This is a genomic window from Photobacterium sp. 53610 (assembly GCF_036409375.1).
Taxonomy (GTDB): Bacteria; Pseudomonadota; Gammaproteobacteria; order Enterobacterales; family Vibrionaceae; genus Photobacterium.
In genome coordinates this window covers 346,029-461,371 of record NZ_JAXOFS010000003.1, presented here as the reverse complement: position 1 = coordinate 461,371, position 115,343 = coordinate 346,029, and the positions used below count along the sequence as shown (strand labels likewise).

Sequence of the window (115,343 nt, the reverse complement as noted above, 5' to 3'; positions counted from 1 at the left end):
CCCCATGCTCCGAGCATGAAGGCAACAATGCCAAAGGGGACATTCACAAGAAAAACACTTTCCCAGCCAAAATGTTCGACCAATAACCCGCCGGCCAAAGGGCCAGAAATGAGTGCCAGCGCACTAAATGCCGACCAGCCTCCGATCGCACGCGCTCGCTGATGCGGTTCAGTAAATGCATGCGTCAGGATCGGCATCGCCCCCGGGATCAGCAATGCGCCGGCAACGCCCTGAATCGCCCGCCCCCACAAAAGCGTTTCCAACCGGCCGGCTGCGGCACAGGCCAGAGAGCCAATCACAAACAAAAGTACACTGCCCAACCACACCCGTTTATGGCCATACCTGTCACCCAGGGGCCCTGCCGACAACATCACCGCTGACAGCGCAATCGCATAGATGTTTACCACCCACTGTAATCCCGCCAAGTCTGCATGTAGCGCTGACTGAAGGGTTGGCAGCGCGACATTGACGATACTGATATCCAGAGTCGCAAGAAATGTCCCCAGATAGGCTGCTGCAACTAGAGCATGAACACGATATTTCTGCATTGCGAACCACCGGTCAAAAATCGATATTGAGATTAATTCTCATCTTATGATCCGACCGACCGTCGGTCAATGGATTTATTCAGACCACAGTTCGCCTGGCAAATCGACTGACACACCACTGATCGTGTTGCGGCGATATAGTCGATCGCATACCATCGACCGACAGACGGCCGATGCCAACGCGCTAAATCGCCTGATGCATCCTCCGGATTTTCTCTGCCTGATGATTATTGATAACTGCCGCAAGTGAGCACAATGAAACAGCAAAAAACGCCTCGCACCAAACCCGCTGAAGTACGTCTGAACGAACTGATGGCTGCCGCAGAAAAGCTGTTTTTGGAGAAGGGTGTTGAAGCAACAACGATCAACGAAATCGTCAAACTTGCCCAGGTCGCAAAGGGAACCTTTTACCACTACTTCACCTCCAAGAATGAACTGCTTGGGGCCATGGGTGAGCTCTATACCGTCCGATTTTTAAATCGTCTGGAAGAAGCGGTTGAAGCCTGTGCACCGGATGACTGGCAGAAGCGTTTATGTACCTGGATTTACACCAGTGTGCTGGTGTACGTCGAGACCTACCGTACGCACGACATCGTTTATACCCATCACCATGATCGGAGCAATCCGGAGAGAAATGTTCTTCTGACGCAACTGGAAGGAATTCTACAGGGAGGCATGCAAGCTGGTCTCTGGACATTGGAGCAACCACGCATCACGGCCTTAATGATCTATCATGGCGTGCATGGTGCCACCGATGAAGCCATTACGCTCAACACGGAAAATTATGAATCGTATGCGCGTGACGTGACCTCTGTGTGTCTTCGACTGGTGCAACGCGCTGACCGCAACAACGAAAATCACATCTGTGTCTTCCGATGATGATATTCAAGTTTCATCACAATACTGAGACTTCGATATCGCCGGATAAAAACAAAAAAAAGTCCGCTATTCAGCGGACTTCGATATACTTCATGCCTGTAAGTGTCAGACACTGTTCAGTGGCACATTATTCCCACTCAATGGTTGCCGGTGGCTTACCGGAAACGTCATACACAACACGGGAAATGCCATCGACTTCGTTGATGATCCGGTTCGATACCCGACCCAGGAAGTCATATGGCAGGTGTGCCCAATGTGCAGTCATGAAGTCGATCGTTTCGACAGCACGCAGAGAGACAACCCAGTCGTACTTACGACCGTCGCCCATCACACCCACAGAACGCACTGGCAGGAAGACGGTGAAGGCCTGAGAAACCTTGTTGTACAGGTCAGCTTTGTGCAGCTCTTCAATGAAGATTGCATCCGCACGACGCAGCAGGTCACAGTAATCTTTCTTCACTTCGCCCAGAACACGCACGCCCAGACCCGGACCCGGGAACGGGTGACGGTACAGCATGTTGTACGGCAGGCCCAGTTCCAGACCAATCTTACGAACTTCGTCTTTGAACAGCTCTTTCAGCGGCTCAACCAGACCCATCGCCATATCTTCAGGCAGACCGCCCACATTGTGGTGCGACTTGATCACGTGCGCTTTACCGGTCTTTGATGCAGCCGATTCAATCACATCCGGATAAATCGTGCCCTGTGCCAGCCATTTTGCGTTTTTCAGTTTCTTCGATTCTTCATCGAAAACATCGACAAAGACGTGACCAATGATCTTGCGCTTGGCTTCCGGATCCGCTTCACCAGCCAGTGCAGACAAGAAACGTTCTTCGGCATTCACATGGACAATGTTCAGACCAAAATGGTCACCGAACATTTCCATGACCTGCTCACCTTCATTCAGACGCAGCAGACCATTGTCGACAAACACACAGGTCAGCTTGTCGCCGATCGCGCGGTGGATCAGCATCGCCACAACAGAAGAGTCAACACCACCGGACAGGCCCAGAATTACTTCGTCATCACCGACCTGCTCTTTAATACGGGCAATCGCATCATCAATGATCGAAGAAGGCGTCCACAGTTTTTCACAGCCACAGATGTTCAGCACAAAGTTTTCCAGCAGACGCTGACCCTGGCGTGTGTGGGTCACTTCCGGGTGGAACTGCACACCGTAGAAATGTTTTGCTTCGTTTGCCATAGCAGCGTATGGACAAGTTGAAGTGGCTGCGACTTTCACAAAGTCAGCCGGAATCTCAACCACTTTGTCACCGTGGCTCATCCAGACGTCCAGCAGCGCATTGCCGTCTTCTGCAACCGCATCTTCGATATTCTTCAGCAGTGCCGTTGGTTCAATGACTTCAACCTGCGCATAACCGAACTCACGCAGATCGGAACCGGCAACTTTACCGCCCAGTTGTTCCGCCATCGTTTGCATGCCGTAGCATACACCCAGAACCGGAACACCGGCTTCAAAAACATATTGTGGTGCACGCGGAGAGTTTTCTGCCGCCACACTCTCCGGACCGCCAGACAGGATAATACCGTTCGGATTGAAATCGCGGATATCCGCCTCATCCACATCCCAGCTCCACAGCTCACAGTACACACCGATTTCACGGATACGACGGGCAATCAGTTGGGTGTATTGGGAACCGAAGTCCAGAATGAGGATACGTTGATCATGAATATTTGTGGTCATTCAGGCAGTCTCAAATATCTATTGCAATCAAAAGGAGCGATCAGCCAGCGGCGTACCGCTCCGGAAAAATTCGTCGGTGTTGACGAAGACCGGCGACTACAGTCACCGGTCTCAACGTTGTCTATATCAGCCCAGACGGTAGTTCGGAGCTTCTTTGGTAATGGTCACATCGTGAACGTGTGATTCCTGCATACCAGCGCCGGAAATACGTACGAATTCAGCCTTGGTGCGCAGGTCTTCAATGGTCGCAGAACCGGTCAGGCCCATGCTTGAACGCAGGCCGCCCATTTGCTGGTGCACGATTTCTTTCAGGTGACCTTTATAAGCCACGCGGCCTTCAATCCCTTCAGGAACCAGCTTGTCAGCTGCATTGTCTGTCTGGAAGTAACGGTCAGAAGAACCTTTAGACATTGCACCCAGAGAGCCCATGCCACGGTAAGATTTATATGCACGGCCCTGATACAGTTCCACTTCACCCGGTGCTTCTTCAGTACCGGCAAACATAGAACCCACCATCACACAGGATGCACCAGCTGCAATCGCTTTACACATATCGCCCGAGAAACGGATACCGCCGTCGGCAATCACCGGAATGTCATACTCATTTGCAACTGCGGCAGCATCAGCAATGGCTGTGATTTGCGGAACACCAACACCGGTGACAATACGTGTGGTACAGATTGAGCCCGGGCCAATCCCGACTTTCACTGCACTGACACCCGCTTCAATCAGGGCCCGGGCACCTTCAGCTGTCGCCACGTTACCGCCAACAATTGGCAGCTCAGGGAAAGCAGCACGGGTTTCACGGATACGCTGCAGTACACCTTCAGAATGACCGTGAGATGAGTCAATCAGCAGCACATCCACACCGGCTTCAACCAACGCTTTCACACGCTCTTCGTTGCCTGCACCGGCACCAACCGCGGCACCAACTCGCAGACGGCCCTGCTCATCTTTACAGGCGTTTGGCTTACGCTCTGCTTTCTGGAAGTCTTTAGCCGTAATCATACCTTTCAGCTGGAACTTGCTGTTCACAACCAGTACTTTTTCGACGCGATGCGCTTGCATCACTGCTTCAACTTCTTCGCGGGAAGCCCCTTCCTTCACAGAAGCCAGACGCTCTTTCGGCGTCATCACGCTTTCGACTGTCTGAGTCAGATCGGTAACGAAGCGAACGTCACGGCCGGTGATAATCCCCACCAGCGCATGATTGTCATCAACCACAGGGTAACCGGCAAAGCCGTTTTCTTCGGTCAGACGCTTCACATCAGCAATGGTCTGGTAAGGTTTCACCGTCACCGGTTCCTGAACCACACCCGCTTCAAATTTCTTCACCATGCGCACTTCACGTGCCTGTTGTTCGATTGACATATTCTTGTGAATAAAGCCAATCCCCCCTTCCTGGGCCAACGCAATCGCCAGACGGCCTTCAGTGACTGTATCCATAGAGGCAGACACCATCGGGATATTCAGCGAAATAGTTTTGGTCAGACGGGTGCGCAGATCCGCAGTGTTAGGAAGTACAGTCGAGTGTGCCGGAACCAGCAGGACATCATCAAAGGTCAAAGCTTCTTGTTTGATACGTAACATCGCAATATCTCACACCATGTAAGGTTTTAAAGAAGGGATAAAATATTGCGGACGAATTATACGTACCAAGCAAACGTTTGGCTAGAAAAAAATAAAAAAAATTAATTGACACTTTTAACTTGATACGTAATATATTCCGGTTTAAGTGACCAAGCTGCGGGCCGAAATTCCAGCCCCCATTGCGCCTGTCGGTTTTTCAGCCATCCTCCTGCGACATTCATTTGATACTACTATCAAATTCGGGCACCATCTGCTGCAACATCCATTTCCTGAATCACAGGTTACCTTGTCGTGAGTCTTTACAATACCGCTTCATCCCAGAATCAGCGTATCTTTACGGTTTCCAGCCTGAACGCCCAGGTCCGGCTGTTACTGGAAAATGAAATGGGTGTAGTCTGGCTGATCGGAGAATTATCCAACTTCTCTGCACCAGTTTCCGGACACTGGTATTTCACACTCAAAGACGCACGGGCCCAGGTGAAATGCGCCATGTTCCGGGGCAATAACCAGCGCGTAACTTTCCGCCCGGCCAACGGAAATCAGGTGCTGGTCAAGGCAAGGCTGTCATTGTACGAACCGCGTGGTGATTACCAGCTGATTATCGAAAGCATGCAGCCTGAAGGGGATGGCCGCCTGCAGCAGCAGTTCGAAAAACTGAAAATGCAGCTGGCTGGCGAAGGCCTGTTTGCTCAGACTTTAAAGAAAGCACTGCCGGAACAACCGAAACGCGTCGGCATCATCACCTCTAAAACCGGTGCTGCGTTGCATGACATTCTGAATGTCCTCAAACGCCGCGATCCCGGCTTGCCGGTCGTCATCTACCCGACGATGGTGCAGGGCGAAGGTGCCGCAATTTCCATTGCTCAGGCGATTGGCCGGGCGAATTCACGCCAGGAATGTGATGTCCTGATTGTTGGCCGGGGCGGCGGTTCACTGGAAGATCTCTGGGCCTTTAACGAAGAGATTGTTGCCCGAACCATCGCGGCCAGCCAGATCCCGATTATCAGTGCCGTAGGTCATGAGGTCGATGTCACCATCGCCGATTTTGTCGCGGACATGCGTGCTCCGACACCATCCGCTGCAGCCGAGCTGGTCAGCCGTGATCTCAGCGTACAAATGCAGAAAATCACGCAGCGGCAGCAGCATCTGCGCCATGCAATGCGCCACTATCTGTCACAACGCCAAAACCAGCTGGTACGCTGGCAGCACAGGCTCGACCGCCAGCATCCGCAGGTTCAGCTGAATCAGCAGAGCCAGCGTCTGGATGAACTGCGCAGCCGTCTTGAAAGAGCGATGCGCAAACAGATCTCTGACAGCCAGCAACACGTCCATCGCAATGAGTACAAACTGGCGCTTCACTCGCCAACTCAGCGACTGGAAAAACTGAGTTCTCAGCTTGCCACCCACCAGCGCCGTTTGCAGGACGCGATGGATCGCCGGCTGGTCAATGCACGGCACCAGCTGGCAATGGCAACAGAAAAACTCGATGCCGTCAGTCCGCTGGCAACCTTAGCCCGCGGATACTCCATCACCCGGCATGAAAACGGCCAGGTCATCCGCAGCGCCGCTCAGGTCAAAACCGGAGACACCCTGCAAACGACACTGGCCGACGGAGAAATCCGCTCAACCGTGACAGGTTAAGCCGCGTCTTCAACGAGCATACACGCGCTGATCAAACGCTGTGTATACGCCTGCTGCGGATGGTCAAAGATCTGCTCAGGCGTCCCCTGCTCCACCACTTCTCCACGCTGCATCACCATCACATGATCCGAGATGGCGCGAACCACGGCCAGATCATGGCTGATGAACAGATAACCGATGTTATGACGCCGCTGAATGTCTTTCAGCAAATCCAGCACTGTCAGCTGTACCGAACGGTCCAGCGCTGAGGTTGGCTCATCCAGCAAAATAAATTTCGGCTCGAAAATCAGCGCACGGGCAATCGCAATCCGCTGACGCTGGCCGCCGGAAAACTCATGGGGATAACGGTTGATACAGTGCGGATCGAGACGTACTTCCTGCAGGACCTGACGGGCTTTCTGCATCCGCTCCGACTTGGACATATTCGTGAAGACAGTCAGCGGCTCAGTGATAATCTCACCAATCGTCATGCGGGGCGACAACGAACCATAAGGGTCCTGGAAGACCATCTGCATGTGGCGTTTCAGCTCAAATCGCTCTGATGCGCTCATCTGACGCATGTTCTTGCCTTCAAAAGAGATATTGCCGGTTGAAGGCAGCAACTGCATCAGCGCGCGGCCTAAGGTGGATTTACCGGAACCGGATTCACCGACAATCCCCACCGTTTCGCCCTGCCGCAATGTCAGGCTGATCCCCTTCACCGCTTCGAGGTACTCGGTCGGCTGTCCCATCCAGTTCGATTTCAGCACATAGCTGACTTTGACATCATCCGCCTGAAGAATCACGGGTTCGCTGGCTTTCTCTGCATGCTCTCTCGGCTTAGGTTCAGCGTCCAGCAGCATCCGGGTGTAAGGATGCTCCGGATGATGGAAGACTTTCTCAACCGTCCCGGTTTCCACAACTTCACCCTGGCACATGACCACCACATCATCGGCAAAGTGTCGGACGACACCCAGATCATGGGTAATAAACAGGATTGCCATGCCCATTTCAGCCTGAATTTCCTTCAGCAGCGACAGCACCTCAGCCTGTACGGTGACATCCAGCGCAGTGGTCGGCTCATCGGCAATCAGCAGATCCGGCTTATTCGCCAACGCCATCGCAATCATGATCCGTTGCAACTGACCACCTGAGAATTCATGCGGATAATGACGAATCCGCTTGTGTGGCTCCGGCAGATGAACCCGCTTGAACAGGGCCAGCGTTTCTTCCATGGCCTCTTTCGACGAAACATCCCGGTGGCAACGAATTGCTTCAGCCACCTGCTCACCGACCGGCATATATGGATTGAGCGATGTCATTGGCTCCTGAAAAATCATGGCAATCTTACCGCCCCGAAAACCCCGAAGTACTTTTTCAGGTAAAGCCAGCAGCTCTGTGCCCTGAAACCAGATCTTGCTGGTCGGATCGACCCTGCCATTTTTCGGCAACAACCCCATTACCGCACTGGAAGTCACCGATTTCCCCGATCCGGATTCACCAACCAGCGCCAGAGTCTGGCCTTTTTCAAGACTGAAACTGACCTGCTTCACCGCATCCACAATGCCGCTCTCCATCGTGAATGCCACGGACAGCGCTTCGACTGACAGCAATGACTTCTGCATCTTCATACCTGCATCCTTACTTCTTTCTTCCATAAATAATAATGAGAATTATTGTCAAATAAGAATATATCGAAAGAAGATTGTTGACTACCGCTGAGTATGGTCAAGATACAAAAATTTTACGAAAACCAAGTTCAGATCGATTTTCGGCTGACTAAAACGATTCAGGGCAACTTTTCTGCCGGGTGATTCTCTGAAAAACTAAAAGTAATCCGGGCACGGGATTTCGATTTCAGCGCATTGCACTGAGGACAAAAATAGCTGGCGGCTCCGCAGGCATTCAGTTGTTCCAATGACTGCTCACAGTCCGGACAACGGGCATGTTTGACCACTTCGCGCTTGCAATGCGGGCAATAATAATTTCCTTGCTGCCAGTCCAGATTCAGCTGACAAACAGGGCACAACGATGATGACATGGCGGGAACCTTACACAGGAATGACGTTCAGTCCACATTAGCAGGGATCGACATCTAAGACATGATCAACGACAAAGTCCGGACTGATCAGCGATCACCCCCTAAAAGAACATTTATCAATACACTTCCCGAAAGCATAAGTTACATGTTCTGCATTTGGATTTTAAGCAGAATAAAACTCTGAACATATCAAATATTTCATGAAGATCCAGAATGATTGAAAACTAAAATGTGATCAGTAATCTGAATGATGTTCCCGTATTTACAGGTGTTTAGCCCCACAGCCTGGTGATCAAAAATACGATTGCTCAACAGGATAATCTCCGGCCACGATCCGAAAATTCCGTTCATAAGATCATCTCTTGGCTGTCAGGATCAAAAAACCCGGCTCAAAGGCCGGGTTTTTCTGGTTTACTGATTGTTTTCCCTGTTCTTCAGGGCTGTCGTCAGTCGTTTACGCTGACGCTCCTGAGAAACCGTCAGTTTCTGTCGCTTCACGTTACCATATGGGTTATCACTGTTCTGGAACTGAATGCGAATTGGTGTCCCCATCATTTCCAGTGTCTTACGGTAATAGTTCATCAGGTAACGTTTGTAAGAGCCCGGAAGATCATTAACCTGGTTACCATGAATGACAACGATTGGCGGGTTATAACCACCGGCGTGCGCATATTTCAGCTTCACACGACGGCCACGAATCATTGGCGGTTGGTGATCATCCTGCGCCATTTGCATAATCCGGGTCAGCAGCGAAGTACTGATACGCTTGGTCGCAGACTGGTAAGCTTCCTGAACGGATTCATACAGATGACCAACGCCAGTTCCGTGCAGCGCCGAAATAAAGTGAATCCGGGCAAAGTCAACAAAGCCCAGACGGCGGTCCAGCTCAGACTTCACTCGCTCTTTCACTTCATTATCCAGACCATCCCATTTGTTCACTGCAATCACCAGCGAACGACCGGCATTCAGGGCAAAGCCCAACAGGCTCAGATCCTGATCAGAAATATTTTCACGGGCATCAATGACCAGCAGGACAACGTTGGCATCTTCAACGGCTTTCAGCGTCTGAATCACCGAGAATTTTTCAACAGCCTCGTTCATATTCTTCCGGCGACGCACACCCGCAGTATCAATCAGCACATAGTCCTGGCCGTCACGCTCCATTGGGATATAGATGGAGTCACGTGTGGTTCCCGGCATGTCATACACGACCACCCGTTCTTCACCCAGGATCCGGTTCGTCAGGGTCGACTTACCCACATTCGGACGACCGATAATTGCCAGCTTGATTGGCTGTTCCTGCAGACGTTTGTAAGCTGCCTCAGCATCTTCTTCCGTCAGGTTCGCTTTTTCGATCGCCTCAACAGAGTCCAGTGACTCAATATCAACGAACTCTTCATCATCGGCATGGTCTGCTTTCCATGCTTCCACGAACGGAGCCAGTGCACGTTCCATCAGCGCAGTCACACCACGGTTCTGCGCCGCGGCAATCTGGTGCATTTCATCAACACCCAGTTGCCAGAAGTCGGCACAGGCACTGTCGGCATCAATGCCGTCAATCTTGTTCACCACCAGAAACGTTGGTTTCTGCCGGCTGCGCAGGTGCTTGGCAATGGCTTCATCAGCCGCCGTCAGACCAGCACGGCCATCCACCAGAAACAGCACAACGTCTGCTTCTTCAATCGCCAGCAGCGACTGCTCGGCCATTTTGGTTTCAACGCCTTCTTCTGAACCGTCGATACCGCCGGTGTCGATGACAATAAATTCGTTCTCTTCGAGCTCAGCTCGACCGTACTTACGATCCCTGGTTAGGCCAGGAAAGTCAGCGACCAGCGCATCCCGGGTGCGAGTAAGACGGTTAAACAACGTCGATTTACCCACATTCGGGCGCCCGACAAGGGCAACTACAGGAATCATAATGAGTTTACCTCTATATTTTTCATCATCTTAATGCAGCCATGTTTGTCTCAAACGACAATCACGACGTCACGGGTAGAATAACAACGGCCCCTGATGCAAAAACAAGCAGGAGCCGAAGCGTTAATCTTATCACAGAATGCAGCTGTGACTAAGGCAAATGCATTTTGCTCAGTTTGCCTTCTCTGGTTACCACCAGATAGCCATCGGCCAGTGCCAGCGGCGGTACGCTAATCCCGCTGCCATCCGATTGTTGCTGAGCAACAAATTCACCACTGCGGGGATCCAGCCAGTGCAGGTATCCGAGGCTGTCGCCAACCACCAGTTTCCCGTTAATCACCGACGGTGCACTGAGAATGCGGTGAGCCAGATCTGTATTCTGCCACAGCTCAGTCCCGCTGCGGATATCAACGGCAACCAGGTGGTCATCCGCAGTCACCAGAAACAGCACGCCTGAATCAATCACAAAATCAGTCGCTGAGGAATAATTACGTTTCCACACCTGCTGACCGCTGCGAAGATCAATGGCTACCAGATTTCCGTTATATCCTGCGGTATAGAGTCGATCGCCCTCAACAACAGGCGCTGCATCCACATCAACCAGACGATCAATTTCCGTCGCACCCTGAGGCTGGCCAACCGGCTGTTGCCAGATCAGCTGACCATTACGGATGAAAGCCCCCGCAAGACGACCATTGGCCTGTCCCCAGAAAACACCGCCGGAAATCGAGACCGGGGCACTGTCACCGCGCAGAGTTAATGTAGGAACATCACTGCTGATTTGCCATTTGGTCACACCCGTCTGGGCATCCATTGCCTGAAGAATGCCACGGCTGGTATTGACCATCACCATGCCTTCATCAGCCAAAGGTTTCGCCAGCACTTCGCCGTCGACATCAACCCGCCAGACTTCTTCACCGGTTTCCGCATCCAGAGCAATCACTTCTGCATTTTCGCTGCCGATGAAAACTTTATTGTAAGCCACCGACAGACCACCAGAGAGCTTCGCATTCTCTTCAGCGTGAACCTGATGTTCCCAGATCTGTTTCCCCGTACTCGGATCCAGTGCTTCAACCAACCCATCCCGGCTGGCAACATACAGTTTGCCGTAGCCAGTTACAGGTGCCAGACGGGAATAGAAATGCTGTACACCTTCGCCGATATTACGAGCCCAATCCTGAACGGGCTTGAACTGGTTTTCAACAGCAGGTAACGGAGCCATTTGCACCGCTTCTTCTTCGCTGGCACAGCCGCTCAAAACACTCAGAGTGACCGCCAGGGCTACGGCTTGCTTCAATAGCTTGCGCATGGTCTGCCGCCTTTACTGGGCCAAATCGTCAAGTTTGATTTGCAAAGCCGGAGAAGCACCCAGTTCATTCGCGCTGAGGTAAGCTTCACGGGCTGCAGACTTGTCACCTTTTTGCAGCAAAATATCACCGCGCAGTTCAGCAACTTTACCTTTCCAGCTTTCTGCTTTCACTTTATCCAGTTCAGCCAGCGCCTCATCATAAGACTTCTGAGCTGCCAGAATACGAGCCAGACGTGTATGTGCAACAGGTAACAAAGCGATATCATCCGTATGGCTGATCGCCCAGTTCAGCTGTTCAGCGGCCGCATCCAGATCACCTTTGTCAATCTGTACTTTCGCCAGCTGCAAAGCCGCCAGGACAGCGTACTGAGTGCTCTCATAATCATGAATGAAAGTTTGCGCCTGACTTACCGCGCCGTCATTACCACTGTTCAGTGCCTGCACTGTCTGAGTATAGGCTTCAGAGGCCTGCTCTTTCGCAGCCTGCACTTCAGCCTGATAATAACGCCATCCGTAAAGGCCACCCAGACCTAATACGGCGCCAAGAACCACGGCTTTGCCGTTTTCCTTGATCCATGCCTTAATGATTTCAATCTGTTGCTCTTCAGTGGTATTGACGTCCACGTCCTGTCCTCTCTTAAATCAATTCTGCCAGCTTGGTCGCAACCTCTGCCTGAGGCAAAGTCAGCTGCTCGCCGCCACGAAGGTCTTTCACCACAACAGTACCTTCAGCAATTTCGTTCTCGCCCAGTACCAGTGCGACAGCCGCACCAACATTATCTGCACGCTTGAACTGCTTCTTGAAGTTACCGCCGCCAAAGTGATTCATCACGCGAAGACCCGGTACGGCTTCACGCAGGGTTTCTGCCAGCTTCATACCCGCCATCAGCGTGCCTTCACCAGCCGTGACCACATACACATCTACATTACGGCGAACTTCTGTCAGTTCCAGTTCTTCGAGCATCAGCACCAGACGTTCCAGACCCATGGCGAAACCAACGCCCTGAGTTGCACGGCCACCCAGCTGCTCAACCATACCGTCATAGCGACCACCGCCACAGACGGTACCCTGGGCACCCAGGCTATTGGTGATCCACTCAAAAACGGTGCGGTTATAATAATCCAAACCACGCACAAGGCGTTCATTTACCTGGTATTCGATACCCGCAGCGTCTAATAGTTCACACAAACCTGCAAAATGCGCTTTAGATTCTTCATCCAAATACTCAGACAATTTCGGCGCATCCGCCAGAATCGCCTGAACGGCCTGGTTTTTTGAGTCCAATACACGCAGAGGGTTGGTATACATCCGGCGTTTGCAATCCTCATCCAGCACTTCGGTATGCTGTTCCAGGAAAGCAACCAGCGCTTCACGGTAAGCGGCACGGGCTTCAGAAGAACCAATAGAGTTCAGTTCCAGGCGTACATGTTTATCGATACCCAGCTCACGCCACAGACGTGCGGTCATCATAATCAGCTCAGCGTCGACATCCGGTCCCTGAATCCCGAAGACCTCGACCCCAAACTGATAAAACTGGCGATAACGGCCTTTTTGCGGGCGCTCATGGCGAAACATCGGTCCCATATACCACAGGCGTTGTTCCTGATTGTACAGCAGACCATTTTCAATCCCTGCACGGACACAGCCCGCAGTACCTTCCGGACGCAGTGTCAGGCTGTCGCCATTACGGTCTTCGAAGGTATACATTTCCTTCTCAACCACGTCGGTGACTTCACCGATCGCTCGTTTGAACAGATTTGTCATTTCAACAATCGGCATACGGATTTCGCTGTATCCGTAAGCGCTGACAACCTGTTTCGCGGTATTTTCCACTTTCTGCCAAAGCGGAGTCTGGGTCGGGAGGCAGTCGTTCATGCCTCGAATTGCTTGAATTTGTTTCGCCACGTTGATTCTCAATTAACCGATGGGAATTAAGCTCGAATATATATAAGACCGAATATATAAGTTATGCAGGACATTGTGAACCTGCCCCGAAGGATTCCGGGGCAAGAAAAACAGAAAAGATTACTTTTCGGTAACGTCAATCCGGTTACGCAGATCCATCATGGACGCTTTTGCCCGGATTTTGGTTTCCAGCTGGTCGATCACGTTGTCGTTATCAAAGCGCTCTTTCTGACGGACACCGTCTTCGTAGAAAGCACTTTTGCGGTTACCGCCGGCAATACCAAGATGGGAGACTTCCGCCTCGCCCGGACCATTCACCACACAGCCAATGACGGAAACATCCATCGGTACCGTGATATCTTCCAGGCGCTGCTCCAGTTCGTTTACCGTCCCGATCACATCAAATTCCTGACGCGAGCAGGTCGGACAGGCAATAAAGTTAATACCGCGGGAACGAATCCGAAGCGATTTCAGAATATCAAAGCCGACTTTGATTTCTTCGATCGGATCTGCCGCCAGAGAAATACGCAATGTGTCGCCGATACCTTCCGCCAGCAGCATGCCCAGACCAACGGCAGATTTCACTGCACCGGCCCGTGCACCACCCGCCTCCGTGATCCCCAGATGCAAAGGCTGCTTAATTTCTTTAGCCAGCCTGCGGTAAGACTCCACCGCCAGGAAAACATCAGAGGCTTTCACACTGACCTTAAACTGATCGAAATTCAGACGGTCCAGAATATCGACATGACGCATTGCGGACTCAACCAGTGCTTCCGGCGTCGGTTCACCGTACTTCTGCTGCAGGTCTTTTTCCAGTGAGCCACCGTTCACGCCAATACGAATCGGGATGTTTTTGTCCCGCGCACAGTCAACGACTGCACGGATACGGTCTTCCCGGCCGATGTTCCCCGGATTGATGCGCAGACAGTCAACGCCGTATTCCGCCACTTGCAGAGCGATTCGGTAGTCAAAATGAATATCCGCTACCAGCGGTACATTCACCTGTTGCTTAATCAGCTTGAAGGCTTCAGCCGCATCCATCGTCGGTACAGAAACACGGACAATATCAGCGCCGACCTTTTCCAGTGCGCGAATTTGCGCAACTGTTGCTTCGACATCAGTGGTTCGGGTATTGGTCATGGACTGCACGGCAATCGGCGCACCATCACCAATTGGCACCTTGCCCACATAAATTCGGGAAGAAGGGCGGCGTTTAATCGGGGACTCGTTATGCATCTCTCATTCTCTGTTTACAACGGCAACTTCAACCGGGCCACTTTGCCGGCCGGAAAGCCGCTCAGATCAACTGGTTCACCTTTGAAGGTCATTGTAACAACACTCGGCGCGCCGAGCACTATCTTAAACGGCGCCTTACCATCCAGCGAAATCACATCGCCGGAGCTTTTGATTCCGGTTTCAAGCTGCTTACCGTTGGCATCACGAATATCAATCCAGCAGTCGCCGTTAAAAGTCAGTTTCAAATCCGGCACCTGCGCAACTTCAGCTGGAGCCGAATCAACTGACAATAACGGATTGACTTCATCCAGCAATCCGCTTTCAGCACCTTCAACAACGCGATTCACCGGGGCTTCGTTGCCGGCACCCTGCATCGCTTCATCAAAAGTGTTCAGTGGCAGCTCATCATCACCGGCTGCATTGCTGCTGTATTCTTCGCCAACTGAGTTAACCGCTTCAGACTGACTGGTCCCTTCCGCGATGGCGCTGACATCGTCACTGCTCAGTGAACCCGCCATTTCATCCGAAGTACCGGCCAGTGATTCATCCAGAGGCTGAGTACCTGTAGTGTTTTGTTCAGAAATGACCGGCGGCTCTGTCTTCTGTTCCGTCTGCCACCACCAGGCAGCTGTCATTCCGACGATGATGGCACCAAAAATCCAGGTCAGCCCCATGACACGGCTATCATGTTTTTCACGCTTTGTTTTGCGGGAAAAGCTATGCATGGTCTGAGCCTGAGGCTGCCCCTGACCGAAACTTTCCAGTTTAGTCAGGACATCATTGACATCCAGACCGACAAATTTTGCATAAGAGCGAACATAACCACGGGTAAAAGTGGCCATTTGTGCTTCATCAAATCGGTTTTGTTCAATGTCATCGATCACAGACACCCGCAGGCGCAGACGGCTGGCTACATCCTTCTGAGAATAGCCAAGCTGCTCGCGAGCCTGGCGGAGCATGTCTCCGGGACGAATGACGTCTTCCGTTACTCGTTCTTCGTTCTGTTCAGTATTCATTGGCTAGATAATTCTGATATTGCTGAGAATCAGGAAATTGTTGTCGTAACAATTCGGCATATTTTTTCACCCGATCAAGGCGACCGCTCTGGCTTGACGACTGAATTTTAAGAATAAGACTATCAGCAGTTTCTCCATAACGCTGGCTGAAAGCTGCCAGTCTGTCATCCGCCTTTTGATGTTCCCCGTCCTTGAGCTCTAACTTTGCCAGTTGCAGCATGGAAAGCGGCCGGTAGGGGTCATGACCAAGTGTTTTGTTGAAATAGTCCGCAGCCTGTGTCGCATTCCCTTGTTTCAGATGGCATAACGCAGCATTTTCGAAACTGCTGGCGACCTGAAAATAATCCGGTTGTGAGACGGCACGGTCAAAAGCCGTGATGGCTTCATCATAACGGGCTTCACTACACAAGAATACACCATAGTTATTAAGCACATCGCCATTTTTTGGTGATTCTTGCAAAGCCCGGACATAGAGTGCTTCAGCTGAGTGATTTTCACCCACCTGCTGATAATAATGTGCCATTGCGAGCAGTGCTCTGGGATGATCAGGCGCAACATCGAGCGCTTTATGCAAATTTAAATGCGCTCTTTGCCATTGCCCGCGCTCCAGATAGCCCAGTCCGAGGGTAATTCTTGCATCTGCCGCCGCAACTGGATCAACCGTTCGGCGGGTCTCCGGTGAATCCACTGTCACACAGCCAATTAAAAAACAAGCGGCTATCATGCCGCTTGCGCTTGGGTACATCCAGCGTACCATGACAACTCCCTGCTCATTTCCTTTGAGCTTGACCAAAAGGTCTCTGAATCCGGTCAGTTGAGCTGACTGGGGTAAATGCTGTCTTTATCAGACTGCTTTCACCGGAATTGGTTCACCTTTCGCCTGCTTTGCCAGGGTACGTTTTGTGCGGTCAATCACATCACCGACCAACTGGCCGCAAGCAGCATCAATATCATCACCCCGGGTTTTCCGGACTGTCACCGTGAAATCGTATTCCATTAGTGTTTTCATGAAGCGATCAATCCGAGAGTTACTCGGCTTACGGTATGGTGACCCAGGATATGGGTTGAACGGGATTAAGTTAATCTTCGCCGGTGTATTTTTCAGCGTCTGTGCCAGTTCTCGGGCCTGGTCCATGCTGTCATTCACATGATCCAGCAGAATGTATTCAACCGTCACTTTGCCCCGGTTGGCATTCGACGATGCAATATAACGACGCACGACTTCCAGGAACGTGTCGATGTTGTACTTGTCATTAATCGGCATGATTTCAGAACGCAGCTGGTCGTTCCCGGCATGCAGGGAAATGGCCAGTGCCACATCCACTTTGCCAATCATCTGTTCCAGACCAGAAACTACGCCAGAAGTAGACACCGTCACACGGCGTTTGGACAGGCCGAAACCCAGATCGTCCAGCATGATATTCAGTGACGGGATCAGGTTTTTCATGTTCAGCAACGGTTCGCCCATCCCCATCATCACAACGTTGGTGATCGGACGACGACCGGTTTCTTTCTCGACACCGATCTCTTTGGCTGCGCGCCAGACCTGACCAATGATTTCTGAAACCTTCAGGTTCCGGTTAAAGCCCTGCTGCGCTGTGGAACAGAATTTACAGTCCAGCGCACATCCCACCTGAGAAGACACGCACAAGGTCGCACGGTCATCTTCCGGGATATAGACGGTTTCCACGTCCTGGTCACCCACACGCATTGCCCACTTAATGGTGCCGTCCGATGAGTGCTGTGCTTCAGAGACGTAAGGCGCTCGGATCTCTGCGACCACTTTGAGTTTTTCGCGCAGCTTCTTGTTGATGTTGGTCATCTGATCGAAGTCGTCACAACCGAAATGATACATCCACTTCATGACCTGATCCGCACGGAAGGCTTTTTCGCCCAGCTCATCGGCAAAATACTGCCGCAGTCCTTCGCGATCGAAATCCAGCAGATTGATTTTGACATTCGTCATCGGTTGTCGCCTCACTAAAAAATGACAGATCCTGCGCCCTGCTCACCCGGACGCGGGGTCCAGACAGCGGGGTGATTCAAGGCGCGAAATTGTACAGACTTTATCGCTGCGTTTCCACTTTTGCGCACTTGGTTCCGATTCTCCTGTTTTGATCAGCTTAGCCGACTCAGACGCAGTTGCGACGCCATAAAAAAACGGGAAGCCAGGCTTCCCGTTTATTCTTCAGCATCGGAGCGTCAATTAACCACGCGGGCAGATTTCATCGTCAGAGAAGAAATAAGCGATTTCACGCGCAGCTGATTCCGGGCTGTCTGAACCATGAACGGCGTTCAGACGTGTGTTCTCTGCATAATCAGCGCGCAGGGTGCCACAGGCTGCCTCTTCCGGGTTGGTTTTACCCATCAGTTCACGGTAACGGGTGATCGCGTTGTCACCTTCCAGCACCTGCACCATGACAGGGCCAGAGGTCATGAACTCAATCAGTGGTTCATAAAACGGTTTGCCTTCGTGCTCAGCGTAAAAGCCCTGAGCCTGCTGTTCGGTCAGGCGCAGCATCTTTGCAGCAACAATCGTCAGACCCGCACTTTCCATTCGATGATAAATCGCACCGATCTGGTTACGACCGACTGCGTCAGGCTTCACAATTGAGAAGGTACGTTCAATTGTCATTATTATATTCCTTATCTTTGGTTCACTTCAGTCGGGCAGGCTTCCCTGCCCTCTGGCTCTTACTGTAACAGCAACGCCGCAATATTCGCTACCCCAAGACCTGTTGCACCGGCTGCCCAGCGAGCATCGGCACCGTCACGGAAGCAAGCGGCCAGATCAAAGTGCACCCAACGGCTATCATCACTGACAAAACGGGACAGGAATGCCGCCGCATTCGAAGCGCCGCCCATACCGCCACCTTTCACCGCACGGCTGTTAGCAGTATCCGCATAGTCAGACGGGCAGTTACTCTGGTGCCATTTCTCCAGCGGTAACGGCCATGCCGGTTCATTCACCAGCTCAGACAGCTGCTGTGCTTTACGCAACAGCTCAGGCTGCATTGAGAAAATCGCATTATAATCCGTGCCGACGGCCATCATTGCAGCGCCGGTCAGCGTCGCTGCATCAATGATCAGCGGAGCTTTCATTTCGCTGGCCTTGATCAGACCATCCGCCAGCACCAGACGTCCTTCAGCATCTGTGTTGACCACTTCAACAGTCAGACCGTTTTTGTAAGTCAGAATATCACCCAGCTTATATGCATTGCCTGCGATCATGTTCTCGGCACAGCACAGGATCAGCTTGACCCGCTTCTTCAGTCCCTGCTCAATGGCATAAGCCAGCGCTGCCGTTACCGTTGCGGCACCACCCATGTCACATTTCATAGCAACCATGCCGGCACTTGGCTTGATGCTGTAACCACCGGAGTCGAAGGTGATTCCTTTTCCGACCAGACAGGCATGAATCGGCGCATCGGCATCACCGGTCGGGTTATAATCAAGAGTCAGCATGACCGGCGGACGGCTGCTGGCACGGCCAACACTATGAGTGCCGATCCAGCCTTCAGAAAGCAGCGCGTCCCCCACCACGACTTCATGCGTGATTTTGTCGCCGGCAACATTTTCCAGAAACGCCACGGCGTCCCGGGCCAGTTTTTCCGGGTACATATCTTCAGGGGTCGCATTCACTACCTGGCGAACCCATTCGACACTGCGGCGACGTGCATTCAGCAATTCCAGCTCGTCTTCATCCTCAGATGCCCACTGCACTTCGACCGATTTACGCGGTGCCACAAAACCACAGTAGAAAGCCCACTGGCGCTCATAACTCCAGCCTTCCCCGCTCAGACTCACCTGTGACGCGCCCTGAGCAGACAACTGACGGGCGGCCTGTTGAATACGACGCAGGACGAAATCGCCCTGGTAATGAATCACAGCACTTTCCTGCTGATAAGAAACCAGTGCCTTTTCTCCCCAGACGCCCTGAGAAGGTTCGGCAGACAGCAAAACCGTAAGCATATGCATGTTCCCTAAGTTGAAAACGCACAACTGGCGAACCGGTTGTGCGTTATAAATTTCCAAAGCGCGGAATTAAATATCCTGAGCCAGAAGGTTCGCCAGGGTCCGGACACCCACTCCGGTCGCTCCCACACCCCACTTATCACTGGCTGACTTGCGGTAAGTCGCGCTGCAGTCAATGTGGAGCCAGCCTTTTTTGTAGTCTTCCACGAAGTAAGACAGGAAGGCGGCTGCCGTGCTGGCACCCGGCATAAAGTCGCCGGTCGAGATGTTCGCCAGATCAGCAAAGCCAGATGGCATCATACGGCGATGGTGCTCTCCCAGCGGCAGTGGCCACATCCCTTCATGCTCTTCACTGGCAGCGATCAGCGCTTTCTGCGCCATGCTGTGATCGAAGCTGAACAGAGCGTGATAATCGTTACCCAGCGCATTTTTCGCCGCACCCGTCAGGGTTGCACAATCAACGATCAGGCTTGGCTTCTGTGCGCTGGCATAAATCAGACCATCGGCAAGTACCAGACGTCCTTCGGCATCGGTATTGAGAATTTCGACCGTTTTGCCGTTTTTATAAGTGATGATATCACCCAGCTTGAATGCACGGCCTGAAACCATGTTTTCCGCACAGCACAGGATCAGCTTAATGCGTTTTTGCACGCCACGGGCAATTGCCAGCGCCAGACCACCGGTAGCCATCGCAGAACCACCCATGTCAGCTTTCATCGCCGCCATGCCATCAGAAGGTTTAATGCTGTAACCGCCTGAGTCAAACGTAATCCCTTTCCCTACCAGACAGGCAAAAACAGGCGCTTCATCATCACCGGTTGGGTTGTAGTCCAGAATCAGCATGGCCGGAGAGCGCTCAGAACCACGGCCGACGGTATGGATACCAACCCAGCCTTCATCCAGCAGATCATTGCCTTTCATGACTTTGTAGGTCACGTGATCCGGTGCCAGCGATTTAATGAACTCACCCGCACGGTTTGCCAGATGCGACGGATTTACAACCTCAGCACTCTGGTTAATGATATCGCGAACCCAGTTAGTTGCGGTCAGGCGTGCCTGCAGTTCAGCTTCTTCCGCTTCTTCCAGCGCTGGCCAGGTAACGTTGTTGCCCGGCTTGGCATTCCGGTGGCCCTGAATAAAGGCCCAGACGGTTTCCAAATCCCAGTCATCGCCGCTCAGGCTGACTTGCTTGATGCCTTGTCCGTCCAGCGTGCGACCCGCGCGCTGAATTGTATTGAGAACATCATCATTGGTAATGTGAATTTGAACACCGTCAGCAGTGTATGACACCAGGGCATTCTCGCCCCACTGTTCTGCAGCAGCGTCTTCAGTCAGGAAGACTGACATAGTGGCAGACATGAAAAACTCCTTGAATATTTTCCCGCTGAGCGTTCACCACTCAGGGGCGCATGCTTATGACTTCAGAGCAACTGACTCTGAATGATCTGCGTTACGATTGAGCAGACTTTCTCCGCAGACCTCATCCGCCAGACCTGTTCCGTTTTGGTCACACGAATGATCCCGATCATGGGGGCAGTCTGACAAGATACAAGAGAAGCAATGCGAAAATACAACAAAGCGGACCTGAAAGGGTATCTGTTCAACCCTGGGTCCGCCATTATAGCTATGGTCATTGCAGACACTTTTCCGGCCTGCACTGACAAAAATAAGCGATTGCTTTACCTTGCCGTTAAAGTGACAAATAAACAAGACATTTGGGGCAAGATTAAGAGAATGATCGACTATTGTTGCAAATGCAATCAGTCCATCTCTTCCATCCAGCACATTTGTACCGCTTCCAGCACTTTTTCCCCGCAGTGCGCAGGATCGTCATCAAATTCATCTAACGCCAGAATCCAATCACGTAAATCAACAAAATGAATCTGTTGCGGATCAACATCCGGATGTGTATCGATCAGTGCGAGAGCGATTTCTCTTGAATCGATCCATTTCAGTCCCATGATTCACCTGCATTAACTGATGGATAAAAGAAAGGAAGTACATAGAGTGTAGCAAGCCCGCTGCCGGACGACAGCGGGCGAATGGATCAGTGGTTTTCGCTGGCCAGGTTGATGGTATAACGAGGAATTTCTACCACCAGGTCTTCATCAGCCACTTTCGCCTGACAACCCAGACGAGACTCAGGCTCAAGTCCCCAGGCTTTGTCCAGCATGTCATCTTCCTGCTCTTCACTCTCTTCCAGAGAATCAAAACCTTCCCGGATGATAACGTGACAGGTTGTACAAGCACAGGATTTCTCACAGGCATGCTCGATGCCAATGCCGTTTCGCAGCGCAACGTCCAGCACAGTTTCGCCGGTTTCAGCTTCCAGCACAGCACCTTCAGGGCAAAGTTCTACATGGGGTAGTACAACAATTTTAGGCATGCCTAAACCTCATCAATCGAATGACCGGCCAGTGCCTCGCGAATGGATTTATCCATCCGGCGCGCAGCAAATTCCTGGCTCGCTTTATCTGTTTTCTTAATACCGGCTTCAATCGCACGCGGGTCATCCCCCTGACGTAATTGAACCAGCTCCATCATGACAGCTTCCAGTGCATCACGCTCAGCTTTCGACAACAGTTGGTCACCGTCGGCAGCCAGCGCAGAGATCAATCCCTCAAGAACACGGTCCGCTTCAACCCGCTGCTCGGCCAGTGCCCGCGCATCTTTATCTTCCCGTGCGTGGGCCATGGAATCACGGATCATACTGGCGATTTCGTTATCCGTCAGGCCATATGAAGGTTTCACCTGAATCGACGACTGAACGCCAGAGCTTTTCTCCATCGCCGTGACTGACAGCAAGCCATCCGCATCCACCTGATAGGTAACACGAACATGAGCTGCACCGGCAGCCATCGCCGGGATACCACGCAGTGTAAAGCGGGCCAGAGAACGGCAATCTGCCACCATCTCACGTTCACCCTGAACGACATGAACAGACATCGCAGTCTGGCCGTCTTTGAACGTGGTGAATTCCTGAGCACGGGCAACCGGAATCGTGGTATTACGCGGAATAATTTTTTCAATCATACCGCCCATGGTTTCAATCCCCAGAGACAAAGGGATCACGTCCAGCAGCAGCATTTCAGAATCAGGTTTGTTCCCCGCCAGAATGTCGGCCTGAATGGCTGCACCAATCGCGACCACTTTATCCGGGTCAATTGAGGTCAGCGGCGTTTTGCCGAAGAAGTCTCCGACCAGATCACGGACCAGCGGTACACGGGTTGAACCGCCAACCATCACGGTTTCAATCACTTCATCCAGCTCAACACCGGCATCTTTCACGGCCCGGCGGCAAGACATCAGCGTCTTTTTCACCAGAGGCTGAATCAGAGCATCAAACTCAGTACGGGTGATTGTTCCCTGCCAGCCCAGCACCTCGATCTCAGTACTGTCATGATCGGTCAGCGCAATCTTGGCGGCAGTTGACACATCGTGCAGTGCACGACGCTCAGAGGCGGTCAGTGCCGCACTATGGCCGCTCTGTGCCAGAATCCAGTCCGCCAGCAGGTGGTCAAAATCATCGCCGCCCAGTGCCGTATCACCGCCGGTCGCCAGAACCTCAAACACGCCTTTCGACAAGCGAAGAATTGAAATATCAAAAGTTCCGCCGCCCAGGTCGTAAACCGCAATCACCCCTTCCTGGCCCGAATCCAGACCATAGGCAATCGCCGCAGCCGTCGGCTCATTCAGCAGTCGTAAAACTTTCAGATCAGCCAGTGCTGCTGCATCTTTGGTCCCCGCACGCTGCGCGTCATCAAAGTAAGCCGGAACCGTAATAACAACACCTTCCAGATCGCCACCCAGCGTTGCTTTCGCACGTTCACTCAGGTGTTTCAGGATCTCAGCAGAGACCTGAACCGGGTTTACCTTCCCGCGACGGGTCACCAGTTGCGGCAAACCAGATTCTGAAGCCTCAAACTGATATGGCAAATTCGGATAACGTTGCCGGATATCTTCCAGTGAACGTCCCATCATCCGTTTCACGGAAATAATGGTGTTCGACGGGTCCTGTTGTGCCAGTTCTCTGGCAGTTTCACCGACGCGAATAACCTGCTCGTCATAGTGAACAACAGAGGGCAAAATCGACTTGCCTTGTTCATCCGGCAGCGTCTCAGCTACACCGCTGCGTACGGCGGCAACAAGGGAGTTGGTAGTACCCAGATCAATCCCCACCGCCAGTTTATGTTCATGCGGTGCAGCACTTTGACCGGGTTCAGCAATCTGTAACAGTGCCATTATCCATCCTGTGGGCTTTAAGTGGGTAATGTTTCATAGAAATCAGTCGAACAGCGTTTCTTCCAGACGCTCGACTTCATGGCGCAGCTTATCAATAAATTTCAGTTTTCTGACTGCATCAGCGGCAGGTTCCCATTCACCGGCTTCCAACAGCTGTTGCAATTCAGCAAGCTGAGCTTTTTGTAAACTCACAGCCTGCTGATCAAAATCAAACAGAGCGGCATGTGGATCATCTGATTCAGGAATCTCTTCCAGCGCCTCGCGCAGCTCCATCTGTTGCATCAGAAACTCTGGGTCCTGCAACGTTTGCTGCTCGGCGCGAATATCCACCCCATTTTCAGCCAACATATATTCAGCGCGACTGACCGGATTTTTCAGGGTCTGGAAAGCATCATTGATCTGTGCAGCTTTCTGAACCGACATCAGGCGGTCACGCTCAGAAGCGGTCGCAAAGTTATCCGGATGGAAACGGCGCTGCAATTCACGGAAGCGAGTGGCAAGAAGGCTACCGTCCAATTCAAACTGGAAAGGTAGCCCGAAGAGTTCGAAATGATTCATATGGCGTCTGATATCGGTTTACAAGCAAAAGGCGCGGTGCAGATTGTCCGCGCCCAGGCAATGCCTTGATCTCAGCAAATGTTAGACGTTGAAGCTTTCACCACAACCACACTCGCTGGAGACATTCGGGTTGTTGAATTTGAAGCCTTCATTCAAACCTTCTTTGGCGAAATCCAGCTCAGTGCCTTCGAGGTACACCAGACTTTTGGCATCGACGATAATTTTGACGCCGTTTTGCTCAAACACCTGATCACCTTCGTCAAGCTCATCAACAAACTCAAGGACATAGGCCATACCAGAGCATCCTGAGGTACGAACACCCAGACGCAGGCCAATGCCTTTGCCTCGATTTTCCAGAAAAGCCGACACACGGTCCGCTGCCGCTTCAGTGATGGTAATGGCCATAAACAACAACCCTTATTTCATTAATTGCTTGGATGTTTCTTTTTGTAATCGCTGACTGCTGCCTTGATAGCGTCCTCAGCCAGAATCGAGCAGTGTACCTTCACAGGAGGCAGTTCCAGCTCTTCTGCAATGGCAGAGTTTTTAATCGCTGCAGCTTCGTCCAGGGTCTTCCCTTTCACCCACTCGGTAATCAGTGAGCTGGACGCGATTGCAGAGCCGCAACCGTAAGTTTTAAAGCGTGCATCCTCAATGATACCTTCATCAGAGACCTTGATTTGCAGCTTCATCACGTCGCCACAGGCTGGTGCACCGACCATACCGCTACCGACGTTTTTGTCATTCTTGTCAAATGAGCCCACGTTACGCGGGTTCTCATAATGATCAATTACTTTGTCACTATATGCCATGGTAGTTTCCTCGAATTCGTGCAGACGGCAACTTAGTGGTGCGCCCACTCAACTGTGTTCAGATCGATTCCCTCTTTGTACATATCCCAAAGCGGTGACATCTCACGCAGTTTTTCGACTGCGGTACGGATTTGCGAAATTGCGTAGTCTACTTCTTCCGCCGTTGTGAATCGACCGAAAGAGAAACGGATTGAGCTGTGAGCCAGTTCATCATCCAGACCCAGTGCACGCAGCACATAAGAAGGCTCCAGACTTGCCGAAGTACAGGCAGAACCGGAAGAAACAGCCAGATCTTTCAGCGCCATCAGCAGTGACTCACCTTCAACAAAAGCAAAGCTGATGTTCAGGTTGTTTGGCAGACGCTGCTCAAGATCACCGTTCACCGTCATAGCTTCGATATCTTTCACACCTTCCAGCAGGCGGTTACGCAGTGCCAGCGCATGCTGACGGTCTTGTTCCATTTCTTCTTTCGCGATACGGAACGCTTCGCCCATACCCACGATTTGGTGCGTTGCCAGAGTACCAGAACGCATACCACGCTCATGACCACCACCGTGCATTTGAGCTTCCAGGCGGATACGCGGCTTACGGCGAACATACAGTGCGCCAATGCCTTTCGGGCCGTAAATCTTGTGTGCAGACAGTGAAATCAGGTCAACTTTCATTTCCTGAACGTCGATTGGCAGCTTACCCGCAGACTGGGCAGCATCCACGTGGAAAATCACGCCATTTTCACGACACATTTCACCAATCGCAGTGATATCCTGAATCACACCAATTTCGTTGTTCACATGCATGATCGAAACAAGAATCGTGTCTTCACGCATTGCATCACGCAGCTTAGCCAGGTCAATCAGGCCGTTCGATTCAGGTTCCAGATAGGTAACGTCGAAGCCTTCACGCTCCAGTTGGCGGCAAGGATCCAGTACCGCTTTGTGCTCGGTTTTGCAGGTAATGATGTGCTTCCCTTTCTTCGCATAGAAGTGGGCCACACCTTTAATCGCCAAGTTATCAGATTCCGTCGCGCCTGAAGTAAATACAATCTCACGTGGATCGGCATTCAGCAGGTCAGCCACTTGCTCACGGGCTGTATCGACTGCTTCTTCGGCCTGCCAGCCAAAACGGTGTGAACGGGAGGCCGGGTTACCGAAGTTTCCGTCCATGGTCAGGCATTGCATCATTTTTTCAGCAACACGTGGGTCTGCAGGGCAAGTAGCGGAATAATCAAAATATATTGGCAGTTTCATCTTCATCTCCAAAAACACGGGCCGCTGGGCGCTAGGAGCGAACATCGACACCTATAGTGGCGCTGTCGTGTGTATTCTTATGTCCAAAAGACGACTTCTGAAGGCGTTGTTCCTGACGGTCTGAAATCTCGAGTACGTCATTGTCCTGCATCAGTTCACCCAGGGTGATATTGTTCAGGAAGTCACTGATACGGGTGCTGAGATCATGCCAGAGCGTATGAGTCAGGCAACGGACGCCTCCCTGACAGTCTCCTTTACCATGGCATTTCATGGCATCGACAGACTCGTCAACGGCAGCAATCACAGTCCCGACTGCAATCTGGTTCGCATCATCACCCAAACGATAACCACCGCCGGGACCGCGGACACTCGCAACCAGACCGGCTTTACGCAAGCGAGCAAATAACTGCTCCAAATAAGACAGTGAAATCCCCTGACGTTCTGAAATATCAGCCAGAGGGACTGGACCTTCCTGAGAATGCAGAGCGACGTCTAACATGGCCGTCACTGCATACCGTCCTTTTGATGTCAATCTCATAACACACCGCTACCAACTCGAATCTATGGCAGCAGTGTCGCATACCTGACTAAAATGGTCAAGTATATACCTGAGTAAATTAGTCAGGTTTTATCCTGTTCATTCACAAACTATTTCTTCAATCCGGCAAGGGATTTTTGTACCGAAGACAAGATGCCGCGCAGGATATTCAGCTCCTGCTCTTCTGGTCTGGCGCGCACGAAAAGGCGACGAAGTTTGGCCATGACCATGCCGGATCGATTACTGATGAACTGCGTCTGTTCCATGACATCATTCAGATGATCAAAGAAGCGCTCAAGTTCCTCTGTTCTCGGGTATTCTGGCTGAGCTTCGGCCGGAAAAGCCTGAGCCTCTTTATCCAGATAAGCCATGCGTACTTCATAACTGATTGTCTGAACCGCCATCGCCAGATTCAGTGAACTGTATTCTGGGTTAGCAGGAATATACACATGACAATGACATTTTTGCAGCTCTTCATTGGTCAGACCAATACGTTCACGGCCAAACAGCAAAGCAACCGGCCGAGACGCGGCTTCCTGAACAGCCTTAACACCACACTCTCGCGGGTTCAGTTGGGGCCATTCTAAAGTACGGGAACGCGCACTGGAACCAACCACCAAACCACAGTCAGCAATTGCTTCATCCAGGCTGTTCACAATACGGGCGTTCTCAACGATATCCGCAGCACCGGCAGCCAGCGCAATGGCCTGGCCATCAATTTCGCAGGCCGGTTCCACGAGAACCAGTTCACTCAGGCCCATCACTTTCATGGCGCGAGCCGCCGAACCAATATTGCCTGAATGGGATGTGCCCACCAGCACCACGCGAATTTGATCTAACATGAGAGCGTGTTTTCCAACTCCGATTCCAAAACCGGGGGATTCTAGCACAGCCTGTCATAAAGTGGGGAAAACATTGTAAAAGAGGCTGAGCTTTCAATGCCCGGACAAAAAATAACCACTTCCTTTTTGTACAGGCTCTGATATACTCGCCGCCGCTTTTTAGTTCTTTAACATCCGTTGGGAAGATCCTATGCATCCGATGCTAAATATCGCGATCCGTGCTGTGCGTAAAGCCGGTGACCATGTCGCTAAGTCTTTAGAAAAACCACAAGGCATTGAAGTCAGTAAAAAAGGCAACGACGTTGTCACCAATATCGACAAAGAAGCAGAAGCTATCATTATCGATACGATTCTGAAGTCTTATCCTGATCACTGCATCGTCGGTGCAGAGTCCGGCACAAAGGAAGGCCGTGACAAAGAATGTCAATGGATCATCGACCCGGTGGATGGCACTCAAAACTTCGTTCGCGGCTTACCGCACTTTGCGATTTCTGTTGCGCTGCGTATGCGCGGCCGTACTGAAATTGCCGCTGTATACGATCCTTCCCGTAACGAACTGTTCACTGCAACCCGTGGTTCTGGCGCACAGCTGAACAACCAGCGTATCCGTGCTTCTCAGCCACGTAACCTGACTGGTACGATTCTGGCGACCAGTCTACCTTTCGCTGCAAAACAGCACGCGGAAAGCTTCGCAAAAATCCAGCAAGCTATGTTTGTTGATTGTGACGACATGCGTCAGTCTGGTTCAACTTCACTGGATCTGTGCTACCTGGCAGCCGGCCGTGTTGACGGCGTATTCAAGCTGGGTCAGAAGCCTTGGGAAATGGCGGCTGGTGAACTGATTGCCCGCGAAGCCGGCGCAATTTGCACCGACTTCACCGGTAACACCAATTACCTGACTTCGGGCAACATTGTTGCGGGTAACGTTCGTGTCGTGAAACCAATCCTGACCAAAATCCGTGAACACGGCAGTGAAGCGCTGAATAAATAAGTCTGACACTGACATACAAAAAGCCCCGGCAAGAATGCCGGGGCTTTTTTTATGCTTCAACTTCAGCCATCACGACAGCCCGAACATGCCAGGCCATCGGATTCATTAAGGCATCGCGTCGAATTCTTCGCCTTCTTTTTCCACTTTTGGTGGCATCAGGTGCTCACGGGTAATTCCCAGTTTCAGCGCCAGTGCAGAAGCCACGTAGATGGAAGAATAAGTACCGACCGTAATACCAATCAGCAATGCTGTTGCAAAGCCATGGATCATGGTGCCGCCTTTCAGGAACAAGGCAATCACCACGAACAATGTCGTGCCGGAAGTGATCAGGGTACGGCTTAAAGTCTGAGTGATCGAATTGTTCATCACTTCTGACGGACCGCCCTTGCGCATCTTCCGGAAGTTCTCACGAATCCGGTCAAAGACAACGATGGTATCGTTGAGTGAGTAACCGACAACCGTCAGCAAGGCCGCCACAATTGTCAGGTCCACTTCAATCTGCATCAGTGAGAAAATACCAATTGTGATGATCACATCGTGAGCCAGTGCCAGAACCGCACCAGCTGCAAGACGCCATTCAAAACGAATCGATACGTACAAAAGAATACAGATCAGCGACACCAGAATTGCCAGGCCACCCGCTTCGGCCAGCTCATCGCCCACATTCGGGCCAACAAATTCAATCCGGCGCATTTCAACATTCTGGTGCGTCCCGTTACGCAACGCATCCAGCACCTGGTTGCCCAGTGTTTCACCGGCCACACCATCACGCGGCTGAAGACGGACCATGACATCACGGGCCGTACCGAAGTTCTGCACAATCGCATCATCGAAGCCAGCGGATTCCAGCGACGTCCGGATCTTGCCCAGATCGGCCGGCTGTTCAAAGCCCACTTCAATCAGGGTTCCGCCGGTAAAGTCCAGCCCCCAGTTCATCCCTTTGGTGACCACCACGCCAATTGACGCAATGATCATGACCGCAGACAGAACGAAGGCCAGTTTCGACCAACGCATAAAGTCGATCACTTTATCCGCTTTCAAGATTTGAAACATGTCAGCGTCTCCTTAGATCGACAGCTTATCGATACGTTTACCGCCATACAGCAGGTTCACCAGCATCCGGGTGCCTACAATGGCTGTAAACATAGAGGTCAGAATACCGATCGACAGGGTCACGGCGAAGCCTTTAATGGCGCCAGTCCCCACAGCGAACAGAATAATCGCGGTGATCAGTGTGGTGATATTGGCATCTGCAATTGTGCTGAATGCATTCGCATAACCCTGCTGAATTGCCTGCTGCGGGCTGCGGCCTTCGCGAATTTCTTCCCGGATCCGCTCAAAAATCAGCACGTTCGCATCTACCGCCATACCGACCGTCAGGACAATACCGGCAATTCCCGGCAACGTCATGGTCGCCCCCGGAATCATCGACATCACGCCAATAATCAGCACCAGGTTCATGGCCAGTGCCAGGTTGGCGATCAGGCCGAACTTACGGTAATAAAGCAGAGTAAACAACATAACGGCAACCATACCCCAGATACAGGCCTGGATACCCATGTCGATATTTTGCTGACCCATAGACGGGCCGATCGTGCGCTCTTCCACAATGGAAATAGGTGCAATCAGGGCACCGGCACGCAGTAACAGCGCCAGGTTATGCGCTTCTGCCTGAGTATCAATTCCGGTAATCCGGAAATTCCGGCCCAGTGCAGTCTGAATCGTCGCCTGGTTAATGACTTCTTCATGTTTCTCCAGAATCACTTTCCCTTCCGGAGAACGCTTGCCGCTGTCTTTATATTCAATAAACAGCGTCGCCATCAGCTTGCCCACGTTATTGCGTGAGAAAGCCGTCATCTTGTTCCCACCTTCACTATCCAGCGAGATGTTGACCTGCGGACGACCATACTCATCATTGCTGGAGCTGGCATCCGTAATGTGTGAACCTTCCAGAATCACTCGTTTTTTCAGCACAACAGGATTACCGTCACGGGAACGCTTCACTTCACTGCCCGGCGGAACACGGCCGGAAGCAGCCGCGGCCAGATCGGCACTGCCGTCCACTTCGCGGAATTCCAGTGTTGCCGTGGCACCCAGAATTTCTTTCGCGCGCGCTGTATCCTGAACACCCGGCAGCTCAACCACAATACGGTTTGCACCCTGACGCTGAACTAATGGTTCAGCCACACCCAGCTCATTCACACGGTTACGCAGAATGGTAATGTTCTGAGCCACGGCATAATTACGGATTTCCTGCATGCGGGCTTCACTGAAGCTGGCTTTCAATGCGAAGCCGCTGCCTTCAATGAACAGCATGTCCGGATGTAATTTCGAGAGTTCTCGTTTGGCCTGCTGAACCTGCTCGTCGTTACGCAGACGAATTTCGACACCATTGTCTTTGATGCTGATTGCGCGGTAACGAATGCGGGCTTCACGAAGCTCAGAACGGAAAGTGTCTTCCTGCTGACTCAGCAGTTTTTCCATGGCAGCATCCATATCCACTTCCATCAGGAAGTGCACACCGCCACGCAGGTCCAGGCCAAGTTTCATTGGCGTGGCACCCAGGCTTTCCAGCCACTGCGGTGTTGATGGTGCCAGGTTCAGCGCAACAACATAGTTGTCGCCGAGAAATTGATTCAGTAAATCGCGGGCACTGATTTGAGTCTCAGTGTCTTTGAAGCGGACCAGAATAGCCCCGTTTTCGAATGCGACAGATTTATAGGAGAGATTATCTTGATTAAGTTGCTCGGTCACCGTATCCAGCGTGGACATCTCTACCGAGGCGCCACGCGCCCCGGAGATTTGGATCGCTGGATCTTCACCGAACACATTGGGAAGCGCATAAAGCAAACCGATCAGCAGTGCGAACACCACCATCAGGTTCTTCCACAAGGGATACCGGTTTAACACTGAGAAGATCCTTCAAAGCCATAAATTACAAAGATTTCATGGTGCCTTTTGGTAGCACGGCAGAAACAAAATCCTTTTTGATCGTAACTTCAGTTGTGTCGTTCAGCGCGATCACAATGTAGTCATTTTCTTCTGAAACTTTCGTGATCTTGCCGACCAGACCGCCGTTTGTCAGAACTTCATCACCTTTACCCATCGAGGCCATCAGGTTCTTATGCTCTTTCACCCGTTTCGCCTGCGGACGGTAAATCATAAAGTAGAAAATAACCGCAAACAGGGCCAGCATGATGAACAGCTGCATGCCGCCACCTTGTGGTGCACCTTCGGCAGCTGCGTGTGCCTGAGAAATAAAAAGACTCATTTATTCACGTCCTCGTTATAGTTAAACGTCTTTCAATGGTGGAACTTCGCGGTTCCGGCGCGTGTAGAACTCTTCTACAAATGCGTCGAAACGATCTTCTTCAATCGCCTGACGAATGCTTTCCATCAAACGCTGATAGTAACGTAAGTTATGGATTGTATTAAGGCGTGCACCCAAAATTTCATTACATTTATCCAGGTGATACAGGTACGCCTTCGAGTAGTTGCGACAAGTGTAACAGTCACAGTGCGGATCCAGTGGGCTTGTATCCGTTTTATGTTTCGCATTACGGATCTTGATCACACCGCCCGTAACAAACAGATGGCCGTTTCGTGCGTTACGGGTTGGCATCACACAGTCAAACATGTCGATACCGCGGCGAACACCTTCAACCAGATCTTCCGGTTTACCCACACCCATCAGGTAACGAGGCTTATCTTCCGGCAGTTGCGGACAGGTGTGTTCCAGCACACGGTGCATGTCTTCTTTCGGTTCACCCACAGCCAGACCACCGACTGCATAGCCGTCAAAGCCGATTTCGGTCAGACCTTTCACTGAAACATCACGCAGGTCTTCGTAAACGCTTCCCTGCACAATGCCGAACAGGGCATTTTTGTTTTCCAGTTTATCGAAATGGTTGCGGCTGCGTTTCGCCCAGCGCAGAGACATTTCCATCGATTGCTTGGCTTCATCATGCGTTGCCGGGTAAGGCGTACATTCGTCAAAGATCATGACGATATCGGAGCCCAGGTCATACTGGATTTCCATGGATTTCTCTGCATCCATGAAAATCTTGTCGCCGTTCACCGGATTACGGAAATGTACACCTTCTTCGGTGATCTTACGGATATCACCCAGGCTGAAGACCTGAAAACCGCCTGAATCGGTCAGAATCGGGCCCTGCCACTGCATAAAGTCATGCAGGTCGCCGTGCAGTTTCATCACTTCCTGACCCGGGCGCAGCCACAGGTGGAACGTGTTGCCCAGCAGAATTTGTGCGCCGGTCTCTTTCACTTCTTCCGGCGTCATACCCTTCACGGTGCCGTAAGTACCCACAGGCATAAAGGCCGGCGTTTCAACCGTGCCACGTTCAAAGACCAGACGGCCGCGACGTGCACGCCCCTGGGTTTTATCTAATTCAAATTTCACAAAGCCTCCAAAAGCCAGAGAAACAGTCTGACATTCAGGTCAGTTGACCCAAGATAAATACAAAAGGCCATCGCCTGATGCACTGTGATCTCAGCGAGATCGCAAACTGTCCGGCCCAAAGCCAGACAGTGAATTCATTAAAAAGTTCGGATTTTCCGGTTATCAGGCACCAAACTGTGTCCTACAGCCGGAAATTTGCCCGCTTATGCCTGACGACGATGGATAAACATCGAATCGCCATAGCTGAAGAAACGATATTTTTGCGCCACAGCCTGCTGATAAGCGTTCATGGTGTGCTCATACCCGGCAAAAGCGCTCACCAACATGATCAGCGTCGATTCCGGTAAGTGAAAGTTGGTAATCAGCACATCCACCAGCTGGAACTCATAACCAGGGAAAATAAAGATATCGGTGTCGCCGAAGAAAGGAACCAGCTCAGTCCCTTTTTTCAGGGCATCCTGCGCAGCACTTTCCAGTGAACGAACCGACGTCGTCCCGACAGCAATGACACGTCCGCCACGCGCTCGAGTGGCTTTAATCGCATCGACCACGTCCTGCGGTACTTCAACGTACTCAGCATGCATGTGGTGATCGTGAATATTATCGACGCGAACCGGCTGGAAAGTTCCGGCACCAACATGCAGGGTCACGAAAGCAAACTCAACGCCTTTCGCCTTGATATCTGCCAGCAGCTGATCATCAAAGTGCAGTCCGGCTGTTGGCGCTGCAACTGCACCCGGTTTTGCGTTATAAACCGTCTGATAACGTTCTTTATCCGCGTCCTCATCCGGACGGTCAATATAAGGCGGCAGCGGCATGTGTCCGACCGTCTCCAGAATCTCCAGAACTGTCAGCTCACTGTTGAAACGAATTTCAAACAAAGCATCGTGGCGCGCGACCATTTCGGCTTCGAACTCATCGTTCTCACCCAGCAGCAGCTGAGTGCCCGGCTTCGGAGCTTTAGATGCACGGACATGCGCCAGAATGCGCTTGTCATCTAACAATCGCTCGACCAGCACTTCCAGCTTACCGCCGCTGGCTTTCCGGCCAAACATACGGGCAGGGATAACCCGGGTATTGTTAAAGACCAGCAAGTCACCTGGCTGCACCAGATCCAACACATTTTTAAACGACTGATGCTGTACATCACCGCTGTTTCCGTCCAGATGCAGCAGACGGCTCGCAGAGCGTTCAGGTTGCGGGTAACGCGCAATCAATTCGTCGGGAAGGTCAAAGTGAAAATCTGAAACTTGCATTTTTTAGGCCCTAAATTACAGCAGGCAGCTAGTATAGGCTGCCACACTGCAATATCAAGCCCGCTGAAATGGGATGAAATGATTTCCGTCCGGCTCAGACACGAAAACTCCGGATAGCCAGCCACAACAGAGCAAATAATGTGAGCCATGAAAGACTGCCCCCGCTGTCGCTGCTGCTATTTGTCCGGGTACCAAAATCTTCCAGCCCGGCTTTACTGTAATCCTGCAAAAAAGGATTTACCGCAAACACTGAACCCGGAGCGGGGTTGAAACGACTGCCCAAAACAGAACCGATCCAATCGAGATAGGTCGACACCTGGGTGTACACTCCCGGCAGATTCCCCGCGCATCCTTCCCCAAAACTGACCAGCCCCACTAAGCGAAGACCAAAATCCGAATCACCGCTCGCCTGGGGATCCTGCCAAACCAGAGGCCCGCCAGAGTCACCAAAGCAACTGTCCCGGTACAGCTCCGGCGATGGCGGTCCGGCACAGACAAACAGACTGTAAACCTGCGGATAAACCGTGCTGCCCCATAACGCATCACAGCTCCTGTCCGGCACGCCGGACAGCAAAGTCTGATTCAGAGACATGACGCCTTTTTCGCTCTTGGGAAAATCACTGCCCCAGCCGCTGACCAGCAAATTGGCGGGACGTACTCCGTTGACCACCCAGGTACTGACAAACTCAGCATCGGCCCGACGCTGTGTTGCAACCGTTGCAATTCGGATGGGTATTGCTCTTGGGGGTAAACTGATCGCCAGACGCAGGATAGCAATGTCGTTATTGAAATTACTGCTGTTATAACTGGGATGCACAATAACGGCACTCACAGGGGCAACATTCTGATTGCCCGCATCTTCTAATGACGTGATCCCGGCCCATACCCGGACATGCATGGGTGTCGCCACCCGCCCGGCATTCACCATACAATGTGCAGCGGTCAGCACTGTTTCCTGATCAATGACCACACCTCCGCACTGGTATGCTTCAGTGCCGTTCTCTGAAAAGTCGATTCTCACAAAAGCCTGCCAGGGCAATTCTCCCGGTTGCGTAAGAATACCGCCAATAATCCGGGCTGTTGCCTGAGGCGCCTGTTCATTCGGTGTACCCGATTCTTCATCCTGCGCATGCACTGATAACGAAGCAAACATGAAGAAACAACAGAGATAAAACAGGCAGATAGCGACAGGGGCTTTCATCACTACATCCCCTTCTGAAAGACAGTGGGTTAATTATAAAGCCCGCCGAAATTCAGCATTTGTTGCATAACTGATAATCAGGGTTAAAGTTGCGACCCTTTTACAGTACCGCAGGAGAAGAAACTGAGCAGAAGGGGAAAAGGTGTAGACTGAACAGCCTGAGAGCAATGACGGTATCATCGCTCAGCAGGCCCAGAGAGAAAGAAACAGCAGGTTATCTGATTGACTTTTCGCGGCTTCGCCAAAAGAACAAGCCAAACAATACGATCAGGATCCCAGGAGCCATACTGCCGCCACTTCCGCCGCTGCCGGCATAACCGACCGTTTGATGAGTTGACGTCTCTCTATTCAGACGCGCTGAATTTTCCGCTGAAAAAGGATCACTCGTGAAAACCGGATCAGGGTCAAAATCAAAACCGGTGCCGGTAATCGTCCAAATCCAGGTTCTGAAATGGGAGACCTCCGTGTACACCGCAGGTACATCTGATGCGCACTGGGCGCCGAAACTGACCAGTCCGACCAAGCGTAAGCCAAAATCAGCATCAGCACTGGCCTGTGGATTCTGCCACACCAGCGGACCACCGGAATCGCCCTGGCAACTATCCCGATCAACATTGGGCAAAGGAGAAATCGCACACACAAAGCTATCCAGATTCGTTGAATTAATATTACTCCAGACACTGTTGCAATAATCGTCAGGCACTCCGGTAAGCAAAGTATGCTGCAAATCCTGAGAGACCGCCGCATCCGGATCTGCTGACGTTCGTCCCCAACCGGATACCAGCAAATTTTCAGGACTCTCCCCCCCATGGACGTAGCTATTCTCGAAGGCTAAATCAGCCTGATTCTGCTCACTGACCGTGGCAAGCTGAATGGGTTGGACTGAACTCGAAAAGCCGGTATTCAGACGGAGTAACGCAATGTCGTTGACGAAAGTAGAGGCGTCATAGCCTGGATGAATTGTCACACTGGCCACAGTATGGGCGTTTCCGATCGTCGCGCTGCTGGTTGAGGTAATCCCCCCCCAGACCAGAACCTCGTTCGACTGTGCCGCGACATTGTTATGTTTCATACAGTGTGCGGCTGTCAGCACAGTATCCATATCAATGATCACGCCGCCACACTGATAAACTTCGTTACCGTCCCGGCCGTAATCAATATAAATCAGTGCCTGCCAAGGCAGCTCTCCTGCGTAGGTTGTAGTCCCGCCGATCACCCTTGCAACAGGCGCATTCTCTTCCTGAGCAGAATTTTGCTCAGCAAAAACAGAACAGCTTGCCGTGATCAATCCCCCCACAATCCCGGCGGCTGCCCATTGAAATATCGTTCTTTTCATCATTCTCACTACCCCGCCGAAAGAATATTTAGCAACGCCCTGTATCTGTTAACCATTCGTCTTTTTTACAGTCAGTTACTGATTCTTCCTGCCCCGTGATACACGTTCGCGACCCACGATTCGCCGACCACACGGCAGTACCAGGCGGTAACAGACCCAACAGGTTCACTCCGGCTTTCAATCATTATCCCCCGGACAAAAAAGAACCACGAAAGATCAACAACCCTCAATAACAGTCTATAAAAAACTTCCAGTCACGATGTGACATAAACCGCCAAAGCCGGCTTCCTTTTGCTGTTCGAGCCACCACGTTTGAAAGTTGGACGCAATACCGCATTTTTGTGCAATGCCCTGTACGGTCCACACCGAATTTCTGACAGACCTTCCGTGCTGCCCTATTCCGCAAATTGCTGTTACAGTTTCAATGAGAGTTACCTGCGACCACATGACGAACACCATGAATTTTCTTGCACATCTCCACCTGGCCGATCACTGTCAAAGCAACCTCACCGGAAACCTGCTCGCCGACTTTGTTCGGGGGGATCCATATCGTTTCTATACACCGGACGTTGCTGCCGGGATCAAATTGCACCGCTTTGTCGACAGCTATATCGACAGTCAGCCCGAAGTCAGAGCGTGGCGGCAACAGTTTCCCCCGGCGATCCGGCGGGTCAGCGGCATTGCCCTCGATATGATCTGGGACCATTACTTGGCCCGGCACTGGACGGTCTTCCATGACTTACCCCTAGCCCAGTTTGTCCGGCAGACCAGACGTGAGATTGAACAGTTTCAGGAACCGGAACCGGAAAGCTACCAGCAAATGACCCGTCGCATGTGGGCGCAGGAATGGTTATTACAGTATCAACATGAATCAGCCATTCATCAGGCGCTGGCAAGAATGGCCATCAGACGTCCCAAATTACAGGCGCTGACAGAATGCCCGCCCTTTCTCTCCGACCATTATCAGGCGCTGGAGCAGAGCTTTTTCATTCTCTATCCGAGACTGATGCAGGCATCAAAAGCTTACTGGCTGGAAAGCCGTGATTCACTGGTCCGCCAGATACGTGTTGAGAAATAAAGGAAAGCAAGGTGAGAATTGCCGGCTTGAACGGCTTTGCCCAAAAAATAAAAAGGGGAGCCGGAGGCTCCCAAGGCGATAACAATTTCATTATTAAAGTGCTATCCCGGTGAGGCTGGCAGTACACCCGCCTCACGCAGCAGAAGATAACGCTAATCGCAATACCTTTGCAGGCAACCGCTGCGAAATGGACTAACTAGGATAGATTGCTCGGTCAATCCGATCAGTCTGCTCAGAACTGATCTTCCTCGGTCGAGCCAGTCAGTGCAGTCACCGAAGAGTTTCCGCCCTGAATCACATTGGTCATCTTGTCGAAATAGCCGGTTCCCACTTCCTGCTGGTGTGCCACAAAGGTATAACCCTTCTCTGCTGCAGCAAATTCCGGACGTTGTACTTTCTCGACATAATGACGCATCCCTTCGCCCTGCGCATAGGCATGGGCCAGTTCAAACATGTTGAACCACATGTTATGGATACCTGCCAGCGTGATGAACTGGTACTTATAGCCCATATCCGATAGTTCCTGCTGGAACTTGGCAATGGTCTCTGCATCCAGATTCTTCTCCCAGTTGAAAGAAGGCGAGCAGTTGTAAGCCAGCAGCTGATCCGGATACTTCGCATGAATCGCCTCTGCAAACTGACGCGCTTCTTCCAGACACGGCGTTGCGGTTTCACACCAAATCAGGTCAGCATAGGGTGCGTAAGCCAGACCACGGGCAATCGCCTGATCAATCCCGGCACGTACACGGTAGAAACCTTCCTGAGTCCGCTCACCTGTGATGAAGTCGGCATCGTAAGCATCACAATCAGAGGTCAGCAGGTCTGCTGCATTCGCATCAGTACGCGCAATCACCAGGGTTGTCGTTCCGGAAACGTCCGCAGCCAGTCGGGCCGCAATCAGTTTTTGTACCGCTTCCAGAGTCGGCACCAGAACTTTACCACCCATGTGTCCACATTTTTTCACCGAAGCCAGCTGGTCTTCAAAGTGAACACCGGCTGCACCCGCATCAATCATGCTGCGCATCAGTTCATAAGCATTCAGGACACCACCAAAGCCTGCTTCCGCATCCGCAACAATCGGCAGGAAGTAGTCAATGCCGCCCTCTTCAGGACTCTTGCCGTTTGCCCACTGGATCTGGTCAGCACGGCGGAAAGAATTATTGATACGCTTCACGACGGCAGGTACAGAGTCTACCGGGTAAAGTGACTGATCCGGGTACATCGAAGAGGCGGTATTGTTGTCCGCCGCCACCTGCCAGCCTGACAGATAAATCGCTTCAATGCCGGCTTTGGCCTGCTGCACCGCCTGGCCACCAGTCAGCGCACCCAGGCAGTTGACATAGCCTTTCTTCGCAGAGCCGTTCACCAGATCCCACAACTTGTCAGCACCGCGTTGTGCCAGTGTGTTCGCCGGGACGACCGAACCACGCAGGTTCACCACATCCTCCGCTGTATAAGTACGCTTCACGTTTTTCCAACGCGGATTCTCAGCCCAGTCCTTTTCAATGGCTTCAATCTGTTGCTGGCGAGTCAGAGTCATAATAAATCCCTCGTATTATGTGACGATAGTTCGCAAAATCTGGAGGTTCTGCGGTTCAGTTTTCAATGGGTTTTCTTGGGCTTCCCCTGCCCGGCCAGGCCGGACAGAGGCAATTGCACACAGTGCTTTTTGTTTTATGTTCCTTGGCGTTGCGTTTTTCAGTCTCGCAACGGCTATTCCAGGTATTCGTAACCGGGCAGCGTCAGGAAGGTCACGAGTTCATCGCTGGTCGTTAACCGGGCCATCATCGCGGCCGCTTCCTGATAGCGTCCTTGCCGGAAACGCTCAGCGCCGATTTCCTGCGACAGTACCTGCATCTCTTCAGCCAGCATCTGCTCAAACAGTGCTTTAGTCACAACCTGACCATTGCTTAATGTCTTGCCGTGTTTGATCCACTGCCAGATTGATGCACGGGAGATTTCTGCAGTCGCCGCATCTTCCATCAGACCGTAAATCGGCACACAACCATTTCCGGAAATCCAGGCCTCAATATATTGAACAGCCACGCGAATATTGTGGCGCATGCCGTCTTCCGTCCGCTCGCCATCGCAAGGGGCCAGCAGCTCAGCCGCCGTGATTGGTGCATCGCTGTCCCGGGTCACATCCAGCTGGTTCTTCCGGTCACCCAGACAGGCATCGAAAACTGCACGGGCGGTATCAGCCAGCCCCGGATGCGCCACCCAGGTTCCGTCGTGACCGTTTTGGGCTTCAAGTGCTTTGTCCGTCTGAATTTTGTTCAGAACCCAGGCATTTTGCTCCGGATCTCTGGATGGAATGAAAGCCGCCATTCCCCCCATGGCAAACGCACCGCGGCGGTGACAGGTTTTCACCAGCAGACGCGAATAGGCATTAAGAAACGGCTTGTCCATGGTCACGACTTGGCGGTCCGGCAGAATACGGTCCGGATGATTTCTCAATGTCTTGATATAACTGAAGATGTAATCCCAGCGGCCGCAGTTCAGTCCCACAATGTGTTCTTTCAGACTGTGCAGAATTTCATGCATCTCGAACACTGCAGGTAAGGTTTCAATCAGCACCGTCGCTTTAATCGTGCCGCGGGACAGACCCAGCTCATCTTCCGCAAAACTGAAGACATCACTCCACCAGGCCGCTTCCTGATATGCCTGAAGCTTTGGCACGTAGAAATAAGGACCGCTGCCATTGGCCAGAAGCTGTTTGTGGTTATGGAAAAAGTACAGACCGAAATCCAGCAGTGCTCCGGGAATCGGCGTGCCATGCCACAACACGTGTTTTTCCGGCAGGTGCAAACCACGTACCCGGCAGATCAGCACCGCAGGGTCGTCTTTCAGGGCATACACCTTTCCTGTTTCAGGCTGGGTGTAACTGATGGTGCGATTCACTGCATCGTGCAGGTTGCGCTGCCCGTCGATAACCGCACTCCAGGCGGGCGCAAATGAATCTTCAAAATCAGCCATGAACACTTTGACATTCGCATTCAGGGCATTGATCACCATTTTTCGATCAACGGGACCGGTAATTTCAACCCGGCGATCCAGCAAATCGGCCGGGATATTCTGAATGGTCCAGTCACCTTCACGGATGTTTTGAGTTTCAGGCAGGAAATCCGGCAGCTGTCCGCCGTCAATCGCCTGCTGACGCGCTTCACGTGCCGCCAGCAGTTCCGGCACACGGGCAGCAAATCGGGTCACCAGTTTTTCAACAAAAGACACTGCCTCATCACTCAGAATATCGCGTTGTGCTTCTGACAGTGCCGTCAGGGTCAGTTGACCAAACTGATATTGATTTTCCATATCCATGTAAACTCCCCACTTACATCAAAACGACCAAATGTAACTAAATAACCACCTGAAATTCGAACAGCTGATGTTTATCTTAGACCACCTTTGGCGTAAACATGGTCTATACGTTGCCTGAATAAATCATCAATGGCAAACATCCAGAAAAACAAGAAAGATACAAAAACAAAACGAACTCAATAAAATCAATAAATTAAATGAAATAGAGTTATTACTCAAAACACTAAATTAAAACAGGTTTGAACGATATATTCGGTTTTTCCCCGCCTTACTGCGGAACAAGGAAAAATGTCACATATTACGTAATTAAATTACCAAACCACTCAATAGCAACAAGTTTGAAAAATACGTTTTAAACAAAAAGGTGAGCATGAAATGATTGCAAGCCACTCAATCTAAATACATTTATAGTCGAGAATTTGGAGAGTCATACACTCAGGAGAGGTTTAAAGCCGCGGAAAACAGAATTGTTTTTTTGAGCGAAACAAAAAAAACCTACAAAATGAATCACTTGCGAAAAATACGCAACAGAACAAAGATTCACAGGAACTGAGGATCGGCAGAATATTTCACCAAAAAATAAAAATATCTCTGCCGGGCATCCTGAATGTGATTAAAGCAGGGCTGCGACTATCTCTGCGAGGCTCTGAAAAGTGGAAATTCGGCTCGACGTGGGCCGCCAGACCAGACCAATTTCCCGAAATGCGGCTTGGCCGGGCGGATCCAGTATCACCAGATCCGGGTTATCAACCAAACCATGTTTGATGGCCATCTGGGGAATGAATGTCGAACCTAAGCCGTTCGACACCATCTGAACCAGTGTATGAAGACTGGTGGCCGTGAAGGGATTAATTTTTTCTTTACTGGTTAACTGACAAGCTGAGACAGCATGACCGGTCAGGCAGTGCTCTTTTTCAAGTAAAAAGACAGATTCGTCGGGTAAATCTGCATATCGTAACGGGGCCGTCACCTGAGAAGCCTGTGTTTTGCTGAGCACCATTTTGAACGGATCCCGACCCACAACCTGGCTGTGCATACCACTGATTTCAACCGGCAGCGCCAGAATCAGGACATCCATATCGCCATTGCGCAAAGCACTGAGCAAATTATCCGTGGTGTCTTCTCGCAACAAAAGATGAAGCTGCGGGTAACGCCGGTTGACCGCCTGAACCAGATCGCCCAGCAGGAAAGGAGCGATCGTCGGAATACATCCCAGCCGGACCTGTCCGGCCATGGTATCGTCGCCGCTTTTGGTGAGTTCCATCATGTCCTGGGTTCGTGCCAGCAGTTCACGGCTGCGGACCACCACTTCTTCCCCGGTCGCGGTAAAAACCAGCGCTTTGTTATCCCGTTCAATCAGCTGGCAGCCGATCAGATCCTCAAGATTCTGAATACCGGAACTTAAAGTCGACTGACTGACAAAGCATTGTTTGGCCGCTTCGCCAAAATGGCGGGTTTCATAGAGTGTAACCAGATAATGAAGCTGTTTAAGCGAGGGAAATTTGCTCATCGTATTTTTCGATTGTAATAATCTATTTATTCCACTTTTTTCAATGTAGCACTTTCGCTATAGTGTGTCCTGTTTTATCAGGGACTGCCCTTTGGGGGTGGTAATCATTCCAATATTAGGAGCACCAACATGGTACTAGTAGGTCGTCAAGCACCAGATTTCACAGCTGCTGCAGTTCTGGGTAACGGTGAAATCGTTGAAAACTTCAACTTCAAGCAGTTCACTGAAGGTAAAAAAGCGGTTGTATTCTTCTACCCACTGGACTTCACTTTCGTATGTCCTTCTGAACTGATTGCTTTCGACAAACGTTTCGCTGACTTCCAAGCGAAAGGCGTTGAAGTTATCGGTGTATCGATCGATTCTCAGTTCTCTCACAACGCATGGCGTAACACTGCTGTTGAGAACGGCGGTATCGGCCAGGTGAAATACCCTCTGATTGCTGACGTGAAGCACGAAATCTGTAAAGCATACGACGTTGAGCACCCTGAAGCTGGTGTTGCTTTCCGTGGTTCTTTCCTGATTGACGAAGAAGGTGTTGTTCGTCACCAAGTTGTGAACGACCTGCCACTGGGCCGTAACATCGACGAGATGCTGCGTATGGTTGACGCTCTGAACTTCCACCAGAAGAACGGTGAAGTTTGCCCGGCACAATGGGAAGAAGGTAAAGCGGGTATGGACGCTTCTCCTAAAGGCGTTGCTGCTTACCTGTCTGAGCACACTGCAGACCTGTAATGCTTGCCTTGCACTAAATTGCTCAGCCCGGCCTTTGTGCCGGGCTTATTTTTCTGTCTGCGCAACACTTGTTGATCCCACTCTTCGACACCTGCATCATCTCCGATTACACTCGACCCGGATTTTATTGCGAAAGGCTGTCTCATGACCTCATTCCCGCTGACTCACCTTGAAGTCTGTATTGATAACATTGAATCACTTCATGCCGCACAACAAGGTGGCGCAACCCGCATCGAACTCTGCTCATCTCTTTCACTCGGCGGACTCACCCCAAGTGCCGGCTTCATGCGTCAGGCTGCACGCCTGTCGACTGTGCCTGTCTACGCCATGATCCGGCCGCGACAAGGCGACTTTTTGTTTTCCGGCGAAGACATGGAAATCATGCTGGCCGATATTCATGCAGCCAGACAGGCAGGTTTACAAGGCGTGGTACTCGGCGTGTTAACACCGGATGGCCGGGTCGATACGAACCAGCTCGCTGCACTGATGCAAGCTGCAAACGGACTGGGCGTGACCTTCCACCGCGCCATTGATCAGTGTACCGACTACCGTGAAGCACTGGACAGCCTGATGAATGCCGGATGTGAGCGCGTACTGACATCCGGCCTGAAGGCATCGGCTCTGGAAGGTGCTGAAACACTGGCAGACATGGTCCGCTACTGCGGCAACCGACTCAGCATTATGGCCGGCGCCGGCGTCACAGCCGACAACGCCTCACAGATTCTGTCCCGAACCGGCGTCAAAGAGTTACACCTGTCCGGTAAGACAACACGGCCAAGTCAGATGACTCATCTTGCCTCAGAAGCCCAAATGGGAAGTCAGGACGTGGATGACTTTTCTATACCGGTCACCGACTGCGAGAAAATAGCGGCGGTGCGCAAAGCACTCAGATAGACAGCCAAAGACAAACAAAAAAAGGCCTGCAATCTGGCAGGCCTGTGATTTAAAAACCTTTAATCTTATCAACCGGATGAGGAACCCTCGGCTGATTACCAAACCGCTCTGAAAACCAGATGTATCGCGAGCACTCTCGATCCGAAATTTTGTCTTCCGGATTGATCAGATAACTTGTGGTGGCCTGATCAATACACGTGTTATCGCTGTAACTAAAGCCATGATTCACATAGTCATGCATCGTCAGGAAGCTCGCTGAATTTCCGAGTGCCTGCACCATTTCCTGCGCCCAGGTATATGGTGTAGCCGGGTCATACTGGCCCCCAATGACTAATATTTGCTGGCCATTTAACTTCAAACCCAGATCAGACATATCCGCAACCGGATCCCGCTGGGCTTGCCATCCCAGACAAAGTTCAGCTGTTTCTTCATGGGTTAATTTACCATACAACGCTGAAGCATCTTCATAACGGTATTGAGAGGATAAAATCTCACTATTTGACAATGGGATCCTTTCATCGGTACAAACAACAGCCTGGAACAAGGCACTGTCCCGGAGATCATCCGCCGCTAGTCGTGAGTATTGGTTATTACGACGCAGCCAGGCTAAATCCAAGATCAGCGATCGCCTTTTATCTTCATCCAATAAGCTTCTCAGCGAGAAATTGATTATCTGCCACTCATTCTCAGATTCTCTGGCCACCGTTGCGTTCATCGCCTGAGCCACTTTCTCTTTATCCAGATTTCCGTCAAGAGCTGCATAGCTACCATTGACGAACGCTGCTTCCATGACGGTACGATACCGGGCATCGCGGTCCGGAAAATTCTTATAATCTAACCGATACGCGGCAATTTTCTCGTAACCGGCTGCATTACCTAATCTGATTTCAATATTATTCGCCAGAGAAGGAGACATCGGGGAATCCAGCACGATGGCACGAACACGCTCCGGGAAAGTATTGGCATACAAGGCTCCCAAACGCGTTCCGTATGAATACCCAAGGAACGTTAGCTTTTCATCACCAAGTTTTTCACGAAGCCTGTCAATATCATGAACCACAGAATTACTGCCAAGAAACGGCGCAATTTGTCTGAAAGTATTCTCACAATTTCCGGTTTCATTGTATTCAGCAACCGCACATTGCGTTAACGAATCAGCGAACGCACTGAGACCAGCCCCTCTTGGATCGATCCCGACAATATCAAACCGGTCTAAAATTTCAGCAGGGAATAATCTCTCAGCCATGTCAGCGGCACTTTGAACGGCTTCGGCTCCTGGCCCGCCAAAGTTCATCAGCAAAGCGCCGATACGTTCAGCAGGATTGCGCGCAGGGTGGACACCATAAAATATGTCGACCATATCCCCGTCCGGCTGTGAGTAATCCTTAGGAACCTGCAGAAAATCACAGGTCATGTTGTCAGGGCAATTTTGCTCAATTAACTGTTGTCTGGCTGAAAAATGGTTATTTTTATCGCCGCCACAGCCAGCTAAAAACAAACATACAAGCGCTCCAATTGCTAACGTCTTCATTTTACTACCCTTGAATTTTTGAGCGTTTTCATCATTACTCACTTTGTCCCGAAAAATGCTGGAACTGATATAAAATCAAGCAATTGCCAGATAAAAACAGTTCACCGGAATATTACTTTCAGTATCTCTTATGCTTGATGCAACATTTTGAAACATATGCACTTGAAACAATAAAAGTCAGCCGGGATGATACCAGTAACTGTGCACACCGTTCCATAAAAACGGAGTAAGATATGAGTAGTTTTGATTTAAGTAAGAAATTGAAAAAGAAAGATTATGATGAGGCGCTCGAACTTCTCCAAATCGAGCTGGTGAAATGCCAGGAATGGGTCAAGCAGGAAGGCTTGCGCATTGTGGTGATATTTGAAGGCCGGGATGCTGCGGGCAAAGGCGGCACCATCAAGCGGATCACGGAAAAGCTCAACCCGCGTGTGTGCCGGGTCGTCGCTTTACCCAAGCCAACAGAAAAAGAACGTTCCCAGTGGTATTTTCAGCGGTATGTCGAGCAACTTCCTGCCGCGGGTGAGATCGTCCTGTTCGACCGAAGCTGGTACAACCGGGCTGGCGTCGAAAAGGTGATGGGCTTTTGTACCGGCGAGGAGTACGAAGAGTTTCTGCTGGCGTGCCCTGAATTCGAACGCATGTTGCAACGCTCTGGCATCATCTTAATCAAATATTGGTTTTCAGTTTCCGATGAAGAACAGGAGAAACGCTTTCTGGAGCGGATCAACACGCCCATCAAACGCTGGAAGTTCAGCCCGATGGATCTGGAATCCCGTTCCCGCTGGGCAGACTATTCAGCGGCCAAAGACAAGATGTTTGCCCATACCGATACCAAACAAAGTCCCTGGTGGGTGGTCGACAGCGATGATAAGAAAAAAGCCCGTATCAACTGCATATCCCACATGCTGAGCCAGATCCCTTACGAAGACATTGAGTACCCTGAAGTCGTGCTGCCGGAGATCAATCAGGAAGGTTATTCTCGTCCGCCGATGGATGAACAGACGTTCGTGCCTGACCGTTTTGATAAAAATGGTGACTAGTGACTTATCAGACAAACAGGGAGCCTTCTGGCTCCCTGTTGTTCAGCGATGACTGTCGAGAAAATTTTCCATTTCCTGCGGGCTGGTATGACGAATATCCTTCCCTTTCACAAAATAAATAATGTACTCACAGATGTTCTGACACCGGTCACCGACCCGCTCAATGGACCGGGCTGACCACATCACCTGCAGCACATTCGGAATCGAACGCGGATCTTCCATCATATAAGTCATCAGCTGACGAATGATCGCTTCATATTCCTTATCAATCCGGTCGTCTTCCTGATAAACACGGATCGCGGCTTTCACATCCATCCGGGCAAAAGCATCCAGTACCTCATGCAGCATACGGGCGGCATGCTGACCCAGTGCTTCCAGTGATACCAGCAGGTTGTACTGCTTGTTGGTAAAGTTTTCCAGAGCGACTTTAGCAATGCTTTCCGCAACATCCCCGATCCGCTCCAGATCCGTAATGGTTTTGATGATGGCAATCACCAGACGCAGATCACTGGCTGTCGGCTGTCGCTTGGCAATGATCCGGGTACAGGCCTCATCAATCGCGACCTCCATCGCATTGACCTTGTGATCGTCCTTAATCACCCGACGTGCCAGATCCACATCCTGCTTGTGCATAGCTTTCAGGGCATCCGTCAGTTGCTGCTCAACCAGTCCGCCCATCGCCAGCACATGAGAGCGGATACTTTCCAGTTCTGCGTTAAACTGGCCGGAGATATGACGGCTAAGACTCAAATTATCCAATCTGTAACTCCTCAGCCGTACCGGCCAGTAATGTAATCTTCTGTGCGTTTCTCTTTCGGGGTGGTGAAAATATCATTGGTAGACGCATATTCCACCAGCTCTCCCATGTGCATAAAGGCGGTATTGTCCGAGACCCGGGCAGCCTGCTGCATGTTATGCGTCACGATAATCACCGTGTACTTTTTCTTGAGATCGTTAATCAGCTCTTCAATGGTCAGGGTCGATATCGGGTCTAGCGCCGACGTTGGCTCATCCAGCAGAATCACTTCGGGCTCAATCGCAATTGCACGGGCGATCACCAGCCGCTGCTGCTGCCCCCCCGACAGACCAAAGGCATTTTCATGCAACCGATCTTTGACTTCGTCCCACAAAGCCGCGCCACGCAGTGAGTTTTCCACCGCATCATCCAGTACCCGGGTGTTTTTCACCCCCTGCAGACGCAGGCCGTACACCACATTTTCATAAATCGATTTAGGAAACGGATTCGGCCGTTGAAACACCATTCCCACCCGGCGGCGCAATGAGGCAACATCCACATCCTGATCATAGATGTTTCTGCCGTGCAGCAGGATCTGCCCTTCCACCCGGCATCCTTCCACCAGTTCATTCATCCGGTTAATACAACGAAGAAGCGTCGATTTACCGCAGCCTGACGGACCGATAAAAGCCGTCACCTGCCCTTTGGCAATCTTCATGTCGATATGATACAGCGCCTGTTTCTGACCATAGAACAGATCCAGCCCATCAATGGTCAGGGCAGTTTTCTCCTCGGGTAATGCGGTCAGATCGACTGGCTTGAGCAAGTCCATACTGGCGTTGAATGAAAACATCTACATCCTTCTCGTTATTGTTCCAGATCGCGGAATTTCTCCCGCAGGTGATTACGAATCCCGATCGCGGTCAGGTTCAGCCCCACAATCACAGTGACCAGCAGCAGCGAAGTGGCATACACCAATGGCCGGGCTGCTTCAACATTCGGACTTTGAAAGCCCACATCATAAATATGGTAGCCAAGATGCATGAACTTCCGATCTAAATGTAAATACGGAAACTGAGTATCGACCGGCAGGGACGGCGCCATTTTCACGACTCCGACCAGCATCAGTGGTGCAACTTCACCGGCAGCCCTCGCCACCGCCAGGATCAGACCGGTCATAATGGCAGGACTGGCCATTGGAATCACAATGCGCCACAACGTTTCAGCCTGTGTAGCCCCCAAGGCCAGCGAGCCGTGGCGAATCGAAGGCGGGATCCTTGCCAGCCCCTCCTCCGTAGAAACAATCACCACGGGCAGGGTCAAAATCGCCAGTGTCAGTGCCGACCATAAAATGCCCGGCGTTCCGAAAGTCGGGGAAGGCAGCTGATCGGAAAAGAAAATCTCATCAATCGTGCCGCCAATCATATAAACAAAAAAGCCGAGACCAAAAACTCCGTACACAATCGACGGAACACCCGCCAGATTGATAACCGCCACCCGAATCAGACGGGTAAACCGGTTCTGCTCAGCGTATTCATGTAAGTATATCGCGGCCAGTACCCCTAATGGCGTCACGATAACACTCATCAGTAATACCATCAGCACGGTGCCGAAAATAGCAGGAAACACACCGCCTTCCGTATTGGCTTCACGAGGCGCATCGGTCACAAAGTGTCCGACCTGGCGCCCCCAGTGCGCGACCTTTTCGCTGAACTTCATATCGTTGGGATACCAGAGATACAAAATTTCAGCCAGCGGAATCCGGACTGTCTGCCCTTGTGCATCTCTGACCAGCAGTGCCTGCCCATCCAGCTTTTGCTTCATCTGCTTTAGCTGTTGCTCAACATTTTCAAGCTGTGACTGCAGTGCCTGACGCGAGGTTTCCGGAGCCGTCTGACCACGCTGATTTTTCATCCCGGCCAGTTGCCGGTACAGCGGAATATACTGACTGTCGTTCAGCTCCCGAATGGCCTCGCGCATGACTTCCGCTTCTGTCAGCCATGTTCCCAGCGACGCCAGTGAAGAAACCTCATGCCGGGTACTGCCGTCTAAAACCGCCTGCGGGTAACCGTAAAACTTACCGTTTCTCACCCGGTCCATCACCGCCACCCCGTGGGCGACGGTTTGCGACTGGATCTGGGTTGCCAGCACGGTTACGAAATCCAGCTCTGCCAGTTCCCGGTTTCCGGTTTTAATCAGATAGCGATCAATCGTCGGGCTGTCGTTTCCCTGCAGCGAATACCCGGCTTCCAGCAGTTGCTGACGCGGCACAGCTCTGGTTTCATAAATTTCACCCAGCACGACCTGCTCCCGGTCAGCCATGCTGACCGAAAACTGGTACACAGGTGCCGGCCAGAAGTAGCTCAATCCCTTCCAGCCAATCATCAGTAATAGTCCCAGTACCGCCAGCAGACTTAAACTGACCGAGCCTGCAGTCAGCCAGATCCAGGGCGATCCGGAACGCATCCATTTCAACATTGATTCTGCAACTCAGCCTTTCCCCCGCCGTCACAGCGACTTGTATTTCTCACGCAGTCGCTGCCGGACAATCTCTGCCAGGGTATTGAAGAAAAAAGTAAAGACAAACAACACAAAAGCCGCCAGAAAGAGCACACGGTAATGGGCACTGCCAACTTCTGATTCCGGCATTTCAATCGCAATCGTCGCTGACAGCGTCCGTAAGCCTTCCAGCACATTCCAGTCCATCAGCGGCGTATTGCCTGTCGCCATCAGGACAATCATCGTCTCACCGACCGCACGACCCAGCCCCATCATGACCGCCGAGAAGATCCCGGGACTTGCCGTCAGCAGGACCACGCGGGTCAGGGTCTGCCAGGGCGTTCCTCCCAGTGCCAGCGAGCCATGACTCAGATGTGAAGGCACAGAATAAATCGCATCTTCAGCTATCGTGAAGATCGTCGGGATCACCGCAAATCCCATGGCAATCCCGACCACCAGCGCATTCCGCTGGTCGTATCCGATTCCCCAGACATTGGTCAGATAACTGCGAATATCGCCGGCAAAAAAAGCCTGCTCAATCCAGGGGCTGAGCGAAAAACACAGATAAACCGCAAGCACAGACACCGGCATCAAAAGCAAAATATGCATCCCGGTCGGGATCCGCCGGTGCCAGCCGCCGGGCAGCATCGCCCATCCCAGCCCGACTCCCATCATCGCCAGCGGTAAGAACACCAGACTCAGAACAATACCGATCAGGTGATTTTCCACAATAGGCGCTAGCCAGATCCCTGCCAGAAATCCCAGAATCACCGTCGGTAACGCTTCCATAATCTCAACCGTCGGCTTCACCACCCGGCGCATTTTCGTGGACATGAAATACGCCGTATAAACCGCACCAGCCAGTGCCAGCGGAATGGCGAAACACAGCGCATAAAACGCCGCTTTCAGTGTCCCAAATACAATCGGCATCAGGCTCAGTTTGGGTTCTGCTTCATCAGACGCTGACGTCGACTGCCAGACATAGTCCGGCTCCGGATAACCTTCATACCAGACCTTCTGCCATAAACTGCTGACGCTGACCTCCGGATAAGGATTGTCAACGCGAAACAGCTGCCATTGCTCACCGGTAATCGCGAGCAAGCGATCCGCACGGGATGAAACCACCATCTGATCCGGCACCTGACTGAACAGAGACTGGCTCAGCACCGGTGCCAGGTTGTCCGAGGTGAAAAACACCTTCAGTAGCCCGTCATCCTGCAGGGCAAAAAAACCTTTCCGGTAATATTCGGGCACCAGACGGTTGAACGCGCCGCCTTCCGCGTCAAAGGTTCGCGCCGAAACCAACTGACGCTGCCCGTCTTTCACCACTTCAAACCACTGGGTCACCCGGCCGTCAGCGCCGGTAATCAACAGGGAATTCGCCCCGGACAGGGCCGTCATCGCAACGGGCGCGGCATCTTCCGGACCAACATCCTGCCGCAGACGGATCCGGGCCTGAAGTGACTGTAAATCAATGGCCAGCACCTGCCGTCCCGCCAGCACATAGAGTGTGCGGCCGTCAGGTGTGGCAATCATTTCAGTGACGGCATCCGGGATTTCCGGCATCGTCACCCTTTGTTCCTGCCAGGCATCGTTCCCGGGATTCAGTCCATGGCTGCGATGGTAGGTCAGCGCAACCAGACGCTGATCCCGGGTCAGCCCGATCAGTGTTGCTGTTTCATTCCGGACAGACACAGCCAGCCGGTCTAAGGGCTGACGCTCAGGATCTAACTGGATATATGCCTGATCCAACGGATAAGAAACACTCAGACCGCCCTGACGGATCAAGGGCTTGATAACACTGACCCCGCCAGTCTCGTTCCCATACACATAGACGTTCTCATGGGGCAATGCCGCAGCAAAACTGACCGGGTGATCCATGACGGATATATGTTTACGGGTATCCGGATGCGCCGCATGGGCGAGCGATACCAGACTGACCTGTCCGTCCGATGAAAAATGAAAGGCGTAGGTATTCTGCTCGTTCAGACGCACAGCCTGCGTACCGGACAAAGGCACGGTGAATGACTGAAGAGATGTGATCCGGGCTGGCGAAAAAACTGGCACGATCACATAGAGCAGATAGAAAAAGATCAGAACCAGAGTCAGAAGGACAGAAATTCCACCGGCAATCACACTAAAACGCGCCACCCTGTCTTTCAGCTGACGGCGACGGCTATCGTTCGTCAAAAATGCACCGGCATCTGCCATTCTCACCCCATGAAAATTACAAACTGACAAAGTATATGTCTGCAAGATGACAATTATATTACACCTGCGGTAAGTTTTTCATTTGTCGGATGAAACTGTGCAGCAGTTAGAAGGTTGACATCAAATTGTCACAAAAAATGAATAATCTGAAGGCTTTATGACGGCAGCCTGATTCTGGGAACTCAATGCATATCCTGTCTGGACATAAACTGAGGGTGGTCAGATAATGAATTGAACCGCTACCAGAAGGAGACGCGACATGAAACATCTTGTTATCACTGTCATCGGCCAGGATCGCCCGGGGTTAGTCGGATCTTTATCTGATACCGTCTACAAACATCATGGAAACTGGCTGGGCAGCAGCATGAGCAAGCTGGCCGGACAGTTCGCTGGGATCCTCCAGGTGGATGTCCCCGAAGAATCGGTTAAATCGCTGCGTCAGGCCATGTCAAAACTGGATGGGCTGAACATTCATATTGCTGAAGACAGCCACACCCCACCGGCCCCCAAACAGCTACAGGCACTGACCGTCACCGGCAATGACCGTCCCGGCATTGTCAAAGAGGTCACAACCCGCCTGAGCGAGCTTGGTATCAACATCCATAAACTGAAAACGGATACCCACAGTGCGCCCAACTGGGGATATCCCATTTTCACCGCGTGGTTCGAACTCGAGATCCCTGCAACACTCACGGTTGCCACGGTCCAGCAACAACTGGAAAGTCTGGCCGATGATCTGACCATCGATTTTGAGGAACCCGAGGGTATAGAAGTCCATTAATTGCTCTTGTTAGGAAAACTATGAGTACTGAACCGCTGTATATTGACAAAGAACTTAGCTGGTTGTCATTCAACGAACGTGTCCTGCAGGAAGCGGCGGACAAGTCCGTTCCCCTGATTGAACGCGTCCGTTTTCTGGGCATTTTTTCCAGCAACACGGATGAGTTTTATAAAGTTCGCTTCGCAGATGTAAAACGGCGCATTCTCATCAGCCAGGAGCGTGGCGGCGATGACAATGCCAAGCATCTGCTGAGTAAGATTCAAAGCCGGGTCCTCAAAATGAATCAGGATTTCGATACCCTGTATAACGAAATCCTGCTGGAAATGGCCCGGCGCAATATTTTTCTGGTCAATGAACAGCAAATTGATGAAAACCAGACCGAATGGCTGAAACGGTATTTTCGCAACACGATTCTGCCGCATGTCACCCCGATTCTGCTTACAGACGATATTGAGCTGCTGCAGTTTCTGAAAGATGAATATTCTTATCTGGCAATTGACATGAAACAGGGCGAATCCAGCCAGTATGCACTGGTGGAAATACCGACAGATCAATTACCCCGATTCATCAAAGTTCCTGAAGCGAAAGGGAAAAACCGGAAAACACTGATTCTTCTGGATAACATTATCCGGCTCTGTCTGGATGACATTTTCAGTGGTTTCTTCGAATACGACAGCCTGTCTGCTTACTCGATGAAAATGACCCGGGACGCTGAATACGATCTCAGTCAGGAAGTTGATCACAGTCTTCTGGAGCAGATGTCAGAAGGTCTGAATCAGCGTCTGACGGCCATGCCGGTTCGCTTTGTGTATCAGCGGGATATGCCGGGTGAAATGATTGAAAAGCTGTGCCATCTGCTCAAGGTTTCCAGCTATGACAGTATCATTCCGGGTGGCCGTTATCATAACTTCAAGGACTTCATCAGTTTCCCGAATATCGGCCGTAAGTATCTGGAGAACAAGCCACTCCCGCCACTTGAAAGTTACCCGTTTATCAGTGCTCGCAATGCGTTCGAGGCGATTAAGGCGCAGGATATTCTGCTGTATTACCCTTATCACACCTTTAACCACATGACGGAATTTGTCCGTCAGGCCGCATTTGACCCCAAGGTCCGCAGTATCCACATCAACATTTACCGGGTCGCGAAAAATTCTCGCATCATCGATTCCATGATTGACGCCGCCAACAACGGTAAACAAGTCACGGTCGTGGTCGAACTGCAGGCCCGTTTTGATGAAGAAGCGAATATTGAGTGGGCCAGACGCCTGACTGAATCAGATGTGCGTGTCGTATTCGGTGTTCCGGGGCTGAAAATACACTCGAAGTTATGTCTGGTGACGCGTCAGGAAGACGATGCGATCGTCCGGTATGCCCATGTCGGAACCGGCAACTTCCACGAGAAAACCGCCCGTATTTATACCGACTTTTCGCTCTTCACCGCTGATCCTGAACTGACCAATGAAGTCCGCCAGGTGTTCAGTTTTATTCAGAACCCTTATCGTCCGGTGAAATTCAATCAGTTAATCGTGTCGCCCAGGAACTCCCGCAGCCGGATGTACGAACTGATCGACAATGAAATTGCCAATGCCAAGCAAAAACTGCCATCGGGCATTACACTGAAGATAAATAACCTGGTGGATAAAGGGCTGATTAACCGCTTGTATCAGGCCAGCAGCGCCGGTGTGAAGATCAATATGATCATCCGCGGTATGTGCTCTCTGGTACCGGATATCCCGGGCGTCAGCGATAACATTAAAATCATCAGTATCGTCGATCGCTTCCTGGAGCATCCGCGCGTCATGGTCTTTGAGAACAATGGCGATCCGGAGATTTATATTTCATCCGCCGACTGGATGACCCGGAACATCGACAACCGGATCGAAGTCGGCTGCCCGATCCGTCAGCCCGAACTGAAACAGAAGATCATTGATATTCTGAACATCCAGTTTTCCGATACGGTGAAAGCCCGGGTGCTGGATAAAACCATGGGCAACGAGTACGTGCCGCGCGGAAACAAACGCAAGATCCGCTCTCAGATTGAAATTTACGATTACCTGAAGCAATCAGAGAAAAAACTGCAAAAACAGGCCAGCCAGAAGGCTGAAGACGTCATTACTGAGAATAACGAAAACGCCGCATGATAGAGATCGATCGTCCCCGAGAAATCGCAGCCATCGATATGGGCTCCAACAGCTTCCATATGGTGGTGGCCCGGGTGGTCGGCCACAGCCTGCAGATCGTCAGCCGCCACAAACAGCGTGTGCATCTGGCTGACGGCCTGAATGACAACATGGAATTGGATCAGGCCGCCATTCAGCGCGGCCTGAGTTGTCTGGCGATGTTTGCCGAACGGATTCAGGGGTTTGACCCGGAAAATGTCCGTATTGCCGCCACCTATACCCTGCGCCAGGCCCGGAATGCCCAGGTCTTCCTGATGCGGGCAGAAAGTGTCCTGCCTTACCCGATTGAAATCATTCCGGGAACCGAAGAAGCCCGGCTGATTTTTCTGGGTGTCGCCCATACCCAGCATGAACCCGGCCAGAAGCTGGTCGTGGATATCGGAGGCGGCAGTACTGAACTGATTATCGGTGAGGGATTTGAACCCAAGCTGCAATACAGCAAGCATATGGGCTGTGTCAGTTACAATCTGCACTACTTCCCCGAAGGAAAAATTTCCGCCAAAGCCATGGCGAATGCCCAGATGGCCGCGCTGCAGAAAATGGAAAGCATCGCCAGCCAGTACAAAAAACTGGGCTGGGAAGCCGCCATTGGCGCCTCCGGCACCATCAAAGCCATTCGTGAAGTGATCATCGCACAGGGTCATGCTGATGGCATCATTACCAAAGAACGACTGGAAGAGGTCGTCAAACTGGTCACAGCCTGCAAACACAGTGATGAACTGGCACTGCCGGGGCTTACGGATGACCGAAAACCCGTCTTTGCAGCCGGAGTCGCCATTCTGAGTGCCGTCTTCAGTGCACTGAAGATCGAGAGTATGGTTTTTTCTGATGGGGCATTGCGCGAAGGTCTGCTCTATGAGATGGAAGAGCGGTTTCGCCACAGTGATATCCGCAGCCGGACAGCCATCGCCATGGCCACTCAGTACAATGTGGATATTGATCAGGCCAACAGAGTCCGGGATACCGCTGAACAGATCTACCGTCAGGCAACCTCAAATGGCACCCACACCGAGCTGGCCGCTTTACTGAGCTGGGGAGCCCAGCTCCACGAAGTCGGACTCAGCATCAGTTATCCGGGCTTTCACCGCCATTCCGCATATCTGCTGCGTCACAGCACCATGCCGGGCTTCAACCTGGAAGAGCAGACCGTTCTGGCAACTTTAGTCCGCTTTCAGCGTAAATCACTCAAACTCGACGAAATGCCCGAGCTGAGCATTTATAAACGCAAGCACCTCTACCCGATGATCCGGGCGTTACGGCTGGCCGTCGCCCTGCATGGTCAGCGGACTGACGAAGCGTTGCCTTCCATGGTTCTGACCGCGGATAAAGAAAAGTGGCTGCTCAGCCTGCCCGATGGCTGGCAGACCAACAACCGCCTGCTGGCCGCCGATCTGACCAAAGAGCAGGACTACTGGCGAAAAGCCGGCTGGGAGCTTGTGATCAATCCGCTTGAGGAATTGGACTAACCCATCAAAAAAAGCGGCTGAAAAGCCGCTTTTTTTCTGTGTGCTGAATTAATCCAGCCCCAGTGCTGCCAGTTCTCTGGCTACCACCGCCGGTGGTAACGACACATAACCGTCTTTATCAACCATCTGCTGCCCCTGCTGAGACAGCACAAAGCGCAGAAATTCTGCTTCAGGTTTTGGCAACGGCTTGCCCGGGACTTTATTAATATAGATATAAAGATAGCGGGCCAGCGGATAACTGCCGTTTGCCACGTTTTCCTTGGTGGCAGCAACAAAAGGCCCGTCCCCCTGCGCAATCGGAATCGCCCGGATCCCTGTCGTCCGGTAACCAATCCCCGAATAACCAATTGCATTTAACGACGTCGATACCGACTGCACTACGGAAGCAGAGCCAGGCTGTTCATTCACATCCTGCCGAAAATCCCCGTTACACAATGCTTTTTGTTTGAAGTAACCATAAGTACCGGAAACCGAATTTCGCCCGAACCGCTGAATATCCCGCTGAGTCCAGCGGCCTGTCAGCCCCAGCTGACCCCAGTGTGTGACAGACTGGTTAGCACCGCAACGCAGCGTCCGGGAAAACACGGCATCCAGCTGCCGGAATCGGAGACCGGGCAATGGGTTGTCTTCGTGAACAAAAACCGCCAGTGCATCAATTGCAACCCGCACTGCTGTCGGCGGATAGCCGTAATTATGCTCAAACGCCGCAATTTCACGGGTTTTCATGGGACGGCTCATCGGGCCCAGCTGAGCGGTGGCTTCTGTCAGTGCTGTCGGGGCCGTTGATGAACCCGCAGCCTGCACCTGCACATGTACCGTCGGATAGAGATGCATAAAAGCTTCAGACCAGTAGGTCATCAGATTGGCAAAAGTATCCGATCCGACTGAGTTCAGTGTTCCCGTCACACCTTGCACACTCTGATACGGCGACAATGCTGTGTTCGATTCAGATAAAAGCCCGCTCTGGCTCTCTGCCATTGCCTGCCCGATGATCAGCACACTGCATAACAGCCCGCCCAGAATACCTCTCAATCCCCAACCTCTGTGTTTCATGTACTGCTCTGATGCCTCCACCCGTCATCGGGTTACCACGGTTTACCAAAATTCTGTGCCGGGACTTTCCATCCCGGCCTTGCGGTTTCAGGCCGCTTTCGATGTCAGCCGTTGCGGCAGGGTAAAGGAAAAGGTACTGCCCTGCCCGACCACACTTTCAATTTCCAGGAAAGAATCATGATGGCTGAGTGCGTGCTTCACGATCGCCAGCCCCAGACCACTGCCGCCGGTTTCCCGGGAGCGGGCTTTGTCGACCCGGTAAAAACGCTCGGTCAGCCGATGGATATGCTGAGGCTCAATCCCGCTGCCGGTATCGGTCACTTCCAGCCGCGGCCCTTTCGGCGACAGGAACCAGCGCACCTTCACCTGACACTTCGGTGGCGTATGTTTCACCGCATTGTAAACCAGATTCGAGATGGCACTGCGAAGCTGGTCCGCATCCCCCAATACCTGAAGACCTTCGTCGACTTCAAATTCAAAGATCTGATCTTTATCGCCGCTGAGTGAGATCGCTTCTTTCTCCAGCACATCCAGCATCGCCGGGACATCCACCTTATCTTCCAGATCCAGATGCGGCGCGGCTTCAATTTTGGACAGGGTCAACAATTGTTCGACCAGAGAATTCATCCGGGTCAGCTGCTCTGTCATCACGCCATGGGCTTTTTCCCACATCGGGCCAATCAGCATGTCCGGGTCACGCGACATTTCCAAATAGCCCTGCAAAACCGTCATTGGAGTCCGCAGTTCATGAGACACATTGGCAAAGAAGTTGCGGCGCATGCCTTCCAGTTGCTTGAGCTGAGAAATATCACGTACCACCATCAGGTATTCTCCCTCGGTGTAGCGCATGATCCGCAGCTCCAGCGTCCGGTCGTAGTTCAGCGGTGAGGTGATTTCCAGCGGATCTTCAAAATCCTGACGGGCCAGATAACGGACAAAATCCGGGCTACGCAGCAAATTACTGACCGGCTGACCGGCATCTTCCGGCCAGCGAAGGCCAAGTAGTTGCTGGGCCAGTTTCGTGCACCAGACAATATTGCCTTCACTACGGAACACCACCACGGCATCCGGCAGGGATTCCGCACCATTGCGGAAACGGCGGATCAGCGTCGCCAGCTCGCGGCGGCGGCGGCGGTTGCGTTGCTGCAAACGGTAAATACCGTTAAATAAGGGCTCCCAGCTGCCAGAACCGGACGGTGGCGTCAGGCTGCGATCGGTCCACAGCCAGCGGGACATTTTCAGCTGATGATGGCAATGCCAGCCCAGCAAAATCCAGCTGGCGGCCAGCAAAAACCAGGGCATATAACCGAAGATCAGACCCAGGATGACCCAGGGCAAATAAAAAAAAGCCAGTTCTCTGACCAGCTTTTTCCAGGACAAGCGTTCTACCATTCATGTCTCCCGCCAGCAGTTGCAGTAATCGATTACCGGACAACCAACTCCTGGCTTTTCAATCTTGTGTGGCCGTTAAACCCTGGTGGAAAAACGGTAGCCGGCACCACGGACCGTCTGAACCATTTTATCGTGACCGCCGGATTCCAGCGCTTTACGTAAGCGGCGGATATGCACGTCAACCGTCCGGTCTTCCACATACACATTGGTGCCCCAGACGTTGTTCAGTAACTGCTCACGGCTGTAAACACGTTCCTGATGCGTCATGAAGAAATGCAGCATCTTGAATTCAGTCGGCCCCATTTCCAGCGGCGCTTCATTGGAAGTAACACGGTGTGAAACCGGATCCAGTTTCAGTCCCTGAACATCAATGACCTCATCCAGCGAGGTTGGGGAGACACGACGCATCACCGCTTTCAGGCGTGCCATCAGTTCTTTCGGAGAGAAAGGTTTGGTGATGTAATCATCCGCACCGACTTCCAGTCCACGGACTTTGTCTTCTTCTTCGCCACGTGCCGTCAGCATCACCACAGGAATATTGCGGGTGACTTCATCGCGTTTGAGGTGTTTGATCAAATTGATCCCTGAACCACCCGGCAGCATCCAGTCAAGCAGGATCAGCTCAGGAAAAGGTTCACAGATCTTTTCCAGCGCGGAGTCATAATCTTCAGCTTCAATGGCCTGGTAGCCTTTTTGTTCCAGCACAAAGCACAGCATTTCGCGGATTGGTGCTTCATCCTCTACCACAAGAATCCGTCTAACCATAGTTTCGATACCTAAGTCATTGCTCTCTGTCGGGCGCCATTATCCGGATTAAGTATGACACTTTTGTGACCAAAGGAGCAGTTATCCGCAAAAGCTTAATGCGGTTGCTATTCAATTGTCACCTTATCCGACCTGAGCAATTGACCATCCTTGCCCGGCCAGCCAGCAGGCCAGGCTGATCGGATCAGCCCTGAACACTGATCCGGCTGCGTCCGCCGCCCATGGCTTCCACGGCCACCTGCACCCCAATCCGCTCCACCAGGGTGCCCACGTGAGAAATAACGCCAATCTGGCGGCCATCTGCCTGCAGCGCATCGAGACAGGCCAGCGCCATTTCCAGACTGTCCGGATCCAGCGTGCCGAAGCCTTCATCAATAAAGAGTGACCCCAGCCGGCGGGTATCCGCAGCCAGTGAGGCCAGCGCCAGTGCCAGTGCCAGCGAAACCAGAAAACTCTCGCCGCCGGACAGCGACTCAACGCTGCGGACTTCATCACCCATGTCATGGTCGATCACCTGCAGCGCCAGCGGACTGCCCGGAACCGGTTGCAGCGCATAGCGCGGTGCCAGATCCCCAAGGTGCTCATTGGCCAGCAGGACCAGTTGCTGCAGCGTCAGTCCCTGTGCCAGCGTGCGGAATTTACTTCCGTTCGACGAACCGATCAGCTCGCTCATTTCCAGCCACAACTCGGTATGCTGCTGTTGCTGCTGTAACTGCCGGGTCAGGTCTCCGGCCTGTTGCTCTGCCTGTCCGGCCTGAGCCAGTCGCTGACGCAGACTGAAATACTGCTCTTCAAGCGTCCCCTTCTCAGCCTGCCACTGCGCTTTGCATGCTTGCTGATGTTCCGATGCCAGTGAAATCTCCTGCGCCTGGAACCAGGCTCTGGCGGTCTCCGCATTCGGCAAATGCTCTTTCAGCGCCTGCTCCCGCTCTGACAGCCGGGTCTGAGCCGCTGCCAGCGTCTGTTCCAGAATGCGCAGAGCCGATTTTTCCTGGGTGACCCAGTCTTCATCCCGGCTGAGCAACGCCACCAGCTCACTTTCCACCATCCCCAGCTTCTGGTGCCAGCTTTGCCATAGCTGAAGTACTTTGCCATGTTCGGTCTCCGCATCACTCAGTTGCTGCCGGACACTCTTCAACGCCGACTGGGATGCGGCATACGCCTCCCCGGCTTGTCGCTGCTGCAGTTCACAGGAAGCCACTGCCTGACGGGCCTTTTCAATCAGAGCCTTATGTTGCGCTTCCAGTGGCGCCAGAGGCTGATCACCGACCAGCGCCTGGCGTTCCTGCCACAACTGCTGGATCTGACGGGACAGCTCTGCCTGTTTCTGCTCTGTCTCAGCCAGTTGTTTTTGCAGGTTCTGAATTTGTGTTTGCCCCTGCGTCAGCACAGGGACAAGTTCATGCAATTGCTTGTCTGTGCTTTGCAGCGCCAGCTGCCATTGCCGGTAATCTTCAACCTGCTGATTCAACTGCTGTTTATATTGTTCTTCGCCGAGCTCTTGCAACTCTGTCAGCCATACGTCACTGCCAAACTGCTGGTTCAGCGCCTCGGCTCTCTGGCTGCGTACCGCGTGTTGTTCCTGCTGCTGTTCTTCGAGTGAAGCCAGCCTTGCCTGCCGGCCGGCTTCCTCCTGAGCGAGCTGATGTAAATCATGGGACAGACGGGATTCCGCCTGTGTCAGTCGCTGAAGCTGCTGCTCGATTGTACGTCCCTGTTTCAGGCGATTCTGGCCCGCTTCATACTGCTGCTGAAGATGATTCAGCGCCGGATGTAACTGCTCAGCCTCATGCTGCCATGCCTGCATCTGCTCCCGTAAAGCAGCAACCTTAATGTCAGCGGAAAGCGTAATCTCCAGTGACTGTGCCAGAGAACAAACCTGTGCTGAAATTGTGCCCGACACCGCCTGGATACTGGCCAGTTCATCACGCATCACGGCTAAACGCTGTGCATGCTGCGGCAACAGCTGCTCAAGGTGATGGCGTTCACCTTCCAGGGCCTGATACTGCTTTGTCAGCGTCTGGCGGCGTTGATGCTGCTGCTCCAGCAGACTTTCAACGACCGGATGCTGCTCTGCATAAGGGTGATCCTCCCCGCCGCAGAGCGGGCAAGGCTCGCCCGGTCTGAGCAAAGTACGGTAATCCGTCAGCTGCAGTACGGCCTGATTTTGCTGGAACTGATGCTCTGATTCTTCAAGACGCGCGGCGAGCTGAGTCATTTCCGGAGCAAGCTCCTGCAAGCGTTTCCCGGCACTCTGATGTGCCTGATTCAGCTCCTGCTGTTCCTGTGACAGCCGTCCGGCTCGCTCCAGCAGGGCACTCCATTCCTGTGCCTGCGCCATCAACTGCCGCAGCCCGTCCAGTCGCTGCTGACTCAGACGATGTTCCCGCTGACATGCTTCCTGCGCCGTTTCCAGTGCAGTCAAATCCAGCTCGTTCAGTTGATGAATGAACTGCTGCTTTTGTGTAAGCAACTGCTCAATGTCTTGCTTGAATTTACTTTCCTGAAGCCTGAATGCCTGCTGGTCCTGCAGCGCTTGCTGACTCTCTTTTCTGAACCGGCTCAGTGCGCGATGAGCGCTCAGGTATTGTTTCAGGTTATCCTGAACAGGCTGAAACTGTTCGGACACGGCTGCCAGTTGCTGGTTCTGTTCGAGCCTGACGGACAGCTGCTGACTACGACTCTGAAGCGCTTGCTGTTCAGCCAGCTTGTTCTGATACTCACGGTCTTCCTGCGTTCGTTGCTGCTGCAACAACTGAATTTCCTGAGCCAGCGACTGGTGCTGAAGTTCCAGGCCTTCCTTTTTTTGGTCAAGGATTTGTGCCTGCTTCAGACTGGGCTCCAGTTGCTGCCACGCTTGCTGCACCTGAGCCAGAGACTGTTGCGACTGCTGCACTGCCGCATCGGCCTGTTGCCGCTGCTGCTGATGCATTTCCAGATCCTGTTGCGCGGTTGTGAGCGACTGCTTCAGACGCTCAGTGAGCTGCCCGGACTGATTCAGCAAAGTAAAATCTGCGCGCGCAAGCTGAGCCTTTTCAAGCTGCTCAAGGTACAGATTCCTTGGCGCGGCCTGTTCGCACTGCGTTTTTGCCTCAGTCAGCGTCTGCACACTCTGTGTTATCCGTTCCTGCAACGCAGCTTCGGTCTGCAGGGCCTGCTGATGTTGTCCGAATTCAGCCAGTCGGCTGTCACAGGCCGCCAGCTGAGATTTCAGGCCTGAAATCTCTTCATTCAGCGCCTGTTTTTCTTCCTCAGTCAGCAGCGCGATATCGCCCAGTTTCTCCTGTAACTGAGCCAGTTTCAGCTTTTCATCCCGGGCTTTTTCAAACGCAGCAACCGACAGACGGGCATAAATTTCACCGCCGGTCATTTTCTCCAGCAGCGCTGCCCGCTCGTCGGCACCGGCTTTGAGGAAAGCAGCAAACTCCCCCTGCGGCAGCATGACTGCACGGCGGAACTGATCAAAGGTCAGGCCAATCAGCCGTTCAATTTCAGTCTGTACTTCCTGCTTTTTCCCGGCAAAGCGCTGACCGCTGTCCAGATTCTCCAGCCACTGCTCCGCCGCCTGCACCCGGCCTTCGGCATTGCCTCGGGCCCGGCGAACCTGCCAGCGGGCGCGCCAACGGGTGCCGTCATTTGCCTGAAAATCAACCTCAGCAAACGCCTCTGCTTTACCGCGCGACAAAATGCTGCGCACATCATTGGCTTTGATCCGATTGCTGTCTTCACCGCGACCAATTTCAGCATCATTCTTTTTGTTCGACTGTAACCGCGGCATCCGGTCATACAGTGCCAGACAGATGGCATCCAGCAGGGTCGACTTCCCCGCTCCGGTTTTTCCGGTAATGGCAAACAGACCCGCTTCACCCAGCCGCCCGTTCGCAAAATCAATCTCAAACTGTGTTTGCAGGCTGGCAAGATTCTCGCCTCTCAACGCCAGAATTTTCATGGTCTCTGTCTGCCTTTATTCCTGTTCATCTTCAATTTGCGTAAGCAACTGCTCGAAAGCATCCCGCATCGCCTCTGAGGGCTGGCCGTCATATTTCTTCTGCCAGCTCAGGTCAAATACCTGCTGCGGACTGACATCCGACAATCGCTGATGGGCCAGCGGCGACGTCTCTTCCTGCTGCCGGTAATGCGGTGTGATTTTAGCCAGCCGGACCGCCTTGCCTTCTAATGCCTGCAACACTTTTTCACGCAGCATCGCCTGCGGCTTATCCAGCAACACCGGGACTTCAAGAAACGGCTGGGCTTCCCGAGGGCTGTCATCACGGTCCAGTTCTTTCAGAGCTGCCAGCACCGATTTGAGCGTCTGAGGCTCAGCCGGAACCTTCAGCATCTCAACCACTCTGGGCACCAGGATCGGCTGAATTTCCGCGACCTTTTCCCCGTCCAGCTCAACTAAAACCACCTGGTGCTTGTAATGACGCTCCGACATTGAGAGCGGCAAAGGTGAACCGCTGTAACGAATGTGTTCTGTCTGCGCAACCCGCTGAGCCAGATGCAAATGACCTAACGCGGCATAACAGAGCGACTCAGGAAAAATCGAGGCAGGCAATGCATGCTGATTCCCGCCCAGCACCCGACGCTCCGACATTTCAGAAAGCTGTCCCGATGCCATGTAAACATGTCCCATGCCGATCAGCGCCTGCCCCGGCTCACGCCGTTGCTTGGCAGCATCCGTCACCTGCTGATACAGAATTTCGACCCCTTTGATCAGGCGGTCATCGTTCTCGCTCAGATCGTCTGTCCGCAGATCACTGCTACGCAGGAAAGGCACCGCGAGCACCCAGGCTGCCGTGTGCCCGTTTTTATCGGTGAGCGGCACCAACAGACGATCCATCTCAAGCTGGCCCTGTTCATCGCGGCTGATCCCTCCGACCAGGTGAAGATCAAACGCCTTCAGCAGCTCATGCGGCGCGTCCAGCTTACTTGGGGAGTCGTGATTCCCGCCCGTGATCACCACATTGAGATCCGGTAACATTTTTGCCAGCCGGGCCAGAAAGCGGTACAGCATCCGCCAGGCACTGGCAGGCGGATTAGCCGTATCGAAAATATCGCCCGCCACCAGCAGGGCATCCACCTGCTCGGCTTCCAGCGTTTCAGCCAGCCAGTTCAGAAACTGCTGGTGTTCGTATTCACGCGGATAGCCATGCAGCTGATGGCCGAGGTGCCAGTCTGAGGTATGTAATATTTTCATGCTGTTAGAATCATCGCGGACAGGGATAGTCAGAATTTGGAACCGATTGTACCTCAGGCAGGTAAGCGGAAGGTGAAGAGACCGGAAAAAATTGCGACAAAGTCTGACTGATTTCCTCCGCCGAAATTCATCGGCCAAACAAAGTGCACCAGCCTAGCATCGGACAGCGACTTGGGTATAAGATTGTCGGCCCAATGCACAACCTAGGATCTGTCCCAACTATGCTGTGGTTTAAAAACCTGCTGACCTATCGCTTCAGCCGCGACATCAACATCAACCCGGATGAGCTGGAAAAGCAGCTGGAAGAGTTCCGGTTCACTCCCTGCGGCAGCCAGGACATCCAGAAATTCGGCTGGGTCTCTGCGCTGGGTAAACACGGTGACATGTATACGCACGTGGCCGGTGACAACATTCTGCTCTGTGTCCGGAAAGAAGAAAAAATGCTGCCGGCTTCCGTGATTAAAGAATCTCTGAATGCCAAAGTGGAAGCACAGGAAAAAGAACAGGGCCGTAAACTGAAGAAAAACGAAAAAGACACCCTGAAAGATGAAATCGTCATGGATCTGCTGCCGCGTGCCTTCAGCCGTCGCAGCCACACCTATGCGCTGATTATGCCGTCGCTCGGTTTGCTGCTGGTCGATGCCGGCAGCTTCAAGAAAGCCGAAGACTTGCTGGGCCTGCTGCGTAAATCCATCGGCAGCCTGCCGGTTGTACCGGTCACCCTGGCCAAACCTGCCGCTCAGACCTTGACCGAGTGGGTCCGTTCCGGTGACTCACCGAACGGTTTCACCATCGGCGAAGAAGCAGAACTGAAAGCGATTCTGGAAGATGGCGGCGTGATTCGCTGTAAACAGCAGGATCTGAGCTGTGATGAAATTCTGGCTCACATTGAAGCAGACAAAGTGGTGACCAAGCTGGCCATGAACTGGCAGGACCGGATCGACTTCGTGCTGGCCGATGACCTGTCTTTGAAACGTCTGAAGTTTTCTGATGAGCTGAGAGAGCAAAACGACGATATTGACCGCGAAGATATGGCACAGCGTCTGGATGCTGACCTGTCTCTGATGTGCGGTGAACTCTCTGCCATCCTGCCCAACCTGTTTGAAGAAATGGGTGGTCTGGAAGATCGCGTCTGATCAGACGTTGTCTTGCCCGGGCACTTAAATAGACCCCAATAAAAAGCCCCCGTGTCCTCAACAGACACGGGGGCTTATTGATTGAGCAACAATCGCCTAACTGGCGTCTTCGCGAACCAGAGGCTTGACGGTGAAACGGCCGACATCAACTGCGACCACCTCAACTTCTTGCCCTTTTTCCAGCACATTGCCGTGGTAATCATGGCTTAGCACCAGAGTCCAGCTGATCCCTGAATATTTCACGGTCCCGTTTTGCTCATGACTGAGCGGCGCATCCAGCCTGAATTTCAGGCCGATAAAGTCACTGCTGGTATTGTTGACGGGTCTTTGCGACTGCTGTGAATTTTTCATCGGTTTCCATAGCAAGAGCGTCAGCAATCCGGCACCAATGCCACTGACCCCGACCAATGCCGGGAAGGTCTCCGGCACCACACCCACCAGCGACAGCGTCCCCGTCAATACAGCGGAAACCCCGAGCGCCAGCAGCACAATGGTCGACAACCCCAGCATCCAAACTTCAATGGCCAGCAACAGCAGACCAATCACGATGGTTAACTGGGCCGGGCTTAATCCAAACAGCTCAGTCATGATTACTGCTCCTCAGGCAAGTCCTTCTGCGGTGCTTTTCCGCCCTGCTGGCGGTTCAGCTGATGAATAATGGTCATCGCCTCGGCCACGACATTACTGGCTGAAGCACTGCTGTCCGGCAGAAGAACCACTGAAGATTCTTTTGCAATGGCTTCTCTGGCCTGGATGGCTTTACCCGCCAGATCCAGCTGGATGGCTTTCTGGCCTTCATCGGTTACCGCAACATGGCCAATGATTGTCAGCGCATCCGCTTCTGCTTTCGAGACCGCCAGAATAGCCTGCGCCTCACCTTCTGCCTTCAGAACCTGCTCTGCTTTTTCTGCTTCCGCAGCCAGAACGCGAGCCTGCTTCATCCCTTCCGCGATATTGATTTCGCTTTGGCGTTTACCTTCAGATTCCAAAATCACCGCACGCTTTTCCCGCTCGGCTTTCATCTGACGCTCCATCGCGTCCAACACTGAACGCGGCGGTTCAATATCTTTGATTTCATAGCGCAGCACCTGCACGCCCCAAGGCATCGCAGCATCGTTGATGGCCGAGACAATCGCGGTGTTCAGATTTTCACGCTCTTCAAATGTCTTATCGAGATCCATCTTACCGACTTCACTCCGCATCGTGGTTTGTGCCAACTGGGTGACTGAGAAAATATAGTCATCCACACCGTAACTGGCTTTGTAAGGGTCAACGACCTTGATATACAACACGCCGTCAACCACCAGCGAGATGTTATCTTTCGTAATCGCCGACTGGCTCGGTACATCGTACGCCTGCTCTTTCAGCGTCTGGCTGTATGCCACGCGATCAATTAAAGGCACCAGAAAGTTCAGACCGGCTTCCATGGTCTTGTGATATTTGCCGAATCGCTCCACCACAACAGCAGTATTTTGCGGTACAAACTTAATCGCACTGCGAAGAATGACGATAATCAGAATCGCCAGAACAACCCAGATGCTGAGTACAGATGAAATGATATCCTCGATATACATCATTAATTTCCAACCATATGCAATGAGTGAGACATTATGAGATTAAATGGGAAAAACGAACAGCCTTAAATGTACCTAAGGTGCTTAAAATAACCCGGTATATCTCTATAAACGACCAAATATGTATGGGGCTTAGCTCATACACCAACAAAGACTAAAATATGCATGCCGCAATGAATACCCATAAAAAATTTCAGGCTATTTGCCAGCGCGCAGCCTTCACAGTAAAATCCGCCCTCTGTTTTTCGTCTCCCGTATGTTTATCTCCGGATAAACAGGAGTTCGACCTGATCTGACATCAGACTTTGACCCAGAAGGGGAATCCCGAGTTATGTTTAAACCTGAATTGTTATCGCCTGCCGGCAGCCTGAAAAACATGCGCTATGCCTTTGCCTATGGCGCCGATGCGGTTTACGCAGGCCAGCCACGTTACAGCCTGCGTGTCCGCAACAACGAGTTCAACCATGAGAACCTGAAAATTGGCATCGACGAAGCCCATGCTCAGGGGAAGAAATTCTATGTCGTCTGTAACATTCAGCCTCATAACTCAAAACTGAAAACCTTCATCCGCGACCTGACCCCGATCATCGAGATGGGTCCGGATGCCCTGATCATGTCCGATCCCGGCCTGATCATGATGGTGCGTGAAAGTTTCCCGGACATGCCAATTCATCTCTCCGTTCAGGCCAATGCCGTCAACTGGGCAACGGTGAAGTTCTGGGCATCGCAGGGCGTAGAACGTGTCATTCTGTCGCGCGAACTGTCTCTGGAAGAGATCGAAGAAATCCGCGAGAAATGTCCGGAAACCGAACTTGAAATTTTTGTTCACGGCGCACTGTGCATGGCTTACTCCGGCCGCTGCCTGCTGTCGGGTTATATGAACAAGCGTGACCCGAACCAGGGTACCTGTACCAACGCCTGCCGCTGGGAATATAAAGCAGAAGCGGCGAAAGAAGATGATACCGGCCAGATCGTCGAAGTTCAGGATGCCAGTGCCGCCGTTCAGATCCAGGACGTCGCACCGACTCTGGGTGAAGGCCAGACAACCGATCAGGTGGTTCTGCTGAGTGAAAGCCATCGTCCGGAAGAGAAAATGGCCGCATTCGAAGACGAACACGGCACTTATATCATGAACTCCAAAGACCTGCGGGCAGTTCAGCACGTTGAGCGTCTGAGCCGGATGGGCGTTCATTCGCTCAAGATTGAAGGCCGCACCAAATCGTTCTACTACTGTGCCCGGACCGCTCAGGTTTACCGTAAAGCCATTGATGATGCCGCCGAAGGCAAGCCATTTGATGAAACCCTGATGAGCACCCTGGAAAGCCTGGCGCATCGCGGTTATACCGAAGGGTTCCTGCGCCGTCATACCCATGATGCTTATCAGAACTATGACTACGGTTACTCCATCTCCGACAGTCAGCAGTTTGTCGGAGAATTCACAGGTCAGCGTCGCGGCGAACTGGCTGAGGTTGAGGTCCGGAATAAATTTATGGTGGGAGACAGTCTGGAACTGATGACGCCAAACGGCAACATCACTTTCACACTGGAAAGCATGGAGAACCGTAAATCAGAATCAATAGACGATGCCAAAGGCAGCGGCCACTTCGTCTTCATTCCGGTTCCGGAAGATCTGGATCTGTCGTATGCCCTGCTGATGCGTAACCTGACAGGCAACGCAACAACACGGAATCCAACTGCAGCCTGATGACCTGCCCACCGTATTGCTGTCATCCGGCAATACGGTGTTCAATTAACTTTTTACAGTTACATTCGGAATATCAGAGCATTTGATAGGAATGGTATACCTCACTCCCTGCTGCATCATTTCCTGCTGACAGATCGGCTCTGTCGTTATTTCCGTCCAGCCCCAGCCAAGAATAATAGAGACGACAATCAACGCTATGGGGTCTAATCTCACCTTCATTTAATGCTCCCCCGCATATATCAGGAACCACGAAAGTAACCTGAACACAATTCAGGTACTTCACTTCAACCTCAATGCCAGCCGGGCTTAATGCTGCTGATCGCCCGAAACCAGCATTGTCACGAACACATATGAAGTGCGGCTAAGTGAGAAATAACGTTAAATCGACCCCATTCCGTAAACATCTGACGTAAATATGACCATATACCCCGTTTTATTTGGCCTTCGCGTCTTCTGTGCTAAACTTGCGCCGTTTTATCTCCTTTCAATTTTTGGGGACATATCACACCCCGCGAAGGATCGTCTCTTCTGTAAGCGAATGCTTTAAATTTCTGCGGATGTAATCTTATGGCCTTACTCATTACCGACAAATGTATCAACTGCGACATGTGCGATCCTGAATGTCCGAATGACGCCATCAGCATGGGGGAAGAGATCTATGAGATCGATCCGAATCGCTGTACCGAGTGCAAAGGCCATTATGAGAAGCCGACTTGTCTGTCGGTTTGTCCGATCAACAACTGCATCATCCCCGATCCCGCACATATCGAGACCGAGGAAGCTCTGCTGGAAAAATTCGTGCAGCTGCAGGGGCTGGCCTGAACCGGCACTCTATTGCGCGATCTTCTTCGCTTTCTTCAGATCAACCGCATACCGATCTTTTTCCTGCACCGGCTCAGTTCCATTCAGCATCGCCATACAGCCTGCCGGCGGTAAGGGTTTGAGCACCGGACGTTTCTTAGCGGGTTTCGCTTTGGCGGTTTGACGCTCAGAGACAGGTTTCGGCTTCCAGGAAGCCAGTTCTGCCCCGCAGCCATCTCCCGGCGGTGGCGGCAGCTGTTCCTTACACTGGCTGTCCCCCTGCGGGCAATGCATCCGGACATGGAAATGATAATAATGTCCCCACCAGGGCCTGACCTTGCGCAGCCAGCGGCGATCGGTCCATTTCGCGGCACACAGCTGCTCTTTGATCACAGGATGGACAAAAATCCTCGCCACCTGGTCATCGGAAGCTGCCAACTGGATCAAATTCGCCTGATTGTCCGTCCAGTTGTCCCTGATGATCTGGTATGCCTTCAAATCAACCATTGGCAGCGGTTGAAGTGTTTTCAACACCTCTTCTGAGGCTGGGTGTTCCAGGGTGGTGAGCCAGATATCAGCATCCAGTCCGGTCTGGTGACTGGCATGCCCGGAGCGAAAACGTCCGCCCCGCGGCATTGCAATATCACTGACCAGCAGTTGACCCAGCCGGAGTTTGCTTGCTTTGGCCGACAGTTGTTCAAGAAACGCGATCATACTCTGGTGACCGTAATACCGGCCCCGCTCTGACCGTACCCGCTGATACCCCTCTCCTTCTGCCGGGAGCGGGGTTGCACCGGCAAGACAGCCATTACTGTAGCTGCCAATTGCCTGCGGCTGACCTGGAGTCGGGGTTTCAAAATGTTCCCAGGGCGTCGACCAGGCGGGCAAGCTGACCAAACCGCTGGCCATACAGCCCAAGAGCAGAACGGATACAGATAATCTTTTGAGGAGAAACCGCCCCGCAGCAACAACTTGCAAGACGGCAGAGTAGAAGTGGACATGAAGCACCGGTGTTCACCCTGTGATTAATTTGAGAACTTAATCACATAAGTTTATACCATCCGAATTATTTTATTTGCTGATCAAGATTGAGAATGGTCAGCGCATTACTGACACTGGTCGCCAGCACATCAACGACGCCGGATCGCAGTGCGCCAAGTAATGCCAGTGCCTTACTGTTCTCAGCGGCTGTGACCACCACCGTCGGAATATGGCGCAGTTCCTCCATGCTCAGACCGATCACCCGATCGCTCATCATGGTGTCGGAGCGTTTCCCCTGACTGTCAAAAAAGTCATAGCCGGCAATATCACCGACGACGCCTTTCCGGATACGGGCCTCAACAATTTCCTGCGGGGTAAACCAGCCCATTTTCACCATGTGGCTGTTTTCATTCATGTCGCCCACCCCAACCAGGGCCAGATCCGCCCGCCGGGCACGGTCCAGTGTTTCCTTCACTGTACTGTTCATCATGAAAGCATCTTTCACGCGGATATCTGCCACATACGCCGGGGCATACAGGGTTTCACTGATGCCGTCGTACTTCTTGGCCAGCTGACGGCAGATATGGTCGGCATTGATGGCATTACCCGAACGATGGGTTCCGCCAATGCCGCAAACAAAGCGGCAGTTGCGATGCGGGACCACCCCGACATGGCTGGCGATCGCTGCAATATTACGTCCCTGTCCGACAGCCACCACCATATCATCGGTCAGGGTCGAGGCAAGATAACTGGACACCAGACTGGCAACCTGTTGACGCTGAGCTTCTTCATCCGGCTGATCAAGCGCGATCAGGGCCCGTTTCAGCTGAAAACGGTCAATCAGCTGCTGCTCCAGCTTTTCACTGAAGACCGGGTGATACTTAACGGTAATTTCCACCACACCCTCATCACGTGCCCTGCGAAGCAGCCGGCCCACTTTGGCCCGCGACATCCCGAATCGCTGTGAAATTTCTTCCTGAGTGGCACCATCCTGATAATACGCAATGGCAATTTCGGTCAGCTGATCACTGTCGACCTGTGCCGCATCCGTGGTGTTAAGATTCATCGTCAAGTCCTTAGCTCATCCAGACCCGGCTATCTTACCCTGTCCCGTCACCGCGTGCGAGGCATGAGCCTGTACAGCTTTACTGACATCTTACAGCTGAGTGCTGTACAGCTTTCCAAGAAAAAAGAACACCACAAACCATTTATTAGTAAGCTATTGATTTATATAAGACGATCAGCTTGTACAGCTTTTTGACTATTGTAACCCCAAAGCTAAAAAAGCTGATCACCTGTATGGGGAGGAACGACACAGCGATTACCCGGTGATCCCCCATGCCAGTTCCACCGCTTCACGACGGGCAAAGCGGTCAAAATGAGTTTTCACAATCTCTTTTACCACTTCCAGCGCCTCGTCGGAGGCAGCCTGACATTCAACCGTCAGCATGGATTCCGTCGCGCGAAACTCACAGGTTCCCATCGCAAAAAATACCTTGCCCTGCCGTTCGTCCCATTCGGCATCCACTTTATGATTAAAATGCTTACACAAATGACGGAGATATTTACTGCCGTCCGGGGTCTGGATGTGTGTCATAACATGATGACTCATCACGGTTCTCCTGTTCCGCTTACAATAAAGCGTCAATATAGCACAGTAATGAGAACCATTATCAACCCGTTGGATTAATTTAATGGGTTGATATATGTTTCTATTTCAATAAGATGCGACTTCATCCATCGATCCTGCCATCGGACTGACACCACCACACGTGTTACCCTGCTCACCGGCACATTCTGATAGACACTGACTTCGAGGCCTACCGGCGTATTGTAAAGCATCAGCGTTTCCTGCCTTGCCTCGGGCGGGTATTCTGGCCGGCCCCGCAGCGCTTCCAGTGCAGATTCAGCCCGGAGCACCGCAGAAAGCGTCAGGAGCGCGTTGTCAGTCTGGATATTCAGATATGCCTGCAGCTTCATCATTCCGGCCAGGCCGACACTGACCAGCAAAAGTGCAACCAGCGCTTCGAAAACACTGAAGCCTTGTTGTCGTCCGTGAACAGGCAAATTGCATTTAAAAATCATGCCAAGTTCCCGACACCCAACGCAGCAGCAATTGCTCCTCCGTCTCCACCACGTCGCCATCCGACCACAGACGGCAGTTAGATTGATGTTCTGACCTGCAGATCACCACTTCAGCCTGATGAACCAGATGAACCTGTGCTTTTCCGGCCACCAGCGATGCAGCTCTGAACTGAAAACCGCCACCGCTCACTTCAGTCATTTGCACAGTCAGTTGCCGCCCCTCCGTATGCTGGTCGCAGGCGGAAAAGCTGACATCAAGCAGTAGCAAAGTCATTAACCGGACCGGCCGGGCTTGAGAGATAGTTTTAAGCTCAGTCTGGAGCCGTTCAAAAGCACAAGTGAGCCCGCCTTCCGCCAGCCAGTGCGCCTGCCGAGAAAACAGCGTATTTTGTGCCCGTTTCACCTGATAGAGGGTCGTACCGGAACTTCCCAGTACAAAAACTATGGCAACTGAAAGCATCATGCTGGTGATCAGCAGCGTGGCCACTCCTTTTTCTGAGACACGAGAACCAGGCACCGTCATGACGGATTCCTCAAATTCAGCGTCATGTCTTCGTGATGACTCACCGAACCATCCAGCGCTTGTACCGAGAGTGAAAATTGCAGCTGCTGGCCCTGTTGGCGGCCATGAGACCACGAAACGCTCTGAACCTGCCAGTCAGTCACTCTCATCCACCGGGAATCCAGCAAGGCCTGCCCGCCATGGCATGCCTGCTCCGGCGAAGTAAACACTGCACCAGAAGAGCGGACCCTGAGTTCACCATCCTCGTGATAATAAGCTTTCACCACGGCGCCATCACTGAGCTCATAGCGCATCACAAAGCACTGCATCTCTGTCACATGGACAGTGTCTTCAGAACCATTCAGCCGCAAGGGCCCACCACTCTGCATCTGGTAGCCCGCACGGCGTAAATCTGCCGACAGCATCCGCCAGGCATCCTGCACGTCCTGCGCCAGCATCAATTGTGTCGCGCGGCTGACCGCCGCCCGCTGGCCCGCCATCAGTAAATGCACCAGCATGGTGAGTACCATCATACTCAGCGCACTGGCCACCGCCATTTCAAGGAGGCTGAATCCGGCCATCGAATGCTTAGCAGGCAGCATAGCCAAACTCACCTTGCGGACTGCAGACATAAATACGCCCAGTGACATTACTGAATGTAATCCGCGCCAGAACATCCTGATGCCGGGATACATACAGACTTCCGGCGGCATGAGGACGACCGGTCAGCGGGTCAAGCGAGACATGCTCATTGGAGAAACTTCGGCTGAGCTGAAAAGGAGCATAATCCTGGCCGGAAAGCGCTTTGGTCACCTGAACCTCTCCCGCGAGCGCCGCCCAGATTTGCCAGTCGTTCCGGCTGACGATATCCGATTCGGAGAAACGTGGCACATGCTGAAACAGAATCTGAACCACTTCACCCCGTGTCACGGCCTCCGATTTTGCCTGCACCAGCAGCCATTCCAGTTCACTGACCAGCCGGGCCAGCCGCTGTCTGGCCATCAATTCAGAAAAAGACGGGACCGCAGCAGATACGACGATCCCGATAAAAAGCAAGACCACTACCATTTCCAGCAGTGTCATACCGCGATCACTCGCAACGCAGTGAAACCGCTCTGGCCGGATATCCCTGACTTTCCGGCACGTCTCCCAACTTACCATTTCCCTCAACTCCAGCTTCTTTTTTCTCTGGTCGTCATGATGACAAAGCGTCAGGATAAAACAGCGCTCAACAGCTCACACAGTGAAGTCAATCGAAAGGAAATCAGGATGATGAAAAACGTAAAACAACAGGGAGTGACCCTGATCGAACTACTGATTGTCGTCGTGCTTATCGGGATCCTTGCGGTGTTTGCTCACCCGACCTATGTGTCACAACAGCATCAGGCTTATCTCCGTCAGGCACAGGCTGATCTCATCATGCTGCAACTGGCGGTTGAACAGACCAGAATCGAAAGCAATCACTACCCGGAAGCCCTGGATGAACGCCTTTGCCCGGCCTGTCAGTTTGATAATCCGTACTATGGTTACCGAATTGTCCGCACAGCGGGTCAGTACACTTTGTTAGCCGAACACAGAAGAGAGATTTCCAGTTGTCAGAGTCTGGGTATAGAGCCGAATGGCACTACGTTTCCGCCAGAGTGCTGGTAAAGCGCTGCAGGACAGAAGCCATAAAAAAGGCCGACATCACGTCGGCCTTTGGTAGCACATCAAACCGGAAATTTAACCGGTCAGATCATCAAAGAACTTTTTCACACCATCGAAGAAACCTTCGGAACGTGGCTTATGCTTCTTTGCATCAGAGCCAGTCAGGGTTTTTTCAAATTCCTGCAGCAGTTCTTTCTGGCGGGAGCTCAGATTCACAGGAGTCTCAACCACCAGTTTACAGATCAAATCACCCACAGCTCCGCCACGGACAGACTTCACGCCTTTTCCGCGCATCCGGAACATACGGCCGGTCTGAGTTTCAGACGGTACTTTCAGGCTGACACGACCGTCCAGGGTCGGTACTTCCACTTCGCCACCCAGTGCAGCCATCGTAAAGCTGACCGGAACTTCGCAGTACAGGTTGTTACCGTCACGTTCAAAAATCGCATGTTTCTGTACATGGACCTGAACATACAGATCACCGGCCGGAGCGCCGAATTCTCCGGCTTCACCCTCACCCGTCAGACGGATACGGTCACCCGTGTCCACACCGGCAGGAATTTTCACAGACAGCGTCTTGGTTTCCTGAACCCGGCCCTGACCATGACACTTACCACATGGATCGGTGATGATCTGACCACGGCCATGACAGTGCGGACAGGTCTGCTGAACGGCAAAGAAACCCTGACGCATCTGGACCTGACCGGAACCATGACAGGTACCGCATGTCGTCGGTGAAGAGCCTTTCTTGGCACCAGAACCCTCACAAGTATCACAGTTGACGAGCGTCGGAACACGAATTTCCTTGGTGCAGCCGCGAACAGCTTCTTCCAGGGTCAACTCCATGTTATAGCGCAAATCCGCCCCGCGCTGTGCACGCGGCTGGCCGCCACGACGACCGCCGCCACCGAAGATATCACCGAAAACATCACCGAAAATGTCGCTGAAATCTGCACCGCCGCCAAAGCCGCCGCCACCGCCCATACCACCTTGTTCAAAGGCAGCGTGGCCGTACTGATCGTAGGCCGCTTTCTTCTGCGGATCGGTCAGAATTTCATAAGCGGTCTTCACTTCTTTGAATTTGTCCGCCGCGCTCTCGTCACCCGGGTTACGGTCCGGGTGGAATTTCATTGCCAGACGTTTGTAGGCCTTTTTGATGTCACGCTCACTGGCGTCACGGCCTACGCCTAACACTTCGTAAAAATCACGTTTTGACATATTAAACTGTCACCTGCCTTGATACAGCTGCGGGCGTAAGAGTTCCCTCTAAACGCCCGCGCCCAAATAAGATTATGAAATCACACTCTTATTTTTTATCGTCTTTAACTTCTTCGAACTCAGCATCGACAACATCGTCATCTTTCGACTGAGACTGCTCACCAGCGTCAGCCTGTTGAGCCTGTGCCTGCTGCTGGGCGACTTCCATCAGCTTTTGAGAAGCTGCAATCAGTGCCTGTACTTTGGCATCAATTGCTTCTTTGTCTTCGCCTTTACGGGCTGCTTCCAGCTCAGAAACAGCGGCTTCGATCTTCTCTTTCTCGTCCGCAGGCAGTGCATCGCCAGCTTCTTCGATTTGCTTGCGAGTGCCGTGCACCAGCTGGTCAGCCTGGTTACGGGCAGAAACTAAATCTTCGAACTTCTTGTCCGCTTCTTTGTTCGCTTCTGCTTCCTGAACCATTTTCTCGATTTCGTCGTCGCTCAGACCACCAGATGCCTGGATTGTGATCTTCTGCTCTTTACCTGTGCTCTTGTCTTTCGCTGAGACGTGCAGTATACCGTCCGCATCCAGGTCGAAAATCACTTCGATCTGAGGCATACCACGAGGCGCTGCCTGAATACCTTCCAGGTTGAACTGACCCAGAGACTTGTTGAAGTTCGCTTGTTTACGCTCACCCTGCAGTACGTGAATGGTTACTGCACTCTGGTTGTCTTCAGCCGTCGAGAACACTTGCTCCGCTTTCGTTGGGATAGTGGTGTTCTTCTCGATCAGCTTGGTCATCACACCGCCCATGGTTTCGATACCCAGAGACAGTGGCGTCACGTCCAGCAGCAGTACGTCTTTCACTTCACCAGCCAGTACGCCGCCCTGAACCGCAGCACCGACAGCAACAGCTTCGTCCGGGTTCACGTCTTTACGCGCTTCTTTACCGAAGAATTCAGCAACTTTTGCCTGAACCATTGGCATACGGGTCTGACCGCCCACCAGGATCACGTCGGTAATTTCGCTGACAGACAGGTCTGCATCAGCCAGAGCAACTTTCATTGGCTCCAGTGAACGCTGAACCAGATCTTCAACCAGTGACTCCAGTTTCGCACGGGTCACTTTGATGTTCATGTGTTTCGGACCGGTCGCATCTGCAGTGATGTACGGCAGGTTTACGTCAGTCTGTTGTGCAGAAGACAGCTCAATTTTCGCTTTCTCTGCGGCTTCTTTCAGACGCTGCATCGCCAGCGGATCTTTACGCAGGTCGATGCCTTGCTCTTTCTTGAATTCGTCAACCAGGTAGTTGATCAGACGGTTATCGAAATCTTCACCACCCAGGTGGGTATCACCGTTGGTTGCCAGAACTTCAAAGGTTTTCTCGCCTTCAACTTCGTCGATCTCAATGATAGAGATATCGAAAGTACCGCCACCCAGGTCGTATACCGCAATCGTGCGGTCACCGCCTTGCTTGTCCAGGCCGTAAGCCAGTGCAGCAGCAGTCGGTTCGTTGATAATACGTTTAACTTCCAGACCCGCGATACGGCCGGCATCTTTGGTTGCCTGACGCTGTGCATCGTTGAAGTACGCAGGAACAGTAATAACTGCACCCGTTACTGTCTCGCCCAGGTAATCTTCAGCTGTTTTCTTCATTTTTTTCAGAACTTCAGCGGAAACCTGAGGTGCTGCCATTTTCTGGCCTTTTGCTTCAACCCAAGCGTCGCCGTTGTCTGCTTTCACAATTTTGAAAGGCATGATTTCGATGTCGCGCTGTACTTCTTCATCTTCGAAGCGGCGACCGATCAGACGCTTGATTGCAAACAGGGTGTTTTCAGGGTTTGTCACCGCCTGACGTTTCGCAGGCTGACCGACCAGTGTCTCGCCATCTTGTGTATAGGCGATGATCGAAGGCGTTGTACGATCACCTTCTGCGTTTTCAATCACGCGTGGTTTATCACCATCCAGTACAGCTACACATGAGTTGGTTGTACCCAAGTCAATACCAATGATTTTACCCATCAGGCTCTCTCCGAAATTCGTTGGTTTACTGGCTTCGTCCTGTTCGCAACAGTGACGAGCTTGGGGCGTATGGCCCGCGATTCTGTTATTACGGTATCGTATGACTACTAAATAAGGCCGTCCGATACCTTTTCAAGGGGCAGATCGAAAAAAAATTAAAAAAATAAAACCCACCGAAGTGGGCTTTCATTCATTCCGCCCCGAATGGATCAATCAGGCTTGCGTATCCACATTGCTGCCCGGAGCAGCTTTAGAAACCATCACCATCGCCGGACGAACCACACGGCCGTTCAGCTCATAACCTTTCTGCAGGACCATCATCACCGTATTCGGCGCATGTTCCGCGCTTTCCTGCATTGACATAGCCTGATGGAATTCAGGATTGAAAGCTTCACCCAGCGGGTTAATTGCTTTCAGGCCGAATTTCTCAACCGTGTCTGTCATCGTTTTCAGGGTCAGCTCGACACCTTCAACCATTGGCTTGATGGTTTCATCTTCTTTGTCTGCCACTTCCAGTGCGCGTTCCATATTGTCGATCACTGGCAGCAGTTCACCGGCAAATTTCTCCAGCGCAAATTTACGCGCTTTGTCAATTTCCTGCTCGCTGCGGCGACGCATGTTTTCAACATCTGCACGGGCACGCAGCACGGCGTCCTGCTGGTCTTTCACTTTGGCTTCACTGGCTGCCAGAGCCGCTTCCAGTTCTTCGATACGGGACAGTGCCATCGCTTCCGGAGACAGTTCATCTGCAACCTGCTCAGCTTCTGCTGAAGCCACTTGCTCCTGCTGCAGTTCTTCTTCCTGTAACACTTCGTCTTTCTTGCTCATGCTTTCGCTACTCCGCTAAGCTCAAAAAGGTGAATGCATGGCCGATGCGCCGAACAAACGCGACCAATCGACCACTCTTAAAACGTGATGGGCATATTATGGGGATGAAGTTCAACGATTCAACCCGAGATCGACGACAAAGGGCGACAATTCATCATTGCTGAGGCTATACTGGCCCCATTCTTACCCGTTGGATCAAGGACATGACGCGCCCGTTTGAAATCATTGCCCTGATTGGCAAACCGAGAAACCCTGATGCGCTTCACACACACACCAGCCTGTACCACTGGCTGACCGCCAAAGGCTACCAGGTACTGGTTGATCACCGACTTGCCCATGATCTGGATGTCCCGGCCGACGCCCTGTGCGATTTGCTCACCATCGGCGACCGCGCCAACCTGGCCATTGTCGTCGGGGGTGACGGTAACATGTTAGGCGCCGCACGGGTACTCTCACGTTTTGATATCTCTGTAATTGGCGTCAACCGCGGCAATCTGGGCTTTCTGACTGATCTGGATCCGGACAATTTTGAACAGGAACTGGAAAAAGTCCTCGACGGTGAGTTCGTCATCGAACACCGCTTTCTGCTGGAAGCTGAAATCCACCGCCACGGCCAGATTAAAAGCCGGAATGCAGCGCTGAATGAAGCCGTCCTGCACCCGGACAAAATCGCCCATATGATTGAGTTTGAGGTCTATATTGACGAGCATTTTGCCTTCTCGCAGCGTTCGGACGGTCTGATCATTGCCACACCAACCGGCTCGACCGCCTACTCGCTGTCCGGCGGCGGCCCGATTCTGTCACCGAGCCTGAACGCGATTACCCTGGTCCCCATGTTCCCGCATACTCTGTCGAGCCGCCCGCTGGTGGTCGACGGCAACCGCCGGATCAAACTCATTGTGCCGGATGACGGCCGGACCCTGGAAGTCAGTTGCGACGGTCAGGTCTCACTGCCCGTCAATCCCGGCGATGAAATTCATATCTATCAGAGCCCGGACCAGCTCCAGCTGATCCACCCGAAAAGCTACAGCTACTACAACATCCTGCGCGGCAAGCTGGGCTGGTCCAGCAAACTGTTTTGAGCCCATCACCGCTCCCTACCAAAGCCAGCCTGATGCTGGCTTTTTTATTGCCTGACAGAAACTTACCCTGTATCACAAAATCAGACGGAAATTATTGATCCAGCACTTTACTGTATGTAAATACAGTATATACTGTGCAAATAAACAGGTGTTGATTTAAACAGGTGAACACACATGCTGGCTCATATGACGATCTCTAATTTTGCTATTGTCAAAGATCTCGAATTCGAGATGAAACCTGGGATGACAACCATTACAGGTGAAACCGGTGCAGGGAAGTCCATTGCCATTGACGCACTGGGCTTATGTCTTGGCGACCGCGCCGAAGCCAGCATGGTCCGCCCCGGTGAAGCGAAAGCCGAAATTCATGCCACATTTTCCCTGCGCAATAATCAGGCAGCCCGCCGCTGGCTGGAAGATAATGAGCTGATGGAAGGCGAAGAATGCATTCTGCGTCGTGTGATCACCAAAGAAGGCCGTTCCCGCGGTTTTATTAATGGCAGCCCGGTTCCGGCTTCCCAGCAAAAAGCACTGGGCCAGCTTCTGATCAACATTCATGGTCAGCATGCGCACCAGATGCTGATGCGTCCTGAACACCAGCAGGAGATGCTGGATAACTATGCCGGCCACCATCCCCTGATGGAAAAAGTCCGCAGTGACTATCAGGCCTGGCGCCAGGCCAAGAATGAGCTCAACCGACTGAGCCAGAGCCGTGCCGACAACGAAGCACAGAAACAACTGATCCAATATCAGGTCAAAGAACTGAACGACCTGGCTCTGGGCGAAGAAGAATTCGCGCAGATCGAAGAAGAACATAAACGCTTGTCGAACTCAGGTGATCTGGCACTGACCAGCCAGCATGCCCTGACCCTGCTTTATGAAGGGGAAGAAGTGAACGCCCTGCAGCTTCTGCAACAAGCCAGCCAGCAGGTGATTGATCTGGGTGAAATGGACAGCCAGCTGAGCACCATTGCCCCGATGCTGGAAGAAGCCATCATTCAGGTGCAGGAAGCCAGCCAGGAACTGCGCGGATATCTGGATCATCTTGATATGGACCCGCAACGTCTGGTCTATCTGGAAGAGCGGCTGGCAAAAATTATGTCGTTGGCGCGCAAACATTATGTGATGCCCGCGGAGCTGTGGCAGAAACATCAGGATCTGCTGGCCGAACTGGACAACCTGGACGGCAGTGATGAAAAACTGGATGCGCTGGCCGATGCCGTTGAAGCCAAACGCCTGGAGTTTCTGGACAGTGCCGAAAAGCTGAGTAAGAGCCGCCAGCGTTATGCCAAGGAACTGAACAAAAAGATTTCGCACAGCATGCATGAGCTGAGCATGGAAAAAGCCGTGTTTCAGATCGATATTCACAGCGATCCGGAGCGCATGCTGACGCCATTGGGCTTTGACACCATCACCTTTATGGTTTCAACCAACCCGGGTCAGCCATTGCAGCCGCTGGGTAAAGTGGCCTCTGGTGGTGAACTGTCGCGGATTTCACTGGCAATTCAGGTCATTACAGCCCAGAAAGTGGAAACACCGAGCCTGATTTTCGACGAAGTTGATGTGGGGATCAGCGGCCCGACAGCAGCGATTGTTGGCCGTATGCTGCGAACCCTGGGCGATTCGACACAAGTAATCTGTGTGACCCACCTGCCTCAGGTCGCTGGTTGCGGCCACCAACAGATGTTTGTCGCCAAGAAGACCAGTAAAGGCCAGACCGAAACCAACATGAAACCGCTGGATGAAAATTCCCGGATCAGCGAACTGGCAAGACTGCTGGGCGGCAGCGAAATCACTGAGCGTACGCTTGCGAACGCGAAGGAATTACTGGTCGCGGCCTGACCTGGCTCGCGAAAAACGAATTCATTGCTTTTTCAGATGCAACTTTCAGACATTTTGTGCGTCTCATCCTTCACCTACTCCCATGGATTAGGTGAGTTTTTTTATGGTGCTTTCACTTTGTCTGTAACTTGCTTATCATCACAAGCAGAACTGAATTTTTTGCCGGGATGCTATGAACTGGAAAACTTTTGCCGCGCTGGCGTTGAGTGTCAGCCTGCTGGGCGGCTGCTCTTTGGTTGAACGCTTGGTCTACCGAATCGACATCAATCAGGGTAACTACCTGGATGAAAAGGATATCGACAACCTGAGATACGGCATGAACCAGGAACAGGTCCGCTTTGTACTGGGCTCCCCGATGCTGGTTGAGCCGGAATACCCGAACACCTGGTACTACGTGTTCTACCACAAACCGGGCCATCACGATCCGGAACAGAAAAACCTGATCCTCAAGTTCGATGCGAACCGACAATTGATCAGCATGAGTGGTGACTACCAGACCGGGACAAACTTTAACAAACCGTTGAATTAGGTTTACGCTTCCCTTTCTCAAGTCAATCTCATAAGACACAAACTAAAAAGCTCGCCAAGGCGAGCTTTTTAGTTTCAACATTTTCATCGCGCGTTAAATTGCTCAGGATGCTGTGTCGTCATTTTCTGCATAATCAGCATCGCTGTTCGTTGAAGCATCTTTCTGAGCTTTCTTGGCAGCCAGTGCTTCCAGCTTGGCCTGCTCGGCTCGCTTACGACGGATATCTTTCGGATCAGCCAAGAGCGGACGATAAATTTCGATGCGATCGCCGTCGTGTACTGTGGCATCCAGTTTCACCGGACGACTGAACACCCCGACTTTGTTTTTCTTCAGATCGATCTCCGGGTACATCTCCAGCACACCCGAGCGTTCGATGATTTCCTGCACCGGCGTGTCTGCAGTAATCGCCAACTTAATCACCCGCTGGGTGTTCGGCAGCGCATACACGACTTCGACATGGATCAGATTGTTCTGTTCAGAGGTCATAAACTTCCCGTGCACGTTGGGTAAAAGCATTAACCATGTTATTGGTCAGTTCATGGAAAGCTTTGCCAAAGACCGCTTCCACCAAAGCGTTGGTGAACTCAAAATCCAGCTTCAGCTCCACCTTACAGGCATCGGTATCCAGCTCGGTGAAGTGCCAGCCACCCACTAACCTGCGGAACGGACCTTCCACCAGCTGCATGCTGATTAGATGAATACCTTCCAGTGTGTTGCGAGTCACGAAGGTTTTTTTAATCCCGGCCTTGGAAACGTCCACCGACGCCATCATATGTTCAGTAGAGCTTTCCAGAATTTTGGTGCCACAGCATCCTGGCAAAAATGCAGGATAAGACTCAACATCGTTCACCAGGTCAAACATTTGCTTGGCACTGAACGGGACCAGTGCAGAGCGACTGATTTGAGGCATAGTTTCTCCTTAACCCTATATCGCCGCTAATGATACCATTAGTCCGCGATCTGCCAAAGATTCCGTCGCCGCGTGAGCACCCTGGCACAGTCATTGGGAAAATCGTTCCCCCTAACACCTTGAATACGTATAATAACGAGCTATGGCAAAGAAAAAACCAAACAAGCCGGGCAGCAATACCATTGCGCTGAATAAGTCTGCCCGCCATGAATTCTCGATTCATGAAGAATATGAAGCCGGCATTTCGCTCCAGGGTTGGGAAGTGAAGTCCCTGCGCGCAGGTAAAGCAAATATTTCAGAAAGTTACGTGTTTTTACGGAATGGCGAGGCGTTTGTCTCCGGCATGACTATCACGCCGCTCAATGCCGCTTCAACACACGTGGTTGCCGACCCGGGCCGCGTGCGTAAGTTGCTGTTAAACCGCCGTGAGCTCGACAAAATTACCGGTGCCGTGAACCGCGAAGGTGAAACCATCGTCGCACTTTCCCTGTACTGGAAAGGTTCATGGGTTAAACTGAAATTAGGGACCGCGAAAGGTAAGAAACTTCACGACAAACGTGCTGACGCCAAAGACCGCGACTGGCAGCGCGATAAGGCACGAATTATGAAGCATAGTTCGCGGTAGTCATTGACCCGGCAGAATTTTCTGCTAGTATGGAACACCTCTTTGGGGCTGATTCAGGATTCGACAGGATCATGAAGGCCTGTGGAGCATGCAGAGGTGCGGTTGGCCTCTTTAAAAAGCCGCAAAAAAATAGTCGCAAACGACGAAAACTACGCACTAGCAGCTTAATAACCTGCTTAGAGCCTATCCTCCCTAGCCTTAGCTCGTAGGACGGGGACCAAGGGTAGTCAAACCCAAACGAGATCGCGTGGATGCTTTGACCTGGGAGCTGAAGCGTTAAATCTAATTCAGGTATGTCTTAACGTGGCGTGTTTGTCCGCAGCGTTCTGACGAGAATAAAGACAAACTAAGCATGTAGCGCCATTGGTTAGAGTGATTTTGGACGCGGGTTCAACTCCCGCCAGCTCCACCAAATCGTATATACGACGACATCTTCGGATGTCAAAAGCCCGCCGAGGTCCTGACCTGGCGGGCTTTTTGTTTGTGTTCTTTTCAGTACAAGCACTCATCTATATAAAGATGGGGAAAATCCCCCATCTTTTATGCTCAAGGTCGATACCAGCCATCAGCTAACGCTTCAGCTTGCTCCAACACCAACTTAATTGCCCCCTCAGCAGCATCTGGCGGGTATTTCCAGCGGCGCAGTAGACGACGCACAAGGTTACGCATACGAGCACGGACACTCTCGCGTTTCTGCCAGTCCACGGTGGCGGATTTACGTAGTTGGTGAGTCAGTTCAATGGCTAGCTGGCGAAGGTTGTCATCCCCTAAGGTGCGCACCGACGCTTCGTTGGTAACCAATGCACGGTAAAACGCGATTTCATCGGTAGACAAGTTGAGTTTGTCCATCATCTCGGCATCAACCTGCATCTCTTTAGCCCACTGGATCAGCTCTTCGATTACCTGTGCGGTTTCGATACTGCGGTTATGGTATTTTTGCAGCGTTGACATAATGCGTTCCGAGTACTTCTTCTCTTGCACCACATCATTTTTCATCCGCGCTTTCACTTCATCACGCAGCAATTTTTCCAGTAACTCAACCGCAAGGTTGCGCTCTTTCATATGCTTCACATCTTCAAGGAACTCGTCTGATAGCAATCCGATGTTCGGCTTATCTAGTCCCACGGTTTTAAAGATGTCATCGACGCCGTCTGCCACAATCGCATTATTGAGGATCTGGCGCAAAGCCGAGTTGCGTAGTTCGTCGCTGCGTTTTGTATCAACAGTTGAGTGCTTTAAGAAGGCGGTTTTAATCGCGCCATAAAAAGCAATTTCGTTCTTATAACCATCGACCTCATCCAAAGTATTACACAGAGAAAAGGCTTTCATCATCGCCGCCATCACATCAAGGAAACGGCGTTTGCCATCACGAACTTCTTCGCCTTTACTGTTGCGGTGCGAGAGGCCTGATATATGGTTCACGGCTCCCGGAAGCAGTTGAAGCGGCTTAGTTTCAAAATCCGGACGATAGTTAAATACGTCACCATCAACAGGCGTGGCAAACATACCGCGAATAACATCGATTTTTTCCATGAAGACAGCAAAGGCTTCGGCAGTGTCGACAGTCGGCTTGCCTTTCCCTTGGCTGTTGGTGTAAGTCTTGAGAGCGTTTTTCAACTCATTGGCAATACCAATATAGTCGACAACTAAACCACCGGGCTTATCCTTGAACACGCGATTCACACGTGCTATCGCCTGCATAAGATTATGTCCCTTCATGGGTTTGTCGATATACATCGTATGGCAGCAAGGTGCATCAAAACCTGTTAGCCACATATCGCGCACAATCACCAGTTGCAGTTCGTCATCCGTATCTTTGTAGCGTTTTTCAAATAGCTTCTTGGTTTTCTTATCGTGGATATGAGGCTGCATTTTCGCTTTATCGGCGGCGCTGCCTGTCATGACGATTTTAATCGCACCTTTGGCTGGATCATCGCTGTGCCATTCGGGTTTGATCGCCACAATCGCATCGTATAAATCGACGCAAATCTCTCGACTCATGGCAACAATCATCGCCTTGCCCGGAAAGGTTTCACAACGAGTGGTAAAGTGCTCAACCAGATCTTGGGCAACCTGTTTGATTCGAGGCTCTGCACCAACGAGTTTTTCGAGCGCTGACCATTGTGATTTTATTTTCTCGCGACTTTCCGTTTCTTCATCTTCACCAATTTCGTCTTCGACCTGATCGTTAAGCGCTTCGATTTCATCTTGATTAATATCGAGCTTGGCTAGCCGAGATTCGTAGTAAATCGGCACCGTTGCACCATCATCGACCGCGTCTTGAATATCGTAGATAGAAACATAGTCACCAAAAACACCACGAGTATCTTTGTCATCTTGAGCAATTGGTGTACCTGTAAAACCAATAAAGGCCGCATTCGGCAGCGCGTCACGCATGTATTTGGAGTAACCATACACATAACGCTGATCAATCACGTTGCCATTATCGTCTTTGACATCCACAAGGCGCGCTTTATTGCCGTACTGACTGCGGTGCGCTTCATCAGATACGACGACGATATTGGCGCGCTTCGATAGCACAGGATGCTCTGTTTCTTCCGCTAGCAGCGCAAATTTTTGTACCGTAGTAAAGATGATGCCACCAGACTGACGATTGAGAAGTAAATCCCGCAATGAATCGCGGTCTTCTGCCTGTTGAGGGATTTGCTTCAACGTTTCTTGTGCCATAGTGAAGGTGTTAAATAGCTGGCCGTCTAAGTCATTACGGTCAGTGACTATTACCAGTGTTGGGTTATTCATCTCCGGCTGTTGCAGTAATTTACTCGCGTAGCAGACCATCGAAATGCTTTTGCCGCTGCCTTGCGTATGCCAAACCACGCCCGCTTTTTTACTTCCGGGCACCACCGTATTTGCATAGTTGGCTCGTGGTTCTGCAACTTGATCAGACGTTGTGGCCGCGATGACGGTCGCTTTCACCGCAGCTCGGACGGCATGAAATTGGTGGTAACCCGCGATTTTTTTGATGATAGCGCCTGCGGCAGGATCAGAATGGCCGCCATCATTTTCGAACAACACAAAGTAGCGAATGTAGTCGAGCAGCAGTTCAGGCTTAAAGAAGCCACGCACCATGGTTTCTAATTGAAATTCTAATAACGGTTTGTCGTCTTCACTTTCGATGGTCTTCCATGGCAAGAAGCGCTCTTTGTTCGCGGTCAGCGAACCGACTCGCGCCGTCCAACCATCGGAAATCACCAACGCTTCATTGAACACAAAGAGATCGGCGATTTCTTCTTTGTAAGTTTGGATTTGATTGTAAGCATTCCAAATGTCGGCGTGGTCATCAGCGGGGTTTTTCAGCTCGATGACCGCCATCGGCAAGCCATTGATAAAGACCAATACATCTGGTCTGCGATTGACTTTGGTGCCCGTGATGGTGAACTGATTCACCACTAAGAATTCGTTGTTGTCACGGTTCTCAAAATCAATGAAACGAACATGAGTATGTTTGGTCACCCATTGTTCGTGCTCCATCACCGAGTATTCAACGGGCACACCTTCGATTAAATATTGGTGAAAAGCTTTGTTGTTTTTGATCAGGATTGGCGTTTGCGGCGTGGCAACGGTTTTCGCCACTTCAATTAAGGTGTCACTGGGTACATTAGGGTTCAAAGTTTCCAATGCAGACACTAAACGCGCTTGCAGCGTGACCTGTTGGTAGTTCTCACGCTCGGGTGTGTCGCCATCCGGTGCGATGTCATAGCCATTTTGGTATTGGTAACCTAGCTCTTGAAACCAATCGAGGCATTGTTGTTCTAGTTGATCTTCTGTGATCATTCTTTTTCCTCATACCGGAGATGCATTTCTTTGCAAAACGTAACAAATGAATCGCAATTAAGAAGTACTTGCTGAAGTTCTACCATCTGTTTAAAGAAGGTCTCACTTTGTTGTTCAAGCGTTACCGCATTGCCAATGAAGTCTGAGAGAGTGCGGTAAAAAACGAGCGGGTGCCATGGATTTCCGTTCTTGTTCTCCGTAATTCGGTCACTTAAATTCCACCCAATTGGAGGGGTAAGTCCGTTAACCAACCTTTTGTAATGAGCACTAGTTTTCATTACCGCATGTAGAGGCTTATCAATATCCAGAATCAAGACTGCTAGTGGTTCGTTTGGCATAAGGTCGTTCATATCATGATCTTCTCCTTCAATTAGAAAACCACAAAAAACTCCCGGATTCCAACCACCTTCTTCATACTCCTGAGTAACGTTATTGAACTCTAAACCAATACGTCCCCATGCGTCATACTTACCATATCGTTCAGCGACACCTACCTTACGTTGTAATGCAGGTCTATTGTATGAGATATCGCTATCCAATTTCTGAATAGGCCATTCTTTGTTAGCGGTTCTTTGTGCAATATCGTAAAGCTGTTGATCTAATTTTTTAGCATCGTTGTAATAAGAAATGGAGAGAGGATTAATCGGAGACATATTGATTAAGCCATTGTTCTTCAATAAGTTAATAAATTCATCTCTTATCCATTTGTCTTTTTCATCACCACTACTAACTTTTTCAATCTCTTCTGAAATTTGATACCAACACAAAGCTAGATCAGGATTTTGTCTGTGTTGTCCTGTATGTGCTGTAATCAAGACGATAACGAAGGCTTCGCCAAGATTTTCTTCCGCGTATTTACGATAATTGTCGAGCTGGCCGTCGTGAAGTTCAGACCAAATTTTATGTTCGAATACAATACTGAACGTTTGGTCTTCGGACTCCCAAAACATATCTGGATATTTGCCACCAAAATTAACTTGAGTGTTGAGATAGCTAGAATTGCCAATAAGGGGAAGATGCCGACCTTGTTCCTTCCCCTTTATGTGCAAAAAGGTAGCAATAGCATCTCTAACTGCGGAGTCATTACGTAGTAACCAAGCAAAAGCCTCTGTTATAAAATTTTCTATTGGAGACGTTTGATGGCTTGATGCATACTTACTGACGTTAACAAGTAAACTTTCCATATCAATGATTCCATGATGCCTCAGTACTTTTAGCCAAGTCTGAGGCTATTATTTATCTATTTTTAGCTCTGTTCGCCTAACTCAATTTCGCCGGAAAGCAATTTAGATTTGATAAACTGACTCATACCAACAACCCTTCTTGTCGCGCCTTTTCTTCGTTAACTACAAATATATGGGCGTCACTTATACACCATAATTTTTTTAACTTATGTAAACGCTGCCTGAACTTATGGGTTATAGGGGCTAGGTGACCATTGGGAACTTTAGGGATCACAAGCCGCAACTGAAATGATGTTTGTTGCCAATCCATGCGTTTATGGTTTGGGGGTAATTCGGATTCAGCTAACATGTTTCGTTTAACAAATGCCATCAACTGGAGAGTAAGAGCATTTTCAAACTTCTCAAAAATTTCATCCCAATAATTGTCATAATCAGGCTGACTTGTTGCCCTAGGTATTGTTGACTTAGCTTCTACAACAAAAAGCTTCTGCTCTAATAAATAGGTAAATTCAACCATTTTGAAGCCTTGCCCCAAAGAATTGTGCCCCTGAGAATGCTCAATCTGGTAGCAATCATCTTGATCAAAATCTCCAAAGGTCATTCCAGATTCAGTAATAGTAACCATAGCTACTGAATCCCCTCAAATTCGGCCTCAAATAAGCGGATCGACTCATTAATGATCTCGTTGTCCGGCAATCCATCACGTAACAAGCAAGTCTGTTGCCACGTGCCGTTATCAGCGTTCGCCATAAAAGTCGGGATAGGTATCTGGTGTTCTTGAGCAATCAAAACTAACTTTTTAATCACATAGTAAGAGTGAGTCGCTAAGAAGAATTGAATGCCAGCTTGAGCTAATACTGAAATAATTTCCAATAACTCAATGATTGCTGTTGGATGTAGGGCGGATTCAGGCTCGTCAATAAATACTATGGAGTCTTTGTCTAAGAAGCGATTACCAAGAAGCGTATCAAGAATCGCTATTTTTTTTACACCTTCCGCAGTAGACATAATGGAGAACTTGGTGTTTCCTTTTTTATACACCCAACTATTACTTTTACCATCAAACTCTACTTTACCGGAAAAAACATTTTCCAAGCGTTTACGCGAGTCAGCAAATGCAGAATGATTACGCCCTTTTTGCGTTGGAATTTTGAGAGCCGCAACAAGGTCGGAGTAAGTAGCATCAAACCCAAAAATCTTATCTATCTCTGTGGATTTATAGATCACATCCATCAAAGATAATACTTCTTTAGGAGGCAAAAACACTGAGTTTGAGCTGCGCTGAGACAGGTTATTGTAAGTTGGAGTCACTTTCTTTATTGTGTCTTTGCCGAACCCGAAAACCAATGAACTCTTGTCATCTAGAGAAATACTGGCAGTTAACCTTTTACCTTCGCCTTTAGTGGCAATATCTCCAATTTTATCAACCTGAAACGTCCAATAGAGCTTATCACTCAACACTTCTGAGAAATCTTGGTTGCTATTGCCTTTGTTCGCTTCTTCATGGCTACGAATGGCGCTATACAACGCTTTAAGTAAAAAGGTTTTACCAGTGCTATTCTCACCCAATATTAGGTTGATTTTTCCCAATTCTTTACCATTGGCTTTGATGATGGGGCCATAGTTTTCTAGCTTAAAATCATGAATCATAATTTTACCTATATAGATAATTCGTAACCTATTGCTCAGTCTAAAGTTATTTCGTCGGAAAGCAATTTAGGAAGTAAGGTGTCTCGTAGCTTTGCTAGCTCAATATTTGTTTTATGATTTTCTTCAATCATCGCCTTCATAGGCTTAACTAGTTTGGTAAAATTTTGAGCCAAAGCTTTTGGTGGAACAACAAACTGAGGCATTTCCATACCAGCTACAGGAAGCATGTTTACCGTGGTTCCGTTAGTAAAACCTTGTACTTGCCTAACAAATCGTCCCTTTCCAAATAACTGCTCTATAAACTCAGGCGTGATATTGGAATTTTTTGTAGGTCTTACTCTGAATGTATGATGACTAAAGAAACCATGGGCTAAATGCTTCGGAACCATTGCTCCGTAACCAATTAAGAGGTGGTTGTGTCCCTGCTCGGTGTTAGCGACAAGAACATCCCCCTCTTTGATATCGAACTTATCCTTAACCTCTTCTGAATAATACTTGAGACCAGAATACTTATAGCCTCCGCCTTCAAGTACAGAGTTCAAGTTATGCATAAGTATACCTTCATCGATAGAAGATACTAAACCTTGCCCTTTGTAACTAAAGCCTCGGAGAACATCGAGCTGTTTCTTTGCTTCTTGAACTTCCCAACCCTCAGGAATCAAACCCAACTCGGACTCAATAAGCTTATCGGGGAATAGCGAGGCAGTATCCGCATCCATTCCCTCTGGTTGTTCGCCATTCATCTTGGCTTTGACCGGATCGAAATCGACAAACCATGATTTGAAGATGGCTTGCGCCATTTCTTCTAGGGTTTGGTTAATTTGGGCGTTCTTATTCGCCTTCTTGTCGAGTAGTTCCAAAATATCAGATATAGCTGATTGGGTAAGTAAGGGAGGAAGCTGAAATGTATGTTTTCTCAGTTGTCCAAGGTTAAAACCCGGAATTGCTGCCCCTATACCATTGGATAGAATCTCTCTTTGTTTTAATGGGCTAGAAAAAACATAGTACAAAAACCTCGGATCAACCTTGGTCGTATCGACAGTCAATTTCATCTGTTTATTGGAAATAATGTACTCATCCCAATTAGATGTTCCATCGATGTAACCAACTTGATTAATGGTTCCCCAACAAGTAAAAACTAAATCACCTACTCGTGCCACTGATCTAGAGAACTCTTTAGCTTTCTCTTCAGATACAAAAACTATTCCTTCATCCTTTAAGCGAACACCTGTATCTGTACTAAGATTCGAGCCTCGAATTACAGGGACACCACTATCAGTAAAAAATTTAGAACTGATAGCTGAACCAAATGGGCCTGTAGCTAGGGCATTAGGTGACTCAGAGGCAATCTCTTCAACCGTGACTGTGGGCCAATTACAACTCATAACCCAACCCCGCTAGGTTCTTCTTAATCTCGGCTTCTAAGGTGGCTGACTCTGCAAACTGCTCAGTCAATTTAGCGGTTAGCGTTGCCATCTTCTCGCCAAATGGAATGCCATCATCTAACTCATCAGTAGCGCCAACGTAACGTCCCGGAGTGAGCACAAAATCGTGTTTCTTTATTTCTTCCAAGGTTGCAGATTTGCAGAAGCCCGCTTGGTCTTCATACGCCACGCCATTCACTTCTACGCCTGTTTTCCAAGCATGGTAGAGGTCAGCGACTTTCTGAATATCATCACCAGTGAAATCCCGCAGTACACGGTCTTTCATATAGCCAAGATTACGCGCATCAATAAACAGCACTTCGCCTATACGATCACGAAGTTTTCGGCCTGATTTATCGGTACGAGCTTTTTTGTTTTTGGTTAAGAACCAGATACAGGCAGGGATCTGCGTGTTGGTAAACAGTTGCCCCGGAAGCGCGACCATACATTCCACCAAATCGTTCTCGACCAAGGCTGCACGAATTTCGCCTTCGTTATTGGTAGAGGAACTCATTGAACCATTGGCAAGTAACAAGGCCTGAGAACCGTCTGGTGCGAGGTGGTAAAGCATATGCTGCATCCACGCAAAGTTCGCGTTACCTGATGGTGGTGTGCCGTATATCCAGCGCGGATCGTTGTCATCGACACCTGTATTCCACTCTTTCATATTGAAAGGCGGGTTCGCCATGATGAAGTCAGCTCGTAAATCAGGGTGTTGGTCGTTGGTATAGGTACTGGCTGGCTCCTTACCAAAATCGTAATCCAAGCCACGGATTGCCATGTTCATCGCCGCCAGTTGCCATGTGGTGTAGTTATACTCCTGACCGTAAATCGAGATTCTTTGTTTTTGCGTTAGCGGATCAATCTCTTTTTGGTTAGCACGGCGCTCAATAAACTTCTCTGATTGCACAAAGAAGCCGCCGGAACCCATTGCAGGGTCATATACACGACCTTCGAATGGTTCAATCATCTCAACAATCAGTGATACGATGGACGCTGGCGTGTAGAACTGACCGCCTTTTTTACCTTCAGCCAGAGCAAATTGCCCTAAGAAGTATTCGTAAATATGACCAAGGATATCTTTACTGTTCAGGGATTTATGATTAAACGGAATGGTCGCGATTAGGTTAATCAGCTCATTCAGTTTTGCCTGATCAATTTTTAGAGAAGCGTAGTGCTTGTTGAGTACACCTTTTAACTTCTGGTTGTCACGCTCAATCCCTTCCAATGCATTATCAATCAGATGCCCAACAGAAGTGATTTTCTTCGTCTTACCATCAATGACCAAATCGGCACCACCAATGACCATTGGGCCATTGTCTTGCAGGAACTGCCAACGAGATTCAGTAGGCAACCAAAATACGTTTTTCTCTTTATAGTAATCGCGTTGCTCTAGCTCAATCGCGATTTCTTGTTCAAGCTCCTCTGCCGTGTAACCTTCTGGGTCGAGGAAATACTCGTGGTCAGGGTTAGCGAACTCTTGTTTTAGTTCTTCTTGGCGAAGCGTGAAGGCATCAGACACGTATTTAACGAAAATTAGACCAAGCACTGCGTGTTTGTATTGAGAGGCATCGAGTGACGCACGGAGTTTGTCTGCGGCAGTCCAGAGCTTACTTTCCAGCTCTTTGAGAAATAGTTGTTCTTGTTCGTTCATTGCGCTCGTTTCTGAAATATCGACAAAATTGTGCGTATGATATCGCTAAGTCAATACGTTTTCATTGTGTGATGTAGAGTTCTTCTCTATTACGTTCATGAAAGTGTCAGCATGTAGTGCTGGACAATGTACGTAATCAATGATTTTCCTGAACAAAACACGAATTAAGCATCAGTCGAAAGGCCACAGCTAACAAGCACAACGTGCCCACTCACCAGAGACTACGCTCAACCTTCCAGAATAATCGATAGAAATAACAATACATTCGTATTAGCATGCCTGGGATTAAACTCTACAAATTCAAAGGCTTTTCAGATGGCGCGTGGCACACAGCTCAAAATTTATCTCGCAAACGGAACGGTGACCGGCATTCGCCATGCAGAAATTGTCAATTGGACCGGGCAAGCCATTGCTGTCCCCCGCATTCATGTCAAAGATCTGGCGGACTGGGAAGAAACACAAAGGCCGGGTGTCTATTTTCTGTTTGGGTTTGATTCCGAGACGGGCAAAAACCTTGTCTACATTGGTGAAGCAGAGCATATCCAGAGGCGATTACAGCAACACATCGCGGCAAAAGATTTCTGGAATGAAGCCATCTGCTTTACCAACAAAGATGAAAACCTGACCAAAGCTCATGTGAAATACTTAGAAGCCCGGCTCATCGAGATTGTCATGTCATCGAACCGCTACGCGCTGGATAATGACAAACGCCCACCAACGGCCTCTTTGCCCCGTGGAGACAGAGATGCGATGGAAACATTCATCGACAGCATCCGCGTTGTGATTGGCTCTCTGGGCCATAAATTACTTGAGCCGAAAGTCATCTTTGATCTTCAGGAAACCGAAACGCCGCAAAAAAGCCTGTTAAAGCTGAAAGTTAAAAAAATCGACGCAACTGCCAAGTTAACCGATGAAGGCATCGTCGTCCTCAAAAACTCTCAGGCATTACCAGAAATACAAAAGAGTCTTTCGATTGGCTATACCAATCTGAGAGCCAACCTGATAGAAAAAGGGCTGTTCGTGGAGAGCGGTGACAAGCTGATTGCCACCGATGATATTTTATTTACCAGCGCTTCGCAGGCCTCAGCGGTTCTGCTTGGGTATCCGTGCAGCGGGCCTGACTACTGGCGCGACGCACAAGGCCGATCGCTGAAAGAAATCGAGATGGGAGTTTAGGCACCCGGTTCACTCTCAAATGCACCTCAGCATTACAACTTGAATCACTGACAAAGCACCGTAAAGGTTAAAAGCGACATCTTCGGATGTCAAAAGCCCGCCGAGGTCCTGACCTGGCGGGCTTTTTGTTTTCTGTAAGGGATTTAATCCTCCTGCAATCCCTCATCCCTCGACTTCCCTTTCCCTTCTCCCCACGCTTTGACCATCGCCTCCAGCCCCTTAATATGCACATCCCGTTGCGGGAATGGGATGCTGACGCCTTGCTCTGTCAGAGTTTGGTAGATGTCGAACAGGAGGTCGGACTTAATGACTTTGAATTCTTTGATGTCGCGGACGAAGCAGCGCAGTTCGAACAGCAGGGCGCTGTCGGCCATGTCGGTGAAGACGACGCTGGGTGCGGGGTAACTGAGGATCATGGTGTGCTTTGTCGCGGCGTCCATCAATACTTGTTTGACAATGCTGAGATCGCTGCCGTAGGCGACACCGATAGAGACGACCAAACGGCCATGGTTCGAACGCAGAGTCATATTCTTAACGATGCCGGCGATGAGATCAGAGTTAGGCACCACAACATCCTGCAAATCGAAGGTTTCAATTCGGGTGGAGCGTACAGCGATTTTACGCACGAACCCGGAATGGCCTGAGACTTCAATCCAGTCCCCTTCTTTGATGGGCCGTTCGATCAGCAGAATGATGCCGGAGACAAAATTCGAAACAATGGTCTGTAAGCCAAAACCAATCCCGACTGACAGTGCACCGGCCACCACGGCAAGGTTGGACAGATTCAGTCCAGCCGCAGAGACCGCAATGATGATTGCCAGCGTATAACCGACATAACCCAACCCGGTGACAATCGCAGTGCGGGCACCGGGGTCGGTTTTGGTTTTCGGGAGTACGGAATTGCGCAGGACGTACTGAATCCAGCGGGTCAACAGTACCCCGGCGAGCAGGACCAGGACAAAGGTAATGATGACATCCAGCGACAGATGCACATCACCCAGTTCAATGCCGTCAGACAGTAAACGCCAGACTTCAGCGATATCGGTCAGGCGAGCGCCCCAGATCAGCGCCAGTCCCGGCGCAAATAACAAACAGATGATCACGATCAGCACAATGGGCAACAGGCTCTCACTGACCCCGGCGTCCGGTGCGTCTGCCGGGCTGTCTGAGCTGCCGAAAATCCGGAAGATAAAATTCAGCAGACCGTAGTAAATCACCATAGCAAACGCGAGCAAGGCAATCGACATTACCATAGGGATGATGGCCTGACGTGCCAGGCTGTCATACCCCAGACAGACAAACACCACACTGAGCACACTGGAAGCTTTCATCAGCCAGACCAGCGCATTGAGTACCCCGCGGCTGACGTGGCTGGTCTGCTCGCTGTCCGCTTCCGTTTCATCGGCCCGGTTCGCAGCTTTTCGCAGCAACTGCGCCAATCGCCACATTAACCAGCTGCCGAACAGGATCACCGGTAAGGTAAAAAAAGCCGAGCTGGCAGCCGAAAAAGAATAATCCCCTTTCCAGGCGGTCAGCAGAATAATCAGCCCGATAAACACCCCAAGCCACTGACAGATATGAATGCCCTCCGTGGCAGACGCATCGTCCAGATGAATGATCCGCTGCTCCGGCGTCTGAGGACGGAAGATCAGAAAGCCCAGCCAGTGGCTGATCACGATATAAAGCGCCGCCCCCGCCAGCGACTGAATCGTCAGTTGTGCTGAGGGCAACGGCAGCTTCAGCTGCCCAATCGCAGTCAGCAACAACAAGGCCGAAAGCAACGGAAAGACGAGTCTCAGTAAGGTTGAGAACAGGTTACAAATCAGAATATGGCTCTTCCGGCGCAGCGTACGGCTGTACTGGTCCAGTTGGTTAATCCCCCAGGGCTGAGCCAGAATCATGGTGAGCACCGCCACAGCGGTCAGACCGACAAATGGCAGGATTGATCCTGTCATTGCCCTGGCTTTGTCTGCATCTTGCCGGGCGGCCTGAAACTCAGCTTTGACCTGACGCGCATACTGAACCAGTTCACTCAGCGCATCGCCCCAGTGTCCGGGCCACAATGGCGTCGGACTTTTATCCAGCAGTTTGTCGGTCAGCTGCCTGCGGATCACTTTATCCACTTCGCCCACCATCAGGTTGGCCCGTTCGTAGGCAGCAACCGCCAGAAAAAGGGGAGCGCTGGCGGTGGCCAGTTCATTTTCAAGCTCACTCCGGCGACTGGCGATCACCTCCGGCTCACTCTCCCCTTCTTTGGGCGCCGGGCCGAGCGATTTAATCTGTGCCTCCAGCCAACGTACATCCACAGATTTATCCTGCGAGATCTGGTATGCCTCGGCCCGCTGCTCAGCGAGCGTCGCCCGAATTTGCTCCAGTTTGGCGGTATCCGCTGACGGGGTTTTGAGCATATCCCGGGCCTGAGAGGCCGTCTGATCCCAGCTGACATAAGGCTCTTTCTGGTGCAGAGCTTTCAGCTCCGTTTCTCCGGCGCCGGCCAGTCCGACATCCAGCAGCACTGGCACAAGACAAAGTAAAAACCACACTCGCCAGGCTTTCTGCCCCAATTTTCGACCAGCCTTTCGCCAAATTTTTCGCCAAAAATGTTGCCCGGCGTTTCGAGATTCCATCACCGCTTGCATGCACGACATCCAGACACAGGAACACATCATGAGCTTAAGCGATAGCTATTGCTCCGGTCGTCATAAGGCTAAGAAATCAGACAGAAATGAGCCGTCTGGATAACAACTCACTAGATAACAGTACACACGAAAAATGCCGCACAAGGCGGCATTTTCAATGGCTGAAGTTCAATCAACTTATTCCATGTTGATCGCACTGATCTTATGGATGGCCAGATCGGCGCCATTAAATTCGTCTTCTTCGCTCAGGCGCAAGCCGGACAGTTTATCGACCAGACCGTAAACAATGAAAGCCCCGACAAGTGCGATGACAATGCCGATGCCGGTACCCATCAGCTGAACCACCAGACTGACACCGCCGATGCCGCCCAGCGATTGCAGACCAAAGATCCCTGCGGCAATACCGCCCCAGGCACCACACACGCCGTGCAGGGGCCAGACGCCGAGTACGTCATCAATTTTGGTGTGATTCTGAATATAGGTAAACAGCCAGACAAAAACCGCTGCGGCTACAATCCCGGTCACGAAAGCACCCAGCGGGTGCATCAGATCGGAACCGGCACACACGGCAACCAGTCCGGCCAGCGGGCCGTTGTGAATAAAGCCGGGGTCGTTTTTCCCCAGAATAACCGCAGTAAGAATACCGCCAACCATTGCCATCAGTGAGTTCACCGCAACCAGCCCGCTGACGCCATTGATCGACTGTGCCGACATCACATTAAAACCGAACCAGCCGACACATAAGATCCAGGCGCCCAGCGCCAGAAACGGAATATTCGACGGGGCGAAGTTGGTGTGTTTTCCGGCCCGGATCCGGCCTTTTCGCATGCCCAGGAGCATCACAGCGACCAGTGCAATCCAGCCGCCGACCGCATGCACCACCACAGAACCGGCAAAATCGTGGAACACAGCACCGAACTGGTTTTCAAACCAGGCTTGCAGGCCAAAATTGCCGTTCCAGATCATGCCTTCAAACAACGGGTAGACAAAGCCGACAATAAAAAAGGTGGACACCAGCACCGGATTAAACCGGGCGCGTTCCGCAATCCCGCCCGAGACAATCGCCGGAATGGCGGCAGCAAAAGTCAGTAAAAAGAAAAACTTCACTAAGGCAAACCCGTTCCCCTCAGACAGGGTCTGCGCATCTTCAAAAAAGTGCGCGCCATAAGCCAGCCAGTACCCCACGAAGAAATAAGCCACCGTTGAGACCCCAAAGTCAGCCAGAATTTTCACCAGCGCATTGACCTGATTTTTCTGCCGGACGGTCCCGACTTCCAGAAACGCAAACCCGGCGTGCATCAGAAACACCATGATCGCGCCGAGCAGTAAAAATAGTGTATCCGCGCTTTGTGTCAGGGCCTGCACGGCCCCGGAAACCTGCGACATCGATTCAGTCATTGAACTCTTCCCTAAGTTCGCACAAGAACTGTGCAAAAAACAACCAATAGCCCTAAAAGAGGGCAAAACTTTACAAGACTCAGGGTTAAGCAATAAGTGTTCCAAAAACACCAGACATGGACACGACTGAACAGCAATAAATCAAACTATTGATATTTAATCAAATAAAAAACAAATCTCGTATTATCAACATCGGGCAAAGGCTTTACGCCTGCACCACGAGCGTGCTGGATGACCTAAAGTTGTGCAAGAAGGTTTTTTGGGAATCGGAAAAATGCCATTCCACATTCAGCCATCTTCAGCCATCCTTATTCGCACTTTTCGCATTGCCTGCATGCATGAGCTGCTGGCAGACGCCCAATTGAGTCAAAGCACACCCAGAGACATACCTGGAGGGAATAATATCAGCATTCGCTATAGATAAACTGCACATCGCAAGCCGGGATATGAAATCGTTTACAAAAAGAAAAGCGTTTAAACGCTTGGAATCAAGTTCACATCTTTTGGCACAAATATCAGAAAACCTTGGGTTGCATATCATAAAATATGCACAAAACCTCACTTTTCATGCAATAAGCTTATTTCTTGAGGGAAATTGATATGATATTTTTATGCGCAGCTGGCAGGTCAATTTTCCTTACTGGCTTATTTTACTGAGAAAATATTGTACCCTTTTTTACCCAACCAAGTGCAAAAGCATATTCCTTTAACGAAATCCATCGCACTTTTCAGCTTGAGTAAAGCCTTTAGACAAGGATATCAGTAAAATAATTTATGACTTTTGCGAATGCCTTTCGCATTCATTCTCACTGCGAGCGGGAAGCCATTCATATGGAATATTTAGAGCGAATTAAGCGCCTGGCGAAGATCCAAGGGATCAGCCAAAAACAACTCGGTGAAACACTGAGTCTTCAACAAGGGACGATGAGCCGGAAACTGTCCGGTAAGTACGGCATTGAAGTACGCGAGCTGGAAAAAATCGCGGAAACACTCAATACTTCAATTAGTTATCTGCTGACGGGTCAAATCGACTCCGGAACGCAGGCAACAACCGCCATCAGCCACGAAACGGGACATCATTCGACGTCAACCTACATTCCGATCATTCACCGCAAAGACTATCTGTCTTATCGTGAAGGCGGGAATGTCGAGGTACTGAGCAAACGTGCGATCCCGCAACACCTGGATCGCGAAGACTGCCTGGGCCTGCTGGTTGATAACGAAAACATTGCACAGTGCGCACCACTGGGCAGCTATGCGCTGGCCACGCGTAAGGCACCCTACCGTCCGAAGCAACCAGTGTTTGCCTCGGTCCGCGGCAGCGAGCCCGATTTTTATCATATGACGCAACTGGCTGACGGTGTCGTCTTCTCCACCTCACAACCGGACTTTCCAAACCTGTTCGTCAACCACGACGAATTCAAAATTCACGGTTATATCATTCAGTCCGACTGGTCATTCGACCGCCTCTGATCGCAGATTTAGTGCTCCTGTCGCTCCCCCCTGACTCACAAATTCATCCGGTTTCGTCAGTCAGGGGTGACAGCGCCCCTTCAAATCGTACAATAGCGGCATGAAACTGAAGGAGCATGCCATGTCTATTGCTACACCATCCCCCGCCACAGACATCCACGTCATCGTTGCATCCACCAATCCGGCCAAAATCCGGGCCGTTGAGGCAGCCTTTTGCGAAGTCTTTCCCGGGCAGACGCTGAGCATCCGGGGACTGGCGGTTGACAGCGGTGTCCGCGCCCAGCCGATGTGCGCCGATGAAACCCTCACGGGTGCACGCAACCGGGTCGAACATGCCAAATCGCAGCAACCGGATGCTCACTTCTATGTCAGTCTGGAAGCAGGCCTTGATGAAGGCGCCACCTTTGCATGGATGGTCATCGACAATGGACAGGTGCGGGGTGAATCACGTTCAGCGTCCCTGCCGCTGCCGCCTCAGGCACTGGCTCGTTTACATAACGGTGAAGAACTGGGCGACGTGATGGATGACATGTTCCAGCAGCAGAACGTCAAACAGCAGGGCGGTGCGATTGCCATGCTGACCGGCCACAAGCTCAGCCGCAGCAGCGTTTATCAGCAGGCACTGATTCTGGCGCTGATTCCGTTCATGAACCTGGCCCTTTACCCCGCAGAATAAGCAAAAAAAGCACCGGCCCTGTCGGAGCCGGTGCATGTTCTCGAGTGCTGTCAGTCAGACACGAATACTTACTGAGCGTCCTGCTGTTTTTTCAGGATATCCGACAACCACTGACGGATGTCTGCATCATGGTGCTTCAGCTCATTGGAACCCCGGGTGATGGTCGCCACGCCGACGCCCAGCAGTTCGCTGATCTTCCGCTGACTGCGGTCGCCGTTCAGCAGCTCATGAAAAATATTCACCCGGGCAATCAGCGATTCCCGCTCATCCGGGGTCAGTAACAGGCGCAGCAGCAGTTCATCTTTGCCCTCGGCTGATGCCTGACGGAACAGGGAGACAATTTGCTGCCAGTCAGTAAATTCCGGCGTATCGGCTTGAGATGACATGGTTTTCCTCAGTCTTCGCCTGTGCCAAACAAGTTCCTCTGCACAGGCTGGTTAACGCTGACCGGATTCTACCCTGAACCGAAGCCGATATCGACTCTCGGCCTCAATACTGCGTGTTCAGTTCCTTGCTCGTCAGCAACTCCGTCGGATTCCCGGTCAGTTTGTCGTAATACACCTCAAACATCAGCACATTCTGAACATAACCACGCGTTTCACCAAAGGGAATGGTTTCCATAAAGGTAAAGGCGTCCAACTGACCATCGCTGAGCTCACGCCAGCGCGTCACCCGCCCGGGCCCGGCGTTATAGGCCGCAAAGGCAAAAATACGGTTATTATCGTAACGTGCCAGCATCATCTTGAGATAACCACTGCCCAGACGGATGTTGACCTCGGGATCTAACAAACTGTTGCTGCCTTTGTATCTGTAACCCAGCTTCCGGGCCGTATGCTTGGCGGTCGCCGGCATCAGCTGCATCAGTCCCCGCGCCCCCACCGGAGACATCGCCTGCGGGTTGAGGGCACTTTCCTGCCGGGCCAGCGCCATCATGGTGGTCATCGACAGTTCACGTTTTTTCCCGAAAGACTGGAACTGATCTTTGAATGCCAGCGGAAAACGCAGTGACAGATGCTCCCACATCTGACCGTAAATCGTGGCCTGTACCGTCAGATGATGCCATTGATTCTGATCGGCATACCCTGCCAGCGGCCAGATGGCTTTCGGGTCGAGATCTTTCAGAAGATACCACCATTCCAGGTTGGCATCATAGACCTTATCCTGCGCCAGCATTTCCTCAATCCGTTTCAGGGCCGGCAAATAAGGCGTCACATCCCGCTCCGCTTCGGTCAGCGTATCGACGGGAAAATCAATTTTCTCGCCCAGCACCGTCGCGGCAGCCGCGCTGTAGAAATTCCGCTCTCCGAGCAGTGCCTGATACTTCGGCTTTGCGGCAGCCGGATCGCTTTTCGCCAGCAGATGCGCCTGCCAGAACTGCCAGCGCAGCGTGCGCTGTTCTTCATCAGACAGCTCCGAAATCCAGTCCTGCGCTTCATTCCAGTGCGCTTGCCGGAGGGCAACACGGATCCGGCGTTCAATCAGGCCGTCATCGCTGCTGTCCCGAAGCACCTGATCCCGCCAACGGATTTGCTCCTGATTCTCGCTATCCATCAGCCGGGATGCGGTGAAATCTGCCAGGGCCTGTTTCTGCTCAGCACTGAGCTTTTGCCCCTCAGCCACCTGTCCGAACTGTTTCAGTGCAGCCCCGACGTCCGAAAACACCAAGCGCTGATACGCCAGCGTACTGAGCTGACGGTTAAAATCATTCACCTTGCTGCGCTTGGCAAAATCTGCCACCCCTTCCGGATTTTTGTACAGCGACAGCAAAGTCTTGCCTTTTTTATCTGCTTTACCGGTCAGCTGCTTATCCAGAAACTTCAGCAGACCATAGTTCCCGGCATCAAACACCAGCAGCATCCGGTCCAGAATCAGCTGACTGGTCCGTTTTCCCGCTTTCTGCCAGGCCGCCAGCAGCGGGTCGCAATCATCATCCAGCGACTGCCCGGTCAGCCATAACGACTTGGCGCCAGCCCAGGCATCTTCTGTATGGCCGGTTTTGCTGAGTGCATAGTAATACTTGCACTGATAACTCTCCCGATATGGCGGTTCTTTCTGAAAATCGACCATGTCCTGCCAGCGCTTGGCATCGACCAGTTCATCCAGATAGGCATAGCCCAGCTTGATCGTGAAAGGAAAATCCTGATATTTATCGATAAAAGCCCGGACTTCCGCAGGTTTCCGGCGGGCCAGCCCGTCCTGAAACTGGCGGTAATCCAGATAAGGTGTCAGTGGGTAATCATTGAGTTTCGATCGGTACGACTTGTAAGTAGCCTGATCATCACTTTCCAGTGCCGCTTTGGCAGCCTCGTACCACGTTCTTTGCTGCTCCAGCGAAGCGGCCTGCGCGACGCCTCCACCCAGCAGCACCCATAGTCCAAGACCCAGAATCCAGCGACCCCGACGGTGCACAACTGCTTCAGACTGCATACGTCTCCTTTCCAGCTAATTTATTGTCTGCGCTCAATATGTTAGCTTTCCCTGCCACACCCAACGTCAGCCCGGCGTCAGGCTCAGGTCAGAAAGCCAGAGAAGCCTTCAATTTTCTGATCTTCGCTCCAATTTGTATGCGTTCAATCTGCCCCGGAAGGCGTTCACCTGATAGAACGGTCATCTATTCATCTTAATCATCATTGTGAGACATTGCTGTTAAACTTAGGCCCAGAATGGTTAAAATACCCCTTTCTCCTTAGATCTAGAGATGACTTACGGAAATGGCTGAATACGTCTATACCATGTCGCGCGTGAGCAAAGTTGTGCCACCTAAGCGACAGATCCTGAAAGATATTTCACTGAGCTTCTTCCCGGGCGCGAAAATCGGCGTACTGGGCCTGAACGGTTCTGGTAAATCCACCCTGCTGCGGATCATGGCCGGCATCGATACCGATATCGAAGGTGAAGCCCGTCCGCAACCCGGTCTGAATGTCGGTTACCTGCCACAGGAACCTGTCCTGGATGAAGAAAAAACGGTTCGTGAAGTGGTCGAAGAGGCCGTCTCTGACGTCGCAAATGCATTGGCACGTCTGGATGCTGTTTACGCGGCATACGCGGATGCCGATGCCGATTTCGATGCCCTGGCGAAAGAACAAGGCGAACTGGAAGCACTGATCCAGGCGAAAGACGGCCATAATCTGGACAACACCCTGGAGCGTGCTGCTGATGCCCTGCGTCTGCCGGAGTGGGATGCCCAGATCAAGCACCTGTCCGGTGGTGAGCGCCGCCGTGTCGCGATCTGCCGCCTGTTGCTGGAAAAACCAGACATGCTGCTGCTCGACGAACCGACCAACCACCTGGATGCAGAATCTGTGGGCTGGCTGGAGCGCTTCCTGGTCGATTACACCGGTACCGTGGTAGCCATCACGCACGACCGTTACTTCCTGGACAATGCTGCAGGCTGGATTCTGGAACTCGACCGGGGTGAAGGTATTCCATGGCAGGGCAACTATACGTCCTGGCTGGAGCAGAAAGATGCCCGTCTGAAGCAGGAAGCCTCTCAGGAGAAAGCGCGTCAGAAAACCATCGAGAAAGAGCTGGAGTGGGTTCGTCAGAATCCAAAAGGCCGACAGGCGAAATCCAAAGCCCGTATGGCCCGCTTTGAAGAGCTGAACACCACAGATCACCAGAAGCGGAACGAAACCAACGAGCTGTTTATCCCGCCGGGTGAGCGCCTGGGTGACAAAGTCATTGAAGTCAGCAACCTGACCAAATCGTTCGGTGATCGCGTCCTGATCGATGATCTGTCCTTCAGCATGCCGAAAGGTGCAATCGTGGGCATCATCGGTGCCAACGGTGCGGGTAAATCAACCCTGTTCAAAATGCTGAGCGGCACCGAGCAGCCGGATTCAGGCAGCATCGAACTGGGCGACACCGTGACCCTGGCGTCTGTTGAACAGTTCCGTGACAGCATGAACGATACCAACACCGTGTATCAGGAAATCTCTGAAGGCAACGATGTCATTCGCATCAACAACTTCGAGATCCAGTCCCGCGCTTACGTGTCCCGTTTCAACTTCAAAGGCAGCGACCAGCAAAAACGCATCGGCGAGCTGTCCGGTGGTGAGCGGAACCGTGTCCACCTGGCAAAACTGCTGAAAGCCGGCGGCAACGTGTTGCTGCTCGACGAACCAACCAACGACCTGGACGTTGAAACCCTGCGAGCACTGGAAGAAGCCCTGCTGGAATTTCCGGGCTGTGCCATGGTGATCTCGCACGACCGTTGGTTCCTGGACCGGATTGCGACCCATATTCTGGATTACCGTGATGAAGGTCAGGTGAACTTCTTCGAAGGCAACTACACCGAATACACCGACTGGCTGAAAAAGACCCTGGGTGCGCAGGCTGCAGAGCCACACCGCATCAAGTACAAGCGCATTGCGAAGTAATCACTTCCCTGCAAAAAAAGAAGGCTGCCTCCGGGCAGCCTTTTTATTTGGGGCGGTATATCCAGCAGTAATGATTGAAGGTTCTCTCAACAAACCGTTGTGTCAATTGGGCAAGCCGGAAAGATGGCCCTACACTCGAAGATATCAATCCCTGAAGGTGTACACAGATGATGAAAGAAAGACGCCAGTTTATCCGCATTGTGTATCAGGCTCCGGCGACGCTGCGGCAGAGGGACTTCCAATGGAATACCACCCTGAAAGATATCTCGCTGCATGGCATCCTGCTTTCCCGTCCCGACGGTTGGCAACCCGGGGGCGATCCGGCCTTTCAGGTTGATGTCGTCCTGCCGCAGACCGATGTCCACCTCACGATGCTCGCAGAGCTGGTCGATCAGAACAACCACAGTCTGCGGATGAAAATCGTCAATATCGATATCGACAGCATTTCCCATCTACGTCGCCTGATCGAGCTCAATCTCGGCAATGATGCGCTGCTCCACCGCGAGCTGGAGCATCTCGCTGATCTGGCTGAAGATGAGTAGCCGCTAACCGGCGACCCGTTCAAAAGCCCCAAGGGCTTCCTGCAAATCTTCAACCGGGATAATTTCAATCCCCGGTAAAGATCGGCTGGCATTGGCTTTGGGGATAATCGCCCGGGTAAAACCCTGCTTCGCCGCTTCCCGGATCCGCTCAACGCCATTGGCAGAAGGACGGATATCCCCGTTCAGGCCAATTTCACCGAACACCAGAACATCCTGCGGAATCGGTGCATTCTTGAAGCTGGAAAAAATCGCCAGCAGCACCGAGAGATCTGCAGACGTTTCTTCAATCCGGATCCCGCCGACACAGTTCACGAAGATATCCATATCCGACAGCATCACCCCGCCGTGACGGGCCAGCACCGCAATCGACATCGCCAGCCGGTTGGAATCGTAGCCCACGCTCAGGCGTCGCGGTACTTCGGTCAGTGACTGGTTACACAGCGCCTGAATTTCCACCAGCAACGGCCGGGTACCTTCCCACAGCGTGGTACAGACTGAACCGGCGTGGTTTTTGTTGGAGCGGCTGAGGAAGATGGCCGATGGGTTCTTCACCTGCTTCATGCCGGTTTCTGTCATGGCGAAGAAACAGGACTCTGAGTCTGCCCCGAATCGGTTTTTCGACGTTCGCAGCACCCGGAATTTTTCATCAGAGGTCGACGACAGGGCGAACAGGCCGTCCACAATATGGATCAGCTGCATCGGACCGGCGACATTCGAATCTTTGTTGATATGGCCGACAATCATGAAGGTCACGCCTTCCGTCTTGGCAAACCGGGTCAGTGCCGCTGCCGACTCTTTGACCTGACTCGGACTGCCCGCAGCCGAATCATTGTGCGCCACGGTCATGGTCTGAATCGAGTCGATAATGACAAACTCGGCTTTCTGCTCCTGGATATGGTGCAGGATCTGTTCAACCGAGGTTTCAGCAACCACCTGAATTTTATCGATATTGGGCGTCCCCAGGCGCTTAGCCCGCTGGGAGATCTGATGAATAGATTCTTCACCGGAGACATACAGCGCCTCACGCGAGCCCGCCACAGACCCGATACTTTGCAGCAGCAAAGTGGACTTACCCGCGCCCGGATCACCACACAACAGCAGGACTGAGCCAGGCACAATACCGCCGCCCAGTACCCGGTCCAGTTCAGAGATCCCGGAACTGAACCGCGGCAGATCTTTGCTCTCAACCTCAGACAATTTCTGAACCTTGGTCGTAGCTCCGGCATAACTGCTGGCGGTACCGCCACCGACGCTGCCCAGCGCAGACTTGGTCTTGGGGATCGTAAATTCTGTAATGGTGTTCCAGGCGGCACAGGCATTGCACTGCCCCTGCCAGCGTGGAAAATCAGCGCCGCATTCACTGCAGACGTAAGCTCTTTTGGTTTTCGCCATTGTAACCCTTCAGTGACCCAAGCCCGTGGCCTGCCAAACCGTGCGGCAGCAGGTGAATAAAATGACGAATAAACAGCCAGGATATGCGCCAGGCCAGACTTTCCGTCCACAAGCTTATGACAATTTTCATTTTTACTGCACAATTGGAAATCATACCCGATTGAGACCAAATGCTAAAACCACTATGTTGCTGGACGAATACAAAGGACTGATTGAACAATTGCTGCCTGCTTATGACAGCGAGGATTTCAACGACTTATTTCTGCACCTGACCGCAGACTTAAGTGGCCCGGCCCGCCTGCAGGTCAAAATGGAGCTGAACCGAGTGATGGCCCCCTGCCGTCAGGCGATTGATCTGCGTGGCAAAGTCAACGGCGAATGCCGTCCGTACGAGCTGCATGGCATGACCCACTGGCTGGATGATGTGGCGATGAACGTGTACCGCCGACGCATCAAAGCTTATGGCGATCAGTACCGGGTCGGCCTGTATGAGTCGCTGATGAACACCCGCAATAACTTCCGGGTCATGCAGCAACAGCAGCAACAAAAGCCACAGGAGCCGCAACCCGCGGAGAAAGAAGCGCCGGTTGCAGAAGAAGTCTCGCCATTTTCGGCAGAGCTGCTGCGTTTTGGCTACCATCTCAGCCGCAGTGAGCAACGGGTCCAGCTCACCACCCCGGTCGTATTGATGCTGCCCTATTCGCAGGAGGTCAACGGGACCACGGCCGATATCTCGCCATCGGGTGCACGTTTTCGGGTATCGTCTGCTTTCCGTTACTTTGAAGGGCAAATGATCACAGCTTATTTCCCCGAACTGGCCAAACAGTTAAAGGACGACCGCCTGATTCAAGGGATCACATACCGGGTACTGGGCGTCACACCGCATGCAGACAATGACAGTTTCACCTGGCTGCGTCTGGTGCTGGTCGAACCGAGTGAAGCCATCAAGGCTGCCATCGAAGCCCGCCTACAGATGGCCTCGAACCGCTCACGCCGCAATTATGAAGATAAAATCATTCAGACCCGGACCCGGGGCTACGAGCACTGTTTTCTGAAACATACCAGCAGCATCCCGATGTTTTTTGCCGGCAGTGAACTGAAATACTGCCTGCTGACCGAACATAACCGCCATGTCTGGGAACACTGGCATGACGAACGCAATCAGTCGGTGATCAACCATCTGTTGTCTGAAGAGCGGATCAGCACGCTGGGCAGAGAAGGACTCAGCCAGTGCAGCACCCTGATCTACAGCTTTACCCATCAGCATGAAGAGAAAACTTATTTTTATTCGGCTGCACTGCCGGAGATGGGCGTCGAGGAACGGCAACTGTTCTGGCATATCGGTGCGGCCCGGGAAAGCTGGCGAGTGGTTCGCCTGACGCTGTATCCGATCAGCCAGGAAGACCGGAATCAGTTACAGGAAATTGCCCCGGAACTGCTGGAAACCCTGTCGACTCTGACCCATATCGGTGTCTTGCAGGATCTGACGAATCTGGCCGGAAGGCATGATTACCGCCTGACCGAAAAACCGGGTTTGCCGAGCAAACAGCTGCAGACATTTCGCCACCCGCGCAATCCGGTGTCCGGGACCCGGGCAATCTACTTCGACCCGAAACCACAGCGCAGCGAATCCCGCTTCCTGTTCAAAACGCCGGTTACGCTTCAGTTACCGGCTGAATCGGGTCAGGAAAATATTGTCGTCAATGGCCATACCGTCGATATTTCCACGCGGGGACTGAATCTGCGTCTTGCAGAGCCCCTGGAAGCCAAACGCGGCGATCAGGTCAAAGTGACTTTTGATGAGCTGCTGCAAATGGCCAAAGAGGCACCGCTGCGGCGTATCCCTTATCAGGTGGTTCGCCTCAGCCCGGATCGGCGCAATGTTCAGTTCGAGTCCGGTAACGGTGAAGATGTCACCCGCAGTGAGCACTTTCTGCGCCGCCTGATCAAACACAATGAAGCACGTCTGCCGGTCAGCGAGGAAATCATGCCAGCCGGTCCGCTGTTGCTGGCAATGCACCAGATGCTGCTGACCCGCCTGAACTGCCTGCCATTTTTCTGCGAGAAAATCGACAATCAGGTCAAGGTAAGGGCGATGGGCTCCAACAAACCGCTGCCAACACTGGGTAAACTGTTACTCCAGCATGGTGAAGGAAAACGGGTCTCGCTGGCCCCTATCTTTCAGAACCGGGTCAAGCAACTGCTGAGCGAACCGATGCGTCCTGTGGCCGTCAGCCAGCCTTATGTCCGTGAACTGTATCTGGCGATTTTGCCCCAGTCGGGTGCCCAGCCCAAAATGATCAGCAAACTCTTCGATGATTTCCCGACCGGTGAAAGTCGCCGCCGATTTGCACAACAGGCCCGCGAACAGGGACATTTCCTTGCCATCCGGATCGCTGCCGTGCCGGTGATGGACCCGACCACGGCGCTGATCAGCCGGGAGCTGGCCGAACTGTCCCGGGTCGCGATGCACCGGGCCCGCTCACTGGAGATAGAGTTTACGTCACTGACAGGATTCGGCGAATTTTACGACATTACCGATGAGGTCTTACTGCGGCTGGGACTGTAACGATTTCCTTTCAGGGATTCATTCGATGATCCCCGGAGAGCAACGTGTAGCATGACAATTGTCATTCCCGCACAAGCGGGAATGACGGGGTGACTGAGATGGCAACCTCAGCGACTGATTCCGGTTGACTTACCAGCCAATCTTCTGAGGCCACAGTGAAGCAGACAGCAGACAAAGCACGCCGCCTAAATCGGCATAACGGACCGCAGCCGGTGCCGTGGCCTGAACTTTCGGCTTGGCATGATAGGCAATGCCCAATCCGGCCGCAGCCATCATCTTCAGATCGTTGGCACCATCACCGACAGCGACAGTATTGTGTGCTGCAATGCCGTATTCTTCGGCCAGCTCACGCAAAATATCAGCTTTTGTCTGTGCATCCACCACTTTCCCCAGCACCTTACCGGTCAGCTGACCGTCGATAATTTCCAGCTGATTGGACTGGGTATAACTCAGGGCCAGCGTTTCTTGCAGATAGTCCGAGAAATAAGTAAAACCGCCTGAGGCAATGGCCGTCTTCCAGCTATAGTGATGCAGCGCATCCACCAGTTCCCGCATTTCCGGCATCAGCGGGAGTTTCTGGCGGACCTGCTCCAGAATCTCCGCACTGGCGCCTTCCAGCGTCGCAACCCGCTGGCGCAGGCTCTGTTCAAAATCCAGTTCTCCCTGCATGGCACGTTCGGTCACTTCAGCAACCTGCTCACCGACCCCGGCCAGTTTGGCAATCTCATCGATACACTCGATCTCAATCGCCGTTGAGTCCATATCAAACACCGCCAGCCCCGGCTGAGACAAATCCGGCAGGGACTGGTACGGAGCATAATCGATTTCATGCGCTTCCAGAGACTCGGTCAGGCGCTCAGTCAGCGGGTTTGCCAGCAAAAGTACCTCGTAGGGGCCGACTTTCCAGGCCGCAATCACCGACAACGGTTCACCGCTCTGGGAAGCAATGCGATCGAGACGTTCCGGGGTCAGGGGCTGGCGACTGTAGATCACAGCCGAGACGTTTTTCACATCCAGGTTGCTGCTGGCAACACTCTCAGGAAAGCGGGTATGCAGCGAAGTATGTTTCTTAATGGTCAGCACGGTATATCACATCCATGTAAAAGCGTTTTCATCTCCCTTCAAAGTACCCTATTGCAATTTGTCAGGGCAAGTCCCAATATTGTTCAGTTAGTTTCATGAAAGAAGTCCCCACTATGTTTAAGTTCAAAACTGTACGCATGCAACGTATCTGGCAGTTTCTGGTATTGGCCCTCAGTTTCGTCGGCCTGATCACCATGCTGGAGTATGGTGCCCGGCTGAATCAGAACAACTTCGACATGCTGAGTGAACAAACCCAGTCTCTGTCCCGCATTATTGCCCGACAGGCGGCCAGCACGGCTTCCGATGATATTCTCGACAAAGATCAGGACCGGCTGCAGGCGCTGGTGAACCGAATTTCCGATGAACCTCTGATTCTGGATGCCAGTGTTTACGATCTGGAAGGCTCGCCGCTGGCACAGACTGAAGACGCCATGCCACTGGAACAAATCTCCGGTCTGACAACCCCTCTCTCAACCGCAAGCATTGGCCGCCAGCAAATTGTCCAGCCGGTACTGACAGATGATGGTCAGATTGTCGGCTATCTGCGTCTGACGCTGGAGCACGGCAAGCTGGTTCAGCATGCGGCGGATCAGATCGAAAGCATGACCAATACCGTCCGCGGACTGGTGATTGCCGCGCTCTTCATCGGCTTTGTACTGGCCTATACCTTCGGCCGCCGCAAAGACGTCTGGCACTTCCCGTTCCTGCTGACCGCCAATGCGAAGGACTGAAGGGCCGATCTCCGGCTGCGATAGCAATCGGCTTCCTGCACCGAATCAAGCCATAAAAAAAGACGACCGGTGGGTCGTCTTTGACTTGGTTGGGGCCAAAGCCCCGTGCGCGTCCGCCCTGACCGGGCAGAAATCGTTTATGCGTCCTTGATTTAAGCGTCCTTGATTTAAACGTCTTTGGCTTAAGCCTCTTTGTCACCCAGCAGCACAGATTCCAGGGCAATTTCCATCATTTCGAGGAAAGTGGTCTGGCGCTCTTCTGAAGTCGTCGCCTCACCCCGCAGGATATGGTCAGACACAGTACAGATGGTCAGGGCTTTGGCACCGAACTCAGCAGCGACACCGTAAATCCCGGCCGCTTCCATTTCCACACCCAAGATGCCGTACTTATCCATGGTCTTGAAGAAGTCAAAATCCGGGTTATAGAAAAGATCTGCAGAGAACAGGTTACCGACTTTCACTTCGATACCCTTGGCTTTCGCGGCTTCCACCGCATTCTGAACCATGCCGTAATCTGCAATCGCCGCAAAATCATGGCCGCCGAAACGAATCCGGTTGACTTTTGAGTCGGTCGAAGCACCCATGCCGATCACTACATCACGCAGATGTACGTCATCACGCACGGCACCACAGCTGCCAACACGGATGATTTTCTTGACGCCATAGTCTTTAACCAGCTCCGTGGCGTAAATAGAACAGGACGGAATGCCCATACCATGGCCCATTACGGAGATTCTGCGGCCTTTGTAAGTCCCGGTGAAACCGTACATGTTGCGGACATTACAGACTTCTTTGACATCTTCCAGGAAAGTGTCGGCAATGAACTTGGCACGCAGCGGGTCACCCGGCATCAGGACGACATCTGCAAAATCACCCATTTCGGCATTAATATGTGGAGTAGCCATCTGTTCGCTCCTTCTTCTATTTGGATTGCCTCACCCCATCCGGGGCGAGGCCAGTTGCGCATTCAGCGTCAAACATTACCGCGCTATCATGCGGTTACAGGAAAGACTGACCGAAATCCATGGCCGAGATACCGAAGTAGCTCGCCAGACTCTGACCGATATCGGCAAACGTCTCGCGACGTCCCAGAGAACCGGACGGGATTTTCGGACCACTCACCAGCACAGGAATGTGCTCACGGGTATGATCAGTGCCCGGCCAGGTTGGATCGCAGCCGTGGTCAGCGGTAATTACCAGTACATCATCTTCTTTGAGCTGGGACAGCAACTCAGGCAGACGACGGTCGAAGTATTCCAGCGCGGCAGCATAACCGGCGACATCGCGACGGTGGCCGTAGGCCGAATCGAAATCAACGAAGTTGGTAAATACAATGGTGTTATCACCGGCTTTCTCCACTTGTGCCAGCGTGGCATCAAACAGCGCTTCCAGGCCGGTCGCTTTGACTTTCTGGGTGATCCCGCAGTGCGCATAGATATCAGCAATCTTACCGACAGACACCACCTCACCCAGCTTCTCTTCCACCAGCTTCTGCAACACGGTTGCTGAAGGCGGTTCAATCGACAGGTCACGGCGGTTACCGGTCCGCTCAAACTGACCTTTCCCCGGACCGATGAACGGACGGGCGATCACGCGGCCGATGTTGTAATCTTCCAGCTCTTCACGCACGATTTCGCAAAGTTTCAGCAGATTATCCAGGCCATACGTCTCTTCATGACAGGCAATCTGGAACACGGAATCCGCAGAGGTATAGAAAATCGGCTTGCCGGTTTTCATATGCTCTTCACCCAGATCATCCAGCACTTGTGTACCGGATGCATGGCAATTACCCAGGTAGCCCGGCAGCTGAGCGCGCTCAACGATGCGGTCCAGCAGTTCCTGCGGGAAACTGTTGCTGGTGTCGCGGAAGTAGCCCCACTCAAACAGTACAGGAACACCGGCGATTTCCCAGTGGCCGGACGGTGTATCTTTACCGGACGAGATCTCGGCCGCATGGCCGTAAGCGCCCGTGATTTCTGCCAGCGGATCCAGACCCGCCGGGAACTCACCGCACGACTCTTCCGCCGCCTTACCCAGACCCAGACGGGTCAGGTTTGGCAGATTCAGCGGACCGCTGCGATCGGCGTTATCTGCACGGCCTTCCGCACAGGCTTTCGCGATATGGCCCATGGTGTTTGAGCCTACATCGCCGAACTTGACCGCATCTTCCGTTGCGCCCAGGCCAAAGGAATCGAGTACCAGGATAATTGCTCTTTTCATCATTGCTCCAATTTAGACATCTTCAGCACGAATACGACGGTAAACGTCAGGTGTCGCAGCTGGTGCCTGCTCAGTGATTGTAATTGCCTGACGCACGGCATGGGCAGCTTCCTGCCATTGTGCTTCATTACGGGCATGAATGACGGCAAGTGGTGTCTGGCTGTCCACTGTCTGACCCAGGCGGATCATGTCAGTCAGACCCACAGCATAATCAATGCTGTCTGTCGCCACTTTACGGCCACCGCCCATGCTGACGACCGCCATGCCCAGAGCACGGGTGTCCATCGCACCGGCAAAGCCGCTGTTTTGCGCAAACA

99 protein-coding genes and 1 other RNA gene (2 of these 100 cut by a window edge) are annotated in these 115,343 nt (G+C 51.7%); 26 read left to right on the top strand and 74 right to left on the bottom strand.

From position 1 onward, the window contains the following. A protein-coding gene (locus SPK40_RS11910; RefSeq protein ID WP_330960600.1) for an MFS transporter crosses the window boundary here: on the bottom strand, positions 1–548 show its start. It extends 976 nt beyond the left edge of the window; the window shows 548 of its 1,524 coding nt (coding positions 1–548); it begins with the start codon at positions 546–548; its stop codon lies beyond the left edge, outside the window. Between the two features lie 255 nt (positions 549–803). On the opposite strand from SPK40_RS11910, the gene SPK40_RS11905 reads away from it, so the two are divergent. Continuing rightward, the gene (locus tag SPK40_RS11905; RefSeq protein WP_330960599.1) at positions 804–1,427 is read left to right on the top strand and encodes a TetR/AcrR family transcriptional regulator; all 624 of its coding nucleotides are present in this window, start codon (positions 804–806) and stop codon (positions 1,425–1,427) included. Between the two features lie 127 nt (positions 1,428–1,554). Here the strand turns inward: SPK40_RS11905 and guaA are convergent, their stop codons facing one another. After that, positions 1,555–3,132, bottom strand: a complete 1,578-nt coding sequence (gene guaA, locus SPK40_RS11900; RefSeq protein WP_330960598.1) for a glutamine-hydrolyzing GMP synthase — start codon at positions 3,130–3,132, stop codon at positions 1,555–1,557. A gap of 126 nt (positions 3,133–3,258) precedes the next feature. Further along, positions 3,259–4,722, bottom strand: coding sequence for an IMP dehydrogenase (gene guaB / locus SPK40_RS11895; protein ID WP_248141196.1), 1,464 nt, complete (start codon positions 4,720–4,722; stop codon positions 3,259–3,261). A gap of 291 nt (positions 4,723–5,013) precedes the next feature. Here guaB and xseA point away from each other — a divergent pair, with 291 nt between their 5' ends. Further along, a complete protein-coding gene (xseA, locus tag SPK40_RS11890; protein WP_330960597.1) occupies positions 5,014–6,363 on the top strand; it encodes an exodeoxyribonuclease VII large subunit in 1,350 nt (449 codons plus the stop codon). Here the strand turns inward: xseA and SPK40_RS11885 are convergent. The 22 genes from SPK40_RS11885 to trmJ form a co-directional block, all read right to left on the bottom strand. Further along, positions 6,360–7,967, bottom strand: coding sequence for an ABC transporter ATP-binding protein (locus SPK40_RS11885; protein WP_248141707.1), 1,608 nt, complete (start codon positions 7,965–7,967; stop codon positions 6,360–6,362). The genes xseA and SPK40_RS11885 overlap by 4 nt on opposite strands. Before the next feature lie 164 nt (positions 7,968–8,131). After that, entirely contained in the window at positions 8,132–8,383 is a 252-nt protein-coding gene (locus SPK40_RS11880) for a zinc ribbon domain-containing protein (protein WP_248141198.1), read from the bottom strand. A 411-nt stretch (positions 8,384–8,794) separates the two neighbouring features. Beyond that, positions 8,795–10,300: a ribosome biogenesis GTPase Der gene (gene der, locus SPK40_RS11875; protein ID WP_330960596.1), complete on the bottom strand. Its 1,506-nt coding sequence runs from the start codon at positions 10,298–10,300 to the stop codon at positions 8,795–8,797. 151 nt (positions 10,301–10,451) lie between these two features. Next, positions 10,452–11,609, bottom strand: a complete 1,158-nt coding sequence (gene bamB / locus SPK40_RS11870; protein WP_330960595.1) for an outer membrane protein assembly factor BamB — start codon at positions 11,607–11,609, stop codon at positions 10,452–10,454. A 12-nt stretch (positions 11,610–11,621) separates the two neighbouring features. Beyond that, positions 11,622–12,233: a YfgM family protein gene (locus tag SPK40_RS11865; protein WP_330960594.1), complete on the bottom strand. Its 612-nt coding sequence runs from the start codon at positions 12,231–12,233 to the stop codon at positions 11,622–11,624. A 13-nt stretch (positions 12,234–12,246) separates the two neighbouring features. After that, positions 12,247–13,515 (bottom strand): histidine--tRNA ligase, encoded by a 1,269-nt coding sequence (hisS, locus tag SPK40_RS11860; RefSeq protein ID WP_248141202.1) that lies wholly within the window; start codon positions 13,513–13,515, stop codon positions 12,247–12,249. A 120-nt stretch (positions 13,516–13,635) separates the two neighbouring features. Beyond that, on the bottom strand, positions 13,636–14,751 hold the full coding sequence (gene ispG / locus SPK40_RS11855) for a flavodoxin-dependent (E)-4-hydroxy-3-methylbut-2-enyl-diphosphate synthase (RefSeq protein ID WP_330960593.1): 1,116 nt from the start codon (positions 14,749–14,751) through the stop codon (positions 13,636–13,638). 14 nt (positions 14,752–14,765) lie between these two features. Continuing rightward, entirely contained in the window at positions 14,766–15,767 is a 1,002-nt protein-coding gene (rodZ, locus tag SPK40_RS11850; protein WP_330960592.1) for a cytoskeleton protein RodZ, read from the bottom strand. Further along, entirely contained in the window at positions 15,757–16,524 is a 768-nt protein-coding gene (pilW, locus tag SPK40_RS11845) for a type IV pilus biogenesis/stability protein PilW (RefSeq protein WP_330960591.1), read from the bottom strand. The genes rodZ and pilW overlap by 11 nt, the downstream gene beginning before the upstream one ends. Before the next feature lie 87 nt (positions 16,525–16,611). After that, positions 16,612–17,733 (bottom strand): bifunctional tRNA (adenosine(37)-C2)-methyltransferase TrmG/ribosomal RNA large subunit methyltransferase RlmN, encoded by a 1,122-nt coding sequence (locus SPK40_RS11840; protein WP_248141205.1) that lies wholly within the window; start codon positions 17,731–17,733, stop codon positions 16,612–16,614. Between the two features lie 240 nt (positions 17,734–17,973). Then, positions 17,974–18,402 carry a nucleoside-diphosphate kinase gene (ndk, locus tag SPK40_RS11835; protein WP_248141206.1) on the bottom strand — a complete coding sequence of 143 codons (429 nt, stop codon included), beginning with the start codon at positions 18,400–18,402 and terminating at the stop codon, positions 17,974–17,976. A 59-nt stretch (positions 18,403–18,461) separates the two neighbouring features. Continuing rightward, entirely contained in the window at positions 18,462–19,739 is a 1,278-nt protein-coding gene (pepB, locus tag SPK40_RS11830) for an aminopeptidase PepB (RefSeq protein WP_330960590.1), read from the bottom strand. A 72-nt stretch (positions 19,740–19,811) separates the two neighbouring features. Next, complete coding sequence (pepB, locus tag SPK40_RS11825) at positions 19,812–21,101, bottom strand: aminopeptidase PepB (RefSeq protein ID WP_248141208.1); 1,290 nt, start codon at positions 21,099–21,101, stop codon at positions 19,812–19,814. A 401-nt stretch (positions 21,102–21,502) separates the two neighbouring features. Then, positions 21,503–21,703, bottom strand: coding sequence for a Fe-S cluster assembly protein IscX (gene iscX, locus SPK40_RS11820; RefSeq protein ID WP_248141209.1), 201 nt, complete (start codon positions 21,701–21,703; stop codon positions 21,503–21,505). 86 nt (positions 21,704–21,789) lie between these two features. After that, positions 21,790–22,128: an ISC system 2Fe-2S type ferredoxin gene (fdx, locus tag SPK40_RS11815; protein ID WP_036751536.1), complete on the bottom strand. Its 339-nt coding sequence runs from the start codon at positions 22,126–22,128 to the stop codon at positions 21,790–21,792. A 2-nt stretch (positions 22,129–22,130) separates the two neighbouring features. Continuing rightward, on the bottom strand, positions 22,131–23,984 hold the full coding sequence (gene hscA, locus SPK40_RS11810) for a Fe-S protein assembly chaperone HscA (RefSeq protein WP_330960589.1): 1,854 nt from the start codon (positions 23,982–23,984) through the stop codon (positions 22,131–22,133). Between the two features lie 42 nt (positions 23,985–24,026). Beyond that, positions 24,027–24,542, bottom strand: coding sequence for a co-chaperone HscB (hscB, locus tag SPK40_RS11805; RefSeq protein WP_248141211.1), 516 nt, complete (start codon positions 24,540–24,542; stop codon positions 24,027–24,029). Between the two features lie 81 nt (positions 24,543–24,623). Then, positions 24,624–24,947, bottom strand: a complete 324-nt coding sequence (gene iscA, locus SPK40_RS11800; RefSeq protein WP_248141212.1) for an iron-sulfur cluster assembly protein IscA — start codon at positions 24,945–24,947, stop codon at positions 24,624–24,626. Positions 24,948–24,967: 20 nt separating this feature from the next. After that, positions 24,968–25,354 (bottom strand): Fe-S cluster assembly scaffold IscU, encoded by a 387-nt coding sequence (iscU, locus tag SPK40_RS11795; RefSeq protein WP_036751529.1) that lies wholly within the window; start codon positions 25,352–25,354, stop codon positions 24,968–24,970. Between the two features lie 32 nt (positions 25,355–25,386). Continuing rightward, positions 25,387–26,601 carry an IscS subfamily cysteine desulfurase gene (locus SPK40_RS11790; protein WP_330960588.1) on the bottom strand — a complete coding sequence of 405 codons (1,215 nt, stop codon included), beginning with the start codon at positions 26,599–26,601 and terminating at the stop codon, positions 25,387–25,389. 31 nt (positions 26,602–26,632) lie between these two features. After that, entirely contained in the window at positions 26,633–27,139 is a 507-nt protein-coding gene (gene iscR, locus SPK40_RS11785) for a Fe-S cluster assembly transcriptional regulator IscR (protein WP_248141214.1), read from the bottom strand. 110 nt (positions 27,140–27,249) lie between these two features. Further along, positions 27,250–27,981 carry a tRNA (cytosine(32)/uridine(32)-2'-O)-methyltransferase TrmJ gene (trmJ, locus tag SPK40_RS11780; RefSeq protein WP_248141215.1) on the bottom strand — a complete coding sequence of 244 codons (732 nt, stop codon included), beginning with the start codon at positions 27,979–27,981 and terminating at the stop codon, positions 27,250–27,252. 190 nt (positions 27,982–28,171) lie between these two features. Here trmJ and suhB point away from each other — a divergent pair, with 190 nt between their 5' ends. After that, on the top strand, positions 28,172–28,972 hold the full coding sequence (gene suhB / locus SPK40_RS11775; RefSeq protein WP_248141216.1) for an inositol-1-monophosphatase: 801 nt from the start codon (positions 28,172–28,174) through the stop codon (positions 28,970–28,972). Positions 28,973–29,077: 105 nt separating this feature from the next. On the opposite strand, the gene secF is transcribed toward suhB, so the two are convergent. The 7 genes from secF to SPK40_RS11740 form a co-directional block, all read right to left on the bottom strand. Next, positions 29,078–30,025: a protein translocase subunit SecF gene (gene secF, locus SPK40_RS11770; protein WP_248141217.1), complete on the bottom strand. Its 948-nt coding sequence runs from the start codon at positions 30,023–30,025 to the stop codon at positions 29,078–29,080. Positions 30,026–30,037: 12 nt separating this feature from the next. Further along, on the bottom strand, positions 30,038–31,882 hold the full coding sequence (secD, locus tag SPK40_RS11765) for a protein translocase subunit SecD (RefSeq protein ID WP_248141218.1): 1,845 nt from the start codon (positions 31,880–31,882) through the stop codon (positions 30,038–30,040). Positions 31,883–31,907: 25 nt separating this feature from the next. Then, positions 31,908–32,243: a preprotein translocase subunit YajC gene (gene yajC / locus SPK40_RS11760; protein ID WP_036751515.1), complete on the bottom strand. Its 336-nt coding sequence runs from the start codon at positions 32,241–32,243 to the stop codon at positions 31,908–31,910. Positions 32,244–32,264: 21 nt separating this feature from the next. After that, complete coding sequence (tgt, locus tag SPK40_RS11755) at positions 32,265–33,392, bottom strand: tRNA guanosine(34) transglycosylase Tgt (protein ID WP_248141219.1); 1,128 nt, start codon at positions 33,390–33,392, stop codon at positions 32,265–32,267. Positions 33,393–33,595: 203 nt separating this feature from the next. Further along, positions 33,596–34,648: a tRNA preQ1(34) S-adenosylmethionine ribosyltransferase-isomerase QueA gene (queA, locus tag SPK40_RS11750; protein WP_330960587.1), complete on the bottom strand. Its 1,053-nt coding sequence runs from the start codon at positions 34,646–34,648 to the stop codon at positions 33,596–33,598. Between the two features lie 94 nt (positions 34,649–34,742). Then, positions 34,743–35,849, bottom strand: coding sequence for a S1 family serine peptidase (locus SPK40_RS11745; protein ID WP_330960586.1), 1,107 nt, complete (start codon positions 35,847–35,849; stop codon positions 34,743–34,745). 214 nt (positions 35,850–36,063) lie between these two features. After that, positions 36,064–37,188: a S1 family serine peptidase gene (locus SPK40_RS11740; protein WP_248141221.1), complete on the bottom strand. Its 1,125-nt coding sequence runs from the start codon at positions 37,186–37,188 to the stop codon at positions 36,064–36,066. A gap of 454 nt (positions 37,189–37,642) precedes the next feature. On the opposite strand from SPK40_RS11740, the gene SPK40_RS11735 reads away from it, so the two are divergent. Then, entirely contained in the window at positions 37,643–38,263 is a 621-nt protein-coding gene (locus tag SPK40_RS11735; protein ID WP_330960585.1) for an acyl carrier protein phosphodiesterase, read from the top strand. Positions 38,264–38,495: 232 nt separating this feature from the next. On the opposite strand, the gene aceA is transcribed toward SPK40_RS11735, so the two are convergent. The 3 genes from aceA to SPK40_RS11720 all read right to left on the bottom strand — a co-directional run bounded on the left by aceA (position 38,496) and on the right by SPK40_RS11720 (position 43,091). Next, positions 38,496–39,803: an isocitrate lyase gene (gene aceA, locus SPK40_RS11730; RefSeq protein WP_330960584.1), complete on the bottom strand. Its 1,308-nt coding sequence runs from the start codon at positions 39,801–39,803 to the stop codon at positions 38,496–38,498. Positions 39,804–39,976: 173 nt separating this feature from the next. Then, complete coding sequence (gene aceB / locus SPK40_RS11725; protein WP_442957569.1) at positions 39,977–41,575, bottom strand: malate synthase A; 1,599 nt, start codon at positions 41,573–41,575, stop codon at positions 39,977–39,979. A gap of 619 nt (positions 41,576–42,194) precedes the next feature. After that, entirely contained in the window at positions 42,195–43,091 is an 897-nt protein-coding gene (locus SPK40_RS11720; RefSeq protein ID WP_330960582.1) for a hydrogen peroxide-inducible genes activator, read from the bottom strand. A gap of 129 nt (positions 43,092–43,220) precedes the next feature. Between SPK40_RS11720 and SPK40_RS11715 the strand changes: the two genes are divergently transcribed. Continuing rightward, positions 43,221–43,823: a peroxiredoxin C gene (locus SPK40_RS11715; RefSeq protein ID WP_248141226.1), complete on the top strand. Its 603-nt coding sequence runs from the start codon at positions 43,221–43,223 to the stop codon at positions 43,821–43,823. 144 nt (positions 43,824–43,967) lie between these two features. Beyond that, positions 43,968–44,717, top strand: coding sequence for a copper homeostasis protein CutC (locus SPK40_RS11710; RefSeq protein WP_330960581.1), 750 nt, complete (start codon positions 43,968–43,970; stop codon positions 44,715–44,717). Positions 44,718–44,766: 49 nt separating this feature from the next. On the opposite strand, the gene SPK40_RS11705 is transcribed toward SPK40_RS11710, so the two are convergent. After that, positions 44,767–46,290, bottom strand: coding sequence for an alpha/beta hydrolase (locus SPK40_RS11705; RefSeq protein ID WP_330960580.1), 1,524 nt, complete (start codon positions 46,288–46,290; stop codon positions 44,767–44,769). 191 nt (positions 46,291–46,481) lie between these two features. Here SPK40_RS11705 and ppk2 point away from each other — a divergent pair, with 191 nt between their 5' ends. Then, positions 46,482–47,291, top strand: a complete 810-nt coding sequence (gene ppk2 / locus SPK40_RS11700; protein WP_248141229.1) for a polyphosphate kinase 2 — start codon at positions 46,482–46,484, stop codon at positions 47,289–47,291. 42 nt (positions 47,292–47,333) lie between these two features. Here the strand turns inward: ppk2 and phoU are convergent, their stop codons facing one another. The 4 genes from phoU to SPK40_RS11680 are packed head-to-tail and all read right to left on the bottom strand — an operon-like array spanning position 47,334 to position 52,737. Then, entirely contained in the window at positions 47,334–48,050 is a 717-nt protein-coding gene (gene phoU / locus SPK40_RS11695) for a phosphate signaling complex protein PhoU (RefSeq protein ID WP_248141230.1), read from the bottom strand. A gap of 11 nt (positions 48,051–48,061) precedes the next feature. Further along, a complete protein-coding gene (pstB, locus tag SPK40_RS11690) occupies positions 48,062–48,880 on the bottom strand; it encodes a phosphate ABC transporter ATP-binding protein PstB (RefSeq protein WP_248141231.1) in 819 nt (272 codons plus the stop codon). A 14-nt stretch (positions 48,881–48,894) separates the two neighbouring features. Then, positions 48,895–50,505, bottom strand: coding sequence for a phosphate ABC transporter permease PstA (gene pstA, locus SPK40_RS11685; RefSeq protein WP_330960579.1), 1,611 nt, complete (start codon positions 50,503–50,505; stop codon positions 48,895–48,897). A 30-nt stretch (positions 50,506–50,535) separates the two neighbouring features. Next, on the bottom strand, positions 50,536–52,737 hold the full coding sequence (locus tag SPK40_RS11680; protein ID WP_330960578.1) for an ABC transporter permease subunit: 2,202 nt from the start codon (positions 52,735–52,737) through the stop codon (positions 50,536–50,538). A gap of 259 nt (positions 52,738–52,996) precedes the next feature. Between SPK40_RS11680 and SPK40_RS11675 the strand changes: the two genes are divergently transcribed. The 3 genes from SPK40_RS11675 to ppx are packed head-to-tail and all read left to right on the top strand — an operon-like array spanning position 52,997 to position 57,164. Then, positions 52,997–53,518, top strand: coding sequence for a glycine cleavage system protein R (locus SPK40_RS11675; protein ID WP_248141234.1), 522 nt, complete (start codon positions 52,997–52,999; stop codon positions 53,516–53,518). A 20-nt stretch (positions 53,519–53,538) separates the two neighbouring features. Beyond that, positions 53,539–55,659: a polyphosphate kinase 1 gene (gene ppk1, locus SPK40_RS11670; protein WP_248141235.1), complete on the top strand. Its 2,121-nt coding sequence runs from the start codon at positions 53,539–53,541 to the stop codon at positions 55,657–55,659. Further along, positions 55,656–57,164 carry an exopolyphosphatase gene (ppx, locus tag SPK40_RS11665; protein ID WP_330960577.1) on the top strand — a complete coding sequence of 503 codons (1,509 nt, stop codon included), beginning with the start codon at positions 55,656–55,658 and terminating at the stop codon, positions 57,162–57,164. Before ppk1 ends, ppx begins: the two co-directional genes overlap by 4 nt. A 48-nt stretch (positions 57,165–57,212) precedes the next feature. On the opposite strand, the gene SPK40_RS11660 is transcribed toward ppx, so the two are convergent. The 5 genes from SPK40_RS11660 to SPK40_RS11640 all read right to left on the bottom strand — a co-directional run bounded on the left by SPK40_RS11660 (position 57,213) and on the right by SPK40_RS11640 (position 65,574). Then, entirely contained in the window at positions 57,213–58,217 is a 1,005-nt protein-coding gene (locus SPK40_RS11660) for a PstS family phosphate ABC transporter substrate-binding protein (RefSeq protein ID WP_330960576.1), read from the bottom strand. Positions 58,218–58,304: 87 nt separating this feature from the next. After that, positions 58,305–59,609 (bottom strand): phosphate regulon sensor histidine kinase PhoR, encoded by a 1,305-nt coding sequence (phoR, locus tag SPK40_RS11655; protein ID WP_248141237.1) that lies wholly within the window; start codon positions 59,607–59,609, stop codon positions 58,305–58,307. A gap of 75 nt (positions 59,610–59,684) precedes the next feature. Next, positions 59,685–60,374 (bottom strand): phosphate regulon transcriptional regulator PhoB, encoded by a 690-nt coding sequence (gene phoB, locus SPK40_RS11650; protein ID WP_036751482.1) that lies wholly within the window; start codon positions 60,372–60,374, stop codon positions 59,685–59,687. A 184-nt stretch (positions 60,375–60,558) separates the two neighbouring features. Continuing rightward, positions 60,559–64,323 (bottom strand): AAA family ATPase, encoded by a 3,765-nt coding sequence (locus tag SPK40_RS11645; protein WP_330960575.1) that lies wholly within the window; start codon positions 64,321–64,323, stop codon positions 60,559–60,561. Between the two features lie 15 nt (positions 64,324–64,338). After that, positions 64,339–65,574, bottom strand: a complete 1,236-nt coding sequence (locus tag SPK40_RS11640) for an exonuclease SbcCD subunit D C-terminal domain-containing protein (RefSeq protein ID WP_330960574.1) — start codon at positions 65,572–65,574, stop codon at positions 64,339–64,341. Between the two features lie 224 nt (positions 65,575–65,798). Between SPK40_RS11640 and rdgC the strand changes: the two genes are divergently transcribed. After that, complete coding sequence (rdgC, locus tag SPK40_RS11635) at positions 65,799–66,710, top strand: recombination-associated protein RdgC (protein ID WP_330960627.1); 912 nt, start codon at positions 65,799–65,801, stop codon at positions 66,708–66,710. Between the two features lie 96 nt (positions 66,711–66,806). Here rdgC and SPK40_RS11630 read toward each other — a convergent pair whose 3' ends face one another. Both SPK40_RS11630 and SPK40_RS11625 read right to left on the bottom strand, forming a co-directional pair. Further along, positions 66,807–67,298 (bottom strand): NfeD family protein, encoded by a 492-nt coding sequence (locus SPK40_RS11630; protein WP_330960573.1) that lies wholly within the window; start codon positions 67,296–67,298, stop codon positions 66,807–66,809. Positions 67,299–67,300: 2 nt separating this feature from the next. Then, positions 67,301–68,284, bottom strand: coding sequence for an SPFH domain-containing protein (locus tag SPK40_RS11625; RefSeq protein ID WP_330960626.1), 984 nt, complete (start codon positions 68,282–68,284; stop codon positions 67,301–67,303). 331 nt (positions 68,285–68,615) lie between these two features. Between SPK40_RS11625 and trhP the strand changes: the two genes are divergently transcribed. After that, complete coding sequence (trhP, locus tag SPK40_RS11620; protein ID WP_330960572.1) at positions 68,616–69,989, top strand: prephenate-dependent tRNA uridine(34) hydroxylase TrhP; 1,374 nt, start codon at positions 68,616–68,618, stop codon at positions 69,987–69,989. Between the two features lie 567 nt (positions 69,990–70,556). Further along, complete coding sequence (locus SPK40_RS11615) at positions 70,557–70,811, top strand: YfhL family 4Fe-4S dicluster ferredoxin (RefSeq protein ID WP_330960571.1); 255 nt, start codon at positions 70,557–70,559, stop codon at positions 70,809–70,811. Between the two features lie 9 nt (positions 70,812–70,820). Here the strand turns inward: SPK40_RS11615 and mepA are convergent, their stop codons facing one another. From mepA to SPK40_RS11580, 7 genes are all read right to left on the bottom strand, one after another. Beyond that, positions 70,821–71,699, bottom strand: coding sequence for a penicillin-insensitive murein endopeptidase (gene mepA, locus SPK40_RS11610; protein ID WP_330960625.1), 879 nt, complete (start codon positions 71,697–71,699; stop codon positions 70,821–70,823). A 157-nt stretch (positions 71,700–71,856) separates the two neighbouring features. Beyond that, complete coding sequence (locus tag SPK40_RS11605) at positions 71,857–72,837, bottom strand: sugar-binding transcriptional regulator (RefSeq protein ID WP_248141245.1); 981 nt, start codon at positions 72,835–72,837, stop codon at positions 71,857–71,859. A gap of 255 nt (positions 72,838–73,092) precedes the next feature. After that, on the bottom strand, positions 73,093–73,383 hold the full coding sequence (locus tag SPK40_RS11600; RefSeq protein ID WP_330960570.1) for a DUF2218 domain-containing protein: 291 nt from the start codon (positions 73,381–73,383) through the stop codon (positions 73,093–73,095). A gap of 74 nt (positions 73,384–73,457) precedes the next feature. After that, the gene (locus SPK40_RS11595; RefSeq protein ID WP_330960569.1) at positions 73,458–73,856 is read right to left on the bottom strand and encodes a type IV pilus modification PilV family protein; all 399 of its coding nucleotides are present in this window, start codon (positions 73,854–73,856) and stop codon (positions 73,458–73,460) included. Then, positions 73,846–74,379: a hypothetical protein gene (locus SPK40_RS11590; RefSeq protein ID WP_248141248.1), complete on the bottom strand. Its 534-nt coding sequence runs from the start codon at positions 74,377–74,379 to the stop codon at positions 73,846–73,848. The genes SPK40_RS11595 and SPK40_RS11590 overlap by 11 nt, the downstream gene beginning before the upstream one ends. Then, on the bottom strand, positions 74,376–74,960 hold the full coding sequence (locus SPK40_RS11585) for a PilW family protein (RefSeq protein WP_248141249.1): 585 nt from the start codon (positions 74,958–74,960) through the stop codon (positions 74,376–74,378). The genes SPK40_RS11590 and SPK40_RS11585 overlap by 4 nt, the downstream gene beginning before the upstream one ends. Continuing rightward, positions 74,947–75,519, bottom strand: coding sequence for a pilus assembly FimT family protein (locus tag SPK40_RS11580; protein ID WP_248141250.1), 573 nt, complete (start codon positions 75,517–75,519; stop codon positions 74,947–74,949). Before SPK40_RS11580 ends, SPK40_RS11585 begins: the two co-directional genes overlap by 14 nt. A 108-nt stretch (positions 75,520–75,627) precedes the next feature. Here SPK40_RS11580 and SPK40_RS11575 point away from each other — a divergent pair, with 108 nt between their 5' ends. Next, a complete protein-coding gene (locus tag SPK40_RS11575) occupies positions 75,628–76,008 on the top strand; it encodes a type IV pilin protein (protein ID WP_248141251.1) in 381 nt (126 codons plus the stop codon). Between the two features lie 72 nt (positions 76,009–76,080). Here SPK40_RS11575 and dnaJ read toward each other — a convergent pair whose 3' ends face one another. The 3 genes from dnaJ to grpE form a co-directional block, all read right to left on the bottom strand. Beyond that, positions 76,081–77,223 carry a molecular chaperone DnaJ gene (dnaJ, locus tag SPK40_RS11570; RefSeq protein WP_248141252.1) on the bottom strand — a complete coding sequence of 381 codons (1,143 nt, stop codon included), beginning with the start codon at positions 77,221–77,223 and terminating at the stop codon, positions 76,081–76,083. An 88-nt stretch (positions 77,224–77,311) separates the two neighbouring features. After that, on the bottom strand, positions 77,312–79,225 hold the full coding sequence (gene dnaK, locus SPK40_RS11565; RefSeq protein WP_248141253.1) for a molecular chaperone DnaK: 1,914 nt from the start codon (positions 79,223–79,225) through the stop codon (positions 77,312–77,314). 213 nt (positions 79,226–79,438) lie between these two features. Next, positions 79,439–80,053 carry a nucleotide exchange factor GrpE gene (grpE, locus tag SPK40_RS11560; RefSeq protein ID WP_248141254.1) on the bottom strand — a complete coding sequence of 205 codons (615 nt, stop codon included), beginning with the start codon at positions 80,051–80,053 and terminating at the stop codon, positions 79,439–79,441. Between the two features lie 203 nt (positions 80,054–80,256). Between grpE and nadK the strand changes: the two genes are divergently transcribed. From nadK to bamE, 3 genes are all read left to right on the top strand, one after another. Beyond that, positions 80,257–81,135 (top strand): NAD(+) kinase, encoded by an 879-nt coding sequence (gene nadK / locus SPK40_RS11555; RefSeq protein WP_248141255.1) that lies wholly within the window; start codon positions 80,257–80,259, stop codon positions 81,133–81,135. 174 nt (positions 81,136–81,309) lie between these two features. After that, positions 81,310–82,977, top strand: coding sequence for a DNA repair protein RecN (gene recN / locus SPK40_RS11550; protein WP_330960568.1), 1,668 nt, complete (start codon positions 81,310–81,312; stop codon positions 82,975–82,977). 172 nt (positions 82,978–83,149) lie between these two features. Next, positions 83,150–83,506 carry an outer membrane protein assembly factor BamE gene (gene bamE, locus SPK40_RS11545; protein WP_330960567.1) on the top strand — a complete coding sequence of 119 codons (357 nt, stop codon included), beginning with the start codon at positions 83,150–83,152 and terminating at the stop codon, positions 83,504–83,506. A 102-nt stretch (positions 83,507–83,608) separates the two neighbouring features. On the opposite strand, the gene SPK40_RS11540 is transcribed toward bamE, so the two are convergent. Further along, on the bottom strand, positions 83,609–83,992 hold the full coding sequence (locus SPK40_RS11540) for an RnfH family protein (protein ID WP_330960566.1): 384 nt from the start codon (positions 83,990–83,992) through the stop codon (positions 83,609–83,611). Continuing rightward, on the bottom strand, positions 83,982–84,416 hold the full coding sequence (locus tag SPK40_RS11535) for an SRPBCC family protein (RefSeq protein WP_330960565.1): 435 nt from the start codon (positions 84,414–84,416) through the stop codon (positions 83,982–83,984). Before SPK40_RS11535 ends, SPK40_RS11540 begins: the two co-directional genes overlap by 11 nt. A gap of 142 nt (positions 84,417–84,558) precedes the next feature. Here SPK40_RS11535 and smpB point away from each other — a divergent pair, with 142 nt between their 5' ends. Both smpB and ssrA read left to right on the top strand, forming a co-directional pair. Next, positions 84,559–85,041: an SsrA-binding protein SmpB gene (smpB, locus tag SPK40_RS11530; protein ID WP_036751449.1), complete on the top strand. Its 483-nt coding sequence runs from the start codon at positions 84,559–84,561 to the stop codon at positions 85,039–85,041. Between the two features lie 44 nt (positions 85,042–85,085). After that, positions 85,086–85,453, top strand: a transfer-messenger RNA (tmRNA) gene (gene ssrA / locus SPK40_RS11525). 134 nt (positions 85,454–85,587) lie between these two features. Here the strand turns inward: ssrA and SPK40_RS11520 are convergent. The 6 genes from SPK40_RS11520 to SPK40_RS11495 form a co-directional block, all read right to left on the bottom strand. Next, on the bottom strand, positions 85,588–88,836 hold the full coding sequence (locus SPK40_RS11520; RefSeq protein ID WP_330960564.1) for a type I restriction endonuclease subunit R: 3,249 nt from the start codon (positions 88,834–88,836) through the stop codon (positions 85,588–85,590). Continuing rightward, a complete protein-coding gene (locus tag SPK40_RS11515; protein WP_330960563.1) occupies positions 88,833–90,020 on the bottom strand; it encodes a PD-(D/E)XK nuclease family protein in 1,188 nt (395 codons plus the stop codon). Before SPK40_RS11515 ends, SPK40_RS11520 begins: the two co-directional genes overlap by 4 nt. Positions 90,021–90,141: 121 nt before the next feature. Further along, complete coding sequence (locus tag SPK40_RS11510; protein WP_330960562.1) at positions 90,142–90,645, bottom strand: hypothetical protein; 504 nt, start codon at positions 90,643–90,645, stop codon at positions 90,142–90,144. A 2-nt stretch (positions 90,646–90,647) separates the two neighbouring features. Then, entirely contained in the window at positions 90,648–91,670 is a 1,023-nt protein-coding gene (locus SPK40_RS11505; protein ID WP_330960561.1) for an ATP-binding protein, read from the bottom strand. A 35-nt stretch (positions 91,671–91,705) separates the two neighbouring features. Further along, the gene (locus tag SPK40_RS11500; protein WP_330960560.1) at positions 91,706–93,055 is read right to left on the bottom strand and encodes a restriction endonuclease subunit S; all 1,350 of its coding nucleotides are present in this window, start codon (positions 93,053–93,055) and stop codon (positions 91,706–91,708) included. Beyond that, positions 93,045–94,748: a class I SAM-dependent DNA methyltransferase gene (locus SPK40_RS11495; protein ID WP_330960559.1), complete on the bottom strand. Its 1,704-nt coding sequence runs from the start codon at positions 94,746–94,748 to the stop codon at positions 93,045–93,047. The genes SPK40_RS11500 and SPK40_RS11495 overlap by 11 nt, the downstream gene beginning before the upstream one ends. 315 nt (positions 94,749–95,063) lie before the next feature. Here SPK40_RS11495 and SPK40_RS11490 point away from each other — a divergent pair, with 315 nt between their 5' ends. Then, positions 95,064–95,924 (top strand): GIY-YIG nuclease family protein, encoded by an 861-nt coding sequence (locus tag SPK40_RS11490; RefSeq protein WP_330960558.1) that lies wholly within the window; start codon positions 95,064–95,066, stop codon positions 95,922–95,924. A 143-nt stretch (positions 95,925–96,067) separates the two neighbouring features. Here SPK40_RS11490 and SPK40_RS11485 read toward each other — a convergent pair whose 3' ends face one another. After that, entirely contained in the window at positions 96,068–98,467 is a 2,400-nt protein-coding gene (locus SPK40_RS11485) for a DUF3772 domain-containing protein (protein WP_330960557.1), read from the bottom strand. A 273-nt stretch (positions 98,468–98,740) separates the two neighbouring features. Continuing rightward, entirely contained in the window at positions 98,741–99,961 is a 1,221-nt protein-coding gene (locus SPK40_RS11480) for an ammonium transporter (RefSeq protein ID WP_330960556.1), read from the bottom strand. A gap of 831 nt (positions 99,962–100,792) precedes the next feature. On the opposite strand from SPK40_RS11480, the gene SPK40_RS11475 reads away from it, so the two are divergent. Both SPK40_RS11475 and yjjX read left to right on the top strand, forming a co-directional pair. Next, positions 100,793–101,434 carry a helix-turn-helix domain-containing protein gene (locus SPK40_RS11475; protein ID WP_248141288.1) on the top strand — a complete coding sequence of 214 codons (642 nt, stop codon included), beginning with the start codon at positions 100,793–100,795 and terminating at the stop codon, positions 101,432–101,434. Between the two features lie 121 nt (positions 101,435–101,555). Next, entirely contained in the window at positions 101,556–102,110 is a 555-nt protein-coding gene (gene yjjX, locus SPK40_RS11470) for an inosine/xanthosine triphosphatase (protein WP_330960555.1), read from the top strand. 68 nt (positions 102,111–102,178) lie between these two features. Here yjjX and trpR read toward each other — a convergent pair whose 3' ends face one another. Both trpR and sltY read right to left on the bottom strand, forming a co-directional pair. Further along, positions 102,179–102,496, bottom strand: a complete 318-nt coding sequence (gene trpR, locus SPK40_RS11465; RefSeq protein ID WP_330960554.1) for a trp operon repressor — start codon at positions 102,494–102,496, stop codon at positions 102,179–102,181. A 103-nt stretch (positions 102,497–102,599) separates the two neighbouring features. After that, positions 102,600–104,537: a murein transglycosylase gene (gene sltY / locus SPK40_RS11460; protein WP_330960553.1), complete on the bottom strand. Its 1,938-nt coding sequence runs from the start codon at positions 104,535–104,537 to the stop codon at positions 102,600–102,602. 284 nt (positions 104,538–104,821) lie between these two features. On the opposite strand from sltY, the gene ettA reads away from it, so the two are divergent. Both ettA and SPK40_RS11450 read left to right on the top strand, forming a co-directional pair. Beyond that, positions 104,822–106,489, top strand: coding sequence for an energy-dependent translational throttle protein EttA (ettA, locus tag SPK40_RS11455; RefSeq protein ID WP_248141292.1), 1,668 nt, complete (start codon positions 104,822–104,824; stop codon positions 106,487–106,489). A gap of 167 nt (positions 106,490–106,656) precedes the next feature. Next, positions 106,657–107,031: a PilZ domain-containing protein gene (locus SPK40_RS11450; protein ID WP_330960552.1), complete on the top strand. Its 375-nt coding sequence runs from the start codon at positions 106,657–106,659 to the stop codon at positions 107,029–107,031. Positions 107,032–107,034: 3 nt separating this feature from the next. On the opposite strand, the gene radA is transcribed toward SPK40_RS11450, so the two are convergent. Next, positions 107,035–108,423 carry a DNA repair protein RadA gene (radA, locus tag SPK40_RS11445; RefSeq protein ID WP_248141293.1) on the bottom strand — a complete coding sequence of 463 codons (1,389 nt, stop codon included), beginning with the start codon at positions 108,421–108,423 and terminating at the stop codon, positions 107,035–107,037. Positions 108,424–108,484: 61 nt separating this feature from the next. Here radA and SPK40_RS11440 point away from each other — a divergent pair, with 61 nt between their 5' ends. Then, positions 108,485–110,992, top strand: coding sequence for a PilZ domain-containing protein (locus tag SPK40_RS11440; RefSeq protein ID WP_330960551.1), 2,508 nt, complete (start codon positions 108,485–108,487; stop codon positions 110,990–110,992). Between the two features lie 129 nt (positions 110,993–111,121). On the opposite strand, the gene serB is transcribed toward SPK40_RS11440, so the two are convergent. Continuing rightward, complete coding sequence (gene serB / locus SPK40_RS11435) at positions 111,122–112,075, bottom strand: phosphoserine phosphatase (RefSeq protein WP_330960550.1); 954 nt, start codon at positions 112,073–112,075, stop codon at positions 111,122–111,124. 113 nt (positions 112,076–112,188) lie between these two features. Here serB and SPK40_RS11430 point away from each other — a divergent pair, with 113 nt between their 5' ends. After that, positions 112,189–112,806 (top strand): YtjB family periplasmic protein, encoded by a 618-nt coding sequence (locus SPK40_RS11430; protein ID WP_248141296.1) that lies wholly within the window; start codon positions 112,189–112,191, stop codon positions 112,804–112,806. Positions 112,807–112,988: 182 nt separating this feature from the next. Here the strand turns inward: SPK40_RS11430 and deoD are convergent, their stop codons facing one another. The 3 genes from deoD to deoA all read right to left on the bottom strand — a co-directional run. Continuing rightward, a complete protein-coding gene (gene deoD, locus SPK40_RS11425) occupies positions 112,989–113,711 on the bottom strand; it encodes a purine-nucleoside phosphorylase (protein WP_330960549.1) in 723 nt (240 codons plus the stop codon). A gap of 94 nt (positions 113,712–113,805) precedes the next feature. Further along, the gene (locus tag SPK40_RS11420; protein ID WP_330960624.1) at positions 113,806–115,026 is read right to left on the bottom strand and encodes a phosphopentomutase; all 1,221 of its coding nucleotides are present in this window, start codon (positions 115,024–115,026) and stop codon (positions 113,806–113,808) included. Between the two features lie 12 nt (positions 115,027–115,038). After that, positions 115,039–115,343: the 3' end of a thymidine phosphorylase gene (gene deoA, locus SPK40_RS11415; RefSeq protein ID WP_248141298.1), read on the bottom strand. 1,027 nt of this gene lie beyond the right edge of the window; 305 of the gene's 1,332 nt are visible here — the last part of the coding sequence; its start codon lies off the right edge, out of view; its stop codon occupies positions 115,039–115,041.

Coding starts and splice junctions, on each gene's coding strand:
- SPK40_RS11905 (WP_330960599.1), top strand. CDS start 804: ATGAAACAGCAAAAAACGCCTCGCACCAAACCCGCTGAAGTACGTCTG.
- guaA (WP_330960598.1), bottom strand. CDS start 3,132: ATGACCACAAATATTCATGATCAACGTATCCTCATTCTGGACTTCGGT.
- guaB (WP_248141196.1), bottom strand. CDS start 4,722: ATGTTACGTATCAAACAAGAAGCTTTGACCTTTGATGATGTCCTGCTG.
- SPK40_RS11885 (WP_248141707.1), bottom strand. CDS start 7,967: ATGCAGAAGTCATTGCTGTCAGTCGAAGCGCTGTCCGTGGCATTCACG.
- SPK40_RS11880 (WP_248141198.1), bottom strand. CDS start 8,383: ATGTCATCATCGTTGTGCCCTGTTTGTCAGCTGAATCTGGACTGGCAG.
- der (WP_330960596.1), bottom strand. CDS start 10,300: ATGATTCCTGTAGTTGCCCTTGTCGGGCGCCCGAATGTGGGTAAATCG.
- bamB (WP_330960595.1), bottom strand. CDS start 11,609: ATGCGCAAGCTATTGAAGCAAGCCGTAGCCCTGGCGGTCACTCTGAGT.
- ispG (WP_330960593.1), bottom strand. CDS start 14,751: ATGCATAACGAGTCCCCGATTAAACGCCGCCCTTCTTCCCGAATTTAT.
- rodZ (WP_330960592.1), bottom strand. CDS start 15,767: ATGAATACTGAACAGAACGAAGAACGAGTAACGGAAGACGTCATTCGT.
- pilW (WP_330960591.1), bottom strand. CDS start 16,524: ATGGTACGCTGGATGTACCCAAGCGCAAGCGGCATGATAGCCGCTTGT.
- SPK40_RS11840 (WP_248141205.1), bottom strand. CDS start 17,733: ATGACGAATGTCAAAATCAATCTGCTGGATTTCGATCGCGAAGGACTG.
- ndk (WP_248141206.1), bottom strand. CDS start 18,402: ATGACAATTGAACGTACCTTCTCAATTGTGAAGCCTGACGCAGTCGGT.
- pepB (WP_330960590.1), bottom strand. CDS start 19,739: ATGCTTACGGTTTTGCTGTCTGCCGAACCTTCTCAGGGCGTCTGGGGA.
- pepB (WP_248141208.1), bottom strand. CDS start 21,101: ATGTCTGCCACTATGTCAGTCTTCCTGACTGAAGACGCTGCTGCAGAA.
- iscX (WP_248141209.1), bottom strand. CDS start 21,703: ATGGGACTGAAATGGATCGATTCAAGAGAAATCGCTCTCGCACTGATC.
- fdx (WP_036751536.1), bottom strand. CDS start 22,128: ATGCCTAAAATTGTTGTACTACCCCATGTAGAACTTTGCCCTGAAGGT.
- hscA (WP_330960589.1), bottom strand. CDS start 23,984: ATGGCACTGTTACAGATTGCTGAACCCGGTCAAAGTGCTGCACCGCAT.
- hscB (WP_248141211.1), bottom strand. CDS start 24,542: ATGAATCATTTCGAACTCTTCGGGCTACCTTTCCAGTTTGAATTGGAC.
- iscA (WP_248141212.1), bottom strand. CDS start 24,947: ATGGCCATTACCATCACTGAAGCGGCAGCGGACCGTGTGTCGGCTTTT.
- iscU (WP_036751529.1), bottom strand. CDS start 25,354: ATGGCATATAGTGACAAAGTAATTGATCATTATGAGAACCCGCGTAAC.
- SPK40_RS11790 (WP_330960588.1), bottom strand. CDS start 26,601: ATGAAACTGCCAATATATTTTGATTATTCCGCTACTTGCCCTGCAGAC.
- iscR (WP_248141214.1), bottom strand. CDS start 27,139: ATGAGATTGACATCAAAAGGACGGTATGCAGTGACGGCCATGTTAGAC.
- trmJ (WP_248141215.1), bottom strand. CDS start 27,981: ATGTTAGATCAAATTCGCGTGGTGCTGGTGGGCACATCCCATTCAGGC.
- suhB (WP_248141216.1), top strand. CDS start 28,172: ATGCATCCGATGCTAAATATCGCGATCCGTGCTGTGCGTAAAGCCGGT.
- secF (WP_248141217.1), bottom strand. CDS start 30,025: ATGTTTCAAATCTTGAAAGCGGATAAAGTGATCGACTTTATGCGTTGG.
- yajC (WP_036751515.1), bottom strand. CDS start 32,243: ATGAGTCTTTTTATTTCTCAGGCACACGCAGCTGCCGAAGGTGCACCA.
- queA (WP_330960587.1), bottom strand. CDS start 34,648: ATGCAAGTTTCAGATTTTCACTTTGACCTTCCCGACGAATTGATTGCG.
- SPK40_RS11745 (WP_330960586.1), bottom strand. CDS start 35,849: ATGAAAGCCCCTGTCGCTATCTGCCTGTTTTATCTCTGTTGTTTCTTC.
- SPK40_RS11740 (WP_248141221.1), bottom strand. CDS start 37,188: ATGATGAAAAGAACGATATTTCAATGGGCAGCCGCCGGGATTGTGGGG.
- SPK40_RS11735 (WP_330960585.1), top strand. CDS start 37,643: ATGAATTTTCTTGCACATCTCCACCTGGCCGATCACTGTCAAAGCAAC.
- aceA (WP_330960584.1), bottom strand. CDS start 39,803: ATGACTCTGACTCGCCAGCAACAGATTGAAGCCATTGAAAAGGACTGG.
- aceB (WP_442957569.1), bottom strand. CDS start 41,575: ATGGAAAATCAATATCAGTTTGGTCAACTGACCCTGACGGCACTGTCA.
- SPK40_RS11720 (WP_330960582.1), bottom strand. CDS start 43,091: ATGAGCAAATTTCCCTCGCTTAAACAGCTTCATTATCTGGTTACACTC.
- SPK40_RS11715 (WP_248141226.1), top strand. CDS start 43,221: ATGGTACTAGTAGGTCGTCAAGCACCAGATTTCACAGCTGCTGCAGTT.
- SPK40_RS11710 (WP_330960581.1), top strand. CDS start 43,968: ATGACCTCATTCCCGCTGACTCACCTTGAAGTCTGTATTGATAACATT.
- ppk2 (WP_248141229.1), top strand. CDS start 46,482: ATGAGTAGTTTTGATTTAAGTAAGAAATTGAAAAAGAAAGATTATGAT.
- pstB (WP_248141231.1), bottom strand. CDS start 48,880: ATGTTTTCATTCAACGCCAGTATGGACTTGCTCAAGCCAGTCGATCTG.
- pstA (WP_330960579.1), bottom strand. CDS start 50,505: ATGTTGAAATGGATGCGTTCCGGATCGCCCTGGATCTGGCTGACTGCA.
- SPK40_RS11680 (WP_330960578.1), bottom strand. CDS start 52,737: ATGGCAGATGCCGGTGCATTTTTGACGAACGATAGCCGTCGCCGTCAG.
- SPK40_RS11675 (WP_248141234.1), top strand. CDS start 52,997: ATGAAACATCTTGTTATCACTGTCATCGGCCAGGATCGCCCGGGGTTA.
- ppk1 (WP_248141235.1), top strand. CDS start 53,539: ATGAGTACTGAACCGCTGTATATTGACAAAGAACTTAGCTGGTTGTCA.
- ppx (WP_330960577.1), top strand. CDS start 55,656: ATGATAGAGATCGATCGTCCCCGAGAAATCGCAGCCATCGATATGGGC.
- SPK40_RS11660 (WP_330960576.1), bottom strand. CDS start 58,217: ATGAAACACAGAGGTTGGGGATTGAGAGGTATTCTGGGCGGGCTGTTA.
- phoR (WP_248141237.1), bottom strand. CDS start 59,609: ATGGTAGAACGCTTGTCCTGGAAAAAGCTGGTCAGAGAACTGGCTTTT.
- phoB (WP_036751482.1), bottom strand. CDS start 60,374: ATGGTTAGACGGATTCTTGTGGTAGAGGATGAAGCACCAATCCGCGAA.
- SPK40_RS11645 (WP_330960575.1), bottom strand. CDS start 64,323: ATGAAAATTCTGGCGTTGAGAGGCGAGAATCTTGCCAGCCTGCAAACA.
- SPK40_RS11640 (WP_330960574.1), bottom strand. CDS start 65,574: ATGAAAATATTACATACCTCAGACTGGCACCTCGGCCATCAGCTGCAT.
- SPK40_RS11630 (WP_330960573.1), bottom strand. CDS start 67,298: ATGACTGAGCTGTTTGGATTAAGCCCGGCCCAGTTAACCATCGTGATT.
- SPK40_RS11625 (WP_330960626.1), bottom strand. CDS start 68,284: ATGTATATCGAGGATATCATTTCATCTGTACTCAGCATCTGGGTTGTT.
- trhP (WP_330960572.1), top strand. CDS start 68,616: ATGTTTAAACCTGAATTGTTATCGCCTGCCGGCAGCCTGAAAAACATG.
- SPK40_RS11615 (WP_330960571.1), top strand. CDS start 70,557: ATGGCCTTACTCATTACCGACAAATGTATCAACTGCGACATGTGCGAT.
- mepA (WP_330960625.1), bottom strand. CDS start 71,699: ATGGCCAGCGGTTTGGTCAGCTTGCCCGCCTGGTCGACGCCCTGGGAA.
- SPK40_RS11605 (WP_248141245.1), bottom strand. CDS start 72,837: ATGAATCTTAACACCACGGATGCGGCACAGGTCGACAGTGATCAGCTG.
- SPK40_RS11600 (WP_330960570.1), bottom strand. CDS start 73,383: ATGAGTCATCATGTTATGACACACATCCAGACCCCGGACGGCAGTAAA.
- SPK40_RS11595 (WP_330960569.1), bottom strand. CDS start 73,856: ATGATTTTTAAATGCAATTTGCCTGTTCACGGACGACAACAAGGCTTC.
- SPK40_RS11590 (WP_248141248.1), bottom strand. CDS start 74,379: ATGACGGTGCCTGGTTCTCGTGTCTCAGAAAAAGGAGTGGCCACGCTG.
- SPK40_RS11585 (WP_248141249.1), bottom strand. CDS start 74,960: ATGCTGCCTGCTAAGCATTCGATGGCCGGATTCAGCCTCCTTGAAATG.
- SPK40_RS11580 (WP_248141250.1), bottom strand. CDS start 75,519: ATGGTAAGTTGGGAGACGTGCCGGAAAGTCAGGGATATCCGGCCAGAG.
- SPK40_RS11575 (WP_248141251.1), top strand. CDS start 75,628: ATGATGAAAAACGTAAAACAACAGGGAGTGACCCTGATCGAACTACTG.
- dnaJ (WP_248141252.1), bottom strand. CDS start 77,223: ATGTCAAAACGTGATTTTTACGAAGTGTTAGGCGTAGGCCGTGACGCC.
- dnaK (WP_248141253.1), bottom strand. CDS start 79,225: ATGGGTAAAATCATTGGTATTGACTTGGGTACAACCAACTCATGTGTA.
- grpE (WP_248141254.1), bottom strand. CDS start 80,053: ATGAGCAAGAAAGACGAAGTGTTACAGGAAGAAGAACTGCAGCAGGAG.
- nadK (WP_248141255.1), top strand. CDS start 80,257: ATGACGCGCCCGTTTGAAATCATTGCCCTGATTGGCAAACCGAGAAAC.
- recN (WP_330960568.1), top strand. CDS start 81,310: ATGCTGGCTCATATGACGATCTCTAATTTTGCTATTGTCAAAGATCTC.
- bamE (WP_330960567.1), top strand. CDS start 83,150: ATGAACTGGAAAACTTTTGCCGCGCTGGCGTTGAGTGTCAGCCTGCTG.
- SPK40_RS11540 (WP_330960566.1), bottom strand. CDS start 83,992: ATGACCTCTGAACAGAACAATCTGATCCATGTCGAAGTCGTGTATGCG.
- SPK40_RS11535 (WP_330960565.1), bottom strand. CDS start 84,416: ATGCCTCAAATCAGTCGCTCTGCACTGGTCCCGTTCAGTGCCAAGCAA.
- smpB (WP_036751449.1), top strand. CDS start 84,559: ATGGCAAAGAAAAAACCAAACAAGCCGGGCAGCAATACCATTGCGCTG.
- SPK40_RS11520 (WP_330960564.1), bottom strand. CDS start 88,836: ATGATCACAGAAGATCAACTAGAACAACAATGCCTCGATTGGTTTCAA.
- SPK40_RS11515 (WP_330960563.1), bottom strand. CDS start 90,020: ATGGAAAGTTTACTTGTTAACGTCAGTAAGTATGCATCAAGCCATCAA.
- SPK40_RS11510 (WP_330960562.1), bottom strand. CDS start 90,645: ATGGTTACTATTACTGAATCTGGAATGACCTTTGGAGATTTTGATCAA.
- SPK40_RS11505 (WP_330960561.1), bottom strand. CDS start 91,670: ATGATTCATGATTTTAAGCTAGAAAACTATGGCCCCATCATCAAAGCC.
- SPK40_RS11500 (WP_330960560.1), bottom strand. CDS start 93,055: ATGAGTTGTAATTGGCCCACAGTCACGGTTGAAGAGATTGCCTCTGAG.
- SPK40_RS11495 (WP_330960559.1), bottom strand. CDS start 94,748: ATGAACGAACAAGAACAACTATTTCTCAAAGAGCTGGAAAGTAAGCTC.
- SPK40_RS11490 (WP_330960558.1), top strand. CDS start 95,064: ATGGCGCGTGGCACACAGCTCAAAATTTATCTCGCAAACGGAACGGTG.
- SPK40_RS11480 (WP_330960556.1), bottom strand. CDS start 99,961: ATGACTGAATCGATGTCGCAGGTTTCCGGGGCCGTGCAGGCCCTGACA.
- SPK40_RS11475 (WP_248141288.1), top strand. CDS start 100,793: ATGGAATATTTAGAGCGAATTAAGCGCCTGGCGAAGATCCAAGGGATC.
- yjjX (WP_330960555.1), top strand. CDS start 101,556: ATGTCTATTGCTACACCATCCCCCGCCACAGACATCCACGTCATCGTT.
- trpR (WP_330960554.1), bottom strand. CDS start 102,496: ATGTCATCTCAAGCCGATACGCCGGAATTTACTGACTGGCAGCAAATT.
- sltY (WP_330960553.1), bottom strand. CDS start 104,537: ATGCAGTCTGAAGCAGTTGTGCACCGTCGGGGTCGCTGGATTCTGGGT.
- ettA (WP_248141292.1), top strand. CDS start 104,822: ATGGCTGAATACGTCTATACCATGTCGCGCGTGAGCAAAGTTGTGCCA.
- SPK40_RS11450 (WP_330960552.1), top strand. CDS start 106,657: ATGATGAAAGAAAGACGCCAGTTTATCCGCATTGTGTATCAGGCTCCG.
- radA (WP_248141293.1), bottom strand. CDS start 108,423: ATGGCGAAAACCAAAAGAGCTTACGTCTGCAGTGAATGCGGCGCTGAT.
- SPK40_RS11440 (WP_330960551.1), top strand. CDS start 108,485: ATGACGAATAAACAGCCAGGATATGCGCCAGGCCAGACTTTCCGTCCA.
- SPK40_RS11430 (WP_248141296.1), top strand. CDS start 112,189: ATGTTTAAGTTCAAAACTGTACGCATGCAACGTATCTGGCAGTTTCTG.
- deoD (WP_330960549.1), bottom strand. CDS start 113,711: ATGGCTACTCCACATATTAATGCCGAAATGGGTGATTTTGCAGATGTC.
- SPK40_RS11420 (WP_330960624.1), bottom strand. CDS start 115,026: ATGAAAAGAGCAATTATCCTGGTACTCGATTCCTTTGGCCTGGGCGCA.